Source organism: Streptomyces sp. NPDC030809, from assembly GCF_055572195.1.
In genome coordinates this window covers 2,284-111,388 of the sequence record NZ_JBVIDV010000023.1, presented here as the reverse complement: position 1 = coordinate 111,388, position 109,105 = coordinate 2,284, and the positions used below count along the sequence as shown (strand labels likewise).

Annotated in this window: 86 protein-coding genes and 3 pseudogenes; 41 read left to right on the top strand and 48 right to left on the bottom strand. The window is 75.1% G+C overall.

Features of this window, described 5'->3' with window-relative positions; all coding sequences use genetic code 11:
• Positions 1-407 precede the first annotated feature (407 nt).
• Positions 408-953, top strand: a complete 546-nt coding sequence (locus ACZ407_RS27440) for a flavoprotein (RefSeq protein ID WP_468132771.1) — start codon at positions 408-410, stop codon at positions 951-953.
• A 98-nt stretch (positions 954-1,051) separates the two neighbouring features.
• Here the strand turns inward: ACZ407_RS27440 and ACZ407_RS27435 are convergent, their stop codons facing one another.
• Complete coding sequence (locus tag ACZ407_RS27435; RefSeq protein ID WP_468132769.1) at positions 1,052-1,429, bottom strand: hypothetical protein; 378 nt, start codon at positions 1,427-1,429, stop codon at positions 1,052-1,054.
• 66 nt (positions 1,430-1,495) lie between these two features.
• On the opposite strand from ACZ407_RS27435, the gene ACZ407_RS27430 reads away from it, so the two are divergent.
• The 3 genes and pseudogenes from ACZ407_RS27430 (at position 1,496) to ACZ407_RS27420 (ending at position 4,958) form a co-directional block, all read left to right on the top strand.
• On the top strand, positions 1,496-2,431 hold the full coding sequence (locus tag ACZ407_RS27430) for a universal stress protein (RefSeq protein WP_468132767.1): 936 nt from the start codon (positions 1,496-1,498) through the stop codon (positions 2,429-2,431).
• 36 nt (positions 2,432-2,467) lie between these two features.
• Positions 2,468-4,540: pseudogene (locus ACZ407_RS27425) on the top strand (prolyl oligopeptidase family serine peptidase); the annotation flags it as partial.
• 112 nt (positions 4,541-4,652) lie between these two features.
• Complete coding sequence (locus tag ACZ407_RS27420) at positions 4,653-4,958, top strand: hypothetical protein (RefSeq protein WP_468132765.1); 306 nt, start codon at positions 4,653-4,655, stop codon at positions 4,956-4,958.
• Here ACZ407_RS27420 and ACZ407_RS27415 read toward each other — a convergent pair.
• The 5 genes from ACZ407_RS27415 to ACZ407_RS27395 all read right to left on the bottom strand — a co-directional run bounded on the left by ACZ407_RS27415 (position 4,939) and on the right by ACZ407_RS27395 (position 13,808).
• On the bottom strand, positions 4,939-7,674 hold the full coding sequence (locus tag ACZ407_RS27415) for a DNRLRE domain-containing protein (protein ID WP_468132763.1): 2,736 nt from the start codon (positions 7,672-7,674) through the stop codon (positions 4,939-4,941). The two genes, ACZ407_RS27420 and ACZ407_RS27415, sit on opposite strands and share 20 nt — an antisense overlap.
• Positions 7,675-7,829: 155 nt before the next feature.
• On the bottom strand, positions 7,830-8,789 hold the full coding sequence (locus ACZ407_RS27410) for a D-2-hydroxyacid dehydrogenase family protein (RefSeq protein ID WP_468132761.1): 960 nt from the start codon (positions 8,787-8,789) through the stop codon (positions 7,830-7,832).
• 46 nt (positions 8,790-8,835) lie between these two features.
• Complete coding sequence (locus ACZ407_RS27405; RefSeq protein WP_468132759.1) at positions 8,836-11,004, bottom strand: bifunctional serine/threonine-protein kinase/ABC transporter substrate-binding protein; 2,169 nt, start codon at positions 11,002-11,004, stop codon at positions 8,836-8,838.
• 9 nt (positions 11,005-11,013) lie between these two features.
• Complete coding sequence (locus ACZ407_RS27400; RefSeq protein ID WP_468132757.1) at positions 11,014-13,161, bottom strand: bifunctional serine/threonine-protein kinase/ABC transporter substrate-binding protein; 2,148 nt, start codon at positions 13,159-13,161, stop codon at positions 11,014-11,016.
• The gene (locus ACZ407_RS27395; RefSeq protein WP_468132755.1) at positions 13,161-13,808 is read right to left on the bottom strand and encodes a hypothetical protein; all 648 of its coding nucleotides are present in this window, start codon (positions 13,806-13,808) and stop codon (positions 13,161-13,163) included. Before ACZ407_RS27395 ends, ACZ407_RS27400 begins: the two co-directional genes overlap by 1 nt.
• Positions 13,809-14,248: 440 nt before the next feature.
• Here ACZ407_RS27395 and ACZ407_RS27390 point away from each other — a divergent pair, with 440 nt between their 5' ends.
• From ACZ407_RS27390 to ACZ407_RS27370, 5 genes are all read left to right on the top strand, one after another.
• Positions 14,249-15,118, top strand: a complete 870-nt coding sequence (locus ACZ407_RS27390; protein ID WP_468132753.1) for a sulfurtransferase — start codon at positions 14,249-14,251, stop codon at positions 15,116-15,118.
• Positions 15,119-15,204: 86 nt separating this feature from the next.
• Entirely contained in the window at positions 15,205-15,696 is a 492-nt protein-coding gene (locus ACZ407_RS27385; protein WP_468132751.1) for a gluconokinase, read from the top strand.
• An 89-nt stretch (positions 15,697-15,785) separates the two neighbouring features.
• Positions 15,786-16,454, top strand: a complete 669-nt coding sequence (locus ACZ407_RS27380; RefSeq protein WP_468132749.1) for an ADP-ribosyltransferase — start codon at positions 15,786-15,788, stop codon at positions 16,452-16,454.
• A gap of 172 nt (positions 16,455-16,626) precedes the next feature.
• Entirely contained in the window at positions 16,627-17,007 is a 381-nt protein-coding gene (locus ACZ407_RS27375; protein ID WP_468132747.1) for a hypothetical protein, read from the top strand.
• 35 nt (positions 17,008-17,042) lie between these two features.
• On the top strand, positions 17,043-18,029 hold the full coding sequence (locus tag ACZ407_RS27370; protein ID WP_468132745.1) for a hydroxyacid dehydrogenase: 987 nt from the start codon (positions 17,043-17,045) through the stop codon (positions 18,027-18,029).
• A 362-nt stretch (positions 18,030-18,391) separates the two neighbouring features.
• Here ACZ407_RS27370 and ACZ407_RS27365 read toward each other — a convergent pair whose 3' ends face one another.
• Both ACZ407_RS27365 and ACZ407_RS27360 read right to left on the bottom strand, forming a co-directional pair.
• Positions 18,392-19,174 carry a sugar phosphate isomerase/epimerase family protein gene (locus ACZ407_RS27365; protein WP_468132743.1) on the bottom strand — a complete coding sequence of 261 codons (783 nt, stop codon included), beginning with the start codon at positions 19,172-19,174 and terminating at the stop codon, positions 18,392-18,394.
• Positions 19,171-20,229 carry a LacI family DNA-binding transcriptional regulator gene (locus ACZ407_RS27360; RefSeq protein ID WP_468132741.1) on the bottom strand — a complete coding sequence of 353 codons (1,059 nt, stop codon included), beginning with the start codon at positions 20,227-20,229 and terminating at the stop codon, positions 19,171-19,173. Before ACZ407_RS27360 ends, ACZ407_RS27365 begins: the two co-directional genes overlap by 4 nt.
• A 205-nt stretch (positions 20,230-20,434) precedes the next feature.
• On the opposite strand from ACZ407_RS27360, the gene ACZ407_RS27355 reads away from it, so the two are divergent.
• The 4 genes from ACZ407_RS27355 to ACZ407_RS27340 all read left to right on the top strand — a co-directional run bounded on the left by ACZ407_RS27355 (position 20,435) and on the right by ACZ407_RS27340 (position 26,306).
• The gene (locus ACZ407_RS27355; protein ID WP_468132739.1) at positions 20,435-21,586 is read left to right on the top strand and encodes a Gfo/Idh/MocA family protein; all 1,152 of its coding nucleotides are present in this window, start codon (positions 20,435-20,437) and stop codon (positions 21,584-21,586) included.
• Complete coding sequence (locus ACZ407_RS27350; RefSeq protein WP_468132737.1) at positions 21,583-22,818, top strand: dihydrodipicolinate synthase family protein; 1,236 nt, start codon at positions 21,583-21,585, stop codon at positions 22,816-22,818. The genes ACZ407_RS27355 and ACZ407_RS27350 overlap by 4 nt, the downstream gene beginning before the upstream one ends.
• Positions 22,815-23,696: a sugar phosphate isomerase/epimerase family protein gene (locus ACZ407_RS27345; protein ID WP_468132735.1), complete on the top strand. Its 882-nt coding sequence runs from the start codon at positions 22,815-22,817 to the stop codon at positions 23,694-23,696. Before ACZ407_RS27350 ends, ACZ407_RS27345 begins: the two co-directional genes overlap by 4 nt.
• 162 nt (positions 23,697-23,858) lie before the next feature.
• Positions 23,859-26,306, top strand: coding sequence for a polysaccharide lyase 8 family protein (locus tag ACZ407_RS27340; RefSeq protein ID WP_468132733.1), 2,448 nt, complete (start codon positions 23,859-23,861; stop codon positions 26,304-26,306).
• On the opposite strand, the gene ACZ407_RS27335 is transcribed toward ACZ407_RS27340, so the two are convergent.
• Together ACZ407_RS27335 and ACZ407_RS27330 are read right to left on the bottom strand one after the other, a co-directional pair.
• Positions 26,275-27,297, bottom strand: coding sequence for a PfkB family carbohydrate kinase (locus ACZ407_RS27335; RefSeq protein ID WP_468132731.1), 1,023 nt, complete (start codon positions 27,295-27,297; stop codon positions 26,275-26,277). The genes ACZ407_RS27340 and ACZ407_RS27335 overlap by 32 nt on opposite strands.
• Entirely contained in the window at positions 27,294-27,923 is a 630-nt protein-coding gene (locus ACZ407_RS27330) for an aldolase (protein WP_468132729.1), read from the bottom strand. Before ACZ407_RS27330 ends, ACZ407_RS27335 begins: the two co-directional genes overlap by 4 nt.
• A gap of 141 nt (positions 27,924-28,064) precedes the next feature.
• Between ACZ407_RS27330 and ACZ407_RS27325 the strand changes: the two genes are divergently transcribed.
• Complete coding sequence (locus ACZ407_RS27325; RefSeq protein ID WP_468132727.1) at positions 28,065-28,856, top strand: IclR family transcriptional regulator; 792 nt, start codon at positions 28,065-28,067, stop codon at positions 28,854-28,856.
• Between the two features lie 33 nt (positions 28,857-28,889).
• On the opposite strand, the gene ACZ407_RS27320 is transcribed toward ACZ407_RS27325, so the two are convergent.
• Entirely contained in the window at positions 28,890-29,861 is a 972-nt protein-coding gene (locus ACZ407_RS27320; protein WP_468132725.1) for a GlxA family transcriptional regulator, read from the bottom strand.
• Positions 29,862-29,932: 71 nt separating this feature from the next.
• Between ACZ407_RS27320 and ACZ407_RS27315 the strand changes: the two genes are divergently transcribed.
• Positions 29,933-30,529 (top strand): cysteine hydrolase family protein, encoded by a 597-nt coding sequence (locus tag ACZ407_RS27315; protein WP_468132723.1) that lies wholly within the window; start codon positions 29,933-29,935, stop codon positions 30,527-30,529.
• A gap of 154 nt (positions 30,530-30,683) precedes the next feature.
• Here the strand turns inward: ACZ407_RS27315 and ACZ407_RS27310 are convergent, their stop codons facing one another.
• The gene (locus ACZ407_RS27310) at positions 30,684-31,658 is read right to left on the bottom strand and encodes a LysR family transcriptional regulator (RefSeq protein WP_468132721.1); all 975 of its coding nucleotides are present in this window, start codon (positions 31,656-31,658) and stop codon (positions 30,684-30,686) included.
• A gap of 72 nt (positions 31,659-31,730) precedes the next feature.
• Here ACZ407_RS27310 and ACZ407_RS27305 point away from each other — a divergent pair, with 72 nt between their 5' ends.
• The gene (locus tag ACZ407_RS27305) at positions 31,731-32,624 is read left to right on the top strand and encodes a dihydrodipicolinate synthase family protein (RefSeq protein WP_468132719.1); all 894 of its coding nucleotides are present in this window, start codon (positions 31,731-31,733) and stop codon (positions 32,622-32,624) included.
• Between the two features lie 108 nt (positions 32,625-32,732).
• Here ACZ407_RS27305 and ACZ407_RS27300 read toward each other — a convergent pair whose 3' ends face one another.
• A complete protein-coding gene (locus tag ACZ407_RS27300; RefSeq protein ID WP_468132717.1) occupies positions 32,733-33,479 on the bottom strand; it encodes a class I SAM-dependent methyltransferase in 747 nt (248 codons plus the stop codon).
• 244 nt (positions 33,480-33,723) lie between these two features.
• Complete coding sequence (locus ACZ407_RS27295) at positions 33,724-34,203, bottom strand: MarR family winged helix-turn-helix transcriptional regulator (RefSeq protein WP_468132715.1); 480 nt, start codon at positions 34,201-34,203, stop codon at positions 33,724-33,726.
• Between the two features lie 111 nt (positions 34,204-34,314).
• Between ACZ407_RS27295 and ACZ407_RS27290 the strand changes: the two genes are divergently transcribed.
• A complete protein-coding gene (locus tag ACZ407_RS27290) occupies positions 34,315-34,728 on the top strand; it encodes an organic hydroperoxide resistance protein (RefSeq protein WP_468132713.1) in 414 nt (137 codons plus the stop codon).
• 70 nt (positions 34,729-34,798) lie between these two features.
• On the opposite strand, the gene ACZ407_RS27285 is transcribed toward ACZ407_RS27290, so the two are convergent.
• The gene (locus ACZ407_RS27285) at positions 34,799-36,325 is read right to left on the bottom strand and encodes an ATP-dependent DNA ligase (RefSeq protein ID WP_468132711.1); all 1,527 of its coding nucleotides are present in this window, start codon (positions 36,323-36,325) and stop codon (positions 34,799-34,801) included.
• Positions 36,326-36,552: 227 nt separating this feature from the next.
• On the opposite strand from ACZ407_RS27285, the gene ACZ407_RS27280 reads away from it, so the two are divergent.
• Positions 36,553-38,049: an MFS transporter gene (locus ACZ407_RS27280; protein WP_468132709.1), complete on the top strand. Its 1,497-nt coding sequence runs from the start codon at positions 36,553-36,555 to the stop codon at positions 38,047-38,049.
• 4 nt (positions 38,050-38,053) lie between these two features.
• Positions 38,054-38,710: a DUF6629 family protein gene (locus tag ACZ407_RS27275; RefSeq protein ID WP_468132707.1), complete on the top strand. Its 657-nt coding sequence runs from the start codon at positions 38,054-38,056 to the stop codon at positions 38,708-38,710.
• Here ACZ407_RS27275 and ACZ407_RS27270 read toward each other — a convergent pair.
• Complete coding sequence (locus ACZ407_RS27270) at positions 38,703-39,329, bottom strand: TetR/AcrR family transcriptional regulator (RefSeq protein ID WP_468132705.1); 627 nt, start codon at positions 39,327-39,329, stop codon at positions 38,703-38,705. The genes ACZ407_RS27275 and ACZ407_RS27270 overlap by 8 nt on opposite strands.
• Before the next feature lie 105 nt (positions 39,330-39,434).
• Between ACZ407_RS27270 and ACZ407_RS27265 the strand changes: the two genes are divergently transcribed.
• Positions 39,435-40,085 carry an NAD(P)-dependent oxidoreductase gene (locus tag ACZ407_RS27265; RefSeq protein WP_468132703.1) on the top strand — a complete coding sequence of 217 codons (651 nt, stop codon included), beginning with the start codon at positions 39,435-39,437 and terminating at the stop codon, positions 40,083-40,085.
• A 164-nt stretch (positions 40,086-40,249) separates the two neighbouring features.
• Here ACZ407_RS27265 and ACZ407_RS27260 read toward each other — a convergent pair whose 3' ends face one another.
• Positions 40,250-42,067 carry a pentapeptide repeat-containing protein gene (locus ACZ407_RS27260; RefSeq protein ID WP_468132701.1) on the bottom strand — a complete coding sequence of 606 codons (1,818 nt, stop codon included), beginning with the start codon at positions 42,065-42,067 and terminating at the stop codon, positions 40,250-40,252.
• Between the two features lie 234 nt (positions 42,068-42,301).
• Positions 42,302-43,300, bottom strand: coding sequence for a hypothetical protein (locus tag ACZ407_RS27255; protein WP_468132699.1), 999 nt, complete (start codon positions 43,298-43,300; stop codon positions 42,302-42,304).
• Positions 43,301-43,510: 210 nt separating this feature from the next.
• Between ACZ407_RS27255 and ACZ407_RS27250 the strand changes: the two genes are divergently transcribed.
• Positions 43,511-45,325 (top strand): GNAT family N-acetyltransferase, encoded by a 1,815-nt coding sequence (locus ACZ407_RS27250; protein ID WP_468132697.1) that lies wholly within the window; start codon positions 43,511-43,513, stop codon positions 45,323-45,325.
• Here ACZ407_RS27250 and ACZ407_RS27245 read toward each other — a convergent pair.
• Positions 45,285-47,318: an AMP-binding protein gene (locus tag ACZ407_RS27245; protein WP_468132695.1), complete on the bottom strand. Its 2,034-nt coding sequence runs from the start codon at positions 47,316-47,318 to the stop codon at positions 45,285-45,287. The two genes, ACZ407_RS27250 and ACZ407_RS27245, sit on opposite strands and share 41 nt — an antisense overlap.
• A 158-nt stretch (positions 47,319-47,476) precedes the next feature.
• Between ACZ407_RS27245 and ACZ407_RS27240 the strand changes: the two genes are divergently transcribed.
• Positions 47,477-48,115, top strand: coding sequence for a hypothetical protein (locus ACZ407_RS27240; protein WP_468132693.1), 639 nt, complete (start codon positions 47,477-47,479; stop codon positions 48,113-48,115).
• Positions 48,116-48,173: 58 nt separating this feature from the next.
• Here the strand turns inward: ACZ407_RS27240 and ACZ407_RS27235 are convergent, their stop codons facing one another.
• A complete protein-coding gene (locus ACZ407_RS27235; RefSeq protein WP_468132691.1) occupies positions 48,174-48,365 on the bottom strand; it encodes a hypothetical protein in 192 nt (63 codons plus the stop codon).
• A 196-nt stretch (positions 48,366-48,561) separates the two neighbouring features.
• On the opposite strand from ACZ407_RS27235, the gene ACZ407_RS27230 reads away from it, so the two are divergent.
• Entirely contained in the window at positions 48,562-48,753 is a 192-nt protein-coding gene (locus ACZ407_RS27230; RefSeq protein ID WP_468132689.1) for a hypothetical protein, read from the top strand.
• Positions 48,754-48,815: 62 nt separating this feature from the next.
• On the opposite strand, the gene ACZ407_RS27225 is transcribed toward ACZ407_RS27230, so the two are convergent.
• Positions 48,816-50,372 carry an alpha/beta hydrolase gene (locus ACZ407_RS27225; RefSeq protein WP_468132855.1) on the bottom strand — a complete coding sequence of 519 codons (1,557 nt, stop codon included), beginning with the start codon at positions 50,370-50,372 and terminating at the stop codon, positions 48,816-48,818.
• 232 nt (positions 50,373-50,604) lie between these two features.
• Between ACZ407_RS27225 and ACZ407_RS27220 the strand changes: the two genes are divergently transcribed.
• Positions 50,605-53,217: an excinuclease ABC subunit UvrA gene (locus tag ACZ407_RS27220; RefSeq protein ID WP_468132687.1), complete on the top strand. Its 2,613-nt coding sequence runs from the start codon at positions 50,605-50,607 to the stop codon at positions 53,215-53,217.
• 78 nt (positions 53,218-53,295) lie between these two features.
• Here ACZ407_RS27220 and ACZ407_RS27215 read toward each other — a convergent pair whose 3' ends face one another.
• Entirely contained in the window at positions 53,296-54,459 is a 1,164-nt protein-coding gene (locus ACZ407_RS27215; protein ID WP_468132685.1) for an FAD-dependent monooxygenase, read from the bottom strand.
• A 77-nt stretch (positions 54,460-54,536) separates the two neighbouring features.
• On the opposite strand from ACZ407_RS27215, the gene ACZ407_RS27210 reads away from it, so the two are divergent.
• Complete coding sequence (locus ACZ407_RS27210; RefSeq protein WP_468132683.1) at positions 54,537-55,208, top strand: TetR/AcrR family transcriptional regulator; 672 nt, start codon at positions 54,537-54,539, stop codon at positions 55,206-55,208.
• A 127-nt stretch (positions 55,209-55,335) separates the two neighbouring features.
• Here the strand turns inward: ACZ407_RS27210 and ACZ407_RS27205 are convergent, their stop codons facing one another.
• The 4 genes from ACZ407_RS27205 to ACZ407_RS27190 form a co-directional block, all read right to left on the bottom strand.
• On the bottom strand, positions 55,336-55,947 hold the full coding sequence (locus tag ACZ407_RS27205) for a hypothetical protein (protein WP_468132681.1): 612 nt from the start codon (positions 55,945-55,947) through the stop codon (positions 55,336-55,338).
• 116 nt (positions 55,948-56,063) lie between these two features.
• Positions 56,064-56,810 carry a succinate dehydrogenase/fumarate reductase iron-sulfur subunit gene (locus tag ACZ407_RS27200; RefSeq protein ID WP_468132679.1) on the bottom strand — a complete coding sequence of 249 codons (747 nt, stop codon included), beginning with the start codon at positions 56,808-56,810 and terminating at the stop codon, positions 56,064-56,066.
• Positions 56,807-58,765, bottom strand: a complete 1,959-nt coding sequence (locus tag ACZ407_RS27195; RefSeq protein ID WP_468132677.1) for a fumarate reductase/succinate dehydrogenase flavoprotein subunit — start codon at positions 58,763-58,765, stop codon at positions 56,807-56,809. The genes ACZ407_RS27200 and ACZ407_RS27195 overlap by 4 nt, the downstream gene beginning before the upstream one ends.
• Positions 58,766-58,767: 2 nt before the next feature.
• Positions 58,768-59,487 (bottom strand): succinate dehydrogenase cytochrome b subunit, encoded by a 720-nt coding sequence (locus tag ACZ407_RS27190; protein WP_468132675.1) that lies wholly within the window; start codon positions 59,485-59,487, stop codon positions 58,768-58,770.
• A gap of 72 nt (positions 59,488-59,559) precedes the next feature.
• Here ACZ407_RS27190 and ACZ407_RS27185 point away from each other — a divergent pair, with 72 nt between their 5' ends.
• Positions 59,560-60,447 carry a LysR family transcriptional regulator gene (locus tag ACZ407_RS27185; RefSeq protein WP_468132673.1) on the top strand — a complete coding sequence of 296 codons (888 nt, stop codon included), beginning with the start codon at positions 59,560-59,562 and terminating at the stop codon, positions 60,445-60,447.
• A gap of 191 nt (positions 60,448-60,638) precedes the next feature.
• Positions 60,639-61,151 carry a mycothiol transferase gene (locus ACZ407_RS27180; RefSeq protein ID WP_468132671.1) on the top strand — a complete coding sequence of 171 codons (513 nt, stop codon included), beginning with the start codon at positions 60,639-60,641 and terminating at the stop codon, positions 61,149-61,151.
• 123 nt (positions 61,152-61,274) lie between these two features.
• On the opposite strand, the gene ACZ407_RS27175 is transcribed toward ACZ407_RS27180, so the two are convergent.
• Together ACZ407_RS27175 and ACZ407_RS27170 are read right to left on the bottom strand one after the other, a co-directional pair.
• Positions 61,275-63,437, bottom strand: coding sequence for a putative bifunctional diguanylate cyclase/phosphodiesterase (locus ACZ407_RS27175; RefSeq protein ID WP_468132669.1), 2,163 nt, complete (start codon positions 63,435-63,437; stop codon positions 61,275-61,277).
• Complete coding sequence (locus ACZ407_RS27170; RefSeq protein WP_468132853.1) at positions 63,434-64,291, bottom strand: SAM-dependent methyltransferase; 858 nt, start codon at positions 64,289-64,291, stop codon at positions 63,434-63,436. The genes ACZ407_RS27175 and ACZ407_RS27170 overlap by 4 nt, the downstream gene beginning before the upstream one ends.
• An 850-nt stretch (positions 64,292-65,141) precedes the next feature.
• Here ACZ407_RS27170 and ACZ407_RS27165 point away from each other — a divergent pair.
• The 3 genes from ACZ407_RS27165 to ACZ407_RS27155 all read left to right on the top strand — a co-directional run bounded on the left by ACZ407_RS27165 (position 65,142) and on the right by ACZ407_RS27155 (position 66,871).
• Positions 65,142-65,336: a hypothetical protein gene (locus ACZ407_RS27165; protein ID WP_468132667.1), complete on the top strand. Its 195-nt coding sequence runs from the start codon at positions 65,142-65,144 to the stop codon at positions 65,334-65,336.
• Between the two features lie 64 nt (positions 65,337-65,400).
• Complete coding sequence (locus tag ACZ407_RS27160; RefSeq protein ID WP_468132665.1) at positions 65,401-66,162, top strand: bestrophin-like domain; 762 nt, start codon at positions 65,401-65,403, stop codon at positions 66,160-66,162.
• A 184-nt stretch (positions 66,163-66,346) separates the two neighbouring features.
• Positions 66,347-66,871, top strand: a complete 525-nt coding sequence (locus ACZ407_RS27155) for a hypothetical protein (RefSeq protein WP_468132663.1) — start codon at positions 66,347-66,349, stop codon at positions 66,869-66,871.
• A gap of 200 nt (positions 66,872-67,071) precedes the next feature.
• Here the strand turns inward: ACZ407_RS27155 and ACZ407_RS27150 are convergent, their stop codons facing one another.
• Positions 67,072-67,620 (bottom strand): hypothetical protein, encoded by a 549-nt coding sequence (locus ACZ407_RS27150; RefSeq protein ID WP_468132661.1) that lies wholly within the window; start codon positions 67,618-67,620, stop codon positions 67,072-67,074.
• 345 nt (positions 67,621-67,965) lie between these two features.
• On the opposite strand from ACZ407_RS27150, the gene ACZ407_RS27145 reads away from it, so the two are divergent.
• On the top strand, positions 67,966-68,631 hold the full coding sequence (locus ACZ407_RS27145; RefSeq protein ID WP_468132659.1) for a class F sortase: 666 nt from the start codon (positions 67,966-67,968) through the stop codon (positions 68,629-68,631).
• A gap of 52 nt (positions 68,632-68,683) precedes the next feature.
• Here ACZ407_RS27145 and ACZ407_RS27140 read toward each other — a convergent pair whose 3' ends face one another.
• The 3 genes from ACZ407_RS27140 to ACZ407_RS27130 form a co-directional block, all read right to left on the bottom strand.
• Positions 68,684-69,598: a polysaccharide deacetylase family protein gene (locus tag ACZ407_RS27140; RefSeq protein WP_468132657.1), complete on the bottom strand. Its 915-nt coding sequence runs from the start codon at positions 69,596-69,598 to the stop codon at positions 68,684-68,686.
• A gap of 137 nt (positions 69,599-69,735) precedes the next feature.
• Positions 69,736-73,092 (bottom strand): bifunctional lysylphosphatidylglycerol synthetase/lysine--tRNA ligase LysX, encoded by a 3,357-nt coding sequence (gene lysX, locus ACZ407_RS27135; RefSeq protein WP_468132655.1) that lies wholly within the window; start codon positions 73,090-73,092, stop codon positions 69,736-69,738.
• A 112-nt stretch (positions 73,093-73,204) separates the two neighbouring features.
• Entirely contained in the window at positions 73,205-74,425 is a 1,221-nt protein-coding gene (locus ACZ407_RS27130; protein WP_468132653.1) for a CapA family protein, read from the bottom strand.
• A 379-nt stretch (positions 74,426-74,804) separates the two neighbouring features.
• Here ACZ407_RS27130 and ACZ407_RS27125 point away from each other — a divergent pair, with 379 nt between their 5' ends.
• Complete coding sequence (locus ACZ407_RS27125; protein ID WP_468132651.1) at positions 74,805-75,353, top strand: sigma-70 family RNA polymerase sigma factor; 549 nt, start codon at positions 74,805-74,807, stop codon at positions 75,351-75,353.
• Between the two features lie 316 nt (positions 75,354-75,669).
• Positions 75,670-76,137: a hypothetical protein gene (locus tag ACZ407_RS27120; protein WP_468132851.1), complete on the top strand. Its 468-nt coding sequence runs from the start codon at positions 75,670-75,672 to the stop codon at positions 76,135-76,137.
• Between the two features lie 49 nt (positions 76,138-76,186).
• Here the strand turns inward: ACZ407_RS27120 and ACZ407_RS27115 are convergent, their stop codons facing one another.
• The 8 genes and pseudogenes from ACZ407_RS27115 to ACZ407_RS27080 form a co-directional block, all read right to left on the bottom strand.
• Positions 76,187-77,431 (bottom strand): histidine kinase, encoded by a 1,245-nt coding sequence (locus tag ACZ407_RS27115; RefSeq protein WP_468132649.1) that lies wholly within the window; start codon positions 77,429-77,431, stop codon positions 76,187-76,189.
• Positions 77,428-79,143, bottom strand: coding sequence for a sodium/solute symporter (locus ACZ407_RS27110; RefSeq protein ID WP_468132647.1), 1,716 nt, complete (start codon positions 79,141-79,143; stop codon positions 77,428-77,430). Before ACZ407_RS27110 ends, ACZ407_RS27115 begins: the two co-directional genes overlap by 4 nt.
• 83 nt (positions 79,144-79,226) lie before the next feature.
• Positions 79,227-79,604 (bottom strand): annotated as a pseudogene (locus tag ACZ407_RS27105) (hypothetical protein); the annotation flags it as partial.
• Positions 79,604-80,383 (bottom strand): LytR/AlgR family response regulator transcription factor, encoded by a 780-nt coding sequence (locus ACZ407_RS27100; protein WP_468132645.1) that lies wholly within the window; start codon positions 80,381-80,383, stop codon positions 79,604-79,606. The pseudogene ACZ407_RS27105 and the gene ACZ407_RS27100, both read right to left, overlap by 1 nt.
• A gap of 18 nt (positions 80,384-80,401) precedes the next feature.
• A complete protein-coding gene (locus ACZ407_RS27095) occupies positions 80,402-81,262 on the bottom strand; it encodes an Fpg/Nei family DNA glycosylase (protein ID WP_468132643.1) in 861 nt (286 codons plus the stop codon).
• Positions 81,263-81,432: 170 nt separating this feature from the next.
• Positions 81,433-82,509 (bottom strand): RNA ligase (ATP), encoded by a 1,077-nt coding sequence (locus tag ACZ407_RS27090; protein ID WP_468132641.1) that lies wholly within the window; start codon positions 82,507-82,509, stop codon positions 81,433-81,435.
• A 148-nt stretch (positions 82,510-82,657) separates the two neighbouring features.
• On the bottom strand, positions 82,658-84,703 hold the full coding sequence (locus ACZ407_RS27085) for a SpoIIE family protein phosphatase (RefSeq protein ID WP_468132639.1): 2,046 nt from the start codon (positions 84,701-84,703) through the stop codon (positions 82,658-82,660).
• A 51-nt stretch (positions 84,704-84,754) separates the two neighbouring features.
• A complete protein-coding gene (locus tag ACZ407_RS27080; protein WP_468132637.1) occupies positions 84,755-86,272 on the bottom strand; it encodes a DUF6777 domain-containing protein in 1,518 nt (505 codons plus the stop codon).
• 236 nt (positions 86,273-86,508) lie between these two features.
• Here ACZ407_RS27080 and ACZ407_RS27075 point away from each other — a divergent pair, with 236 nt between their 5' ends.
• From ACZ407_RS27075 to ACZ407_RS27065, 3 genes are all read left to right on the top strand, one after another.
• The gene (locus ACZ407_RS27075) at positions 86,509-87,330 is read left to right on the top strand and encodes a YndJ family protein (RefSeq protein ID WP_468132849.1); all 822 of its coding nucleotides are present in this window, start codon (positions 86,509-86,511) and stop codon (positions 87,328-87,330) included.
• Positions 87,327-87,860 (top strand): DUF1990 family protein, encoded by a 534-nt coding sequence (locus ACZ407_RS27070; RefSeq protein WP_468132635.1) that lies wholly within the window; start codon positions 87,327-87,329, stop codon positions 87,858-87,860. The genes ACZ407_RS27075 and ACZ407_RS27070 overlap by 4 nt, the downstream gene beginning before the upstream one ends.
• 94 nt (positions 87,861-87,954) lie before the next feature.
• Complete coding sequence (locus ACZ407_RS27065) at positions 87,955-89,397, top strand: lipase maturation factor family protein (protein ID WP_468132634.1); 1,443 nt, start codon at positions 87,955-87,957, stop codon at positions 89,395-89,397.
• A gap of 135 nt (positions 89,398-89,532) precedes the next feature.
• Here the strand turns inward: ACZ407_RS27065 and ACZ407_RS27060 are convergent, their stop codons facing one another.
• The 3 genes from ACZ407_RS27060 to ACZ407_RS27050 all read right to left on the bottom strand — a co-directional run bounded on the left by ACZ407_RS27060 (position 89,533) and on the right by ACZ407_RS27050 (position 92,709).
• Positions 89,533-90,516 carry an NAD-dependent epimerase/dehydratase family protein gene (locus ACZ407_RS27060; RefSeq protein ID WP_468132632.1) on the bottom strand — a complete coding sequence of 328 codons (984 nt, stop codon included), beginning with the start codon at positions 90,514-90,516 and terminating at the stop codon, positions 89,533-89,535.
• A gap of 217 nt (positions 90,517-90,733) precedes the next feature.
• Positions 90,734-90,904, bottom strand: coding sequence for a hypothetical protein (locus tag ACZ407_RS27055; protein WP_468132630.1), 171 nt, complete (start codon positions 90,902-90,904; stop codon positions 90,734-90,736).
• Between the two features lie 341 nt (positions 90,905-91,245).
• Entirely contained in the window at positions 91,246-92,709 is a 1,464-nt protein-coding gene (locus ACZ407_RS27050) for an SDR family NAD(P)-dependent oxidoreductase (protein WP_468132628.1), read from the bottom strand.
• A 370-nt stretch (positions 92,710-93,079) separates the two neighbouring features.
• Here ACZ407_RS27050 and ACZ407_RS27045 point away from each other — a divergent pair.
• A pseudogene (locus ACZ407_RS27045) lies at positions 93,080-94,150 on the top strand (DMT family transporter); the annotation flags it as partial.
• On the opposite strand, the gene ACZ407_RS27040 reads toward ACZ407_RS27045, so the two are convergent.
• Positions 94,136-95,338 carry a transglycosylase family protein gene (locus ACZ407_RS27040; RefSeq protein ID WP_468132626.1) on the bottom strand — a complete coding sequence of 401 codons (1,203 nt, stop codon included), beginning with the start codon at positions 95,336-95,338 and terminating at the stop codon, positions 94,136-94,138. The pseudogene ACZ407_RS27045 and the gene ACZ407_RS27040 overlap by 15 nt on opposite strands.
• Positions 95,339-96,047: 709 nt before the next feature.
• On the opposite strand from ACZ407_RS27040, the gene ACZ407_RS27035 reads away from it, so the two are divergent.
• Together ACZ407_RS27035 and ACZ407_RS27030 are read left to right on the top strand one after the other, a co-directional pair.
• Complete coding sequence (locus ACZ407_RS27035; protein WP_468132624.1) at positions 96,048-96,647, top strand: hypothetical protein; 600 nt, start codon at positions 96,048-96,050, stop codon at positions 96,645-96,647.
• Between the two features lie 865 nt (positions 96,648-97,512).
• A complete protein-coding gene (locus tag ACZ407_RS27030; RefSeq protein WP_468132622.1) occupies positions 97,513-98,739 on the top strand; it encodes an alpha/beta hydrolase family protein in 1,227 nt (408 codons plus the stop codon).
• Between the two features lie 113 nt (positions 98,740-98,852).
• On the opposite strand, the gene panD is transcribed toward ACZ407_RS27030, so the two are convergent.
• Positions 98,853-99,272, bottom strand: coding sequence for an aspartate 1-decarboxylase (gene panD, locus ACZ407_RS27025; protein ID WP_468132620.1), 420 nt, complete (start codon positions 99,270-99,272; stop codon positions 98,853-98,855).
• A gap of 278 nt (positions 99,273-99,550) precedes the next feature.
• Here panD and ACZ407_RS27020 point away from each other — a divergent pair, with 278 nt between their 5' ends.
• The gene (locus ACZ407_RS27020) at positions 99,551-100,237 is read left to right on the top strand and encodes a spermidine synthase family protein (protein WP_468132618.1); all 687 of its coding nucleotides are present in this window, start codon (positions 99,551-99,553) and stop codon (positions 100,235-100,237) included.
• Between the two features lie 10 nt (positions 100,238-100,247).
• Here the strand turns inward: ACZ407_RS27020 and ACZ407_RS27015 are convergent, their stop codons facing one another.
• The 3 genes from ACZ407_RS27015 to ACZ407_RS27005 all read right to left on the bottom strand — a co-directional run bounded on the left by ACZ407_RS27015 (position 100,248) and on the right by ACZ407_RS27005 (position 107,272).
• A complete protein-coding gene (locus ACZ407_RS27015; protein ID WP_468132616.1) occupies positions 100,248-104,252 on the bottom strand; it encodes a hypothetical protein in 4,005 nt (1,334 codons plus the stop codon).
• 361 nt (positions 104,253-104,613) lie between these two features.
• Positions 104,614-106,341 (bottom strand): DNA polymerase/3'-5' exonuclease PolX, encoded by a 1,728-nt coding sequence (gene polX, locus ACZ407_RS27010; RefSeq protein ID WP_468132614.1) that lies wholly within the window; start codon positions 106,339-106,341, stop codon positions 104,614-104,616.
• Between the two features lie 241 nt (positions 106,342-106,582).
• Positions 106,583-107,272, bottom strand: coding sequence for a 4'-phosphopantetheinyl transferase family protein (locus tag ACZ407_RS27005; RefSeq protein WP_468132612.1), 690 nt, complete (start codon positions 107,270-107,272; stop codon positions 106,583-106,585).
• A 199-nt stretch (positions 107,273-107,471) separates the two neighbouring features.
• Here ACZ407_RS27005 and ACZ407_RS27000 point away from each other — a divergent pair, with 199 nt between their 5' ends.
• Positions 107,472-108,980 (top strand): FAD-binding oxidoreductase, encoded by a 1,509-nt coding sequence (locus ACZ407_RS27000; RefSeq protein WP_468132610.1) that lies wholly within the window; start codon positions 107,472-107,474, stop codon positions 108,978-108,980.
• The last annotated feature ends 125 nt before the right edge of the window (positions 108,981-109,105 follow it).

The following is a 109,105-nucleotide window of genomic DNA, read 5'->3' as shown; positions in this document are numbered from 1 at the left end:
AAACAACCGCCACCCCCCCCCCCGTGAGGGGGGGGGGGGCTTGGGCTAGAAAACCCCCCCCTGCCCGGCGCCAGCCGGGATGCTCTTGGGGCTCCGCCCCAAACCCCGCTCCTCAAACGCCGGAGAGGCTGGACTTTGCCCCCGCCGGTGGACCGGCGCGGACCGTCGTGTCGGGGCTCCGCCCCAAACCCCGCTCCTCAAACGCCAGAGGGGCTGAATTTCCCCCGCCCGGTGGACCGGCGCGGGCCGTCGTGTCGGGGCTCCGCCCCAAACTCCGCTCCTCAAGCGCCGGAGGGGCTGGATTTCGCCGGACCGCGTCCGGAAAGCCGGGGTCCGGGGCGCAGCCCCGGTGATCTTGGGGGGTCCCCCCTCGCCGTGCGGCGACAGGCGTGTGATCGGATGTGGGCATGACGAGGACGCTGTACCTGTTCTGCTCCGCCGCCCCGCCCGTCTTCGACGTGGCCCGGGTGATCGAAGACGCGCAAGCGCGCGGCTGGGACGTGTGCCTCGGGCTGACCCCGGCGGCAGCCGGCTGGCTGGCCGAGAGCCTGGACGGGCTGGCCGCACTCACCGGCAACCCCGTCCGCTGGCACTACCGGCACCCGCTGGAGCCGAGCCCCTGGCCCGACCCGGACGCCGTACTGCTGGCGCCCGCGACCTTCAACACCGTCAACGCCTGGGCCCTCGGCCTCACCGACAAGTACGTCGTGGGCGTGGTCGCCGAGGGCATCGGCAAGGGCATCCCGACCGTCACGGTGCCGTGCGTGAACACGGCGTACGCGGCGCACCCGCAGTTCGAGCGGAGCATCGCCACCCTGCGGACCGCCGGCGTCCACGTCCTGTACGGGGAGGAGGGGTTCCACCCCGCCGAGCCGGGCAGCGGCCTCCCCGACGGCTTCCCGTGGGTGCAGGCCCTGGACGCCGTGGACGAGGCGGTCCCGGCCACCCGGTAGCGGCGCACGAGGACGGCGACGGCAGGTGAGCCGGTCGGCGAGCGGGCCGGTCGGCCAGGGCGGCCGCCACCGGCAACCGCACGGGGCGGGGCCCGGGTTCAGGCCCCCGCGTCCCGCCCCCGCGCGAGCAGCGCCGCCGCCGCGACCGTGGCGGTCACCGCGCCGGCCGCCATGAAGCCGCCGCGCGACCGCCAGGACAGCACCGACCAGCGGGACTGCGCGGACAGCAGGGAGCCGGTGCTCAGCCAGGACCCGGCCGAGATCGCGGAGAGCGCCGAGCCGATGGAGGCCGCCGACAGCACGCTGCCGACGGAGCCCACGGACAGCACCGAGCCCACCGAGCCGACGGACAGCACCGAGCCGACCGAGCCGATGGACAGGACGGAGTCCTGCGACCAGAGCGAAAGAAACGATCCGTCAGGACGGTCACACTGCCGCGCCGCACGCCGCCGCAGCTCCTCATACGCATCGGTCATGGCCTCATCCTGCCAGAGACGGCACGCCCTCGTGCGGGGTTCCGATCAAGGTGCAATGGTGGACGGATGACTGCAAATGACGCATCCCGGGACCCGGACGGCCCCATCGTCGTCGCCGTGGACGGCTCCGAGCACAGCCTCAAGGCGCTGGACTGGGCACTCGCCGCGGGCCTCGCGGCGGGCGCCGAGGTGGTCGTCGCGCACGTCCTGCCCGACCACGCCCAGATCTGGCAGGCCCGCCGCACCTCCGTACTCGGCGAACCGGCCGAACAGGCCCCGGACCCGGTGGCCGAGTCGGTACGGCGCTCCCTCGGATTCCGCGAGGGCCTGCCGCCCGTACGGTACGAGTCCCTGACCGGTTCGGTGCCCGACGCCCTGGACGCCCGGGCGGAGGGGGCCCGGATGCTGGTGATGGGCTCCCGCGGCCGCGGCGGGTTCGCCAGTCTCCTGCTCGGCTCCACCAGCCGGGTGTGCGCGACCCGGGCGTCCTGCCCGGTGGTCGTCGTACCGCACGCCGCCCGCGCCGCGAACCTGGCCGCCGACCCGGAGGCGGCCCGGGTGGTCCTGGGCCTGAACCCCGCCGAAACCGCCGACGAGGCGGTCGCCTTCGCCTTCCGGCAGGCCGCCGAGCACCGGCTGCGGCTGACCGCGGTGACGGCATACCTGGATCCGGTGGCCGCGCTGCCGCTGTTCGGTACGCCGGGGGCCGCGATGGCCGGGGTGCCCCTGGAGGACCCCGCCCCGATGATCCGGGAGGTGGAGCGCGCCCAGCAGGAGCGGCTGGAACCGTTCGCCCGGGCCGCGCCCGAGGTGGCGGTGGAGAGCGTGGTGGGGGCCGGGGACGCGGCGGGCCAGCTGGTCGCCCACTCCGAGACGGCCGCCCTGCTGGTGGTCGGCCGGCACCGCACCCGCCGGCACGCGGACTCCCTGCTGATGGGCGCGGTGGCCAATGCGGCCCTGCTGCACGCCCGCTGCCCGGTGGCCGTGGTCCCCGCCTCCTGAGCGGCCCTTTGCCGGTCCGCCCCCGCACGGCACAATCACGGTGTGATCGACGAGGACCCCTATCTCTGGCTGGAAGACGTCACCGGCCCGGCGGCGCTCGACTGGGTGCGCGAGCGCACCGCGGAGACCGTGCGGGCGGTGGCCTCCGAGCCCGGCTTCGCACACCTGCAGACCGAGCTGCGGGAGGTGCTCGACGCCCGGGACCGGATCGTGTACCCGCGCCGGCGGGGGGCGTACCTCTACAGCTTCTGGCAGGACGCGGAGCACGTCCGCGGGCTGTGGCGGCGGACCACGCTGGAGGAGTACCGCAGGCCGGAGCCGGACTGGGAGGTCCTGCTCGACCTCGACGCGCTCGCCGCGGCCGAGGGCGAGCCGTGGGTGTGGGCGGGAGCGCAGGTGCTGTACCCCGAGTACCGGCACGCGCTGCTGACCCTGTCCCGGGACGGGGCGGACGCGGTCGTGGTGCGCGAGTTCGACCTCGCCACCCGCTCCTTCCCGGCGGACGGCTTCCGGCTCCCGGAGGCCAAGAGCTCGGTGGCCTGGATCGACCGGGACCACGTGTTCGTGGGGACCGACACCGGTCCGGGGTCGATGACGGCCTCCGGGTATCCCCGTACGGTCCGGCGCTGGCGCCGCGGCACCCCGGTCGAGGAGGCCGAGCTCGTCCACGAGGTGGCAGGCGGGGACCTGTCGGTCTCGGCCTGGCGCGACCACACCGAGGGCTTCACCCGGGACTTCGTGGTCCGGCAGCGGGACTTCTGGAACAGCGAGCTCTTCGAGCTGGCCGCGGACGGCCGCCTGCTGCCGGTGGACCTGCCGCAGGACGCGTCGGCCGGCGTCCACCGGGAATGGCTGCTCGTCACCCCGAAGTCCCCGTGGCTGGGGTACCCCGAGGGCACCCTGCTGGCCTTCCGGTACGAGGATTTCCGGGCCGGCGGCCGGGAGGCGGTGGTCCTCTTCGCCCCCGACGAGCACACGGCCCTCGTCGGGCACGCCTGGACCCGCAACCACCTGATCCTCGAGATCCTCGACGACGTGGCCGCCCGGCTGGAGGTGCTCACCCCCGCGGACCGGGGCGACTGGCACCGCGAGCCGGCGGCCGCGGACCTGCCGCCGCTCGCCTCGGCGACGGTCGTGGACACCGATCCGGACACCGGCGACGAGTACTTCCTCGACGTGACCGGGTACCTCCAGCCGGCCACCCTGTACCGCGGGGAGATCGGCCGGGGCAGCGAGGTGGTCGGGCGGGCGCCGAGCCGCTTCGCCACCGACGGCCTGTCGGTGCGGCGGTACTTCGCGGTCTCCGCGGACGGCACCCGCGTGCCGTACTTCGTGACCGGCCCGGCGGAGGGTGCGGGCCCCCGCCCCGCCCTGCTCACCGGGTACGGCGGCTTCGAGACCTCGCTGACCCCCTACTACAGCGCGGTCCGCGGCCGGGCCTGGCTGGCCCGCGGCGGCACGTACGTGGTCGCCAACATCCGGGGCGGCGGCGAGTACGGGCCGCGCTGGCACCGCAGCGCCCTGCGGGCCGACCGGGTGCGGGCCTTCGAGGACTTCGCCGCGGTGGCCGAGGACCTGGTGCGCCGGGGGCTGACCACCGCGTCCGGGCTGGGCATCGAGGGCGGCAGCAACGGCGGGCTGCTGATGGGCGCCATGCTGACCCGCTACCCGCACCTGTTCGGGGCGGTGGTCGCGAGCGTGCCGCTGCTGGACATGCTCCGCTTCCACCGGCTGCTGGCCGGGGCGAGCTGGGTGGCCGAGTACGGCGACCCCGACGACCCGGCCGACCGGCCGCACCTGGCGGACATCTCCCCGTACCACAACCTGCGCCCCGGGCTGCGCTATCCGCCGGTGCTGCTGACCACCTCGACCCGCGACGACCGGGTGCACCCCGGGCACGCACGGAAGGCGGCGGCCAGGCTCCGGGAGCTGGGCCACCGGGTGTTCCTCCACGAGCAGACCGGCGGCGGGCACAGCGGATCCTCGGACCACGAGCAGATCGCCTTCCACGAGGCCCTCGTGCACACGTTCCTCCGGCTGCACCTCAGCGTGGACGGGGCGGAGACGGCGGGGGCGGAGACGGCCGGGGCGGCGGAACCGGCACCCTGAACTCCCGGCGTCCGCAGGGGTACTCGGGTGACGGGCACCTGAGTACCCGGGTGCGGGCCGCCTGAGTATCCGCGCCGATGGCCGGACCCGGTGCGGCCGGTGGAATGGGGGCATGACTTCCGAAGCCCCGCGCAGCGCCCGCCTCCAGCACGTCACCGTGGCCGGCACGGCCCTCGCCGCCGCCCTGCTGCCGCTCGTGGCCGGCATGCTGCTCGCGCGGTCCATGGCCACGGACCCCATGGCCCCGGTGAACGCGCTGATCACCAGCGGGGGCCAGCGGGCCCGGGTCTCGCGCGCCGAACTGCGCACCTGCCGGCACCGGGCGCTGCGCCGGATGTCCGTACGCAGGTCCGCCCCCGGCGCCGGGGGCGACGGGGGCGGACGGCGGCCGGCTGCGGCTACTGCGGGCCGAAGGTGAGGGTGAGCTGCGGGGTGCCCTCCGCGGCGGCGGCCTCGGAGGACCACAGCCACAGGGCGTCGCTGCCGCCGCCGGTGAGGGCGAGCGAGTACGGGCCGCCCAGCGCGGCGGCGACCGCGGCGGTGTTGAGCGCGGTGGTGTGCACCGCGGAGCCGTCGGGGATCCCGGCGAAGCTGCCGAGGACGGGGGCGCCGAGCGCCGGCCGGCTGGTGTAGGTGGTGCCGGACTCGGTCCAGTTGCCCGTGACGGGGACCACCGAGACGGTGTCGGCGGTGCCGGCCCCGCTCATGGTGCTGGTCTTGATCCGCAGGGTGGCGGACCTGAGCACGGTCCCGGCGGGCGCCGCGGGCAGGCCGAAGCGCAGGTAGCTCTGGTAGGGCGCGCTGCCGCGGACGGCGAGCGAGCCGGAGCTGCCGTAGTTGGTGTCCGGGGCGCCGGCGTTGGCGTAGGTGTCCTCGGAGGCGGTGACGGTGGCGACCGAGTCGGCCGGGGCCTTGGCCAGGGCGTGGTGGTTCTGCACCTGGGCGGCGGTGAGGACGGCCGGGTAGACGGCGGTCTCGTCCAGCTGTCCGGCGAAGAAGGTGCTCGCCGGGGCGTTCGGCCAGCCTGCGAGGCTGTCCCCGCCGGCGTGCCAGTAGCCGGCGACTCCCTGGTGGCCGGTGTTGGCGTGGGTGCCCTTGGCCTGTCCGTCGACGTAGAGGACCATGCCGGAGGGGCCCTGGGTGCCGACGACGTGGTGCCAGGTGTTGTCGTTGTACGCCTGTCCGGCGGGGGTGGTGATGGTGCGGAAGCCCCCGCTGTACGCCCCGAAGACCAGCCGGCCGTCGTTGGTCATGTAGATGTGCTTGTCATACCGACCGCTGCTGCGGGTGGTGTTGTTGCCGAATCCGATGAGCTTGCCGCCGCGGGTGGTGCCGGTCTTGAACCAGGTCTCCAGCGTGTAGCTGCTGCCGACGCTGGTGCGGCGGTCGCTGTGGATCTGGGTGTCGGTGCCGTTGAAGCCGATGGCGGTGCTCGCTCCGGTGATCGCTCCCGGGGTCTGGCGCAGGGCCGGGGAGTTCACGTGGATCCCGCTGGTGTTGCCGGACGCCGAGGAGTCGGCCACGTACGGCAGGACCCCGTCGTCGTAGCGCCAGTAGAGGGTGGCGCCGTCGGCGCGCACCCGGTCGGGGTAGGCCTGGACGGTGGTGGGCACGGTGACGGCGGCGGTGGCCGAGAGGGGGCTGGTGTTGCCGGCGGCGTCGGTGGCGGTGACCCGGTAGGTGTAGGTCTGCCCGGCGGTCACGTTCGTGTCGGTCCAGGAGGCCTGCGGGCGCAGGAAGAACAGCGAGTCGGCGGCCACGGTGCCCACCGGGGCGGCCCCGCCGTTGCGGTAGATCCTGTACGTGAGCCGGCTGTCGTCCAGGTCGAGGCCGGTGCGCCAGCGCACCTGCACCTCGCCGGGCTTCACGCTCCCGGCACTGGCGAGCGGGGTGCTCGGGGCGCCGGTGTCACCGGTGGAGGCGAAGCGGGTCAGGCCCTGCTGGGAGCGGCTGTTGACGGTGGTGAACTCCCCGCCCACCCAGAGGTACCGGACGGAGTTCTTCTCGCCGACGGTCATGGCCCGCGGGCCGAGGCCCTCTCCGATCCCGTCGTTGGTGTCGGGGGACCAGCCGAGCTTGCCGGTGCCGGTGGTGGGCTGGGCGAGCAGGTGGTGGCGCGGGCCGTCGGGGAACTCCCCGACGCTGGAGCAGTCGTGTGCGTGCGAGGCGCTGTAGAGGACGCTGCCGTACGACAGGACGGCCTGGGTGGCGCCGAGGCAGGTGTCGCGCCAGACCTGGTTGAAGCCGTTGTAGGTGAGGCCGATCCGGCCGTCGAAGACCCCGCCGCCGCTGCCCTCGTTGGCGGTGTAGTAGCCGTTCGCGTCGGTCTCGATGTCCTTGACGACGGAGTTGTTGTGGATGAAGCCCGCGGGGTAGGTCCTGGTCAGTGCGCCGGTGTCGGCGTCGGCGACGGCCAGGGCGTGGCTGGTGGCCCCGTTGACCGTGAAGAAGTCCCCGCCGAGCAGGACGTTCTTGCCGTCGGGGGTGAGCTCGACGGCGCGGCCGGGTTCGTCGGCGTTGGCGGTGAAGGGCTTGAGCGCTCCGTCGGCGGCGCCGACGGCGGCGAACCGCTGCCGGGGCTGTCCGGCCACCTGGAGGAAGTCGCCGGCCGCGTAGACGGTGTCGGCGGTGACGGCGAGGGCCCGGACGGTGGCGGCGAAGGCGGGCCTGAACCCGGTCTTGGGCGTGCAGGTGGCCACGTCGATCGCGGCGAGGCTGCTGACGGGCACGCCGTTGACGGCGCCGAAGTAGCCGCCCGCGTAGAGGGTCTTCTCGTCGGGCGACAGGACCAGGGTGCGGACGGTGGCGGTGCCGGTTCCGATGGTGAAGGACAGCTTGCACGAGGTCGGGGCGCCGGTCGCGGCGTCGAAGGCGGCGAAGTTCACCGCCTGCTGCTCGGTGCCGGCCGCCCCCTCGGGCGGCCGGACGGCCGAGAAGGTGCCGCCGGCGAAGACGGTGCCGCCGGTCTGGGCGAGGGCCCAGACGATCCCGTTGGGCTGCCAGGTCGGCAGGGCGTCGGCGGTGAAGGAGACGGGCGGGGTGATGGCCGCGGCCTGCGGCGCGAGCAGGACGGCGGTGCCGGCGGTGGTGAGCGACAGTGCGAGGGCGGCCGCCAACCCTCTTGATCCACGCATGAACCCCCCAGGGCGATGCCGGGTGCGGATGGCTTGAACGGTGCGGAACAGCGTTGGCTACGGGCGCAGAATAGGTGCGATCGACTGCTTGTATGTGCGGTTTGGTGCATCGGATACCGAATCGATCCCCCTGGGGAGGGCGGGGCCGCCGGGGCTCAGGGGAGCACGCGGAGGGGAGCACCGGCGAGGAAGGCCTCGATGCCCTCGACCGCCTGGCCGTAGTACGTACGGTAGTTCGCGCGGGAGACGTAGCCCAGGTGCGGGGTGGCCAGCAGCCGGGGCGCGGTCCGCATCGGGTGCCCGGCCGGCAGCGGCTCGACGTCGAACACGTCCACGCCGGCGCCCGCGATCCGGCCCGCGGCGAGTGCGTCGAGCAGGGCCTCCTGGTCCACGATCGCGGCCCGGGAGGTGTTCACCAGGTAGGCGGTGGGCTTCATCAGCGCCAGCTCCGCGGCCCCGATCAGGCCCCGGGTGCGCTCGCCGAGGGCCAGGTGCACCGAGACGAAGTCCGCTTCGGCGAGCAGTTCCTCCTTGGAGCCGGCCAGGGAGACCCCGGCCGCCTCGGCCCGCTCCTTGGTGAGGTTCTGGCTCCAGGCACCGACCTCCATGCCGAAGGCGAGGCCCACCTGCGCCACCCGGGTGCCGATCTTGCCGAGGCCGAGCAGGCCGAGCCGCTGCCCGTGCAGGTCGGCGCCGACCGTCTGCTGCCAGGGGCCGCCCCCGCGCAGCGCCGCGGCCTCCTGGACCAGCCCGCGGGCCAGGCCGAGCAGCAGGGCCCAGGTCAGCTCGACGGGCGGGGTGGAGGAGCTCTGGGTGCCGCAGACGGTCACCCCGTGCGCGGCGGCCGCGGCGTAGTCGATGACGGAGTTGCGCATCCCGGAGGCGATGAGCAGCCGCAGGCGCGGCAGCCGGGACAGCAGGGAGGCGGGGAAGGGCACCCGCTCGCGGAGGGTGACGACCATGTCGAATCCGGCCAGGGCCGCCGCCAGCTCGTCCTCGTCGGCGAAGTGCCGGGTGAAGGGGACCACCTCGACCCGGCCTTCGAGCCGGCTCCAGTCGGCCGACTCCAGCGCGGCCTGCTGGAAGTCGTCGAGTACGGCGCAGCGCAGGGTCATGGCGGCGGGCTCCTTCATCGGGTGGACGGATCGGACCGGGTCCCTTTCATGATCCCTTCTCGGCCGGCACCTCGGCATAGGGGCCCAGGAACCGGAAAGCCCCGCCCTCGGCCCGGTACAGGAAGGCGGTGTTCTTGTGGCTGAGGGTGTGGGTGTCCGCGACGAATTCCAGCCGCTTGGCGATGCCCTCGTACGGGGTCCGGAACAGCCGGACGGCGAGCGCGGCCCGGTTGACCGACTCGGCGTTCAGGGCGCCCAGGGCGGCGGCCAGCAGGCCCACCGCGTCGTGGGCCTCGGCCGCCCAGCGGCCGGGGGCGCTCCGGTGGGCGGCCCGGTACGCGGCGGTGAACTCCTTGCCCGCGGGGACCGCCGCCGGGTCGGTGAACAGGGCGGCGAAGGCCCAGCCCCCGGCGGTGGCCCCGGCCCCGGCGAGGAAGGCGGGTGCCATGAGGTGGTGGGTCCCCACCCGCGCCCCGGTGAACCCGGCCGCGGCGAGGGCGCGGGCCAGCCGGGCGGCGCGGTCCGGCGAGGTGCCGGCGAACACGACCGCGTCGGACCGCGCGGCCCGAACGGCGGCGGCCGCGGCGGCGAACCCGCTGTCGTCGGCGGGCAGCCGGTGCGTGGTGGCGGTGCCCTCGGAGGGCGGCGCCTCCATCAGGTCGCTGGCCAGCCGCTGGGCGAAGGCCCCGCCCGCCGGGTCGAGGACCACGGTGGTGCGCAGCGAGCGCCGGACCGCGGTCAGGTAGCGGATGACCGGAATCGACATGCCGCCGTCGTCCGGCCGGGTCAGGCACACCGTGCGCTGGCTGGGCAGGCTGACCTCGGTGCCGCTTTCGGAGACGACCACCAGCGGGGCACCGGCCTTGGTGCAGGCGGCCGCCACGACGGGGACGGCGCCGCTCCAGGTGGGCCCGATGAGGGCGAGGATGTCCGGGTCGGCGAGGAGGCGGGCGGCGGCCTGCCCGGCCCCGGCCGCCGTACCGCGGTCGTCGGCGACCCGCAGCTCCAGCCGGAAGGCCTTGTCGGTACGGGCGTTGTGCCGGTCCACGGCGATCCGGGCGCCGCGCTGCTGGGCTGTCCCGGACTCCCGGCCCGGTCCGGTGAGGTCGGCGTGGAGGGCGAGGGTGCGCAACGGCACCGGGCCGCCGGTGGCCCCGCTCCGCGGGCCGCCGCCGGGCCCGGAGCGGGTGCTCAGCCACAGGACGGGGGCGCCGATCGCCACGAGTGCCCCGGCCGCCAGCAGGCCGCGGCGGGCGAGCCGGCCGGCCGGGGCGGGGCCGGCGGCCACCGTCTCGGGTTCGGCCCCGCCGGCCCGGGTGGCCTCGGGTGCGGGCAGGTCCAGGGCGCGGGCGGAGCGCTCGGCGATGAGGCGGGGCAGGGCGGGCGGCAGCCACTGGGCACCGGGCAGGCCCTCGGCGGACAGGGTGCGGCGGACCTCTTCGGCGGTGGGCCGCAGGGTGGGGTCCTTGGCGAGGCAGGCGCCGATGAGCCCGGCCAGCTCGGCGGGCACCGCGTCGAGTCCGGGGGCTTCGTGGACGGTGCGGAAGACCACGGCGGCCGGGTGGCCGGTGCCGAACGGGCCCTGGCCGGTGGCCGCGAAGCACAGGACGCAGCCCAGGGCGAAGACGTCGGCGGCCGGGCCGGGTCCGGGGTCGGCGGCCCGGGCCTGCTCGGGCGCGAGGTAGCCGGGGGTGCCGACGAGGGCGTCGGTCGCGGTCAGCGCGGTGGCTCCGGCCTGGCGGGCGATGCCGAAGTCGATGAGCCGGGGGCCGTCCAGGGCCAGCAGGATGTTGCCGGGTTTGACGTCCCGGTGGACGAGCCCGGCCTCGTGGACCCGGGTGAGGGCCTCGGCGAGGCGGGCGCCGAGGGACCGTACCGTGGGCACGGGCAGCGGGCCGTGCAGGGCGACCGCCTCCGCCAGCGAGGGCGCGGGCACGAACGGGGTCGCGAGCCAGGGTTCGCGGGCCTCCGGGTCGGCACCGACCACGTCCACCACCCAGGGGCTGCGCACCCGGGCGGCCATGGCGGCCTCCCGCCGGAACCGGGCCCGGAAGCCGGGATCGGCGGCGTACTCGGCCCGGATCACCTTGAGGGCGACCAGGACCCCTTCCGGGGACCGGCCGAGGTACACCGTGCCCATGCCTCCGGAGCCCAGCCGCCCGAGCAGCCGGTGTCCGCCGATCGCCGAGGGGTCGGCCGGGGTGAGGGGTCTCACGGGGGCCGGCTAGGTCTCGGGGGCCTGGGGCACCGGACCGACGTAGCGGATCCGGCCCCGTTCCACGCGGTGGAGGTAGGAGGTCACGGTCTTGGTGCGGCCCTCCTCGTCGAAGGCGTACGTCCGGGCCAGGCCCCGGTGGCCGGCCTTGGCCACGGCCGTCAGCAGGTCCGCGCGGGCCGGGCGGCGGCCGCCGCGGGCGAGGGCCGTCAGCTGCTCGGCGAGCAGCAGGGTGACGTCGTACGCCTCCGCGGTCCACACGGCCGGGGCGGTGCCGTACGCCTTGCGGTGGGCGCGGGCGACCACGGCGGTCTCCGGGGTGTCGGCGCCGGTGTACGGGGCGAGGAACTCCCAGCCCTCGGCGGCCGGTCCGGCGCTGCGCAGGAACTCCTCGCCGGCGACCGCGTACTCCGCCACGCGCGGCCCGCGGAACCCGGCCTCGGCGAGCAGCCGGGCGGTCTCGGCGGCGCCCCGGGCGGTGCCGGTGTAGAAGAACCCGTCGGCCTTGTGGCCCAGCATGTCCTTGACGACGGGGGCGAGTCCGGCCCCGCGCGGGACCACCCGCGGGTACGCGGTGGCCCTCGGTGCGTACGAGGGCACGGTGGCGTCCACGAGGTAGGCCAGCTGCCAGCTGTCGGTGTCCCCGGCCCGGTCGACGAGCACGCCCAGGGTGCCCACCTTCCGGCGGACGAGCAGCTGCATGTTCACGGCGCCCATCTGCGCGGAGGTGGGCGGGCAGGTCTGGAAGAAGGAGCGCCGGTTGGCGAGGCCGAAGATCACTCCGGCCGCGGAGACCGTGAGCAGCGGCAGGGAGTTCTCGGAGTACGCCTCCAGGACGGGAGTCACCGAGGCGTTGCCGGTGGGCCCGATCACGGCGAGCACGTCGCGGTCCCCGGTCAGGGCGGCCGCGGCGCGCGGGGCCCGCGCCGGGTCCCCGCCGTCGTCCTCCGTGCGCACGGCCAGCGTGAACGGCTTGTCCTTGCGGGAGTTGAAGGCGGCCACGGCCAGCCGCACCCCGCGGTCCTGGGCCCGTCCGGCTGCGCGGCCGGGTCCGCTGAGGTCGGCGTGCACGCCGATGGTCCAGCGCCGGGGCGCCGGTCCCGCGGGGGTCTTCGCGTCGTCGTCACCGCCCGCGAGGTAGGCGGCCAGTCCTCCGCCGGCCGCGAGGACGGCGGCGCCGGAGGCGAGGGCGAGGAAGCGGCGGCGGCTGCCGGGGGCGGCGGCCGCGGGCGCGGCCCCCGGGTCGGCGAGGGTCTCCTCGATGCCCGGGAGGGCGAGCAGCAGCGCGGCCCGCTCGGCGATCGCGGCGACCACGGGGTCGGGCAGCCAGTCGGCGGATCCGCCCGGCACGTCCTCGGCCAGCAGCCGGTCCACTTCGGCGGCGGTGGGGCGGGCGGCGGGGTCCTTGGCCAGGCAGGAGGTGAGGAGGCGGGCGAGTTCCCCGTCGGCGATGCCCTCCGGGCCGAAGGAGGGCTCGTCGTGGACGGTGCGGTAGAGCAGGGCGTCCACGGCCCCGGTCCCGAAGGGCGGGTGGCCGGTGGCCGCGTACGCCAGGAGGCAGCCGAGGGAGAACACGTCGGCGGGCGGCCCGGCGGGCGCACCGGAGGCCTGCTCGGGCGACAGGAACCCCGGCGTGCCGACGATCACGTCGGCGGAGGTGAGGGCGGTGTCCTCGCCGCCCCGGGCGATGCCGAAGTCGATGAGCCGCGGCCCGTCCACCCCGAGCAGCACGTTGGCGGGTTTCACGTCGCGGTGTACGAGGTCCCGTTCGTGCAGCACGGCCAGCGCCTTGGCCAGGGCCGAGCCGAGCACCCGTACGCTGCGCACGGGCAGGGGCCCGTGGGCCGCCACGGCCTCGGCGAGCGAGGGGCCGGGCACGAAGGCGGTGGCCAGCCAGGGTTCGGCCGCGTCCGGGTCGGCGCCCATGACCTCGACCACCCAGGGGCTGCGCACCCGGCCGGCGGTGCCGGCCTCGCGGCGGAACCGGGCCCGGAAGTCGGACTCGTCGGCGAGGTCCGCGCGGATCACCTTGACCGCGGCGAGGGCTCCCTCCTCGGTGCGGCCGAGGTAGACCACGCCCATGCCGCCGGAGCCCAGCCGGCCCAGCAGCCGGTATCCGGCGATGCGGGAGGGGTCGGAGTGCAGGAGGGGATCCATCAGTCCGCCTTCCCCAGCTCGTTCTTGGCGCGCTCCATCATCCAGGAGTTGCCCTGCGCGAGGAGCGGCATCAGCTCGTCGCCCTTCACCCCGGTCCCGCCCTTGGCGGAGACGGCCACGGTGACCGGGCCGTACTGGCCCTGTCCCCACATGTAGGGGTAGGGGCCGGCGTCACCTTCGCCGTAGAAGTTCCCGTACTCGTTGAAGGCGTCCTCGGTCCACTTGTTGGTGCCCTCGCCGTAGTAGAGGGTCGTGCCCAGCAGGCCCTTGAGCCGCTGGTCGTCGCGCAGCTGCTGGTCGGGGCAGCGCATGACCTCCTCCATGGCCCGGGCCACCTCCCAGGCGGACTCCTCCCGGGAGCGGTGGACGGTCACCGTGGCGCTCAGCAGGACCTCGCCCCGGCTCGGCGTGGCCGGGAGGTGGAACCACCGGGTCCGGGTGGCCAGGACGTCGGCGGGCAGCGGACCGGTCTGCCAGACGCAGTCCGCGTCGAGGCGGGGGAAGCGCTCCGGATCGCTCTCGTAGGGGCTGCTCGCCACGACTCCCGGGCCCATCAGCCGGCTGTCCGCGATGACGCGTCCGATCACGGCGCGGGCCTGGGCCGCGGTCTTGGGGACCTTCGCCTCGTCGAGCGGCGGGAAGGTCACGGCGGGCGTCGCCCCCGCGCCCGGGGAAGCGGAAGCGCCTGCAGTCGGTCCGGTGCCGGTACCGGTACCGGTGCCGGTGCCGGTGCCGGACGCGGCCGGGGTCGGCCCGGAGGGCGTGGCTCCGCGGGCGCCCGACGCGGGGCCGTCCGAGCATCCGGACAGGGCGAGCAAGGCGGCGAGCGCGCAGGCGGCAGCGCCTCTGGTTCCGTACGCGTTTCCCACTGGACCCCCCAACGGGCCTGATCTTACGCCCGGTTGGCGGGGCGCGGCGAGGTAATGCGGGCACCGGTGCAGCGGCGGCGGACGCCCCCTGCGGCCGGGGCGGGAGAGGGGGCCGGGACGGGGCCGCGGCGGGTCCCGGCCGGCCCGCCCGGCGCCGGATACGATCTTGCCGGCGCGACGGCATGCGCACGCCAGAACTCTTCGAAAGGCGGCCTCCGATGGACGGCAGGAATCCGCAGCACGGCAACCCGCCCGGTCCGCTCGTCGGTGCCGGCTGGCTCGCGGCCCGCCTCGGCACCCCCGGCCTGGTGGTACTCGACGCCTCGGTCGGCGCGCAGCGCGAGGCCGGACGCCGGATCCCCGGGGCCCGGCCCTTCGACATCGACGGCGCCTTCTCCGACCACGCCTCGCCCCTCCCCCACACCATGCCGGCGGCGGAGCGGTTCACCGAGGAGATGCGGGCCCTCGGGGTGGACGAGGAGGCCGCACTGGTCGTGTACGACGCCGCGGGGATCTACTCCAGCGCCCGCGCCTGGTGGATGCTCCGGGCGATGGGCTTCGACCGGGCGGCCGTCCTCGACGGCGGGCTGCCCGGCTGGGAGGCCGCGGGGCTGCCCGTGGAGGACGGGCGGCCGGAGTACGCGGGCCCGCGCGGCGGGTTCACCGCCCGGCCGCGCCCCGGGCTCGTCGTGGACGCCGCCGCGGTGGCCGCCGCGCTCGCCGATCCGGACACCGCCGTGCTGGACGCCCGTACCCGGGAGCGCTTCGCCGGCACCGCGCCCGAGCCCCGGGCCGGTCTGCGCGGCGGGCACATGCCCGGTTCGGTCAGCCTGCCGTTCGGTGAACTCCAGGACGCGGAAGGCCGGATGCTGCCGCCCGGCGTGCTGCGGTCCGCGTTCGAGGAGGCGGCCGGGGAGCGGGAGCGGCTGGTGTTCAGCTGCGGTTCGGGGGTGACCGCCTGCGTGCTGGCGCTGGGCGCCGAGCTGGCGGGGTACCGGGACACGGCCGTGTACGACGGCTCCTGGAGCGAGTGGGGGCTGCCCTCGGGACGCCCGGTCGCGACCGGTCCGGCCGGGCCGCGGCCGTGACCGGGGCCAGGGCTGGGGCCGGGGCCGGGGCCGCGGGAGGCGCGGACGCGGGAACTCCGGTCGGCGGAACGCCCGTCGTCGCGGTGATGGGGGTGTCGGGGACCGGAAAGACCACGGTGGGCCGGCTGCTCGCAGAGGCGCTGGGGGTCCCGTACGCGGAGGGCGACGCCTTCCATCCCCCGGCGAACGTCGAGAAGATGGCGGCCGGGCGCCCGCTCGACGACGCGGACCGGATGCCGTGGCTGGACGCCGTCGGGCAGTGGGCCCGCGGCCGGGCCGGCCGCGGCGGGGTGGTCTCCTGCTCGGCGCTGCGGCGGGCGTACCGCGACCGGCTGCGGGCTGCGGCCCCGGGGCTGTGGTTCGTGCACCTCACCGGGGACCGGGAGCTGATCGGCTCGCGGATGGCGCGGCGCACCGGCCACTTCATGCCGGTCTCGCTCCTCGACTCGCAGTTCGCGGCACTCGAACCGCTGGCGGCGGACGAAGCCGGGGTGTCCGTCCCGGTGACCGGCTCTCCCGCAGAGGTGACGGCCCGTGCACTGGCGGCGCTGCGGGGGCGCGCGGCGGCGGACGCGTAGCGCAGGCGGGGTCGCAATCCGCGGATGACACGCTCACCTTCGGGTGACGGTGCGGGTGCTGCGGCGGACCGGCCGACAGGGTGGCGGCCATGATCACCACCGCATTGCGACGCCGCGCCGTCGCGCTCACCGCCGCCCTCGCCGCCGCCCTGCTGCCCGCTGCCGCCGCCCACTCGGCTCCTGCGGCCGCGCCCGCAGTTGCTCCCCTCCACGGTTCGGCCCCGCATGCCGGACCCTTCCGCGCCGCCGCCCCGGCCAACTCCTGCCCGCGTGTGACGGACCACCTCTTCGCCGCCGCCGACCTGCGCGCCGAGATCGAGCGCATCACCCCGTCCCCGTCCTGGCGCATCAACTGCAAGCAGTTGTACCGCTCGGACAGCAGGCCGCCGGAGGTGGTCTTCGAGTCCGGGTTCCACCCCCGGGACACCGTCAACGGGCAGTACGACATCGAGCAGTACGTCCTGGTCAACCAGCCCTCGCCGTACGTCTCCACCACGTACGACCACGACCTGTACAAGACCTGGTGGAAGAGCGGCTGGAACTACTACATCGACGCCCCGGGCGGGGTGGACGTGAACCAGACCATCGGGGACACCCACAAGTGGGCCTCGCAGGTGGAGGTGGCGTTCCCGGGCGGCATCGCGCGCTCGTTCATCGTCGGGGTGTGCCCGGTGGACAAGGTGAAGAAGACCGAGATCATGTCCGAGTGCGTGGACAACCCGCACTACGAGCCGTGGCGGAACACCTTCCCGGGCTGATCCCGGACTCGAGGGCCGGGGCCCCGCGTCCCCACCGCCGGTGACGCTCCGGCGGGACACCGGGGCCCCGGCGGCCCGCGGCCGGGCGCGGCGGCGGCACGGAGTTCTTGTCCCCTGGGGACACGGCTGCGCACGTGGTGCACGTACACGTACTCTCGGAGAGGGGAAGGCGGTGCTCGGCTCCCGCTCCGCAGTGCGCGCAGTCCATGACGGTGTGCGCGGGGTGGACCCGGTACGCGGTCCTGCCGTGCTTGCGGGCCGTCTCGACCAGCGCGGTCTCGGTGGCGCCGATCGCGGCACCGGCCGCCTTGCGGGCCAGGGTGGTCTTCGCCGGGAACGTCGGCTTGGCGTCCTCCACCGCGAGGTGGTCGAATCCCCGGACCACTGCCTTCGCCCGCTTGCGGGCGGTGCCACGCCGCTGCCGCTGCCGCTGCCGCTGCCGGGCGATCTTGGGAGAAATCAGGTGACCGTTCCGCCGTCCACCTTCACCGCCGTCTTCCTGCCGCTGCGGCGCTTCCGGCGCTCGGGGCCGGCCGCGGGCGCCGTCGGATGACCGGCCGTACGCGGGCGCCGCGCACGGTGCTGGCGATGAGTGCGCAGACGCGGGAGGCGGTGCTCGGACCCGGGCAGCTGGCGGCGCTGGCCGCCGTGGCCGACGTGGATCCCGGGCTGCTCGTCACCGACTTCGGTGCGCCGGGCGCCGACGTGGCGGATCGGCTGCGGACGGCGGAGGTGCTGTTCACCGGCTGGGGCTGCCCGCCGTTGGACGGCACGGCGCTGCTGCGGATGCCCCGGCTGCGGGCGGTGGTGCACGCGGCGGGCAGCGTCAAGGGCCATGTGACCGAGGCCTGCTGGCAGCGCGGACTGCTCGTGTCGAGCGCGGCCGCTGCCAACGCGCTGCCGGTCGCCGAGTACACGCTCGCGGCCATCCTGTTCGCGAACAAGCGGGTGCTCGAATCGGCGCACGCGTACCGGGCCGCGCGGGGGCCGGTGGACGTCCTCGGCCGGTTCCCGTCGGTGGGCAACTACCGGCGCACGGTCGGCATCGTCGGAGCCTCCCGGATCGGGCGGCGGGTCCTGGAACTCCTGCGCCCGTTCGACTTGGACCTGCTCGTGCACGACCCGTACGCCGAGCCGACGGAGCTCGCGGCCCTGGGCGCCGCACCCGTGTCCCTGCCGGAACTGCTGCGCCGCAGCGAGGTGGTGAGCCTGCACGCGCCGGCGCTGCCCGAGACCCGGCACCTGCTGGACGCCGGACGGCTCGCGCTGATGCGGGACGGGGCCACGCTGGTGAACACGGCGCGCGGCAGCCTGGTGGACACGGAGGCGCTCACCCGCGAACTGGTGGCGGGCAGGCTGCACGCGGTGCTCGACCACACCGAGCCGGAGGTGCTGCCCCCCGACTCCCCCCTCTTCACCCTCCCGAACGTCCTCCTCACCCCCCACGTGGCGGGCTCCCTGGGCGGCGAACTCACCCGCCTGACCACGCTGGCCATCGAAGAACTCACCCGCTACGCGCAGGGCGTCCCCTTCCGCCACCCCGTGAACCCGGCCGACCTCACCCACTCGGCGTAACCCACCACCACGGGCCCCGGCCAAACCCTGCCGACACCGGCCACAGCCAGCGGCACGGCCAAGCCCCGCCGGCACCGGCCACGACCAGGACCACGGCCAAGCCTCGCCGGCACCGGCCACGACCAGGACCACGGCCAAGCCTCGCCGGCACCGGCCGACCGGCAGCACCGGCCACACCAGCGGCACCGGCCACAACCAGCCCCTCCGGCGCTTGAGGAGCGGGTCCGGGCAGAGCCCGGTGACCCGGCAAAACCCAGCCCCGCCAGCGCTGATGGCGCAGGAGCAACCTCCAGCCCGGCCGCCCCTTGAGGCGCGGGTCCGGGCAGAGCCCGGCGACTCGGTCGAGCCGGATCACGCCGTGTTCAGGCCCCGCCCACCAGCGCACCCAGGTACGCCCGCCCCGCCCCCAGCAGCCCCGGCAGCTCCGCCACCCCCGGATACCACCGCTTCTCGTACTCCCAGCACAGCCACCCGTCCCCCACCTGCGCCACCGCCTCCGCGAGCGGCAGCACCCCCGCCCCCAGCGCCAGCGGACTCGTGTCCGACCGCGAGGCCACGTCCTTGACCTGCACATACCCCAGGTGCCCGCGCAGCACCGCGCACGTGGCCGCCGGCTCCTCACCGCCCAGCCACGTGTGCAGCACGTCCCACAACGCGCCCGCACCCGGGTGCCCGACCCGGTCCAGTACCCGGGCCGCATCGGCCCCGGTGCGGTGCGAGTCGTGGGTCTCCAGCAGCACCCGCACCCCGTGCCCGTCGGCATACGGGGCCACGGCGGCGAGGCGCCGCACCGCGTTGCGGTCGGCGATCGCCTTCGGGGCGCCGCCCCCGCCCGGGAAGACCCGTACGCACGGGGCACCCAGCTCGGCCGCCAGTCCGACGAGTGCCCTCAGCTCGGCGAGCAGCGGCTCGTCGGGCCCTTCCTCGGCAACCCGCGCGTACCCGGCCAGTCCGAGCACGGACACCCCTTCGTCTGCGAACACACCCCGCGCCGCGACCCGTTCGTCCGCGGTGGAGCGCAGGTGGAGCGGCTCCTCGGGGTGGATCCGCAGCTCCACCCCGTCGAAGGCGTGCGCGGCCGCGAGCCGGGCGGTGCGCGCGAGGGCCGCGCCGGGCAGTCCGAGGGTGGAGAACGCGTACTTCACGGCCGGGACCTCTCCTCCGGACGCGGCGGTGCGGTCGAGCCGCGCACCAGCAGCTCGGTGGGCAGGGTGCTCACCCCGCCGTGCGGCGGCCGCCGGCGTCCGGTGACCAGCTCGCCGGCGAGCGCCCCCGCCTCGCGGAGCGGCACCCGTACGGTGGTCAGCGCCGGGGCCACGTCCACGCAGAACGGCAGGTCGTCGAAGCCCGCCACGGACACGTCCGCGGGGACCGCGAGGCCCTCGTCGCGGAGGGCGGCGGTCACGCCCGTCGCGATGGTGTCGTTTGCGGCGACGACCGCCGTGAACCCGCCGCCCCGGCGCAGGAGTTCGCGCGTGGCGTCGTACCCCGCGGCCCGGTCGAAGGGCGCGTGCAGGGTCAGGGGTGCGCACAGCGCGGGAAGCTCCGGATCGCGGGCGCGCAGCGCTTCGCGGTGCCCGTCGAGGCGGGCCCGCGTGGTGCTGAGGGCCGGCGGCCCGGCGACGTAGGCGATGCGCCGGTGGCCGAGGTCGAGGAGGTGGCCGGTGAGCCGGGCGGCGCCCCCGCGGTCGTCGAACCGGAGGGTGCTGACGGGCAGGCCGCCGGGCAGGTCCAGGGGCGGGCGCCCGCACAGCACGACGGGGGTGCCGGCCCCGGCGATCCGGGTGATGCGGGCGGCGAGCGCGGCGGTGTGCCCCGGCTCCTCGACCGCGCCGCCGGTGAGCACGATGCCCGCGGCCCGCTGGCGCTCCAGGTGTGTGAGGTGGGCGAGTTCGGCCTCGGGCGCGCCCGCCGTGCTGCACACGACGGCGAGTTTGGCGCCCAAGGACTGCTGCAGGGCCGCGGCCAGCACTCCGAAGTACGGGTCGGCCACGTCGTGCACGAGGACGCCCACCAGGTCGGAGGTGGCTCCGGCGAGCGCCCGGGCGGGGCCGTGGGCCACGTAGCCGAGCTGTTCCATGGCCCGTTCGACGCGGGTGCGGGTGCCGCCCGCCACGGGGTAGTTGCCGTTGAGGACGCGGGAGACCGTCGCGGGTGAGACGCCCGCGTGGGATGCGACGTCGGCGAGGGTCACTGCCATCGTTGTCCGCCCTTCGGAAGGCAGTTCGGAAAGCGCTTTCTTCATTCGAACAGGTGATTGTGCGGGTGGTGGGCGCCACTTTACCGTGGGGAGGACAGAAAGCGCTTTCTATCAGCTTTCCATGCGCGTTCAAGGCGCTTTTCATGCGCTTTCCGTGCGGCACTTCCACGACCGGATCGAGGCACACACAAGGGGGCAGGGACCGATGGACCGCAGGACGATCAAGATCGCGATGAACGGTGTGACGGGGCGGATGGGCTATCGGCAGCATCTGGTGCGCTCCGTGCTGGCCCTGCGCGAGCAGGGCGGGCTCGACCTCGGGAACGGGACCGTGCTGTGGCCGGAGCCGGTGCTGGTCGGCAGACGCGAGGCCGCCCTGCGCGAGATCGCCGCCCGGCACGGGATCGAGGCGTACAGCACGGACCTGGACGCGGTGCTCTCCGACCCCGAGGTGGAGCTCTACTTCGACGCGCAGGTCACCGCTGCCCGAGAGGCCGCCCTGCGCAAGGCGCTGGCCGCCGGCAAGCACGTCTACTGCGAGAAGCCGACGGCGACCGGGTTCGGGGCCTCCCTGGAGCTGGCCCGGCTGGCGGCCGCGGCGGGGGTGCGGCACGGGGTGGTCCAGGACAAGCTGTTCCTGCCGGGGCTGCGCAAACTCAGACGGCTCATCGACGGCGGGTTCTTCGGGGAGATCCTGTCGGTGCGCGGGGAGTTCGGGTACTGGGTGTTCGAAGGGGACTGGCAGACCGCGCAGCGCCCGTCGTGGAACTACCGCTCCGAGGACGGCGGCGGCATCGTGGCCGACATGTTCCCGCACTGGGAGTACTTGCTGCACGAGCTGTTCGGCCGGGTGCGCTCGGTCCAGGCCCTGGTCCGCACCCATCTGCCGCAGCGCTGGGACGAGCAGGGCAAGCCGTACGGGGCCACCGCCGAGGACGCCGCGTATGCGGTGTTCGAGCTGGAGGGCGGGGTGGTGGCCCAGATCAACTCCTCCTGGGCGGTGCGGGTCCACCGGGACGAGCTGGTCGAGTTCCAGGTGGACGGCACGCACGGATCGGCCGTGGCGGGGCTGCGCGGCTGCCGGGTGCAGCACCGGTCGGCCACCCCGAAGCCGGTGTGGAATCCGGACCTTCCGGCAGGCGACAGCTTCCGCACGCAGTGGCAGGAGGTCCCCGACAACACGGAGTGGGACAACGGCTTCAAGGTCCAGTGGGAGCTGTTCCTGCGCCATGTGGTGCTGGGCGACCCGTGGCACTGGGACCTCTTGGCCGGGGCCCGGGGCGTGCAGCTGGCCGATCTGGGGCTGCGCTCGGCGGTGGAGGGCCGGCGCCTGGACGTGCCGGAGGTGGCGTGGTGAGCATCCGGCTTCCGGGCCCGGACGGGCGCACGAGGGTGTACCGCCCCGCCACCGATCCCCTCCCGCCCGTGCGGTACGCACCGGCCCGCAGCCGGGTGCTGTACGCGGCCGCGCACGTGGTCGCAGCTCCGCTCGCGGCGGGGGCAGCGGGCCGGGTCCCGGGGGCGGGAGCGGGCAGGGGCTCGGGCGCAGGGGCACGTGCCGGTACGGAATCGGGCGCGGGCACCGGATCGGACGCACCCGTGGACTGGGAGGCCACGCTCGCCTTCCGCCGCCATCTGTGGGCGCACGGACTGGGCGTGGCCGAGGCCATGGACACGGCGCAGCGCGGCATGGGCCTGGAGTGGCCCGCGGCGGCCGAGCTGATCCGGCGGTCGGCGGCCGAGGCGAGGGCGGTGGGCGGGCGGATCGTCTGCGGGGCGGGCACGGACCAGCTGGCCCCCGGACCGCACACCCTCGACGAGATCACCGCCGCGTACGAGGAGCAGCTGGCCTGGGTCGAGGAGTGCGGGGCGGTTGCGGTCCTGATGGCCTCGCGGGCGCTGGTGGCGGCGGCCCGCGGGCCGGAGGACTACCTCCGGGTGTACGGCGGGCTGCTCCGGCAGAGCGCGCGGCCGGTGCTGCTGCACTGGCTGGGGCCGATGTTCGATCCGGCGCTGGCGGGCTACTGGGGGCGGTCCGGCACGGACGAGGCCGCGGAGGTGTTCCTCGCGCTGGTGGCGGAGCACCCGGGAAAGGTGGCGGGGGTGAAGGTCTCCCTGCTGGATCCGGCCCGGGAGCGGGACATACGCCGGCGCCTCCCGCCCGGGGTGCGCTGCTTCACCGGCGACGACCACCACTATCCGGAGCTGATCGAAGGCGACGGACGGCATGCCAGCGATGCCCTGCTGGGCGTGTTCGATCCGCTGGCCCCGCTGGCGGCGCGGGCGGCGGCCGCCCTGGACGCGCAGGACCCGGACGGGTTCCGGGGGCTGCTGGATCCGACGGTGCGCCTGGCGCGCCACCTGTTCGCCGAGCCGGCGAGGTTCTACAAGACGGGGGTGGTGCTCCTGGCCTGGCTGGCGGGCCATCAGGACCATTTCACGATGGTCGGGGGCCTCCAGACCGCTCGGACCCTGCCGCACCTGGCGACGGCGTACGAGCAGGCCGACCGGCTGGGTCTGTTCCCCGATCCGGAGCTCGCCGAGGAGCGGATGCGCTCGCTGCTGCACGGGCAGGGGGTGGCGGTATGAGCGGAGCACCGGCGCGGCTGAGCCTCAATCAGGAGACGGTCCGGCAGTGGTCGGTGCCGGAGCTGGTGGCGGGCTGTGCCGCCGCCGGGGTGCGGACCGTGGGGCTGTGGCGGGAACCGGTGCGGGCCCACGGGGTGCGCAGGACGGCGGAGCTGCTGGAGCGGGCGGGGATCTCGGTGAGTTCCCTGTGCCGGGGCGGGTTCTTCACGGACCGGGATCCCGGGCGGTGGCGGGCGGCCCTCGACGACAACCGCCGGGCCGTCGAGGAGGCGGCCGCGCTCGGCACGGACACGCTGGTGCTGGTGTCGGGCGGCATACCGGCCGGGGACCGGGACCTGGCGGGGGCGCGGGAGCGGGTGGGCGAGGCCCTGGGGGTGCTGGCTCCGGTGGCGGCGGCACACGGGGTGCGGCTGGCGGTCGAGCCGCTCCATCCGATGTTCGCCTCGGACCGGTGCGTGGTCTCCACCCTCGGGCAGGCGCTTGACCTGGCCGAGCGGTTCCCTGCGGAGCAGGTGGGCGTGGTGGTGGACGCGTACCACGTGTGGTGGGACCAGGACCTGGTGCGGCAGGTGCACCGGGCGGGGGCGGGCGGACGGCTCCTGTCGGTGCAGGTGGCCGACTGGGTGACCCCCCTGCCGGAAGGGGTGCTGCTGGGGCGGGGGCAGTTGGGGGACGGGGTCATCGACCTGCGCGGTTTCCGGGAGCTCACGGACGCGGCGGGGTACGCGGGGCCCGTGGAGGTGGAGATCTTCAGCCCCGCCCTGTGGGCGCGGCCGGGGGACGAGGTGCTGGAGGAGGTGATCGACCGGTACAGACGGCATGTGGACGCTGCGGAAGGTGCGGGCAGCCAGGACAGCGCGGACAGCGCGGGGATGTAGGGCGCGGGCGGCCGGCAGGCGGGGCCGTGCGAGGAAGGGGGCCGGGGTCGCGAGGGCCGGGAATCGATCGATTCGCTCGGGTCGGTCGCGTCTCTTGAGCGGGTGACGCGTCTGTTGCTAAGAGTTCAGCTGTCTGGATGAGCCCTGGCACGGGAGTCCCTCATGACAGCAGCACCGTGGACCCGGCGCACGTTCCTGCGCACCGCGGCGGGCGGGGTGGCCGTGCCCTTGGCCGCCGGTACGGCTTCGGAGGCGTCGGCGGAGGATCCGTACGGGGCGCTGCGGCGCACCTGGCGAGGGCTGTTGCTGGGCGGGGGGTTCGCGCCGGGGGCGGAGCCGTTCCGGTCGCGACTGGCGGAGCTCGGGGAGACCGCCGGGCGGTGGCGGGCCGCCATGGTTCCGGCAACCGGGTCGCTGTGGCCCGACCTCGGGTACGCCGATCCCGAACCGGACCTGGACTCGGAGTCGTTCGGGTACTCGGACCGCATGCTGCAGAGTTTCGTGCGGCTGCGGACCATGGCCGAGGCATTCGCCCAGCCGGGGACCGGGCTGACCGGGGATGCCGGGCTCGCGTCGGCGGTGGACACCGGCCTCGGGCATCTGCTGGCGCAGGTGTACCACCCGGGGCAGGCGCCGTTCGGCAACTGGTGGTGCTGGCAGATCGGCGCCCCGCAGGCGCTGCTGGACCTGCTCGTGCTGATGGACGAGGAGCTGTCCGAGGGCCGGGTGGCGGCGGCCTGTGCGGCGGTGGACCGGTACGTGCCGGACTCGGCCGTGGGCACGTACGGCGGGAAGAGCACGGGCGCCAACCGGGTGGACCTGTGCCGGGTGCTGGCGCTGCGCGGGGTGGTGGGCGGGGAGGCGGCGAAGCTCGCGCTGGCGCGGGACGCGCTGTCCCCGGTGTTCCCGTACGTGGCCTCGGGGGACGGGCTGTATGCGGACGGGTCGTTCATCCAGCACACCTGGGTGCCGTACACCGGGACGTACGGGTCCGTGCTGCTCGGGGGGATCGGGCTGCTGCTGGCCCTGCTGAAGGGGTCGGCCTGGGAGGTGACCGACCCGCAGGTGCGGACCGTGTTCGGCGCGGTGGAGGGGGCGTGGGCGCCGTTCCTGTTCAACGGACTGGTCATGGACGGGGTTTCGGGGCGGGCGGTCAGCCGGGGACTGGCGGTCGAGGACGTGCGGCAGGTGCAGCAGGACGACCACCGGCGCGGGCATGCGGTGCTGGCGGCCGTACTGCTGCTGGGCGAGGGTGCGGGGGCGGCGGAGCGGGCCCGGTGGCGGGGGCTGGTCAAGGGCTGGGTGGAGCGGGACTACTACGGGCCGCCGCTGTCCGATGCCTCGCTGCCCGTGTCGGCGCTGGCGCGGCTCGCGGAGGTGGCCGCGGACCCCGCGGTGCCCGCGCTGCCGGAACCGGTCGGGCACCGGATCTTCGGGGCGATGGACCGGGTGACGCACCGGCGGCCCGGCTGGGCGGCCTCGGTCAGCATGGCCTCGCAGCGGATCGCGCACTACGAGTGCGGCAACGGCGAGAACCTGCGCGGCTGGCACACCGGAAGCGGAATGCTGTGCTGGTGGGGCGCCGGGTACGGCAACGGCCAGTACTCGGACGCCTTCTGGCCGACCGTCGACCCGTACCGGCTGCCGGGCACCACGGCCTCCCGCAAGCCGCTCGCGGACGCGGCGGGCGGCGAGTGGGGGGCCTCACGGCCGGACGTGACCTGGGTGGGGGGTTCCACGGACGGGGAGTTCGCCTCGGTGGGCCAGCACCTCAAGGGGCTGTCGAGCACCCTGGTGGCCAAGAAGTCCTGGTTCTTCCTGGCCGACTCGGTGGTGTGCCTGGGGGCGGGCATCCGCTGCACGGACGGCGCCGCGGTGGCCTCGGTGGTGGACAACCGGAACCTGGGCGCCGCGGGCGGGCACACGCTGACCGTGGGCGGGGTGCCGCAGCCCTCCGCGCTGCCCTGGTCGGCCGCCTTCGGCGCGCCCGGGTGGGCGCACATCGGGGGGTTCGGGGGGTACGTACTCGGGGCCGCCGCGGGCGGGAGCGTGTTCCGGGCCCTGCGCGAGCAGCGCACGGGCCGCTGGTCGGACATCAACCGGGGCGGCACCGCGACCGAGCTCAGCCGCCGCTATCTGACCCTCTGGTACGACCACGGCACCGATCCCGTGGCCGCCGGGTACGCGTACCAGATGATGCCGGGAGCGGGCGTCGCGCAGACGGCGGCGCGGGCCGCGGACCCGGGGTGGGCGGCGGTGCTCGCCAACACCGAGGCGCAGCAGGGTGTCCGGGTCGGCTCGCTCGGCTTCATGGGGGTCAACTTCTGGCTGGCGGGCCGGGTCGGGCCCCTGGAGGCGGACGGGCCGTGCTCGGTGACGGTCCGCGAGCGGCCGGACGGGACCGCGGAGGTGTGCGTCTCGGATCCCATGCGGATGCGGACGGCCCTGACCGTGGTCTGGCACCGCCCGGTGGCCGCGGTGCTCTCCCGCCCGGCCACCGTGGTCGAGGCCGCGGCGGGCAGTGTGCTCCGCGTGCGGTTCGGAGACCTGACCGGGACCGCGGGCGCCACCCAGCGGGTCAGGGTGCGGCTGCCGGCGGCGGCCCGGTAGGGCGCCTGCTCGCGGTCGCCTCCCGGTGGGCCGCGGTGAGGGCGGCCGTTTCGGCGAAGGCCGGGATCCGTCCGGTGCCCCCGCGGCCGGACACCGACAGCGAGGCCGCGGACAGGGCGTGGGCCACGGCCTCTTCGAGGGGGTCGCCCAGGGCGAGGCGGGCGGTGGCGGTGCCCGTGAAGCAGTCGCCGGCGCCGGTGGCGTCCACCGGGTGCGGGTTGACGGGCACGGGCAGGTGCACGGGTCCGGCGCCGCTGTCGAGCAGCAGCCGGCCGGCGCCCGCCGTGACGGCCACCGATCGGGCGCCGAGGGCGCGGGCCCGGGCCGCGGCGGCCGCCGGATCCGCGGTGTCCAGCAGGGCCCGGGCGTCGGCCGGGCAGGAGAGCTTCAGCAGTCCGGCCAGCGGTGCCAGCTGCGCCAGCAGTTCCCGGGCGGCGGACCGGCCGGTGAGCCGGGCGCGGAAGTTGGCGTCGTAGGTGAGGTGGCCGCCGGCGGTGTGCACGATGCGGGCGGCGGCCGCCACGGCGGCCCGGCTCTCCGCGGAGAGGGCGCCGGTGATCCCGCTGGTGATCAGGGCTCCGGCGGAGGCCAGCAGGGGGCGCCAGGATTCGATGTGGGCCGGGGAGAGGGTGGAGCCGGCGCTGCGGGAGCGCCAGTAGACGAACTCCCGGTCGCCTTCGGTGTCCGCGGCCAGCAGGTAGGCGCCGTTGGGCCGGGGGGCGGTCCGGATCCGGGTGACGTCGATGCCGAGGTCCGCCGCGCGGTCCAGCAGGGGCCGGCTCAGCTCGTCCTCGCCGACCACCGCGAGCAGGGCGGTGCGCGCGCCCGCGGCCGCCGCGGCGGCGGCGGAGTTCAGGGCGTCCCCGGAGAAGGCGATCCTGGCCTCGGTGCCGGCCCGGGCGGCACGCAGCGGGGCCTCGGTGTGGATCTCGACGAGGACCTCGCCGAGCACCAGGACGTCGTACCGCTCCCCCGCCGTCCCGCCGTTCACGGGCCCTCCCCGCAGCAGGCGCAGGGCCGGGCCACGGCGGCGAAGGCCGCGGCCAGCGCGGCGTGGTCGGCGGGCAGGCCGGAGCCGATGCCGACGGCGTCGGCGCCCGCGTCGAGCCAGGCGGCCGCGTCGGCGGGGCGGATGCCGCCGGTGGGCACGAGCAGGGACGGGGGCAGCACCGCCCGCAGCGAGCGGAGGTAGTCGGGGCCGACGGCGTGGGCGGGGAAGACCTTGGCGGCGCCGTGCCGGGCGGCGGCCGCGATCTCGCCCGGGGTGAAGCCCCCTTCGAGGAAGGCGGCCGAGCGGCGTTCGGCGACCGCGCGGACTTCCGGTGCGGGGAACGGCGAGACGAGGAAGGCGGCGCCCGCGTCCAGGGCCGTTTCCGCCTGTGCGGCCGTGGTCACGGTGCCCACCCCGACGACCGCGCCCGGGCCGCCCGGGCCGCCGAGACCGGCGGCCTCGGCCACCGCCCCGGCCCAGCCGGGGGTGGAGGTGGTCAGCTCCACGGCCCGGGCCCCGGCCGCGAGCAGGGCCGCGGTGCGGGCCACGGCTTCTTCGGGGACGGCGCTGCGCAGTACGGGCAGCAGGCGTTGCGCGGCGATCACCGCGAACGGATGACAGGACATGGGTCCCCTCCCCCTCCAGTCCATCTTGTTCCACGTAGTAGAACTCAGTACCGTGTAACGGAACTTCTGCCAGGGACTCTACACAAGGACGGGACGGGACACCGGGTGACTGCGGATCAGGACACGGGCACAGCGGCACCGGTGCCGGCACCGGCTCCCGGGGAACGGACGGCCCCGCGCGGCGGCCGCACCTCGGCCGCCGGCACCGCACTGGAGAAGTCGATGCGCATCCTGGAGGCGGTGGCGGCGCCCGGCGGACCGCACCGGCTCACCGACATCGCGCGCGCCGCGGACGTGCCCAAGTCGAGCACGCACCGGATCCTGGCCGCGCTCGCCGGGCAGGGTTACGTACGGGCCGCCGACGAGGTGCGGTACACGGCGGGCCCGCGGCTGCGCACCCTCGCGGCGGAGGTCGCGGCGGGCGAGCCCGCCGGCATCGGCCAGGTGCTGGGCCGGCTCCAGCAGGCCACCGGGCAGACCGTGCACCTGGCCCTGCACAGCGGGGAGACGGTCACCTACATCCGCAAGCTGGAGGACCACGCCCGGCCCTTCCGCACCGCCTCCCGCACCGGCATGCGGATGCCCCTGCACACGACGGCCATCGGCAAGAGCGTCCTCGCCGCGCTGCCCGCCGCCGAGGCGGACGCCCTGCTGGCGGCCACGGGCCTGCCCGGCCGCACGCCGGCCTCGCTCACCACCCGGGCGGCCCTGTCCGCCGACCTGGAGGCCGTACGGGAGCGGGGCTACGCCCTGGACGACGAGGAGAACGAGCCGGGCATCCGCTGCATCGGGGCGGCCGTGGTGGACGGGTCCGGGCGGCCGGTGGGCGGGGTCAGCGTCACCACCGTGACCTTCCTGGTGCCGCGCGAGGAGATCGAGTCGTACGTCCCGGCCCTGCGGGAGGCGGCGGCCTCGCTGGGCCCGCTGCTCTGAACGGACGCGCCCGCAGGCCGTTCCCGGACCCCCTCAGGCGGTCCGGCCGCGGAAGGCGGTGCGGTACTCGCGCGGGGACACCCCGACCCGCCGGGTGAACGGCGGGCGGAGGGAGACCGCCGAGGCGAAGCCGCAGCGGACCGCGATCTCGTCCACGGGCAGGCCGGTCTCCTCCAGCAGCTGCTGCGCGGCCAGGATCCGCTGGTCGAGGAGCCAGCGCAGCGGGGTGGTGCCGGTGGCCTCGGCGAACCGGCGCGCGAAGGAACGTTCCGACATGTGGGCCAGCGCGCCCATGGTCCGGACCGTCCAGGGCCGGGCCAGGTCGGCGAGGACCTGCTGGCGGGCCTCGGCCAGCGGGTCCTGGCCGGCTTCCGCCTCGGGCACCGGAGAGGGGATGAACTGGGCCTGGCCGCCCGCCCGGAAGGGGGCGGTGACCATGGCCCGGGCGATCGCCGCCGCGGTCTGCTGGCCGTGCGCGGAGCGGACCAGGTGGAGGCACAGGTCGATGCCGGCGGCCACCCCCGCCGAGCTCCAGATGCCCCCGTCGCCGGTGAACAGCACCTCGGGCCGGACCTCGGCGGCCGGGTGCCGGCGGGCCAGCTCCCCGGTGAGCGCCCAGTGGGTGGTGACGGCCCGTCCGTCGAGCAGGCCGGCCTCCCCGAGCACGAACGCCCCGGCGCACAGCGAGGCGAGCGGGATGCCCCGCGCGTGCACGGCCCGCAGGACGTCCAGGACGGCGGGCGGGGAGGCGGCGCCCGGGTCCGTGATGCCGGGGATCATGACCAGGTCGCAGTCGAGCAGGGCCTCCAGCGGGTGGTCCGGGGTCCGCTCCAGCCCGCCCCCGAGCCGGGCCGGACCCCCTTCGGGCCCGCAGACCCGCAGGTCGAAGCGGGGTCCGTGGCCCGCCGCCCGCTCGGCCCAGACCTCTCCGATCACCGCGTAGTCGAAGGCGCGTACGCCGTCGAAGACGAGGCAGCCGACGGACGTGAACTCCGGAATACCCATGGCGGGAATGTATCGATCGGCGGCGGCCTCGACGATCACGGCCCCCGGCGGCCGCGTCCGAGGATGAGGGCATGACGAACACGAGCGCATTCGACGCCCCTCTGACCATCGATTCCGACTCCGTCCTCATCGTGGTGGACGTGCAGCAGGGCTTTGACGACAGCGAGTTCTGGGGGGTGCGCGACAACCCGGACGCCGAGAAGCACATCGCGGCGATCGCCACCGCCTGGCAGGAGACCGGACGGCCGGTGGTCGTCGTCCGGCACGTCACGGAGTCCGGACCGTTCGAGCCGGGGACCCCCGGCTACGAGCTGAAGCCGGAGGTGGCCGGGATCCGGGCGGACCTCCAGATCACCAAGACGGTCAACAGCGCCTTCTACGGCACCCCCGACCTGCACGCCTGGCTCCAGGAGCGCGGCGCCCGCCAGGTGGTGGTCATCGGCATCATGACGAACGTCTGCAACGAGAGCACGGCGCGCATGGCCGGCAACCTCGGCTACGACACGGTGTTCCCGATCGACGCCATGCACACCTTCGGCCTGAAGGGGCCGGACGGGGTCACGGTGCCCGCGGAGGAGCTGGCGCGGGGGACCGCCGCGGTCCTGCACCACATGCGGTTCGCGAAGGTGGTCACCACGGAGGCGGTGCTCGCCGCGGTCGGCGCCTGAGCAGCGGCGCCCGGGCAGCGCCGAGCCACCGGCGTCCGACGCGGGCGGCCCACACCGCCTCACCCCGCCCCGCCTCACCCCGCCTCGGGCACCCCGCCCCGGGCATCCCGCCCCGGGCATCCCGGTACGGCACGGGAGCCGCGTACCGCGTCCGTCAGTCCGCGGGCGGCGCGGCGGCGGGCCGCAGCAGCCCGGCGGCCAGGCCGGCGGGCACGGCATCGCGCAGGGCCGCGGTGACCGCGGAGACCGCGGGATGGGCCGCGGCCCCGCTGCGGAAGGCGATCTGGGTCCGGCGCTGCATCGGCAGCCGGTCCAGGCGGACGGCGGGTCCGGGGTCCACCACCCCGAGCTGCGGTACGACCGCCACCCCCTGCCCGGCCGCCACCATGGCCAGCACGGTCGCGAACTCGTCGATCTGGTGGCGGACCCGGGGGGTGAACCCGGCGGCCTGGCAGGCCCGTACGGCCATGGTGTGGCAGAGGGTGCCGGGGGTGGCGGTGATCCAGGGGGCCTCGCGCCAGCGCGCGAGGTCCGCGGGGTCGGCCCCGGGGCCGGCGGGCACCGGGCGCGGTCCGCCGGCGGGGGGCCGGGGGGCGGGGCCCGGCGAGGCCAGGTACATGGCCTCGGTGAACAGGTCGAGCGTGGTCACTCCGGTTTCGGCCGGGAAGGGCACGAAGTCGTACTCGTGGACCAGGGCCACGTCCAGGTCCCCGGCCCGCAGGGCGTGGGCCACGGCGGCCGGATCGGTCTCCGAGACCATCGGCTCCAGTCCCGGGTGGCGGGCGGCCAGGGCCGTCAGGGCGGCCGGGACGATGGCCCGGGTGGCGGTGGGGAAGGCGCCGATCCGCAGGGGTCCGGCCAGGCCGTGCCGGGCTCCGGCGAGTTCCGCGGCGGCCTGTTCGAGCCGTTCCAGCACGGCGTCGGCGTGCCGGACGAGGTTCTCGCCGGCCGGGGTGAGGCGCACCCGGCGGCCGGTCCGCTCCAGGAGCGGGAGCCCGGCTTCCCGTTCCAGGGCGCTGAGTTGCTGGGACACCGCCGAGGGGGTGAAGGCCAGGGCTTCGGCCACGGCGGCGATGGTGCCGCGTACGGCGAGTTCGCGCAGCAGGCGCAGGCGTCGGACATCGAGCATCAGCTCAGCTTACGTTTGAGAACAGAAATGCGAACTGGACCTGAGCGTTCTGCCGCGGCCACCCTCGTCAGCATGACTTCCGAGACCGCCCTGCACGGGATCCACGTACCGCTCATCACCCCCTTCACCGCGGCCGGCGACGTCGCGTACGAGGCGCTGGAGGCGCTGGCCCACGAGGCCCTCGACGGGGGTGCGGCCGGGATCGTCGCCCTCGGCACCACCGCCGAGTCGGCCACGCTGGACGCGGCCGAGCGGGACGCGGTGGTGGACGTGTGCGCGCGGGTGTGCCGCGAGCGCGGCGCCGGGCTGCTGATCGGGGCGGGCGGCAGCGACACGCGCGCGAGCGAGGCGGCCCTCGCCCGGCTGGCCCGGTGGCCCGGGGCGGGGGGCGCGCTGGTGATCGTGCCCTCCTTCACGCGGCCCTCACCCGAAGGAGTGATCGCGCACTTCACGCGGCTCGCGGCGGCGAGCCCGGTGCCGCTGGTCGTCTACCACATCCCGTACCGCACGGGGCTGCCGCTCGACGCCGCCACGCTGCGCACGATCGGCGAGCTGCCGGGGGTGGCGGGGGTCAAGTACGCGGCGGGCCTGGACGACCAGGCGGTCCGGCTGCTGGGCGACCTCCCGGCCGGGTTCGCCGTGCTGGCCGGGGACGACGTGTTCCTGTCCCCGCTGCTGGCGCTCGGCGCGGCGGGCGGCATCCTGGCCTCGGCGCACCTGGCCACCGCCCGGTTCGCCGAACTGGCCGCCGCCTGGCGGGCGGGCGAGGCCGGCCGGGCCCGCGAGCTCGGGCACGCCCTGGCCCGGCTTTCGGCCGCCGCCTTCGCCGAGCCCAACCCCACCGTGATCAAGGGCGTCCTGCACGCGCAGGGCCGCATCCCGACCGCCGACGTCCGCCTCCCGCTCCTGCCGGCCCGCCGGGAGTCCGTGGACGCGGCCCTCAAGCAGTTGGCCGAACTGGGCTGACCCGTACGGGCCGGCGGCGCGCCCGGGGGCCGCGGCGGGCGCCGCCGCGGGCCTCGCGGGCGATGCCGGCCGGCCGCTGTTGCCGCAGGGCGCGCCGGGCGTGGCCGCTCAGGCGTCCGCGCCCGGTGCGGGGCGGCGGAAGAGGGCCGTCCACAGGAAGGGTTCGCCGAAGCGCGGGGAGTCCGCGGGTTCGTCGGCCATGCGGCGGAGTTCGACCACCTCGTAGTCGGAGAAGATCCGGCGCAGCGATGCGTCGGTGTAGGCCAGGCCGCCGTGCAGGGCGGACTGCCGGTAGAAGTCCGCGTCGGAGAGTTCGGAGCCCATGCCGCCGGCGGCGAAGCAGGTGAGTGCGAAGTACCCGCCCGGGGCGAGGACCCGGTCGAGCAGGTCGAGGTAGCCGATCCGCCGGTGCGGGGGCAGGTGGTGGAAGCAGCCCGAGTCGTACACGAGGTCGTAGGGGCCGGTCAGTTCGGTCCGGGTGAGGGCGAACGCGTCCCCGCAGTGGAACCGGACTCCGGCCCCCGTCTCCCGGGCGCGGTCGCGGGCCCAGGCGAGGGCGGCCGGGGAGAGGTCCACGGCGTCCACGTCGAAGCCGGCGGCGTCCAGGTGCAGGGCGTTGCGGCCGGGGCCGCAGCCCAGGTCGAGGGCGCGGCCCGGGGTGAGCAGGCCGCTGTCGAGGTGGCCGGTGAGGTTTTCGTCGGGCTTGGCCACGAAGAACGGCACGTCCCGGTCGCGGTCCGCGTAGAAGGCGTCCCACCACGGGGCGGCGCCTTCGGTCCAGCGGTCCGCCTCGGCCGCGAACAGCCCGTCGAGCAGCTCCATCACGTCTTCGACCGAGCGTATGGTGCGGTCCATCAACTCCCCCTTCGCCAGGGGTTGAACGCTACGGTGCCACGCGCTGGAAGCCCAGCTCAGCGGGCTGGTACGGGAGTTGCAGGAAGGCCGCGGGCGGGCTCTGGACGCGCCGGTGGGCCACCGGCCGGGGGCACCCTCACCGCCCGGGGCGGACGGGCGTGCACGGCCCCGCGGAAGCCCGCCCCGGGGGCGTTCCGGGCCGCGCCGGGCCCGGTTTTTCGACGGTGTCCGCGCGGCGGGGCGCTCAGGCGCCCTCGGTGGCCGCTGCCGCGTCCAGGGCCTCGGTGAGGCGGTCGAGGCGGGACCGGAGGTCGAGGATCTCGTCGAGGCCGAAGCCGGTGGCGGTGGCGATCCGCCGGGGCACCTGGGCGGCGCGCTCGCGCAGTGCGGTCCCGGCGGCGGTGGGCGAGATGTGCACGGAGCGCTCGTCCTCGGCGCTGCGTTCGCGGTGGACGAGCCCGGCCGCCTCCAGCCGCTTGAGCAGCGGGGAGAGGGTCCCCGAGTCGAGCCGCAGGCTGCGGCCCAGCTCCTTGACCGGAACGGTGCCCTGCTCCCAGAGGACCAGCATCACGAGGTACTGGGGGTAGGTGAGGCCGAGGTCCTTGAGGAGGATCCGGTAGAGGCCCCCGAAGGCGCGCGAGGCGGCGTTCAGGGAGAAGCAGATCTGGCCGTCCAGGCGCAGGAAGTCCTGGTCGGCGACGGTCTCCAGGGAGCGTTCGGTCATGGGTCCAGGCTACCTCGGGAGTGATTGAGTTGTGCACAACTTAATTGTGTGCTTCATTTGTGGGGTGGCACCGAGAGGGCCGCGCCAGCCAACCGCGAGAGGACGCCTCCCATGGACGCTCTGTACACCGCCGTCGCCACCGCCAACGGCCGCGAGGGCCGCGCCGTCAGCTCCGACGGCCAGATCGACCTGCCCCTGGCGATGCCCCCGGCCCTCGGCGGCAGCGGTCAGGGCACCAACCCGGAGCAGCTCTTCGCCGCCGGGTACGCGGCCTGCTTCGCCAGCGCCCTGGGCCTGGTCGGCCGCCAGGAGCGGGTGGACACCAGCGACGTCTCCGTGACGGCGGAGGCCTCCATCGGCAAGGACACCGACGGCGGCTTCGGGCTGGCCGTGACCCTGCGCGTGGAGCTGCCCGAGGCGCTGCACGGCGAGACCGGCGAGCTGCTGGTCAAGAAGGCCCACCAGGTCTGCCCGTACTCCAAGGCCACCCGCGGCAACATCCCGGTCGAGCTCGTCGTCGAGTAGTCGGACCGGCGCGCGGGCCCCACGGTCAGGGCCCGGCGCTCAGGACGGGCCCGGCGCTCAGGGCCAGGACTCAGGCGGAGGCCAGCACCGTTTCCACGGTGTCGGCCTCCGCCGCCGTCTTGTCCGGCCGGTGGCGCAGCACCCGCGCGAAGCGCAGCGTGACCCCGGCGGGGTAGCGCGGGGAGCGCTGGAGTCCGTCGTAGGCGATCTCCACGACGAGTTCCGGGCGCACCCGCACCGTGAACCCGTCGTCGGAGACGGCCAGCGCGGTCAGCCGCTCGGTCTGCTCCCGCAGCATGGCGTCGGTGAGTCCCTTGAAGGTCTTGCCGAGCATCACGAAGCCGCCGTCCGCGGCGCGCGCACCCAGGTGCAGGTTGGACAGGAAACCGGTGCGCCGGCCGTGCCCCCACTCGGCGGCCAGGATCACCAGGTCGAGCGTGTGCACCGGTTTGACCTTGAGCCACATGCGCCCTCGGCGCCCCGCCGAGTAGGCCGAGTCCAGCGCCTTGACGACGACTCCCTCATGGCCTCGGTCGAGGGCAGCCCGCCAGAACTCCTCGGCCTCCCCCGCGCCGGCGGCCGGGTCGGCCACCTCCAGGCGGCGCACCCGCGCCTCCGCCGGGACCAGCCGGTCCAGGGCCGCGTGCCGCTCCCGCAGCGGCCGGTCCAGCAGCTCCCGGCCGTCCGCCGCCAGGACGTCGAAGAAGGCCGGGCTCAGCGGCAGTGCGGCGTGCGCCGCGGCCACGTCCACCCGCGAGCCCACCCGGCTCGCCACCTCCTGGAAGGGCACCGGCCGGCCGGCCGCACCGAGCGCGATGACCTCCCCGTCCAGGATGAAGTCACCGCCCGGCAGGCCCTGAGCGAGGGCCGTGACCTCGGGCAGCCGCCCGGTGATCTCCTCCAGGGAGCGGGTGTACACGCGGACCGCGTCCGCGGTGCGGTGCACCTGCACCCGGATGCCGTCGAGCTTCTCCTCCACGCTGCACGGGCCGAGCGCCGCCAGCGCCTCGGCCACCGACTTCGCGGTGTGCGCCAGCATCGGCTGCACCGGGTGTCCCACGGTCACCGTGAACGCCGCCAGTGCCCCCGGTCCCTCGGCGAGCACCGCGCGGGCCACCGGGGGCAGGGCCCCGGCGTGCATGACCGCCCGGCGCAGCTCGGGCGCCGGCACTCCGGCGGCCGCGGCCACCCCCTCCAGGGCGAGGGCCGCCAGGGCGCCCTGGCGCACCTCGCCGGAGATCAGCCGCACGAGGAAGTCCTGCTCGGGTGCGGTCGCCCGGCCCAGCAGTCCGGCGAGCAGCGCCCGGCGCGCGGCCTGCGCGCCCGGGCCGGAGACGGCCGCGAGTTCCGTCAGCGCCGCGTCGGCGGCCGCCACCGTCAGTACGGGCTCGGGCGCGGGCGGCACCGGCTCGCTCAGCAGCCGCCACCCCACTCCGATCCGGCCCTGCGGCGGCTTCCCCGCGAGGTAGGCGATGACGAGGTCCACCTCCTCCGGGGGCGCGGCGGCGAAGAGGCCCGCGAGCAGGGCGGTCTTGGCGGACCGGGCGGAGGCTCCGGCCACCTCCCGGGACACGCGTGCGACCTCGGCCAGCAGCATGGCGCCATCCTCCCCCCGGGCGCCGGGGGCCGCACCCGGCGGGGCTGCCGCACCGGGCGGGCGGACGGGGCGTACGGGCCCGGGCGGAGGCGGCGTACGGGCCGGCGGGAGGGTTCCGTGCGGGCCGGGCGGAGCTGCCGTAGCGGCCGTCGCGGTTGGCCGGTCTCCGACCGCGTACGGCGGGCGGCGGGCTGGCCGTGCGGCCGGGTTGCGGGCAGCCTGAAGCCATGGAATCCGCACGGGTGCCGGCGGCGCAGGGCCGGCGGGCGGAGCCGGCCGGCGGGGTCCGGCTCGGCACCGCCCAGGGCAGGTGGGTGCTGTTCACCACGGTGCTCGGTTCGAGCATGGCCCTGCTCGACTCGACCGTGGTCAACGTGGCCCTGCCCCGGATCGGCCGGGACCTCGGGGCCACGATGGCCACGCTCCAGTGGACGGTCAACGCGTACATGCTCACGCTCGCCGGGCTGATCCTGGTGGGCGGGGCGCTGGGCGACCGCTTCGGGCGGCGGCGGGTGTTCGTGCTCGGCGTGGCCTGGTTCGGGGCAGGTTCGCTGCTGTGCGGGCTGGCGCCGAACGCCGGGGTGCTGATCGCCGCCCGGGCCCTGCAGGGCGTCGGGGGTGCGCTGCTGACCCCCGGCTCCCTGGCCCTGATCCAGTCCTCGCTGGCACCGGAGGACCGGGCGCGGGCGGTGGGGCTGTGGTCGGGGCTGGGCGGGGTGGGGGCCGCGGTGGGGCCGTTCCTCGGCGGCTGGCTGGTGGACGGGCCGGGCTGGAGGTGGGTGTTCCTGCTGAACGTCCCGCTCGCCGCGCTCTGCATACCCGTCGCACTGCGGCACGTACCGGAGTCGCGTGATCCGCAGGCGCACGGCCGGTTCGACATCGCCGGTGCGGCCCTGGGCGCGGCGGCCCTGGCGCTGGTCACGTACGCGCTGATCGAGGCCGGCTCCCCCGCCGGGTACGCCACGGCGGCGGCCGGGGTGCTGCTGGCGGGCGGGTTCGTGGTGCTGGAGCGCAGGCGGCGGGATCCGATGGTGCCGCCGGACGTGTTCGCGTCGCGGACGTTCACGGCCGTCAACCTGGTGACCCTGTGCGTGTACGCGGCCTTCGGCGGGTTCTTCTTCCTCGCCGTGCTCCAGCTCCAGGTGGTGGCCGGCTGGTCGGCGCTGGGCGCGGGTGCGGCGCTGCTGCCGACGACCGCGCTGATGCTGCTGCTGTCGGCGCGGGCGGGTGAGCTCGGGGAGCGCATCGGGCCGCGCATCCCGCTGACCGCGGGGCCGCTGCTGTGCGCAGCGGGGATGCTGCTGATGGTGCGGGCGGGGCCGGGGGCCTCGTATCCGCGGGACGTGCTGCCCGCGCTGCTCGTGCTGGGGCTGGGCATGACCGCGCTGGTGGCCCCGCTGACCGCGACGGTGCTGTCCTCGGTGCCGACCGCGCGGGCGGGGCTGGCGAGCGGCATCAACAACGCGGCGGCGCGGGCGGCCGGGCTGCTCGCGGTGGCGGCGCTGCCGCTGCTGGCCGGCATGGGCCCGGAGGCGTACCGGTCGGCGGAGGAGTTCGGCCGCGCCTTCCGGACCGCCATGTACTGGTGTGCCGGGCTGCTGGTGCTGGGCGCCGTGCTGGCCTGGACGACCGTGCGCACCCCGCGGGCGGACGCGGGCTGCCATCCGCAGTGCCACACCTACTGCACGGTGGCGGCGCCGCCGCTCGAACCGCCTCCGGAGTGAGGCCATGTGCTGGAGCGCCACGGCGGACCTGGCCGCCGGGACCGGGATCGCCCTCGCCGGCGCGGTCTGCACGGCGCGGACGCTGAGGGCGGGCCGGATCCGGGAACTGCCGCTGGCCGCCCTGCCGCTGCTGCTGGGCGCCCACCAGCTGGTGGAGGCGGCCGTCTGGCGGGCCGGCGGGGGCACCGGCCCGGCGACGACGGCCTGGGCGGTGATCGCGTTCCCACTGGCGGCGGTGTGGGTGCCGTTCGGGGTGCTGCTCGCCGCTCCCCCGGGCCGCCGGCGCCGGCTGGGGGTGCCGTGCCTGGCGGGGCTGGTGGTCGCGGCCTTCCTCGCCTGGCGGATGGCGGTGCGGCCGGTGTCGGCGCAGGTGCGGGGGCACACGGTCGGCTACGCGCTGGAGGTGCCGTACGCCCCGCTGGTGATCGCCGGGTACCTGTGCGCCACGGTCGGCTCCCTGCTGCTGGCCGCGGACCGCCGGCTGCGGGTGCTGGGGGGTGTGGTGGCGGCCGGGGCGGTGCTCTGCGCGGTCCTGTGGCGGCTGGAGTTCGTCTCCACGTGGTGTGCGTTCGCGGCCGCGGCCTCGCTGCTGCTGGTGGGCTGGTCCGGGCGGTCCGCCGCCCCGGCCCCGGGGCGGTCCGGCCCCCGGGTCCTCAGCTGAGCGCGGCGTACGTCGTACGGGCGAGCGCCGGGGCGAACTCCGCCACGGGGCGGACCGCTTCCGGGCCCGAGAAGTGCAGGAAGAACGCGCGCTGGAAGCAGGCGCCGAGGAGCATGGCCGCCGCGGCGTACGGGTCGCAGTCGGCCCGGATGCGGCCGCTGTCGCGTTCCCGCAGGAGGTTGCGGACCAGTGCGTCGAGCACGGTGTGCGGCCCCGTGCCGATCTGCCGGATGCCTTCCCGGTGCCGGTTCAGGAGCTCCGGCTCGGCGAAGAGGGAGCCGGCCATGGGCATCGCGTCGGCGTAGAACAGGGCGGCGTGGCGGGCGATCTCGGTGAGGGACTCCTCGACGCCGGCGGCCCCGGGAGCGGCGCCGGGCGCGGGCGGGGCCGCGTCGAGCGCCCGCATCAGGGGCCCGGCGTTGGGCGAGCGCTCGGTGAGGACCCGTACGAACAGCTCCTCCTTGTTCGCGAAGTGCTTGTAGAGCGCGGCCTCGGAGCAGCCGGCCTCGCGGGCGATGGCCTTGGTCGTCGCGTGGGCGAGGCCGATGCTGCGCATCAGCTTCTCGGCGGCGTCGAGGAGGCGCTCGGGAGTGGGGCGGCTTGACGCGGGGGTGGGCATTCGCTCACCCTAGCGGCAGGCCCGGGTGAGTGAATACTCACCCACCCTTGCCCTCACCCCTCTTGGCCTCTGCGCGTCCTGCTCTGCGGTACGGAAGGAATCCCCATGAAGCTCACGGTCTTCGGAGCCACCGGTGGCGTGGGCCGCCTCGTCGTCCGCCAGGCGCTCGACGCGGGGCACGAGGTGACCGCGGTGGTCCGCGACCCGGCCCGGCTGCCGGTGGCCGCCCACCCGCTGCTGCGGGTGGCCACGGTGCCCGCCCTGACCGACCCGGCCCCGCTCGTCCCGGTGCTGGCCGGACGCGACGCGGTGATCTCCGCCCTGGGCGCGCCGGGCAACAAGCAGGCCAAGGCCGCCCCGGTGTGCGCGCCCGCGCTGACGGCGGTGGTGGCGGCGATGGCGCAGACGGAGGTGCGCAGGCTCGCGGCGGTGAGCGCGGCTCCGGTGGGGCCGGTCGCCGACGGGGACGGCATCCTGACCCGGGCCCTCGTCTTCCCGCTGCTGCGCCGGCTGCTGCGGGACCTGTACGCGGACCTGGCGGCGATGGAGCGGGTGATCGCGGGGAGCGGGACGGACTGGACGGTCGTACGGCCGCCGATGCTGCTGGACCGGCCGCACACGGGGCGGTACCGGCAGGCCGTCGACGCGAACGTGCCGGGCGGCCGGACCATCGCGCGTGCGGACGTCGCGGACGCCCTCCTGCGCAGCATCGCCGACCCGGCAACGGCGGGACACGCCTTGGGCATCGCCGCCTGAGCCGCCCCCCACGCACCCCGCACGCACTCCGGCGCCGGCCTGCGGGCCCCGACGCCGGACCCGGAACCGACCCAACGGCTTGGCACGCGGCCGGGGGCTGGGCCGGGGATCCGGTGCCGGGGATCCGGTGCCGGGGGTTCGGCGGCCGGTGGGGGCGGAGGCGGTCAGCCGGTGGGTGGGAGGTCCGGGGGGATGCCGATTGCGTCGGTGAAGTCCGTGCCGCCCAGGTCCACCCCGCCGAGGTCGGCGCCGGTGAGGTCCGCGCCGCGCAGGCTGGCTCCGGTGAGGTTCGCCCCCGAGAGGTTCGCCGCCCGCAGCCGGGCCCCCGCCAGGTTCGCCCCGGAGAGGTTGGCCCCCTGGAGCGAGGCGTTGCCCAGCAGGGCGCCGGAGAGGTCCGCCTGCCGCAGGCTCGCCCCCGTCAGCAGGGCGGTGGAGAGGTCCGCGGCGCGCAGCCGGGCCTCGCTCAGGTCGGCGCCGGACAGGTTCGCCCCGTTCAGCTTCGCCTCGGCGAGGTCCACGGGCCGTTCGGCGCCCTGACCGCCGTCCGCCGCCCCGGTGGCGCCGATCTTCGGCGCGTCCCGCTTCGGCTTGTCGCCCTCGGCGGCGACGATGCCCGCGCCCTGGTCCACGCCGAGGTCGGCGCCCTGGAGCACCGCGCCGGTCAGCCGGGCGCCGGCCAGGGAGGCGCTGGAGAGGTTCGCCGCGGTCAGGACCGCCCGGTCCAGCCGGGCCCCGACGAGGCGGGCGTCCCACAGGTTGGCGGCGGTCAGGTCGGCCCGCCTGAGGTCGGCGCCGGTGAGGTCCGCGTCGCGGAGGTTCGCGGCCGCCAGGTGCGCTCCGGCCAGGTGGGCGTGGTCCGCCTTGACCCTGTTCAGGGCCGCGCCGTCGAGGAGGGCCGAGTTCAGCGCGGCGCCGCTGAGCGTCGCGTCCGACAGTTCGGTGTTCTGCAGGTCGGTGTGGATCAGGATCGCGTCGGTGAGGACCGCGTACCGCAGATCGGCGCCGCCGAGCCGGCTGTCGCTCAGCCGCGCCCCCGTCAGATCGGCGCCGGTGCCGGCGCCCGATCCGGTGATGCCCGGGGCGGACTGCCGGTCGCGCGGGCCGAGGTAGGCCCCGGTGAGGACCACGTCGGTCAGGCGCGCTCCGGTCAGGTCGGCGCCGCCCAGGTCGGCGCTCCCCAGCTCGACCTTGTACAGCTCGGCGTCCGAGAGGTCCGCCCCGGACAGGACCGCCCCGGACAGGTCCACCTGCCGCAGGTCCGCCCGACGCAGGTCCAGTCCGGCCGCCCGGGCATGGGCCAGGTCCACTCCCATGAGCTGCGCCTTCTGCAGGTCGGCCCCGCTCAGGTCGGCGTACGGGAAGGAGAGCGGGTGCGAGACCGGTACGTCCGGGCCCTCCTCCGAGTCGGCGGTGCGGGAGCTGAGGACGAGGCCGCGGAGGAAGGCGTCGTGCCAGTTGACCTTCGCCTCGCCGTCGTCCCCGGGGTCCCGGCCCGCGAGCACTTCGATCACGGCCGCCACGTGCTCGTCGGGGAGCGGCGGGGGGTCGGTCTTGCCCAGCTCCTCGGGGGCGCCCTTGGGCCTCTCCGCCTCGTCGCGCAGGTAGGCCGACAGCACGGAGATCACCCGCGGCTGGTCCTCCGGGGAGTCGTGCATGATGCGCTGGAGGGCGTAGATGCCGCCGAGCTGACGGTGCGGGGACTCCGCGGCCAGGTCCTCCATCGCGTCCCCGAACCGGGTCGCGATCTGCTCCTCGTCCTGGATGTCCAGGCCGGACCGGTCCTGCATGAGCGAGAGGCCGCTGAACACGAGGGCCAGCAGGGTGCCGAGGCCGGTCAGGACCGCCGCCGCGGTGACCCACCCGTGCCTGCGCTCGGCGGCGGCCGCACTGCGCTGGCCCGAGGGGGTGTGCAGCTTGCGCCATCGCCGTACGGCCCGCCGGTGGACGAACCACCGCCAGGGCCGCGGCCGCCTGTCGGTCACCCTTCCATGACACCCCCGCGGCCCCGCAGCCGCAGCCGCAGCCGGAACGGGACCGGCGGACCCGCGCGCCGCCGCCGTCGGCGCGGGCCCGGGGGCCGGGGACCGGGTCCGGGAGGCCGACGACCGACCCCCGCAGCCAGCGCCACCGGGCGGGTCCGGACGGCCGACGGGACGGGCCCCGCAGCCGGGGCAGGCCCCCACAGCCGGGCCCGGCCCCCGGCCCGACCGGGCCGCTCAGCCGGCCCAGGGCGCCATCGGGTACCAGATGAGGTCGCGCCGGGCCAGCATCCGCACGTCCCAGTAGAGGATCATGAACACGCCCGCGGCGACGAAGGCCGCGGCCATCAGCGCGGAGGTCCGGCTCGGCCGGGCCGTGAGCCAGCGGCCGAGGCGCTCGCCGAACAGCCCGGCCACCAGCAGGAAGAGCAGGGAGACGATCACGATGTTGCCGACGGCCTGGAGCCCGAAGGCCACCGCCCCGTAGAGCGGGTTGTGGCTCTCGGCGGCGTCCCGGAAGAGCTGCCGGAACAGGCCGTAGGGGCGCCCCAGCTGGAAGGCCCCGACCAGGGCGCCCATGAACACCATGGGGGCGTTGGGGAAGCGCTCCGTGAGCCCGGCCAGCGGATCCCGGGTCACCCCGGCGGCCGCCAGTCCGAGGTACGTCATGACCAGCCCGAGCACCCCGTAGACGACCATCGCCTGGATCATGCGCCCGGAGAAGCCGGAACCCGCCCCGCCCGAGGACTGCTCGAACTGCGGCATGCCGGTACCGGCCAGCGCGGCCACCATTCCGTACAGCGCGGAGACGGACACCGCCCCGACGGCCAGCCAGCCCAGCGGCCGGACCAGCCGGGCGAGCCGGCCGCGCCGGGTCTGCACCTGGCCGGCCAGCGGGGCGATGGCGCTGAAGACCGCGATGTTGCACGCGGTGAACGTGCCGGCGACACCGGTGGCGAGCGCGAAGGCGATGCCCGCGAGGGCGCCCGTGAGGGGGGCGTCCTTGGCGGGGTGGCCGAGCAGGGCCCCTGCCACGTTCCCGCCGATGGTCTTGTCCACGAACTCCGCCGACCAGACGACGGTGAGCGCGAAGCCGAACAGCGCAGCGGCGATCAGGACCGGCGTCCTGCGGCGCGGCGCGTGCCCGTTGAAGAGGAACGAAGCGGTACGGGAACTCCGGGGCAGGTCGGTGCGGGTCCGCGCAGTCGCTGCGGGGCCGCCGGCAAGCTGGGTCATGGGGTCCTCTCGCTGAAGCGTTCGCAAGTGATCGATGCATTCGAAGCGTCGGGGCGACACGTTAGGAGCGGCGGCCCGCCCGGCGGCATTGCGCGCCCCCAACAGAGCACGATGGAAGAAGAGTTCGGGAACCTTTTCCGGCTTCACGCCATGACCTGCTGCTTTCCGGCCACCCCCGGGCGCCGGCGGCCCAGCCCGTAGCCTGGCGGGATGGACGACAGGGTGCGGACGATGCGGATCCGGGCGGCCCGGGAGCCGGAGGCGGCGGCGCTCACGGAGCTGGTGCTCCGGTCGAAGGCGCACTGGGGCTACGACGCGGCCTTCATGGCGGCCTGCGCAGAGGAACTCCGCGTCCACGCCGCGGACATCGCCGAGGGCCGGGTCTTCGTCGCCGAGGACCGGCGCGGCGTGCTCGGTGTGGCCGCACTCGGTCCGGACGGCCCGCCCGACGCCGAGCTCGACCTGCTGTTCGTGGAGCCGAAGGCGATCGGCTCCGGGGTCGGGCGGCGGCTGTACGGGTTCATGGTGGGGCTCGCCCGGGAGCGGGGCCACGCCCGGATGCACATCGCGGCCGACCCGCACGCGGCGCACTTCTACCGGGCCATGGGCGCCCGGCCCCGCGGCACCACCGCCTCGGGCTCCCTCCCGGGTCGCGAACTCCCCCGCTTCGAGGTGGAACTGCACCCGACCCCGGCATGGGTGACGGCCTGGAGCCGCGGCGGACGGGCGGTGCACCTCGGCAACGTCGCCGAGTACAACCTCCAGTTCGCGGACCCCTCGCTGGACGGCCGCCCGGACGCCGCACACCACTACTCCTGCCTCGCCGCATTCCACACCCCGCACCCGGCCGCCCTCGTCGTACCGCTTCCGGTGCCCGACGGATGGCTCGGGCTGCTGTCCCGGCAGCTCGACTGGGACGAGGTCGAGCTGTACGACGGCCTGGCCGAGCAGGAGCCCAGCCTCTCCGAGGCGGTACGGGCACGGCCGGCCCTCGCGGAGCGGCTGGCCGGACTGGGGTTGCCGCTGGTGCCGTGGGGCCGCAGCCCGCAGTTCGCCCGGCTCACCGGCCATGCCCTGCCGGCAGGCGCACTGCGCCACGAGTCGAAGGCGGCCTCCCACGCCCTGTTCCGGCGGATCGCGGCGGCGGGCGGGCAGCCGGGGATCGCCGTGCCCCGGCAGTGGCCGGTGCGCGGCCGGTGGGCGGCGGGGCGGCTGCTGACCCGGCGGGCCCGCGCCGAGGCCGCGACCGTGCTCAAATCCGAGCACGGGGTGGGCGGTTCCGGCACCGTCGCGGTCACCCCGGAGGAGCTCCGGGCGCCGGGCGGCCTCCGGGCGGTCCTGCGCTCCCTGCCGCGCGGCCCGCTGCTCGCCGAGGAGTACGTGGCCGGTGCCGGGCCCTGCCGCGACCTCACGTACGACGGGTTCGTGACCGGGGACGGCCGGGCGCACCGGGTCGGCACCGCGGTCATGGAGGTGGCGGGGACGGGCTACCGGGGCGCCACCGTCGGGCCGGGCCTGGTCCCCGCCGCGCTGGACGCCGCGGCCTGCGCCTTCGGGGACGCGGTGGGGCGGGAGCTGGCGGCCGCCGGCCACCGCGGCTGGTTCGACGTGGACTTCGTGGCGGGAGCGGACGGCCGGCTCGCGCCCACCGAGGCCAACCTGCGGCTGACCGGCCCCTCGGTGGCGTTCATGGTGCAGGCCCGGCTGGACGAGGTGCGCGGCGGCCGCCACCACGTACGGGTCGTCGACCGGCTGGAGCTGGGCGCCCGGCTCCCGGAGGCCCAGCTCGCCGGCCACCTGGCGCTCCTCGCGCGCAGCTGCGCCGAGGTGGGCGCGGTCTTCCTGCCGGCGATCCCCACGGCGGCGTACGAGCCCGCCCCCTGGCTGGGGGTGGTCCTGGCCGCGACCGATCCCGGGGCACTGGCCGCGGCCGAGGCCCGGGTCCGGTCCGCATGCAGCTCGCTGGGCGGGCTGTTCGGGGAGGTCACTCGTCGAAGCCGAGCGGGTCGGCCGGCTTCCGCGTGACGTACACGGCCACCACGGCGGCCGCGATCATGAGGGGGATGTTGAAGACGTAGACCAGGGCCGCCTGGCGCGGCCAGTCGTTCTTGGCGGCCAGCCGGTAGAGGTTGTCCTGCGGCCACCAGGACACCATGAGCCAGACGAGCGCGAGGTGCGCGGCAGTGGTGATCGCCTTGGGGCGGCCGGACCGGCGCATCCACGTGCGGCCGGCCGCGAGGAACACCAGGCCGGCGCCGAAGGACAGGCACTCGGCGATGTAGAGGCCGGTGAACAGCAGGGACCAGGGCGCGGGCACCCCGGTCAGGTCGGTGGACCCGGGCCAGAACAGCCCGGTGAGCACCAGGGCGAGGAGGGCCAGGAGGGCGGAGCAGCAGGCGACCTCCGGCGCAGCGCTCTTGGCGGGGTCCGGCGCCCGGCCGGCGGCCTTGCCGCCGGAGGCGCCGTACTTCCCGCTGCGCGCCCGGGTCGCGGCCGGGCGCGCGGGCAGCGGGAGGGCGCTGCGGTCCTCCTGCCCGGACCGGCTGCGCGGCAGTGCCCGGACGGGGACCACCACCCCCGGCCGGTCTGTCGCGGGCACGCTGCCCGCCAAGTGGCGGCCCAGGGCGGTCGGCCCGGGGAGTTCCGCGCCGGGCACCCCGCGGGCGGGGACGACGTAGGCCACGAGCTTGTTGGCGGCGGCGACTTCGGGGACCCGGGTGATGACGGCCGCGGCGATCTTGGGGTGGCTGCGCACGAGGGCCTCGGTGCGGTAGGTGTCGGCGGTGGCGCTGCCGCGCGGGACGCGGTCGCGGATCCGGCCGGCGTACTCCAGGAGTCCGTCCTCGCGCAGCCGGCCCAGGTCTCCGGTGGCCTCGGCGGGGGCTCCGGGAGGGGCCAGCAGGATCTCCCCCACCCCGTGCTCGTCGGGATCGCGCACTTCGGCCCGGTAGCCGGGGTGCGGGATGCCGAGCAGGGAGACCAGGCCGGGGCTGGGCTCCGGTCCGGCGAGCTGGTGCGTCTCGAACCAGGTGCCGGCGCCGGCGCTCTCCGCGGTGCCGTAGGCGTTGACCAGGCGCACTCCGGGGTTCAGCCGGCGCAGGTGTTCCGTGTGCTCGTCCAGGTAGAGGCGTGCGCCGGAGAGGACGACGAGGCGGACCGGCCATTCGTCCGGCAGGGGAAGGCCCTTCCCCGCGGCGGGTGCGGCGGCTGCGGCGGCGTCCTTCGGGGGGTGTCCGGGCCCGCCGAGCAGCCGGGCGAGCCCGCCCGGGTCGGTGAAGACCGCCGTGACGCCCTCGCTGCCGATCAGCTCGGCCGGACCGTGCTCGCGGTGGGCGTCGGGGCCGGGGAGGACCAGGGCGCCGCCGGTGGTGAGGGCCCGCGGCCAGCCGGCCGCGAAGGCGGCGGTGTCGCGCGGGGCGGTGACGAGGTGGCGGTCGGCCGGGGTGAGCCGGCCGGTGCGGGCCCAGGCGGCGGCAGCGGCGGCGAGCGCGTCGGCGCGTACGGGGGCGGCGCGCGGCCGGTCGGTGAAGACGAGGGCGGCGGTGCCGGCCTCCGGGACGCCGAGGGGTCCGGTGGGGAGGGCGGCCACCGTGTCGGCCTCGCGGTCGGGGTTGATCAGGCGCAGCCGCCTGCCGTCGTCGAGCCGGGCGAAGACGGCCGAGTCGCCGAGCACGCCGAACACCTCGTGCAGGGCGAGCTGTTGGCGTCCGATGCGGGGCACCTCGCCGAGGACGGCGTAGGTTCCGCCGGCCTTGAGCACCGCGAGGATGCCCGTCATCAGCTCCTCGCCGGGGAGGGCCACGGCCACGACCTCGCCCTCGCGCAGTCCTTCGGCCCGCAGATGCCTGGCCAACCGGTCTGATCGGTCGTCGAGTTGGGCGTACGACAGGGAACGGCCCTCGCAGCGGACGGCGGGGGCTTCGGGTGTCTTGCGGGCCCATGCCCCGAACCGGGCGGTGACCGTGGTGAGTTCGTCGGAGCGCGGGCCGGGCGGGTCGGCTGCGGGGTCCTTCGTCATTCCCCGATGATGCCAGCGCCTCACGGCCCGGCGTCAGCCTCCTGCCGTCCTGGGTGCGTAACAGTCCCGGACGGAACCCGCGGGCCGCCGGGGGCGTCCGAGGGGCAGTGCCCGGGTCCGGTGGCGGATCCGGGGTGGGGAGCGGAAGGGGTTGGGGTATGGGCAGCACGGCCGGTTCGGTCCGGATGCTCGTGGTGGCCGCGCTCTGCGCGGCGGCGGCCGTGGGCTGCGGGGCACCGCCCGAGGGGGCGGCGCCGCCCGGGGAGGCGCGTGCGCAGCCGCTCGGGGACCGGCCCTGCCCCGATGCGGACGCGTGGATCGGCGCTCCGGCCCCGACGACCGTCGACGGGACGCCCGCGGGCACACCGGAGGCGGAGAGGCTCAGCGAGGCGGTGGCCGAGGTGGGCGGGAGGGAGTTCGCCGACGTGTTCGGGACGCTGATCGGCGACCATCCGGCAGGCCGGGTCTCGGTGTGCGTCACGGACCCGGGCCGCGGGCGGGCGCTGCTCGCGGCGGCGAAGAAGGCGGACCCGGAGGCGGACGTGACCCGGGCCGACCTGTACACCAGCCGCTACACCCACGAGGCCCTGGCTCGGGCGGTGGAGCGGCTGGACGTCGAGGACAAGAAGTACCGCTTCCCCCTGCACAGCGTGGCCATCGCGCCGGACGCCTCGGGGCTGGAGGTGGGCAGCACTCCCGCCGGGGCGAAGTCCCGGGACTTCCGCGCCGACCTGTCGGCGGCCGCGGGCGGGGTCCGTGTCGTGGTGCGCGACGAGCCGCCGGCGGTCGCCCTGTAGGTGCGGGGCCGGTGCCGCCGCGGCCTGGGCTGCGGCGGCCCGGTCCCGCTCCGGGCCGTCAGGGGAGGTACGCCTCGATGGCGGCGGCGCCCTTCTCCTCGATCAGGCGCTTGGCGCGCTCCAGCCGCTCGGGGGTGACGTCCGCACCCGAGGCCATCACGAGGTCCTCGGGGTCGAAGGGCCGCTCGCCTCCGCTGTAGAGGCGCTGCGGCCCCGTCGGCTGGTTCTTGTCCTCCGGCGCATCCTTCATCGCGATCAACCTCGCTCGGTGTGGTGCAGAAGTACTTCCCCCGAGCGTAGACACACGGGCGCCGGCGCGCACCCCCCGGCAGCGGGGCCCGGCCGCCCTCTCGCCGTCACCCGCCGTTCACCTGCATGTCCCTTGATACGTCTTTTGAGGTCCTACGGTCGATTCCTGCCGATTCGACGCACTGGGAGGCGTGATCATGGGCATCCACTGGGCCGTCGCGGCCGCGCTCTTCTTCCTCAGCTTCTCCGCCACCGTCACGGCGATCACGGTCTTCCGGGTGGCCGTCCACCTGCGCCGCCGGTCCGCCCGGCGCAACGGCCCCGGCCCCCTCGGACCGCCGGCACCCGTGGGTGCGGCGCCCGAGGGGGCCGGGCGGCCGGGGAGCTAGGCCCCGGCCGGGGGTCCTGCTGCGGGAGGGGTGTCAGCCCGGCCCGCGGCGGGGGCTGCGCTTCAGAAGCGGCCGGCCGGGGCCGGGAAGCGGGACGGGTTCGACTGCGGGAGCTCCTGGCGCAGGGCGGTCGGGGCGGCCTTGCAGGTGAGGTCCCGGGCCGGCAGCTTGCCGGTGGTGAGGTAGGAGTTCACCGCGGAGTCCGCGCAGCGGTTCTTGGCGAAGAGGTACACGCCGTGGCCCTCGCCCTCGTCGACCGTGACCATGCGCGAGCCCTTCAGGGCGCGGTGCAGGCCCTGACCGCTGACGAGGGGGGTCTGCGAGTCCCACTCGTTCTGGACGGCGAGCACGCCGACCTTGTTGGCGATCGGGGTGGCGGGCTCGATGCTCTTCTTCCAGAAGGCGCACGGCATGATGTTCGAGCCGAAGTCCCCGTACAGCGGGTAGCGGGCCTTGTCGCGGACGGAGTCGCGGGCGTACTGCTCCGGATCGCGGGGCCAGTTGCGGGTGTCCGTGCAGATCACGGCGAGGAACGCGGCCTCGCCGTTGTCGGCCGGGACGCCCGCGAACGAGGTGCTCCGGGCCGCCGGGGCCTCGGGCAGGGCCGGCAGGGTGGCCTTGCGGCCCTCGGCGGCGTCCTTGAGGGCCACGACGAACTCCGAGGCCTCCTTCACGCTGAAGAACACGGCGCGGGCGGAGCGGATGTCGTCACCGCTGATCTTCTCGTCGCCGATGACGATCGGGGTGCGGTTGGCGCGCTTGACCAGGTCCCAGAAGGTCTTGCGGACCGCGGCCGGGGTGCCGCCGAGGTGGTACTGGCCGTCCCGCGCGGCGCTCCAGCGGGTCCAGCGGTCGAAGGCGGGCTCGGCGCCCTCGGCCCAGACCTGGATCATGCCGCGCCAGACGCGCTGCGGGTCCACGCTGCTGTCCAGCACGAAGCGGTCGGCCCGGTTCGGGAACATCTGCGTGTAGACGGCGCCGAGGTAGGTGCCGTACGAGTAGCCCAGGTACGAGATCTTGCGCTCGCCGAGGACCCCGCGGATGACGTCCATGTCGCGGGCGGTGTTGCGGGTGTTGATGTGCGGCAGCAGGTCGCCCGACTTGGCCTCGCACTTGGCGGCCACCCGGCGCGCCCAGGCCACGTCCTGCTTGAAGGTCTCCTTCTTGTACACCCGCGGGAGGTTGCCGTCCTCGCGGGTCAGCCCGCAGGTGACCGGCGTGCTGCGGCCCACGCCCCGCGGGTCGAACCCGATCAGGTCGTAGCTCTCGCGCACGTTCTTGGGCAGCATTTCGAGGCCCATGAGCGGCATGTCGAGGCCGGAGCCGCCGGGGCCGCCCGGGTTGAAGAGCAGGACGCCGTGGCGCTTGGCCGGGCTGGTGCTCTTGATCCGGGAGATCGCGACGTCGATCTTGCGGCCGGCGGGCTTGCGGTAGTCCAGCGGGACCTTGATGGTCGCGCACTGGAGCGCCGCGGGAGCCTGCGGGTCGCAGCGCTTCCAGGTGGGCGTCTGGCGGAGATACCCGTCGGCCGCGGGGGTGGGGGCGGCCTGGGCGGGCGCGAGGCCGGGCACGAGGGTGGCGGTGAGGCCCACAGCCAGCAGCGACGCGATTCTGCGCATGCGCACGAGAGCCGGTTCCTTTCGGTGGTGGAGCGAGACATGCCCACCCTGGTACGCCGTCCGCCCGAGCGAATCAGCCCACGGGACAGGCTCTTCTACGACTCCAGGATGATCAGACAAGCCGTCAAGTATGAGATGAATACCGGCCATTGCCCGCCTGCGGACGGAAAGCCTCCGGTCATCCCGGTTTCCGCCCCGCCGGGACCCCGGGCCGGGACGTAGGATCGGCCGGATGCACGCCCCGGACCCAGCCCCCGCACCGCCCCCGACCGCACCGCCCACCGCCGCCGGCCTGCCCTCCGGCCCGGGCACCGGCACCTCCGGCGGACCCGCCGGCACCGGCGCCCCGGCCGGCCCCGGCACCCCGGCGGGCGGCCACTCCCCGCGGGCCGCCGACCCGTACGTACGGGTGCGGGGCGCGCGGGAGCACAACCTGCGGGACGTGGACGTGGACATCCCCCGGGACGCCCTCACCGTCTTCACCGGCGTGTCCGGTTCCGGCAAGTCCTCCCTCGCCTTCGGCACCCTCTACGCGGAGGCCCAGCGGCGCTACTTCGAGTCGGTGGCGCCGTACGCACGGCGGCTGATCCACCAGGTCGGGGCGCCGGCCGTCGGCGAGATCACCGGACTGCCGCCCGCCGTCTCCCTGGAGCAGCGGCGCAGCGCCCCCGGGTCCCGGTCCTCGGTCGGCACGGTCACCCTGCTGTCCAATTCCCTGCGCATGCTCTTCTCCCGGGCCGGGAGCTACCCGCCGGGGGCCGCCCGGCTGGATTCGGACGCCTTCTCGCCGAACACCGTGGCCGGGGCCTGCCCGGGCTGCCACGGGCTCGGCCGGATCCACCGGACCACCGAGGAACTCCTCGTCCCCGACCCCTCGCTGAGCATCCGCGAGGGAGCGGTGGCGGCCTGGCCGGGGGCTTGGCAGGGCAAGAACCTGCGCGACATCCTGGCCGCCCTCGGCCACGACGTGGACCGGCCCTGGCGGGAGCTGCCCGCGGCGGACCGGGAGTGGATCCTGTTCACCCCGGAGCAGCCGGTGGTCACGGTGCACCCCGTCCGCGAGGCCGACCGCATCCAACGCCCCTACCAGGGCACGTACCAGAGCGCCGAGCGGTACGTGATGAAGACGTTCTCCGACACCAGGAGCGCCACCCTGCGGGCCCGGGCGGAGCGGTTCCTCACCAGCGCCGAGTGCCCGGACTGCGGCGGCAGCCGGCTGCGCCCGGAGGCCCTGGCCGTCACCTTCGCCGGGCACACCATCGCCGAGCTGGCGGCCCTGCCGCTGACCCGACTCGCGGCCCTGCTCGCCGCCTCGGCGGCCGGCGGCTCGGCGGAGGCGGACGGTCCGGCCGGCTCGGCGCGGGTGCTGACCGAGGACCTGCTGTCCAGGATCGGGCCGGTCACGGAGCTGGGCCTGGGCTATCTGAGCCTGGACCGGACCGCGCCCGGGCTGTCGGCCGGCGAGCTCCAGCGGCTGCGGCTCGCGACGCAGCTGCGGTCCGGGCTGTTCGGGGTGGTGTACGTCCTGGACGAGCCCTCGGCCGGGCTGCACCCGGCGGACACGGAGGCCCTGCTCGGGGTGCTGGACCGGCTGAAGGAGGCCGGGAACACGGTGTTCGTCGTCGAGCACCACCTCGACGTGGTCCGGCACGCGGACTGGCTGGTGGACGTGGGCCCGAAGGCCGGGGAGCACGGCGGCCGGGTGCTGCACAGCGGCCCGCCGGACGGGCTGGCCCACGTGGCGGAGTCGGCGACGCGGCGGTTCCTCTTCGGCCGGGAGGCGGCGCCCGCCCGTCCGCCGCGCAGCCCCTCCGGCGCGCTCCGGCTGGCCGGGGTGGACCGGAACAACCTGCGCGACCTGTCGGTGGAGTTCCCGCTCGGGGTCTTCACCGCGGTCACGGGCGTCTCCGGTTCCGGGAAGTCCACGCTGGTGGGGCGGGTGCTCGCGGAGGAGGCGGCGGCCCGGATCGCTGCCGGGGAGGGGCCGGTGGGCCGACTGGTGGAGGTGGACCAGAAGCCGATCGGCCGGACCCCGCGCTCCAACCTGGCCACGTACACGGGCCTGTTCGACGTGGTGCGCAGGATCTTCGCCGGGACGGCGCAGGCGCGGGCGCGCGGCTACCGGGCCGGCCGGTTCTCCTTCAACGTGCCGGGCGGACGCTGCGAGACCTGCCAGGGCGAGGGGTTCGTGTCGGTGGAGCTGCTGTTCCTGCCGAGCACGTACGCGCCCTGCCCGGAGTGCGGGGGCGCGCGGTACAACGCGGAGACCCTGGAGGTGCGGCACGAGGGCCGCACCGTCGCCGAGGTGCTGGAGCTCACGGTGGAGGCCGCGGCCGAGTTCTTCGCCGGGGTCCCGGCGGCGGCCCGCTGCCTGCGGGCGCTGGAGGACGTCGGTCTCGGCTACCTGCGGCTGGGCCAGCCCGCCACCGAGCTGTCGGGGGGCGAGGCGCAGCGCATCAAGCTGGCCACGGAGCTGCGCGGGGTCTCCCCCGGCGGCCGGGCCGGCGGCCGCGAGCACACGCTCTACCTGCTGGACGAGCCGACCACGGGCCTGCACCCGGCCGACGTGGAGGTGCTGATGCGGCAGCTGCACGGGCTGGTGGACGCGGGGCACACGGTGGTGGTGGTCGAGCACGACATGTCCGTGGTGGCGGGCGCGGACTGGGTGATCGACCTGGGCCCGGGCGGCGGGGACGCGGGCGGCCGCGTGGTCGCCTGCGGTTCCCCGGCCGAGGTGGCGGCCGCTCCGGGCAGCCGCACCGCCCCGTACCTGGCCCGCGCCCTGAGCCCGGCCGGGACCGGGGCCGGGCCCGGGGCCGGGACGGCGGGCGCGGGCGCGTCGTAGGCAGCCGGCAGGGCGTCGGCCACGCCCCGGGGGCCGGGGGCCCGGCCGCAGCCGGAAACGGCGGCCCACCCGCGCCCGTCAGGCCGGGCGGACAGGCAGGCGGAAGCCGGTGAAGAGGTCGTCCGTGGCGCGGTGGGCCAGGCGGTCCGGGGTGGCCCGGAGGGCGAGGTTGCGGGCGGCGACCGCGAGGGGGTGGCGCAGGGCGGCGACGCGGCCGGCCCGCCGGGCGCGGATGCGGATCGCGTCGGTCCGGGCGAGCCGGGCCGCGGTGTAGGCGGCGAGGGCCGCCGGGACTTCGGCGCCCTCCCCCAGCAGGTGGGCGAGGACCGCGGCGTCCTCGATGGCCTGGCAGCCGCCCTGCCCGAGGTTGGGCGTCATGGCGTGGGCGGCGTCGCCGAGCCAGGCGATGCGCCCCTCGTGCAGCCGGGGCAGCGGCGCGGCGAGGTCGTACAGGTCGTGCTGGAGGAGGGTGTCGGGGTCGATGCGGCGCAGCAGCTCCGGTACGGGGGCGTGCCATCCGCCGTGCCGGCTCAGCAGGAGCCCGCGCGGATCGGCCGGGCGGTGGCCTTCGGGCGCGACCGCGGTGGCGTACACGTAGACCCGGCCGTCGGCGAGCGGTACGACCCCGAAGCGGCAGCCCGGGCCCCAGGTCTCGGCCGCGGCGAGGTCCGGCAGTCCGCCGGCGGGCAGGACGGCGCGCCAGGCGGTCTCGCCGCTGTAGTGCAGTCCGGGGTGGGCGGGGAAGAACTGCGTGCGCAGGGGGCTGCGGATGCCGTCGGCGGCGAGGAGTACGTCGGCTTCCAGCTCTCCCGCGGCCGTGCGGACCCGTACGGCCGCGCCGTCCTGGGCGGCGCCGGTGACGGCGGTCCCGTACCGCACGGCGCCGTCGGGGAGGGCTGCGGTGAGCGCGGCGCCCAGGTCCGCCCGGTGGACGGCCACGGCGGGGCGGCCGTAACGGGCGGTCAGCGCCGCGGTGTCGGCGCGCTTGAGCCAGCCGCCGTCGGGGCGGCGCAGCCCGACGGCCGCGGGTGCGGCGTCCCCGAGGGTGCGGGTCACGTCCAGTCCGGCCGCGTCGAGGGCCCGCAGGGCGTTGGGGGCGAGGGCGATGCCGGCGCCGACCGCGGTGGGCCCGTCGGCCCGTTCGCAGACGGTGACCCGCCAGCCCCTGCGGTGCAGGGCCACCGCCGCCGTCAGCCCGCCGATCCCCGCTCCCGCCACCACCGCTGTCCGGCGCCGTCCCATGGCACACCCCTCCCAGCCCAGAGGCTCTACAGCTGTAGAGCCGACATGCCCGCACTCTACAGCTGTAGAGTGCGGGCATGTCCAGCCCTTCCAGCTCCTCCCGCCGCTCCGCCGCTTCCTCCGCGGCCCCCGACCCGGCCCCCGACCGCCGGACCCTGATCGCCGACACCGCCATCGCCCTGGTGGCCGCCGCCGGACTGCGCGGACTGACCCACCGCGCCGTGGACGGCGCGGCGGGCCTGCCCGCGGGCAGCACCTCGTACTACTTCCGGACCCGCACGGCCCTCATCGGGGCCTGCTACCGGCGGCTCGCGGAGCTGGACCTGGCCGATGCGGCGGCCGAGGGCGGACCCCTCGCCGGAACCCCCGGCGGCGGGAACGGCGCCCCGGTGGACCGCGAGGCGGCGGCGGCCGCGCTCGGCGGCATGCTCCACCGCTGGCTGACCTCGGGCCGGGACCGCCAGCTCGCCCGCTACGAACTGAGCCTGGAGGCGGCGCGCGCACCCGAGCTCGAGGCCGAGCTGCACCGGGGCGGCCGGGCCGCGCGCGACCTGGCGGCCGGGCTGCTCGCCGCGCTCGGCGCCGCCGATCCGCAGGAGTCCGCGGGGCTGCTCGTGGCCTGGACCGACGGGATCCTCTACGACCGGCTGGCCGGGGCGCAGGCCCGCTCCCGCCCGGCCCCCGATCCCGCCGAACTCACCGCCGTGGCCCGCCGGATGCTGGACGCGGCCCTGGCCCCCGGCCCGTGACGGCGGCCGGACCGGCCGCACCGGACCTGAGCCGGCCTGAGCTGACCCGAGGTGACCGGACCCGAGGTGACCGGACCCGAGGTGACCGGACCCGAGGTGACCGGACCTGACGAGAAGCCGTCCGGCCCTACGCGTCGCCCGGCAGCAGGTGCTGCGGCAGTTCGCGGAACTCCCAGCGGCCCGACCGGCGGGTGAAGCACCACACCAGGTCGTAGCGGTCGGGCCAGCCCGCCGGCACTCCGAGGACCCCTTCCGCCCCGAGCGCCCGTACCAGCCTCGGGATGCCCGAGTGCTCCCAGCTGACGAGCACCGGCATGGGGGCTGCCAGGACCTCCCGGGCCAGGGCCCGCTCCTGCCCGAGGGCGTGGCCGGTCCTGATGCGTACGCCCGTCTCGCGGGCCAGCACGGCGAGGGTCTGGCGGGACCGGGCGGGGCCGCCCGTGGCGAACAAGGCAGCCGGGCCGGGCAGCCGGGCCCCGCGGGCCGTCCCGAACAGGAGCGGCAGGGCGGCGGCGCGCCGGTGTCCGCGGGCGGCGAGGGAGCCGGGGTCCGGGTCGCCGTCCTCGTCCTCCCCGGTGTCCCCGGCGTACGGCCGCTCCCCGTGCCGGATCACCATGACCAGGGCGTCCCGGCCGGCGGGCGGGCCGGGGGCGGGCTCCGCCGGGGACCGGGCCGTGCAGCCGGCCACCAGCGGGGCGAGGGCGGCCAGCACGCTTCTGCGCCGTACTGCTTCTGCCATGGGCCCACTGTCCGCCATGGCCCGGAGCGCGCCGGGGTGCGGCGCGTCGGGCCCGGCGGACGGTCAGCCGATCGGCGCACCCGCCGCCCGGCGCGGGGCCGGTGCGCACCCGGCCGTCAGCGGCGGGCCTTGCGGTTCGCCCGCAGCCATTCCTTGTTCATGGCGGAGATGGACGGCAGCGGGATGCCCTTGGGGCAGGCGGTGGCGCACTCCCCGGTGAGGGTGCAGCCGCCGAACCCCTCGGCGTCCATCTGCGCGACCATGTCCAGCACCCGGGTCTCCCGCTCGGGAGAGCCCTGCGGCAGCGCCCCGAGGTGGTTGACCTTGGCTGAGGTGAACAGCATGGCCGAGCCGTTGGGGCAGGCCGCCACGCACGCCCCGCAGCCGATGCACTCGGCGTGCTCGAAGGCGAGGTCGGCGTCCGCCTTGGGGACGGCGGTGGCGTGGGCCTCGGGCGCGGAGCCGGTGGGCACGGTGATGTAGCCGCCCGCCTGGATGATCCGGTCGAAGGCGCTGCGGTCCACGACCAGGTCCTTGACCACCGGGAAGGCCGCGGCCCGCCACGGCTCCACGTCGATGGTGTCGCCGTCCCGGAAGGAGCGCATGTGGAGCTGGCAGGCAGTGGTCCGCTCGGGTCCGTGGGCCTCGCCGTTGATGACCAGGCTGCACGCCCCGCAGATGCCCTCGCGGCAGTCGTGGTCGAAGGCGACCGGCTCCTCCCCGCGCAGAACGAGGTCCTCGTTGAGGGTGTCGAGCATCTCCAGGAACGACATGTCGCGGGAGATGCCGTCCACCTCGTACGCGACCATCGCGCCGGGGGTGTCGGGGTGCTGCTGGCGCCAGACGCGCAGGTTGAGCTTCATGCGTAGCTCCGCTGGGTGGGGTGGACGTACTCGAAGACCAGGTCTTCCCGGTGCAGGACGGGGGCGGCGCCGGGGGCGGTGAACTCCCAGGCCGCCGCGTAGGAGTAGGACTCGTCGCGGCGGGCGGCCTCGCCGTCCGGGGTCTGGGACTCCTCGCGGAAGTGGCCCCCGCAGGACTCCTCCCGGTGCAGGGCGTCGAGGCACATCAGCTCGGCGAGTTCGAGGTAGTCGACGACCCGGTTGGCCTTCTCCAGGGACTGGTTGAGCTGTGCGCCGGTGCCGGGCACCTTCACCCGCCGCCAGAACTCCTCGCGGATGGCGGGGATGCGGGCGAGCGCCTTGCGCAGCCCGGCTTCGCTGCGGGCCATTCCGCAGTACTCCCACATGAGTTCGCCGATCTCCCGGTGGAAGGAGTCCGGGGTGCGGTCCCCGTCCGCCGCGAGCAGCCGGCCGAGCCGCTCGCGGGTCTCGCGGACCGCGGCGGCCGCCTCCGGGTGCTCCTCGCCGACCGGTTCCTGCCGATCGGTGCGGGCCAGGTGGTCGTTGAGGGTGGCCGGCAGGACGAAGTAGCCGTCGGCCAGGCCCTGCATGAGGGCGGAGGCGCCGAGCCGGTTGGCCCCGTGGTCGGAGAAGTTGGCCTCGCCGATCGCGAACAGGCCCGGCACGGTGGTCTGGAGGTCGTAGTCCACCCACAGGCCGCCCATCGTGTAGTGCACGGCGGGATAGATCCGCATCGGGACCTCGTACGGGTCCTCGGCGGTGATCCGCTGGTACATCTCGAAGAGGTTGCCGTACTTCTCGGCCACCGCCTCCCGGCCCATCCGGCGGACGGCGTCCGCGAAGTCGAGGTAGACCCCCTGGCCGCCGGGGCCCACCCCGCGGCCCTCGTCGCAGACCGTCTTGGCGGCGCGGGAGGCGATGTCGCGGGGGACGAGGTTGCCGAAGGAGGGGTAGATGCGTTCCAGGTAGTAGTCGCGCTCCGGCTCGGGGATCTCGTGGGCGGGGCGGGTGTCGCCCTGGGCCTTCGGCACCCAGATCCGGCCGTCGTTGCGCAGCGACTCGCTCATCAGGGTCAGCTTGGACTGGTGGTCGCCGGTGCGCGGGATGCAGGTGGGGTGGATCTGGGTGAAGCACGGGTTGGCGAAGTAGGCGCCCCGCCGGTGGGCCCGCCAGACGGCCGTGGCGTTGGAGTTCATGGCGTTGGTGGACAGGTAGAAGACGTTGCCGTAGCCGCCGGTGGCGAGGACGACGGCGTCCGCGAAGTGGGTGGAGATCTCCCCGGTGACCAGGTTCCTGGCCACGATGCCGCGGGCCCGGCCCTCGACGGTGATCAGGTCGAGCATCTCGGTGCGGGCGTGCATCTCCACGTTCCCGGCGGCGATCTGCCGGGACAGCGCCTGGTAGGCGCCGAGCAGCAGCTGCTGTCCGGTCTGGCCGCGGGCGTAGAAGGTGCGCGAGACCTGGACGCCGCCGAAGGAGCGGGTGTCGAGGAGTCCGCCGTACTCGCGGGCGAAGGGCACGCCCTGGGCCACGCACTGGTCGATGATCTCCACCGAGATCTGGGCGAGGCGGTGGACGTTGGACTCGCGGGCGCGGAAGTCCCCGCCCTTGACGGTGTCGTAGAAGAGCCGGTGCACCGAGTCGCCGTCGTTGCGGTAGTTCTTGGCGGCGTTGATGCCGCCCTGGGCGGCGATGGAGTGGGCCCGGCGCGGGGAGTCGGAGTAGCAGAACTGGACCACGCGGTAGCCCTGTTCGGCGAGGGTGGCGCCGGCCGAGCCGCCGGCCAGTCCGGTGCCGACGACGATGACCGTACGGCGGCGCCGGTTGGCGGGGTTGACGAGCTTGGCTTCGAAGCGGCGCCGGTCCCAGCGTTCGGCGATCGGGCCCGCGGGGGCCTTGGTGTCGGCTATCGGTTCGCCGGTGCGGTAGTGGGCGTAGTCGGGGTGGGTGCTCATGGTCAGTTCACCAGTCCGGTCATGACGGCGAGGGGCACGGAGACGAAGCCCGCCGTGATCACGGCGGCGAGCAGGTCGGCCAGGGTCTTGAGGGTGCGGTCGCGGCGGGCGCTGCCCGCGCCGAGGGTCTGGGCGGCGCTCCAGAAGCCGTGCCGGATGTGGAGGCCCAGGGCGAGCATCGCGGTCAGGTAGACCGCGTTGCCGTACCAGGTGGAGAAGGTGGCGACCACGTTCTCGTACGGATGGCCCTCCTGGGCGTTCTCGTTGACCGTGAGGGTGGTCAGGTCCAGCAGGTGCCAGACGATGAAGAGGCCGAGGATGATCCCGCCCCAGCGCATGGTGCGGGTGGCGTAGCTCGCCCGGCGGCGCCGGTGGGCGTAGCCGATGGGCCGGGCCCGGATGTCGAGGCGGCTGAGCTGGTACGCGCTGACCGCGTGGGCGAGGACGGCGGCGAGCAGCACGATGCGGGCGGCCCACAGGCCCCAGTGGCTGTGCAGGAAGGGCTCGCCCATGTGGCGCAGCCAGCGTCCGTACGCGTTGAACTCGTCCGGACCGAAGAAGATCTTCAGGTTGCCGAGCATGTGGACCAGCAGGTAGCCGAGCATGATCAGCCCGGAGACCGCCATGACGGCCTTCTTGCCGAGGGTGGACCCCCAGAAGCGGCCTGCGGGGGTGCGCGGGGTGGTGGACGGCCGGGGGCCCGTCCGCGGTGCCAGAGCCATGGCAAAGACGCTAGGGACCGAGGACCCGAAAGGTCCAAGACATGATGCAGCTGAAGTCCATAGGCTTGATCTATGCAATTCCAGCAGCTGGTGTATTTCGTGGCCGTGGCCGAGACCCGGCACTTCACCCGGGCCGCCGAGCGGGTGCACGTGGCGCAGCCCTCGCTGTCCCAGCAGATCAAGGCGCTGGAACGGGAGCTGGGCGCGGAGCTGTTCAGCCGGGCGCGGGGGAACATCGCGCTGACGGACGCGGGGGAGGCCCTGCTGCCGCTGGCCCGGCGGATCCTCGCCGATGCGGACACCGCGCGGCTGGAGGTGCAGGAGCTGGCGCAGCTGCGGCGCGGCCGGGTGCGGCTGGGGGCGACCCCGAGCGTGTGCACGGGTCTGCTGCCCGAGGTGCTGCTCGCCTTCCATTCCGCGCATCCGGGGATCCGGCTGCTGATCGAGGAGAGCGGCTCGCTGGACCTCGTAAGGGAGCTCGCCCGCGGGGCCCTGGACCTGGCGCTGATCGCCCTCCCGCTGCCGCCCTCGGCACCCGCCCTGACCACGGTGGAGCTGCTCACGGAGGACCTGGTGGTGGTGTCCTCGCCGGAGCGCCCGGCGCCGGGCGGCGGGGCCGCGCTGTCGGTGGCGGAGCTGCGCGACCAGCCGCTGGTGATGTTCCGGCACGGCTACGACCTGCGGGAGCTGACGGTGGCGGCCTGCCGGGCGGAGGGCTTCGAGCCCTCCTTCGTGGTGGAGGGCGGGGAGATGGACGCGGTCCTGGGCTTCGTACGGGCCGGACTGGGGCTCGCGGTGGTGCCGGCCATGGTGGCCGGACGAGCCGGGGCCGGGCTGCGGGTCACCCCGCTGGCCGGCTCCCCGCTGCGCCGCACGATCGCCCTGGCGCACCGCACGGACGTGGCCCCGACCCGCGCGGCGCGCGAGCTGATGGGGGTCCTGATCGGACGGTACGCGTGACCCCTGCCGGGGCGCGGGCCGCATCGGGCGGCCGGGCGGAGCCCGGTCTCGCCCCCGGCGGGGAGCTTGCTGCCGCAGTCCCGGCCGCCCTTCCCCCGGCCGTCCCTCCCCCGGGGCGGCACGGCGAAGCGTGACCCGTACGGGCGAGCCCGCGGGGCGGCGGGCGGGGCGGGCCGGGCAGGCTGGTGGGCATGAAGGCCACCGAGGTCCTGACCGACGGGTTCCAGCGCATCCGCGAGGCGGTGCACGAGGCCGTGGCCGGTCTGTCGCCGGACCAGCTGAACACGCGGCCCGAGGGGCACGCGAACTCCGTCTCCTGGCTGGTCTGGCACCTGACGCGCATTCAGGACGACCACGTGTCCGGGCTCACCGGGTGGGAGCAGGCGTGGACCGCGGAGGGTTTCGCCGACCGGTTCGGCCTGCCGCTGCCGGCGGACTCCACCGGGTACGGCCACACCGCCCGCCAGGCCGCGTCCGTGCGGGTGGACTCGGGCGACCTGCTGCTCGCGTACTTCGACGTGGTCCACGCCCGGACCGTCTCCTGGCTGCCCACGGTGCCGGCCGCGGACCTCGACCGGGTCGTGGACACCCGCTGGGACCCGCCGGTCACGATGGGCGTGCGGCTCGTGAGCGTGATCGCAGACGACCTCCAGCACGCCGGGCAGGCCGCCTTCGTCGGCGGCCTGCTGCGGCACGGGAGCTGAGTCCGTCCGTACGGCGCGCGGGCCCGTCCGGACGCGGCACCCCGCGGCCGGGACACGGCGCGCGGCCCGGACGCGGACCGGACGGCGGTCCGGATACGGCCGCGGCGCGGACCGGCGGCGGGGTCAGGAGGGCACGGCGTCGGCCAGGGTCAGCGCGTGGATCCGGTCCGGCGCCCCGGGGCGGGCGTAGTACCAGCCCTGGGCGGTGTCGCAGCCGAGCGCCCGCAGCTGGGCGGCCTGGGCGCCGGTCTCCACCCCTTCCACGGTGACCGCGAGTTCGAGGCTGTGGGCCAGGGCCACGATGCCCTCGACGATCTTCACGTCCACCGGGTCGGCGGGCAGCCGCTGCATGCTCTGGGTGAAGGACCGGTCCAGCTTCAGCACGCTGACGGGCAGCCGGCGCAGGTTGGCGAGGTTGGAGTAGCCGGTGCCGAAGTCGTCGAGGGCGATGTCCACCCCGAGGGCGGCCAGCCGCCGCAGCGGCTCCAGCAGCTGGTCGTCCGCCCCGATCAGCGCGGATTCGGTGACCTCCAGGCACAGCGCGCCGGGGGCGAGCCCGGACTCCTCCAGGACGGCGACCGTGTCGGCGACCAGCCCGGGGTGGTGGAGCTGGGTCGGCGAGAGGTTGACGTTGATGCGCAGCGGGCCGCCGTGCTCCCGCTGCCAGGTGCGGGCCTGGCGGACCGCCTCCTCCAGGACCCAGCGGCCCAGCGGCACGATCAGGCCGGTGCGCTCGGCGAGCGGGATGAACCGGTCGGGCCCGAGCACCCCGTGCTGCGGGTGCGACCAGCGGACCAGGGCCTCGGCCCCGTGCACGCTGCCGTCGTGGAGGTGGACGAGCGGCTGGTACTCGATGAAGAACTCGCCGCGCTCCAGGGCGGCCGGGAGGGCGTTCGTCAGGCCGTGCCGGGTGATGGCCCGGGCGTCGGCCTCGGCGTCGGCCACCTCGAAGCGGTTGCCGCCCGCGCCCTTGGCCCGGTACATGGTGATGTCGGCGCTGCGCAGCACCTCGGCCGGGCCGCGCTCCCCCGCGGGGCCCTCCACGATGCCGATGCTGCCGCGGACCACCAGTTCGCGGCCCTCCAGGCGGACCGGGGCGGAGAGGGTGCTGAGGATCCGCATGGCGAGGTCGGTGACCTCCTGCGGGCCGGCGGCCGAGGTGGTGAGGGCCACGAACTCGTCGCCGCCGAGCCGGGCGACCATCTCGCCCGGTCCGGTGGCACAGCTCTGCAGCCGGTCGGCTACCTCCACGAGCAGGCGGTCCCCGGCGGCGTGGCCGAGGCTGTCGTTGACGGCCTTGAACCCGTCGAGGTCGAGGTAGCACAGCCCGAAGCGGCCGTTCTTGCCGGCGAGCGCCTTCTCCAGCCGCTCGAAGAACAGGGTCCGGTTGGGCAGGCCGGTGAGGGCGTCGTGGGTGGCCTCGTAGCGCAGCCGCAGGTTGAGCAGCCGGCGCTCGGTGGTGTCCTCCATCAGCGCGAGCTGGTACTGCGGTTTGCCGTCCGCGTCGCGCAGGAGGGAGACGGTCAGGTTGGTCCACAGGACGGTGCCGTCGTGCCGGTAGTACGGCTTCTCCACGCGGTAGTGGTCGCGTTCGCCGCGGACCAGCTCCCCGTACATGCGCCACACGTGCGGGGCGTCCTCGGGGTGGCCCCAGTCGCAGACGTTGCGGCCGCGGACGTCGGCCTCCATGCCGCCGAACATCCGGGTCAGCGCCTCGTTGACCTCCAGGACGTTGCCGTCGAGGTCGGCGATGCCGATGCCGACGGCCGCGTCCTCGAAGACGGCGCGGAAGCGGGCCTCGCTGGCGTGCAGGGCCTGCTGGGCGTCGCTGCGGGCGCTCAGTGCGGAGCGGGCGATGGCCTCCTGCTCGCTGAGGGTGCGCTCGCGCAGGGCGCGGGCGTAGCCGGCGGCCAGGGCGTGCTGCAGGCGGGCGCAGCGGGCCCGGTACTCCTCGCCGTCCTCGCGGCCGGCGGGGCCGCAGTAGAGCACGAGGTAGGACTCGATGACCCCGAGGGTGCCGGAGAGGGCGTCGGGGTCGGTGCAGTGCACGGCCACGAGCTCGGCGCCGACCCGCTGGGCGGGCGCCGGGTCGAAGGGCTGCGCGTGCAGGGCGCGGGAGAGCTCGCGGGCCAGGGGGACGAGGTGGACCTCGAACTCCTGGCGGGTGAGGGAGGTGGCGGTGACGGGGAAAATGGCCCGGCTCCAGATGCGTGCGAAGCGCGCGATCCGGTCCTCCGGGCTGTCGGGGAGCGCGGTGGCCTCCCCCGCCTGTACGGGGAGTCTCACGCCTTGCGTCCCACGCCGGCGAACCCCGCGAGGGTGTACGGGTCCTCGTCCTCGCCGGGGCCGTCCGGGAGGGCCGCGGCGGGTTCCCCGTCCGGTTCCTCGTCGGGCTCGGGGCGCCAGCGGGGCATGGGTACGACACCGGGGTCGAGGATCTCGAAGCCGTCGAAGAAGCCCGCCACCTCCTCGCGGCCTCGCATGACGAGCGGGTTGCGGGAGTCCCGGTAGACGCCCACGGCGCCGCCGGCGACGTCCCGGTCGGTGGGGAGGCCCTCGTACGAGGCGTGGGTGAGGATGATCAGGCTGCCGGGGGCGAGTGCGTCGCGCAGTTCGGCGACCGCCTCGTAGGGCCGGTCGTGGTCTTCGAGGAAGTGCAGGACGGCGACGAGCAGCAGGGCCACCGGGCGGTCGAAGTCCAGGAGGGAGAGCGTCTGCGGGCTGTGCAGGATCTCGGCCGGCTTGCGCAGGTCGGCGGCGACGATGTCGCTGCGGTCGTCTCCGGCCAGGACGGCCCGGCTGTGGGCGACGGCGACCGGGTCGTGGTCCACGTAGACCACGCGGGCCTCGGGGCTGGCCGCCTGGGCGACCTCGTGGACGTTGCCGAAGGTGGGGATGCCGGAGCCGATGTCGAGGAACTGGGTGATGCCCTCGGCCACGGCGTGGCGCACGGCCCGGCGCATGAACGCGCGGTTGGCCTGCATGATCTTGGGGAGGCCCGGCAGGAATTCCATGGCCCGGCGGGCCGTCTGCCTGTCGACCTCGAAATTGTGCGAACCGCCCAGGTAGTAATCGTAGATACGGGACACGCTGGGCACCGATATGTCGATGCCTGGCGGTGCCCAGTCCGGGCGCTCCATCACAGTCTCCAAGGCGTAGTCCTACGCTGTCCGAGCAGAATCTACTGATCATTGCCCAACCGGGCGAGCCAAAGCGGAAATTGGCGATCCGTTCTTCGTCACACACCAAAGGCACGTGCCCGGACCCGACCGGGGGTCGGCCGCTGCCGACACATCCCTTTTGGGTTTTAACGCCACCCGTTCGGATCCGGGGCATCTTTGGCTCAAACCTGTGAGGTCGGAAGTCCGCCCGATCGGACGAATCCGCGGGGCTCGCCGCGTGCCCCCGGGGCCGCTCGCCCATGCTCCCCGCGTGAACAGACCCAGAGCCCGACGACTGGCGGCCGCCTCGGCCCTGCTGTGGGCCGCCCTGGCCGTCTCCCCCGCCGTGGCCGATAGCTGCGCCTGGGCCTGCGCGGACGGCGCGGGCGGCCAGGTGGCGGAGTACACCTTCGCAAGCGCCGGCGAGTTATCCGGTGGTGGCGACCGTCACAGTGGGCCCGGCTCCGGCGAGGGGCACGGGAAGGGCCGCGGCAAGGGCCGCTGCCACGGACACGGACACGGACACGGCTGCCACCCCGGCTGCCCGGGGCACGGACACGGCAAGGGGCACTGCGGGTGCCACTGCCCGTGCCCGAAGCCCACCCCGACCCCCACCCCGAAGCCGACCCCCAAGCCCACGCCGACAGCCGAGCCGACCCCGACCCCGAAGCCCACCCCCAGCCCGACCCCCAAGCCGTCCCCCAAGCCCACGCCCAAGCCGACGCCCAAGCCGACGCCCACGAAGGCGCCGCCGGTCCCGCCGCGCCCGCGCCCCGTCCCGCCGTCCTCGCGCCCGCCCCTGCCGGTGCCGCCGCCCGTGGTGCACGCCGTGCCCGCGCCCAGGCCGCCGCGCGCCTCGCCCGGCGCGCGCCCCGCCCCGGCGCCCTCGCGGACCCCGGTCCCCCGGCCCGCCTACCGGGCCGCGCACCGCAAACCCCCGCAGCACCACATCTCGCCGGTGACCTTCACCCTGCTGGCCACCGCGCCCGCGGTGCTCGCCATCGTCGCGCTGCGCCCGCGCTGACGGCCGGCATGCCGTACCGCCCGTCCTTGTGTCTTTCCCTCCTTCCTTCTGACCGGAGACCGCTTTGTCGGAATGGCTCGTCCTGTCCCTCGCGATGGCCGCGGCGTGCGCCGTCGTGCTGTCCATCGCCTTCCTCAACCACCGGCGGATCGGCGACGACGACGATCCCTCGGAAACCCCCGACGTCATCGAGTACATGACGATGATGATCGGCGTGATCTACGCGATCGTGCTCGGCCTGGCCATCGCCGGGGTCTGGGAGGGCCGCAGCGCCGCCCAGGAGTCCGTGCGCCAGGAGGCCCAGGCCCTGCACGAGGTGAGCACCCGGGCCCGGGTGTACCCGCCCGCCGTGCGCGACCGCATCCGCGCCGACGTGGCGGACTACGCCTCGTACGTGGTCCACACCGAGTGGAAGGTGATGGCCGAGCGGGGGGAGCTGACCGACGAGGGCACCCGGCTGCTGGACCGGATCCGGCGGGACGTGACCGACTACGAGCCGAAGACGGACCACGAGGGGCAGGCCTACCAGCCGCTGGTGGACCAGGTGGCCGCCGTGGACGACGCCCGCAGCGCCCGGGCCTCGGGGGCGGGGGCCACCATGCCGGGGGTGGTCTGGTTCGGGCTGATCGCCGGGGCGGCGGTGACCATCGGGCTCATCTTCACGCTGCAGATCCGGCGCAGTTTCCGCGAAATGCTGCTCGCCGGCCTGTTCAGTGCGCTGATCGCCTTCCTGCTGTTCCTGATCTGGGACTTCGACGCCCCCTTCGGGCGGGGCATCTCGGCCACCGCCGACCCGTTCTTCGAGCGCTTCCCGCAGCTGCGGTGACCGCGGCCGCCGGGGCACTGCGGACGGCGCGCTTCGCCCGGAGGGAGCAGCACCCTCCCCCGTTCGCCTGACCCTGATCGCGCGTCACCTTGCGCGCACCTAGCGTGGCGGTCATCGAGGTGCACGCACCCCCACATGTGGAACGGGTTTCCGCAGCTGCTCCTCGGGGACCGGAGGTTTCACCATGCGTGCGATACGCAGTACTTCCAGCCATCTGTTCACGGTGGGCGCGGCAGCCGCCGTGCTCGCGCTCACCGCCCCCGCCGCCGGTGCGGCGGGCGTCCAGCCCATCACCTCGTTCGGGTTCGCGATCACGCCCTCCACGGTCCAGCCCGGCGGGCAGGTGGTGCTGACCGTGACGGGGTGCGACGCGGCGAACGCGTCCGCCTCCTCCGGGGTCTTCGACACGGTCAGCATCCCGCAGGGGCGGCCGGTCCGGGTCACCGTGGACCGCGACGCCCGGCCCGGAGCCCGCTACTCGGTCTCCTTCACCTGCAACGCGGAGACCGGCTCGGCCGATCTGACCATCGCCGCCGCCCGGACCCCCACCACCAGCTCGACCTCGGTCTCCCGCGGGGTCCGCGGAGGGCTCGGCGGCAGTGTGTCCGGGGCCTCCGCCGGGCAGATCGCCGCGGGCACGGCGCTGTTCCTGATGGCCGCCGCGGGCACCACGTACGCGGTGCGCCGCCGCCAGGCCGGCCGCCACTGAGGCGTGCCGCCACCGGGCCCGCAGCGCCCGCCACCCGGACGCATCCCCGCCACCCGGGCCGCCCGGTGCCCGTGCCGTCCGCCCGGCACCCGCAGCCCCGGCCCCGTACCGCCGGGAGCCCGAACCGCCCGGAGCCCCGAATCCCGTCCGGGACTCGGGGCTCCGGGCGGTTGCGCGTCCGACCCGGGAGGTTCGGCCGGTCAGAGGCGGCCGCGGGCCGAGCGGCGGCGGCGCATCACGTGGACGCCGGCGCCGAGCGCCGCCGCCCCCACGAGGCCGGCGCCCATCGCGGTCTCTGCGGTGGACGGCCCGAAGGAGCCGCCCAGGCCGCCCTGGGCGCCGCGGCCGGGCAGGACGCGGAACTCGTGGGTGCCCAGCACGTCGCTGCCGTGGCAGCGGACGCTCAGGGTGTGGCTGCCGGGGCGGGCGTCGTCGAAGATGCGGACCGTCGCGAAGCCGATCCGGCCCGGGGACAGCTCGGTCTCCGTGAAGTTGCCGCGGGAGAAGACCGTGCCGCCGTTGCGGCAGCCGGTCGCGCTCACGTCCATCCGGGCGCCCTGGTGGACGCTGAGGGGGTTGACCGTGATGTCGCGGGGGCCGCGGCCGTCCCCGCCGCCGTTGCCGCCGATGCCGCCGCCGTTGCCGCCGCGGCCGCCCCCGGGTTCACCGCCCGCCGTGGCGGCGGGTGTCGCCAGTCCGATGGCGGCGACCGCGGCGGCGGTCGCCAGGAGTACGCGTGCAACACGCATGATGGAACCTCCAGAGGTAAGGCGCCCCGGGGCTGTTGCCACGGGCTGATCGACGAGAACGCCTCCCATGACGAACCCTCACGGAGTCTCCGATTCCGCGCATTTTGGGCTTGGGCCGCCCGACTGAGGCGACACGCCGTGCGCATCTGACGGATCCGCAGGTCACACACCGTCAGGAGTTTTATATGACGTTTACTCGGATGGGCGCATCCGTCCTGGTTCCTCCCTCTTCTGCGCCACTCGTTCGCCGCCTCCCCGGTCGCCGCCCGGACCGCACCGACCTACCGTGCGGGACAAGGGGGAAGAGAACGCGGGCGGGGAACCCCGCGTCGGGAAGGGAGAGCCATGACCGAGGACGAGACCGGGCACGAACGCAGGAGACGCTCCCCGTGGGGGGTGCTGGCCCTGGTCATGCTCACCGGCCTCGCCATGATCCGGAACGGCGCGGACGTGGAGGCGGGCCCGCCGCAGCCCGCCGCGGCCGCCGCGGTGAAGGTCGGGCCGGATTCGCTCGCCACGGCCGCGCCCACGCCCCCGGCCGGGCTGGAGGCCCTGGACCACTCCACGGTCGAGCGGATCCGCATCCCCTCGATCAACGTGGACGCGCCCGCCATGGCGGTCGGCCTGGACGCGGAGGGCTGGATCGACGCCCCTCCCCCGCAGGACCCCAACCTGGCCGGCTGGTACCTCAACGGGATCTCCCCCGGGCAGCGCGGCTCCGCCGTCATCGTGGGCCACGTGGACAACGAGAAGGGCCCGGCGGTCTTCTACGGGCTGGGCTCGGTGCGCAAGGGCGACAGCATCGAGGTGGCCCGCTACGACGGCCGCACCGCGGTCTTCGAGGTCTACGGGGTCGAGGTCTTCTCGAAGAACGACTTCCCCGGCGCCCGGGTGTACGGGGACACCGGGCACGCCGAACTGCGCGTCATCACGTGCGGCGGCGCCTACTCGAAGGCCCGGGGCTACGACGGGAACGTGGTCGTCTTCGCGCGGATGGTGCAGGTCCGCTGACGCCCGGGCAGCCGCCCGCGGGGTGCGGGCCCCCCGCCGGGGCCCGCAGTCCTCACACGCGCGGCGGCAGCTCCGGCAGCGTCATCGTGTAGCCGCGGTCGAGCAGCCGGGGCAGGTAGGAGCGCAGTGCGGCCACGCTCTGCGAGCGGTTGCCCCCGGCGTCGTGGGAGAGCACGACCACGCCCGGGGCGGCCCCGCGCAGCACCCGCGACACGATGGTGGTGGTGCCCGGCTCCTGCCAGTCGAGCGTGTCCACGGTCCAGGCCAGCGGCTCCATGCCCAGGCCCGCCCCGATCTCGAACGCGGCCCGGTTCCAGGCCCCGTACGGCGCGCGGAACCAGACGGGCGCCGTGCCGGTGACCCGTTCCACGAGCTCGCTGGTACGGCCGATCTCGCGGTGCAGCGCGGGCCGGCTGAGCTTGGGGATCAGCGGGTGGGTCCACGTGTGGTTGCCGATCACGTGCCCCTCGTCGGCCATCCGCCGCAGCAGGTCCCGGTTGTCGGTGGCCATCTCCCCGCAGACGAAGAACACCGCGCGGACGTCGTGGCGGGCGAGGGTGTCCAGGATGTGCGGGGTGTAGCGGGGGTCCGGACCGTCGTCGAAGGTCAGCGCCATGCCGCTGCCGACGGGCGGCATGTCGAGCAGCGGCCGGGTGCGCACCGGCGGCTTGGCCGGGCGGCGGCGCTGCATCTCGTCGGTCATGGGGCTGAGCCGGTACGGGGTGCGGGCCTGCGGCTGCGCGGCGCGCGGGGCGCCGGCCCTGGGGGGTCCCGCCGCCGGGGCCGGGGCAGGCCGGGGTGCCGCTCCGCGCGCCTGCGGACCGCCCGCCCCGGGGGACGCGTCCGTGTGCCGGCCGGGGGTACCGGCCTCTCCCCCGGTGAACAGTCCGGAGGCGACGGCAGCTCCGAGGAAGACGGCGGTGCGCAGCAGCACCCGGCGCCTCGGAGTCGGCTCTTCAGATTTCATTACCAATAGCTCGCACGGCAGACAGCCTGGAGCGCTTATCAACACTGGTCAAGTGGCTTAATGCACCCGATGGGAGCATCCGGTCCGCCGCGCGGCCGAAAAGGCTTGGTGCGGCCGGGAATCGGCCCCTGCCGGACTCAGGACCTGCGCACCAGCGGGAACGGGAGCGTCTCCCGGATCGTGAGACCCGTGAGGAACATGACGAGCCGGTCGACGCCGATGCCGAGGCCGCCGGTCGGCGGCATCGCGTATTCCAGGGCGTCGAGGAAGTCGTTGTCGAGCTCCATCGCCTCCGGGTCCCCGCCGGCGGCCAGCAGGGACTGGGCGGTGAGCCGGCGCCGCTGTTCCACGGGGTCGGTCAGCTCGGAGTACGCGGTGCCCAGTTCGGTGCCGAAGGCCACCAGGTCCCAGCGCTCGGCGAGCCGGGGGTCCCGGCGGTGCTGGCGGGTGAGCGGTGAGACGTCCGTGGGGAAGTCCTTGTAGAAGGTCGGCAGCAGGGTCCGCTCCTCCACCAGCCGTTCGTACATCTCCAGCACCACGTCCCCGCGGGTGTCCTCCGGGGTGTGCGGGACCCCCGCCCGGTCGCACAGGGCGCGCAGCACCTGCTCCTCGGTGTCGGCGTCCACCTCCTCGCCGAGCGCCTCGCTGACCGCCCCGTACAGGGTCTTGACCGGCCAGGGGCCGGAGATGTCGTGCTCGACGAGCCTGCCGTCGGGGCCCGCCTTGCGGGCGACCGGGGAGCCGAAGGCGGCGGTGGCGGCCCCCTGGATCAGCTCGCGGGTCAGGTCGAGCATCACGTCGTAGTCGGCGAAGGCCTGGTAGGCCTCCAGCATCGTGAACTCGGGGTTGTGCTTGTAGGAGACGCCCTCGTTGCGGAAGGTGCGTCCCATCTCGAAGACCTTCTCCATGCCGCCCACGCACAGCCGCTTGAGGTAGAGCTCGGGCGCGATGCGCAGGTACAGGTCGAGGTCGTACGCGTTGATGTGGGTGGTGAAGGGGCGGGCGTTGGCCCCGCCGTGGATCTGCTGGAGCATCGGGGTCTCGACCTCCAGGTAGCCGCGGTCCAGCAGCCCCTGGCGCAGTGCCTGCACGGCGGCGGAGCGGGCCCGCACCACGTCGCGCGCCTCGGGGCTGGCCACCAGGTCCAGGTAGCGGCGGCGCACCCGGGCCTCGGGGTCGGCGAGCCCCTTGCGCTTGTCGGGCAGCGGCCTCAGGCACTTGCCGGTGAGCTGCCAGGAGCGCACGAGGACGGAGAGCTCCCCGCTGCGGCTCGCGGCGACCTCCCCGGACACCACGACGTGGTCGCCGAAGTCCACGTCGGAGCTGAAGGAGCCGAGGACCGCGGGCCCGGAGCCCTCGCGCGTGAACATCAGCTGGAGGTCCCCGGACCAGTCGCGCAGGACGGCGAAGACCACTCCGCCGAGGTCGCGGACCACCATCACCCGGCCGGCGGCGGTGACCGTCTCGCCGGTACGGGCCCCCGGCCCGAGGCCGGTGTGGGACCGGCGGATCTCGGCCAGCGTGTGGGTGCGTACCGGGATGCCCACGGGGTACGGGTCGGTGCCCGCGGCCCGCAGCCGCTCCAGCTTGCGGTGGCGCACCCGCACCTGCTCGGGTTGCGCGGGTCCGGCGGCCGCCCCGCCGCCGGCTTCCGCGTCCTCTGCCAGCCCGAGGGAGGCGATGGAGGGCAGCCCTTCGGTGGTGGCGGGTGCGGTGACCCCGGACGGGTGGCCCTTGCCCCACAGCTTGCGCAGGCTCGGTACGGAGACGAAGCCCTCGGCGATGCCGGAGGCGAGGCTGATCCGGGCCAGGGAGCCGGCGTCCGCGTAGCAGAGCATCCGCGGGTACCACTCGGGCCCGTACTTCACGTTGGACCGGTAGAGCGCCTCCAGCTGCCACCACTTGGAGAAGAACAGCAGCAGCCGCCGCCACAGCCGCAGCACCGGCCCCGCGCCGATCCGGCCGCCCTCCTCGAAGACCGAGCGGAAGACGGCGAAGTTGAGGGAGATCCGGCGGATGCCCAGCCGGGGCGAGGCCGCGCAGAGCTCGGCGACCATGAACTCCATCACCCCGTTGGGCGCCTTGCGGTCCCGGCGCATCAGGTCGAGGGAGATGCCGTCCTTGCCCCAGGGGACGAAGGACAGCAGGGCGATCAGGTCGCCCCCGGCGTCGAAGGCCTCGACGAGCAGGCAGTCCCCGTCCGCCGGGTCGCCGAGCCGGTCGAGGGCCATCGAGAAGCCGCGTTCGGTCTCGGTGTCGCGCCACCGGTCGGCCCGGTCGATGATCCGGTTCATCTCCTCGTCGGTGAGGGCGGAGTGGCGGCGGATCTGGGTGGTGCACCCGGCCCGCCGGACCCGGTTGACGGCCTGGCGGGTCACCCGCATGTCCCGGCCGGCCAGGTCGAACTGGGCCACGTGCAGGATGGCCTCGTCCCCGAGCTGCAGTGCGCCGAGCCCGGAGCGGGCGTAGGCGGTCGCGCCCTCCTCCGAGGCGCCCATGACGGCGGGGGCCCAGCCGTGCTTGCGGGCCACCGCGAGCCAGGCGTCGATGGCAGGGGTCCAGGCGCCGGGGTCGCCCACCGGGTCGCCGCTGGCCAGGCAGACGCCCGCCTCGACGCGGTAGGTCACGGCCGCCTTGCCGTTCGGGGCGAAGACCACCGCCTTGTCCCGGCGGGTGGCGAAGTAGCCGAGCGAGTCGTTGCGCCCGTAGGCGCCGAGCAGGGCCCGGATCCTGGGCTCCTCGTCCCCGTGCAGGGCGGCCGTCAGCCGCTGGGAGCGGAAGAGGGTGGCGGCGGCGTTCAGCAGGGCCAGGGCGCCGAAGAGGCCCAGCAGGAAGAAGAGCGGGCGGGGCGGCCGGCCGTCGAACTGGCGGGCCGAGAAGAGCCCGCCGAACACCTGCTTGGCGGCCCAGTCCAGCCGCTGGCCCCGCGGCAGGGTGCCGGGCCACAGCGCCACCAGTCCCCAGCCGACCAGGACCGCGGCGAGCAGCCCGAGCCCGAGGACGAGCAGGGCCCGCCAGAAGGCCCCGCTGCGGGAGGCGGCGTAGAACTCGGAGCGGGCCAGGACGAGCAGCACCATCGCGGCGACGGCGAGGGCGAAGGAGGAGCCGCCGACCACGTACTCCCCGTCGGCCATCCACAGGAGGTCGACGAGGACCAGCAGGCTCAGGTAGGCCACCACGATCCACCAGGCCACCTTCTTGCGGGCGCCGAGGGCGGCGGCCAGCAGGAAGAGGAAGACGGCGTACGCGAGGTTGGCGCTCACCGGTACGACGACCTCGTCGAGGAAGCGCACCACCGGACGCAGCAGCCGGCGCAGGCCGGGGGAGAGCGCGAGCAGGGCGCAGAGCAGTCCCACGGTCCCGAAGAAGGCCGCGAAGGCGTCGGGGACCCGGTTGAGGAACGGGTGGCCGGTGCCCGGGGGCTTCCCGGGGGCCGGGCCGCCGCCGCGGGTCCGGCCCCCCGCGTCCTGCGTGTCCTCCGCGCGCACACTCATGACTGGCACTGTAAGGACGGCCGGGCGGGTCCGCGCGGCGGAATCCCGGGGCTCCGCCCCGGACCCCGGTCCGCCATCGCCGGACGGGCTCGATTTCCGCCGGGCGGCGCCCTCACCTGCCCCGCGTCAGTCCGTCCCCCGCCGCGCCCCGCCCCAGGACCGCCTCGCTGATCGCCTCCTGTGCCGTCCGGTAGTCCTCCCGGTCCGGGTCCGCGGCCAGTGCGGCGGGGAGGTTGACCAGGCGGCCCGCGTCGGTGTCCATCCACTGGGGCACGAACTCCGCCTTGGTGACCCGCCAGCGCTCCCCGGTGCGCAGCGGGGGTTCGAAGCGGAAGCGGCCGATGGAGCCGTAGTTGCCGCGCCGGTCGAGCGCGCCCTCGTGGTTGACCATCCGGCCGGAGATCTGGTCGCCCATCCCGTAGACGATCCAGGTGCCGTTGACCTTCTCGTACGCCTGCGGGACGTGGGCGTGGGTGCCGAGGATCATGTCGATGTCGGGCCGTCCGGCGGTCTTGGCGGCGGTGAGGGACCGGCCCAGTCCGAGCTGCACCTCGTCCGGCTCGGTCTGCCATTCGGTGCCCCAGTGGAGGCTGACGAGGACCACGTCGGCCCCGGCGCGGCGAGCGGCCCGGGCGTCCGCGAGGATCTTGTCCTCCTCCATGAGGTTGACCGCCCAGGGGCGCCCCTCGGGCAGCGGGTAGCCGTTGGTGTCGTAGGTGTAGGCCAGATGGGCGACCTTGGCGGTGCCGGCGGCGTACGTCTGCGGCCGGGCGGCCTCCGCGGCGGTACGGGCCGACCCGGCGTGGCCCAGGCCCTGCTTGTCGAAGGCGTCCAGGGTGCGCTTCAGGCCCTCGGCCCCGTCGTCCAGGGTGTGGTTCGAGGCGGTGGAGCAGCCGTCGTACCCGGTGGCCTTGAGGGCCTCGGCCACCTGGGGCGGGGAGACGAACGCCGGGTAGCCGGCGAAGGGGCCCTCCTCGGGGCCGTAGACCGTCTCCATGTGGCACAGGGCCAGGTCGGCGGCGCTGACCAGCGGTTTCACCGCGGCGAACATCGGTTTGAAGTCGTAGCCCGAGCCGTCCGCGTCGGCGGCGGCCTGCCGGATGACCGAGTCGTGCGGCAGCACGTCCCCGCTGGCCACCAGGGTGAACCCGCGCGCTCCGGCGGGCGTGGATCCGGGTGCGGACGCACCGCGGTCCGGCGGCTGGGCGAGCCGGGCCGGGGCCTGCCGGGGGGCGGAGCAGCCGGCGGCGCCCGCCGCCAGGGCGGCCGCGAGGGCCGCGGAGAGGACCGCCGAGACGGTCGCGGGAGTCCGCGGTGTGCCGTGCTTGCCCATCTGCCCCAGCTCTCATTCGTAGGACTATCCGATCTTCTGAATGGACTCGGGAACGACAGGGAAGTCAAGGCGCCTTCCCGTGCGTGTCACCGGATGGGACGCGGCAGGCGGGACGGGGACACCGTTCGCCGCACGGACCGCCGTGCACTGCACGGACCGCCGTTCGCCGCACGGACCGCCGCCGGCCCGCGGGACCGCCGTTCACCGTCCGGACCGCCGTTCACCGCCCGGACTGCCGTTCACCGCACCGGACGACCGTTCGTCGCAGCCGGCGCCCGCCCGGCCGACCGCGTCGGGCCCTTGGGCGCCCGGCCCCCGCAGGGCGGTTCCGGCTCCGCCGGGCGCAGGTCAGGGTGGGCCCACCGGATCTCCGCGGCCCATGGAAGGGAGCCCACCGGTGAGCAGCTCCACGACCCTCCGGCGCACGGGCACCGAGGCCCTGGCCGAACTCCAGCGCGAGCACGGCCGGGCCCTGTTCGGCTTCCTCCTCGGCCTCACCCACGGCGACGCCCAGCGCGCGGAGGACCTCGTCCAGGAGACCCTGGTGCGCGCCTGGCAGCATCCCGAGGCCTGGGAGACCCCGCACGCGTCGATGCGGCCGTGGCTGTTCACGGTGGCCCGGCGGCTCGCGATCGACGCCCGCCGGGCCCGGCTCTCGCGGCCGCAGGAGGTGGAGGCGGAGCCGCTGGAGTTCGCCCCCGCCCCGGAGGACGCGGTGGCCGGTGCGGTGACCGCGATCGACGTGCGCCGGGCGGTCGGCTCCTTGGGCGCGCAGCACCGGGACGTGCTCGTGGAGGTCTACTTCCGCGGCCGGTCCGTCACCGAGGCCGCCCGCCGGCTGGGCATCCCCGCCGGCACGGTCAAGTCCCGTACGCACTACGCCCTTCGGGCGCTGCGGCAGGGGCTGCCGGGGTACGGGCACCTCTGAGCCGGGTGCGGACCGAGCCGCTCCACCCCTCCCCCGGGCACCCTCCGCCCGTCCTACGGACCGCCCTCCGCCCACCGGCCCTTCTCCGGCCAAGATCCCCCAAGCTGACCGAATCTGGCCGATTCGGTGAACACTGTGCGCAATGGGCGCATCGAATTCGCCATCAGAGCGTTCAAGTTGAGTAAACGGCCCCCGTCCGGTGAGCTGTGGCGGCAAGGCTCGTCCCCGACGGCCGGAAGCTCGACGCACGGGAGAAGGTGGCACGGTGCAGCCGGAGGGTACGAACGGCACCAGTGACGGTGGGCTCGCGATCCCCATGGCGTGGCTCTACGCGGAGTACATCGCGGACGAACTCCTGCGCACGGGCCGCCTGATCCCGGTGAGCACGCTGGAGTTCCGCGCCGGACGGGACACGCTGGCCCTCACCATCTACCTCTCGGACGCGGCCGGGGAGCTCTCCGGCATCCGCGTGGTCTCCCAGCTCGACGAATGGCTCTCGCTCACGGCGTACGGGCACCCCTGGCGGGACTGGGTCCACACCCGCTTCCTGGAGCTCGGCGAGGAGGCCCGCGAGCGCGGCGGCGGCCCCGACCCGGACCTGGAGCTGGCCCGGGCCGCCTGGCACTGGCTGGACCGCACCGAGCTGTTCGCGACCAACCTCGATCCGGGCGGGTTCCCGGACGCCGGCGAGGGGCCGCCCGGCGTGGACGAGAGCGCCCGGGTGTGGACCCCGGCCTGGCAGCTGGGCCTGCCGCTCGGCCACCTCGCGATGCACCTGTTCTAGGGGCCGGTGCAGGCCCCCGTCCCCGGGGACCGGTGCAGGCCCACCTGTTCTACGGGGCCGGTGCACGGCCTCCCGTTCCGGGGTTCCAGTGCACGCCCGCCCGGTACTTGGGGACCCGGACGGTCACCTTCATGCCGGCGCCCAGCGCCGTCTCGATCACCAGCCCGTGGTCGTCCCCGTAGACCTGCCGCAGCCGTTCGTCCACGTTGCGCAGGCCGATGCCGGAGGAGACCGGTCCGTCCCCCGCCAGCAGGGCCCGCAGGACGGCCGGGTCCATGCCGACCCCGTTGTCCTCGACGGTGACCACCGCCTCGGCCCCGGCGTCCTGCGCGGCGATGGTGATCCGGCATTCGGAACCCGAGTCCTCCAGGCCGTGTTTGACGGCGTTCTCCACCAGCGGCTGCAGGCACAGGAAGGGCAGGGCGACCGGCAGCACCTCGGGCGCCACCTGGAGGGTCACCGTGAGTCGGTCCCCGAACCGGGCCCCGGCCAGCGCCAGGTACTGCTCGATGGAGCGCAGCTCGTCGGCGAGCTGGGTGAACTCCCCGTGCCTGCGGAAGGAGTAGCGCGTGAAGTCGGCGAACTCCAGCAGGAGTTCCCGGGCCCGTTCCGGATCGGTTCGCACGAACGAGGCGATGGCGGCCAGCGAGTTGTAGATGAAGTGCGGGGAGATCTGGGCCCGCAGTGCGCGGATCTCCGCCTCGATCAACCGCGTCCGCGACCGGTCCAGTTCGGCCAGCTCCAGCTGCACCGACACCCAGCGGGCCACCTCGGTCGCGGCCCGGACGAGCACCGCGGACTCCCGGGATCCGTAGGCCACCAGGGCCCCGAGCACCCCGTCCTCCCCCGTCAGCGGGGCGATCACCGCCCAGCGCAGCGGGCAGTCGGGCCGCTCGCAGCCGGTGCGGAAGCTCTCGCTGCGCCCGGAGTCGAGCAGCTCGTGCACCCTGGCCATCACCCGGTGCTCGTGGTGTGCGGCGCCGGGGCCGTCCCAGGCGAGCACCCGGGTGCGGTCGGCCAGGCACAGGGCCTCGGTGCCGAGCAGCGGGCGCAGTCCGCGGACGGCCCGCTGCGCGGTGTCCTCGGTGAGCCCGGCGCGCAGCGGCGGGGCGGCGAGGGAGGCGGTGTGCAGGGTGTGGAAGGTGGCCCGCTCCACGGGGGTGCCGAGGTCGATGTCCGAGCGGTCGCCGCGGCGCCCCGGCAAGAGCCTGCCGAGCAGCACCCCGACGGCGGTGCCCGCGCCCAGCAGCACGAGTCCGGCGGGTACCAGGGCGGTGAGGGAGGGTCCGGTCACGGGCGGGCCTCCCGGGCCAGTTCCTCGGGCAGGTGCAGCCGGGTCAGGGTGGCCGCGGTGCCCGCGGGGATCCGGTGGGCGGTCGCGAGGGAGACCAGCACCATGGTGAGGAAGCCGAGGGGCACCGACCAGACCGCCGGCCAGGCGAGCAGGGTGTGCGGCCAGCCGGCGCCCGGCAGCCCGGCCCGGGTGGCGAGTACGGCGGCCAGCGCGGCCCCGCCGCCGACGAGCAGCCCACAGGCCGCGCCCGGCGGGGTGAGCCGGCGCCACCAGATGCCCAGGACGAGCAGCGGGCAGAGCGAGGAGGCGGACACCGCGAAGGCGAGCCCCACGGCGTCGGCCACCGGGACGCTCGCGACGAAGCCGCTGGCGGCCAGCGGCACGCCCATGGCGGCGAGGGTGGCCAGCCGGAAGTGGCGGACCCCGCGGGCGGGCAGGGCGTCCTGGGTGAGCACCCCGGCGACGGCCATGGTCAGCCCGGAGGCGGTGGACAGGAAGGCGGCGAAGGCCCCGCCCGCCAGCAGCGCACCGAGCAGGTCCCCGGCGACCCCGCCGATCATCCGCTCCGGGAGCACGAGGACCGCGGCGTCGGCGGTTCCGGTGAGCGCGAGTTCGGGGGCGTAGATCCGGCCGAGCACCCCGTACAGCGGGGGCAGCAGGTAGAAGGCGCCGACCAGGGAGAGCACGGCGAGGATGGTGCGGCGGGCCGCCGTGCCGTTCGGGCTGGTGTAGAAGCGGACGGCCACGTGCGGCAGCCCCATGGTGCCGAGGAAGGTGGCGAGGATCAGCCCGTACGTGGCGTACAGCGGGTGCTCCTCGCGGCCGGCGGACAGCGGCCGGGACCAGCGGGAGCCGCCCTCGCGGGCATCCGGTCCCGGCACCTGCGCCCCGGCCGGGAAGCGGAGCCGGGTGCCGGCCTCGAAGCGGTGGGTGCCGGGAGCCAGGGTGAGGGGGCTGCGGTCGGCGGGGCGGCCGTCGACGGTGCCGGTGGCCGTGACGTGCAGCGGCTCCGCCAGCCGGACCCGTACGGTGTCGGCGACGCGGACCGTGGTGGGTTCGCGGAAGGCCGGCGGCTCGCCGAAGCGGGCGAGCGGGGCGCCGTCCCCGGACCAGGCCAGCGCCAGGAACAGGGCGGGCACCAGCAGGGCGGTGAGCTTCAGCCAGTACTGGAAGGCCTGCACGAAGGTGATGCTCCGCATGCCGCCGGCCGCCACGGCTCCGGTGACCACCACCCCGACCACGAGGGCCCCGGCCCAGTGCGGCGCGCCGGTGAGGATGTGCAGGGTCAGCCCCGCGCCCTGGAGCTGGGGCAGCAGGTACAGCCAGCCGATGCCGACGACGAACAGGCTCGCCAGCCGGCGCACGGCGCGCGACTCCAGGCGGGCTTCGGCGAAGTCGGAGAGGGTGTACGCGCCCGAGCGGCGCAGCGGGGCGGCCACGAGCACGAGGAGGACGAGGTAGCCGGCGGTGTAGCCGACCGGGTACCAGAGCATCTCCGGGCCCTGGAGCAGGACCAGGCCGGCGATCCCGAGGAACGAGGCGGCCGACAGGTACTCCCCGCTGATGGCGGCCGCGTTCAGGCCCGGGCCGACGGTGCGGGAGGCCACGTAGAAGTCCGAGGTGGTCCGGGAGATGCGCAGGCCCAGGGCGCCGATGAGGAGGGTGCCGAGGACGACCAGGGTGACGGCGGGTACCGCGTACGCGGGGTTCACTCGGCCTCCCCCGGCTCCGGCGACGGTTCCGGGGCCGCGCCCGGCTTCCGTCTGCGCACGGGCTCGGGCTCGGGGTCGGGCGGGCCGGCGACCAGCCCGGTGAAGTCCCGCTCGTTGCGCTCGGCGCGGCGCACGTACCGGCGGGCGGTGAGCCAGAGCACCGGGTACACGGCCAGGCCGAGGCAGGCCCAGACCACGGGGGCGGGCGCCGGGCCGCCGCCGGGTCCGGCCGGCAGGGTGAAGAGCAGCGGCAGGCTGCCGACGAGCAGCACGAGGGTGGCGAGCGCGGCCAGTGCGGCGCGCAGCTGGCTGCGCATCAGGGCGCGTACGTAGGTGGCGCCGAGGCTGGTCTGCTCGCTGATCTCGGAGCGGGCCGGGGTGTGCCCGGCCGGCCGGCGGCGGGCCAGCGGGACCCCGGTAACGGTTTCGCGGCGCGGCGCGGCGCCCTCCCGGCCGGTCATCAGCCGCGGGCCCGGCGCATCAGCAGGTCCCGCAGCTCGCGGGCGTGCCGACGGCTGACGGCCAGCTCGGCGGCGCCGATGCGCACCGTGGTCACCCCGGCGTCCACGCGCAGTTCGTCGATGCGGCCGAGGGCCACGAGGTGGCGGCGGTGGATGCGGACGAACCCGCGGGCCGCCCAGCGCTCCTCCAGCGTGGAGAGCGGGATGCGCACGAGGTGGCTGCCGGACGGGGTGTGCAGCCGGGCGTAGTCCCCCTGGGCCTCGGCGTAGGTGATGTCGTCGACGGGGACGAAGCGGGTCACACCGCCGAGTTCCACGGCTATCTGCTCGGCGGCGGGGGCCGGTGCGAGGGGCCGGGCGGCGCCGGCGGGTCCGGCCGCCGGGGTGGCCGCGGCCTGGTCGCAGACCCGGCGGACGGCCTCGGCGAGGCGCTCGCGGCGGACCGGCTTGAGCACGTAGTCCACGGCCTTGAGGTCGAAGGCCTGGACGGCGAAGCCCTCGTGGGCGGTGACGAACACCAGGTGCGGGGGCCGGGCGAAGCCGGTCAGCAGCCGGGCCACGTCCAGTCCGGTCAGGCCGGGCATGTGGATGTCGAGAAAGACCACGTCGATGGCGTCCGCGCCGCCGGGTCCGGCCTCCAGGGCGCGGCCGATGCGGCGCAGCGCTGCGGTGGCGTCGGCGGCGCCCTCGGCACTGCGGATGCGCGGATCGGCCCGCAGCAGGTACAGGAGCTCTTCCAGAGCGGGTTTCTCGTCGTCAACGGCCAGTGCACGCAGCATGTCCGGAGTGTAGAGGGGCTATTTGAGCAGGCGGGAGAGGCGTCGGTCGGCGAGGGGCTTGCCCCCGGTCTGGCAGGTCGGGCAGTACTGGAGGGAGGAGTCGGCGAAGGACACCTCGCGCACGGTGTCCCCGCACACCGGGCAGGGCTCGCCGGTGCGGCCGTGGACGCGCAGCCCGCTCTTCTTCTCCGCCTTGAGCTTTCCGGCGGCCAGCCCGTGGGACCGCTCCACTGCCTCGCGCAGGGTGCTGCGCAGGGCCTCGTACAGGCGGGTGGTCTTCTCGGGGCCGAGGTTCGCGGCGAGGGCGAACGGGCTGAGCTTCGCGGCGTGCAGGACCTCGTCGCTGTACGCGTTCCCCACGCCCGCGATGACGCTCTGGTCGCGCAGCACGCCCTTGATCTGCCGGCGCTCGCCTTCGAGGAGGGCGGCGAAGGCCGCCTCGTCGAAGTCCGGGGCGAGCGGGTCGGGGCCGAGCCGGGCGATCCCGGGGACCTCGGCGGGGTCCCGGACCACGTGGACGGCGAGCCGCTTCTGCGTGCCGGCCTCGGTGAGGTCGAAGCCTGCCCCGCCTTCGAGGGCCACGCGCAGGGCGAGGGGCCCCTTGCCGGGCCGGGGCGGGACCGCGGGCAGGGCGTCCTGCCAGCGCAGCCAGCCGGCCCGGGCCAGGTGGGTGACGAGGTACAGCTCCCCGACCGGCAGGGCGAGGAACTTGCCGTACCGGCGGGGCGGCCCGGCCCGGCCGCCCTCCAGGGCGCTCAGCGGCGGATCGTAGGTCTTGAGCACGCTGACGGCCACGGCCCAGACCTTCTCGACCACCCGCCCCGCGAGCTGCCCGTCGAGAAACTCCCTGAGCGCTTCGACCTCGGGCAGTTCCGGCATACCCCCAGCCTGCCCCACCGGGCCGGACGGGGCGCGGCGGGGAGCCGGGAGAGCGGGGGCCGGGAGGCGGAGGCCGGAGAAGCGGAGGCCGGGGGAGGCGGCGGGACGAGCGGGCGGGGCGCCGGGGCCGTGGAGCCGCGGGGCCGCGGGAGGCTCCCCCGCGCCCCCCGTCACTCGTACTCGGTGCCGTTCTTGCGGGTCAGGTAGGCGGGGCTGACGGCCTTGGCGATGGCCCGGCCGCCGGTCACGGGGCTGTAGCGGCCGGCCGCGGTGCGGACGACCACGCCCTCGCGCAGGTGGACCGCCCGGCCGGAGACCGTCTCGCGGCCCTCGGCCAGCTCCACCGCCCGTGCCGGGTCGTACGGCCCCTCGTACAGGGTGGGCACCTGCGGCAGGGCGCCGCCGAGCACGTCCGTCAGCTCCTGCGGGTCGAGCCAGCGGACCTGCCCGCCGATCTCGGCGGACACGTCGAACACGGCGTATCCCGGTCCCGTGGTGCGGGCGTCCGCCCCGTACGCGAGGTCCTGGACCCCGGCCCCGTAGACCTCGCCGAAGATCCCGACCCGGGTGGCGCCCAGGCGCGCGGCCAGTCGGGCGGCGGTCTCCGGGACGCCGTGGCCGCGGACGGCCCGCCAGTAGACGTTGCGCTCGTCCTCCTTCAGGGCGAGGCCCTTGGCCCCGAAGCCCTTGGAGGAGACGATCACGCGGTCCTCCTCGGCGACATAGGTGAGCAGGCAGGCGGTGCCGTGCAGCTTCTCGGTGAGTACCACCGGCTCGCCGGGCTCGAAGATGTCGGGGTACCGCTGGAGGTTCTCGATGTCCACCCAGGGCAGCAGGGCCGGGGCGGACTCCACCTCGCCGCTCATGTTCGTCGGGACCGGGGGCACCCACTTGGTGATGCCGAGCAGTTCCGCGAAGTCCGTGCCCTCCTTGGCGGCGAGCTCCAGGTCCACTCCGTCGAGGGCGCGCGGCAGGCAGACCAGTCCCTGGGACAGCTCCCCGCGCAGCCGGACCGCCTTGACGCGGTTGGCGGAGCTGCCCGCCAACCGTCCGGTCAGCCCGAGCTCCTCGATCAGGGCGGCGGGCAGCACGGCCTGCTCGGGGATGTAGAGGGCGTGGTCGCCGGTGCGGTACCGGCCCTTGGCGACGACGGCCCGGTACAGGCCCACCTGGGCGAGTTCGAGGGCGTCGGCGGCGGGGTGCTCGTGGACGGTCAGGACTTCGGCGGTGACGCGCAGGGTGGACATGGTTCGCGGCTCCTCGGGAGTGGGGCGTTCCGGACGGGTTTCATCGCCGCCACTCTCGGCCGGGCAAAATCGCTGGGCCAGCGATTTCCCGGCTGATACGGCGCTCCCGGACCGCCCGGTCACCCCGGCCCCGACTGCCCGGCTCCGGCTACCCCATGACGAACTCGCACCACACGCACTTGCCGCTGCCGCGCGATTCCACTCCCCACACGTCGGCCAGCCGGTCCACCAGCATCAGGCCGCGGCCGGAGACCCCGGACTCGCCGGCCTCGCGGCGGCGCGGGAGGGCGCTGGAGCGGTCCTCGACCTCGACGCGCAGGCGGCGTTCGGGTCCGGTCAGCACGCGGAGGGTGACGATGGCCGGGCCGTCGGTGTGCATGAGGGCGTTGGTGATGAGCTCGTCGGCCACGAGCTCGATCTCGTCGGAGCGCTCGCGCGCGCCCCAGGCCCGTACGGCCGAGCCGATCATGTGCCGGGCCGAGGCGAGGGCTTCCGGATCGCCCTGGGCCACGTGCTGCTGGAGCCGGCCGCCGCCCTGGGGTGCGTCCTCGATGCGGCGGCGCAGGAGGAGCAGGGCCATGTCGTCGTCCCCGCCGCGTTCGTCGACGACCTCGCAGAGCCGGTCGGCGAGTTGCTGGAGGTCGGCGGGGCCGTTGCGGATGAGCGAGGTAAGCAGCTGCACCCCGTCGTCGAGGTCGGCCCCGGGGTGTTCGACGAGTCCGTCGGTGCACATCAACAGGGTTTCGCCGGGGTCGAGTTCGACGGTGGTGACGGGGTATTCGAGGTGCCCGAACTCGGCGGACAGCCCGAGCGGCATGCCGCCGGTGACGGGCAGCCGCCGGCAGTCCCCGTGCCGGGAGCGGACGAGCGGGTCGATGTGCCCGGCGCGGACCACCTGCACCACTCCGGTGGACAGGTCGCACTCGGCGTAGGTGCAGGTGGCGAAGCGGTCGGTGTCGAGCTCGTGGAGGAAGCCGGAGGCGCGGGCCATGACGGTGGCCGGGGCGTGCCCTTCGGCGGCGTACGCGCGCAGCACGATCCGCAGCTGGCCCATGACGGCGGCGGCGTGGGTGTCGTGGCCCTGGACGTCTCCGATGACGGCGCCGACCCGGCCGCCGGGCAGCGGGATGATGTCGTACCAGTCCCCGCCGATGTCGCGGCCCATCCGGGCGGAGCGGTAGCGGACGGCGATCTGGGCGCCGGGCACCTCCGGGATCCGGCGGGGCAGCATGGCCTGCTGGAGGCCTTCGGCGAGGTCGTGTTCCTGTTCGAGGAGCATGGCGCGCTGGAGGCTCTGCGCGATGCTGCTGCCGAGGGCGACGAGGAGGTTGCGCTCCTCCTGGGTGAAGCCGTCCTTGTCCTGGTAGAGCAGGCCGATGGCGCCGATGGGGCGGGCCTGGGCGATCAGCGGCAGGTAGGCGGCGGCCGAGATCTGCATGTAGGCGATCTTGGACCAGAGCCCGGGGTAGCCGGTGGCGAACTCGGACGGGGAGTCGATGAACCGGGGCTGGAGGGAGCGGACCACCTCGCTCATGGGGTACTGCTCGTCGATGCGGGTGTAGCGGGTGCCGGGCACGAAGCTGTCGGCCGGCCCCTCGGCGACGAGGTGGATGCGTCCGGCCTCGACGAGGCCCATGACCATGCCCATGGAGCCGAGGCGTTCCAGTCCGTGGCTGTCGCTGAGCGCGTCGATGACGTCCTGCACGGTGCGGGCGTGCGCGAGGGCGGCGGTGGTGGCCTCGACCACGCTGGTCTGCCGGCGGCGCTCCTCGTCCAGGCCGAGGCGCTCGGCGGAGTGGCTGAGCTCCTCGGTGGCGTCGCGGACGATGCCGATGATCCGGTACGGGCGGCCCTGCCCGTCGCGCAGCACCCGGCCCTGGGTGTGGGTCCAGCGCAGCCGGCCGTCGCGGCAGCGGACCCGGAAGTACGCCCCGTAGCTCTCGTGGCCGCTCTTGAGGGCGCTGGAGACGAGGGCGTCCAGGCGGGTGGACTCGGCGGGCGGGACCCGCGGGGAGAGGGATTCGGGGCGGCCGTCGTAGTCCTCGGGGCGGGTGTCGAACACGTCGAGGGCTGCCGGGTCCATGTGCATGAGCCCGGCGACGAGGTCCCAGTCGAAGCTGCCCATACGGTTCAGCGCGAGGCTCTGGTCCGGGTGTGCGGGCCAGTCGTCCGGCAGCGACACGGCGGTCGGCACCGGTCCACCATGCCACTGATCGCCGGATTCCTCGACAGGAGGACGGCTGGTTCAGGCGCTCTCCAGCTGCCGGCCCGTACCGGCGGGCCTGCCGCCGTCCGGGGTCTCCTGCGGTGTGTGCGACCGGCCGGGACCGGCGGAGCCGTACGGGTCGGCGGCGCCGGAGGAGCCGTGGAGGTCGGAGTCGCCGGAGCTGCCGTAGGTGGCGGCGTCGGAGCTGCCGTACGTGTCGTACGCGTCGCTCCGGCCGTACGCGTCCCGGGGGGAGTCGTACCCGTACGGGTCGTCGTACGCCGAGCCGGCCCCCTCGTAGCGGTCGTGGGCGGACTCGTACGCGTCACGGCCGCCGCTCCCCCGGTCAGCGCCGTAGTCGTGGTACCCGTCGTCACCGAGGCCGGTGCCGCCGAGGCCGTCTCCGTACGAGTCCTCCCCGTACGGGTCGTCGCCGTACGGGTCGTCGCCGTACGCGTCGGGGTACTCGTCCGCGTAGGCCCCGCCCCGCTGCTGCCCGTCGCCGCCGCCGGCGGTGCGGCCGGACCCGTCCGCCGGCGGGTCCGCGGCGCCGGACCGGTCCGTGCGGGCGGACTCCTCCGCACCGGCCGGGCAGGGCTCGGCGCGGCGGGCGGAGCCGGCGGCCGGGTCCCGCGGCGGGTCGGTGCGGGCCAGGCTGTTGCTGCGGGTGCACGGTTCGGTGGCGTCGGCCGGGGCGGGGGTGGCGCGGCCCGGGACCGGACCGGAGGCGACCGGGCCACTGGCGTCGTAGGGCGGGGGCACGGCGGGCACCTTGTCCTGGGCGCCGTCGTCCCCGGCCCGGCGTTCGATCCAGGTGTTGTTGCCGATGTTGACGATGGTCAGGTTGTCCAGGACCTCGTCGGTCGGCTTGACCACCACCACCTGGGCGGGCTGGAAGCCCGGCCAGCCCGCCCCCTTGTGGACGGCGCTGCCGCCCTCGACCGGCGGCATGAGGGGGTTCCCGCAGGCGCACCGGACCCGCGGCAGCCCGTAGTCGTCCACGAGCACGGCCGTGCCGGCCTGCAGCACCGCCTGGAAGGCGGCGGAGCGGCCGCCGCGGAAGCCGTGGCTGGTCACGCGGGTGTCGGCGCGCAGCACCACCGGAGTGAGGCCGCGCAGGAAGTCGGCGACCCGCGCGGGTTCGATCCCGGCGGCCGCCGCGAAGGCCCGGGAGCGGTCCTTGTCCGCGTCGAAGTAGCGGACCTGCTGTTCCACGTCGCAGCTGCCGCGCTTGTGGGTGCCGCCGTACAGGCCGGGGGTGGAGCCGGTGACGGCGCGCGGGGCCGGGCCGGCCGCCGGGCCGGGGCCGGGCCGCCCCGCCGTCCCGCGGGCCGGACCGGTCAGGGCCCGGTTGGGGAGGGCGGCGGTGGAGGTGGCGGTGGAGGCCGTGAAGGGGTCGGGGCCGGCGGCCGCGACGGGCTGGAGCAGCACCTCCTGGCCGGCGGCGGCGGCCTTCTTCGGCTCTTCTCCGCTGCCGCCGCCTCCGCATCCCGCCGCCGCGAACAGGCCGACGGCGGCCGTACAGGCCAGGGCATAGCGACGTACCGGTTGATGCACGTGGGTTCTCCCGCCTCTTCGCCACGATTCGCCAGGATTCGCCCTTACATCTCTGCCGGACGCCCCCGGGGGCCGCAAGCGGGGTTCCGCCACCCGGAGACCCGCCCCGGCGTGTCGGGCCGAGTACACCCCGGAAGCTCTCTTGAACGCGTTCAAGAAACTGCGTATGGTTCCCGACGAGGAACTTGAACACGTTCAAGGACCCGTGTCCCGGGGGGTGTATTTCCGTGTCCACACTGGCGTACCTGGTCAATCCCGTGGTCACTCTCGGCATGCTGGTCGTCGTACCGGCCGGACTGTCGCTCATCGACCGCGAGGGCCTCGCGGCCGCCCGAAGGCTCTGGCCGCTCTGCGCGGTCCCCGGCGCCCTCTCCCTCTGGCTGCCGCGCGGCACCTGGGCCACGGCCCTGGCCTGCGTCTACGCCCTGGGCACCCTGGCCCTGGCACTCCAGGCCCCGAGGCGCCCGGCCCGAACCCGTTCCCCCGCCGCCGCCGAGGCCGCCGTGCTGACCGCGCTCGTCTCGCCCGCCGTCGCCGGCACCGCACTCGTCGCCGAGCGCTCGGGGCACCGGCTGTTCGGCTTCGACCTCGACATCCTGGCCCTGACCGTCCCGCACTTCCACTTCGCCGGGTTCACCGCCGCCCTGGTCGCGGGGCTGGTGTGCCGTACGGCCGCGGATTCGGCCGGGGCCCGGTTCGCCGGATACAGCGTCCCCGCCGGCACCCTCCTGGTGCTCGGCGGCTACTTCACCGGCGACTGGGCCGAGCTGGCCGGAGCCGTGGTGCTCACCGCCGGGATGTGGGCGGTGGCCCTGCACACCTGGCGCGAACCGCGGACCCGCGCCCGCGACCCGCTCACCCGCACCCTGTTCGCGGTCTCGGCCGCCGTCCTGCTCGCCACCATGCTGCTCGCGCTGTGGTGGGCCCTGGGCGAGGCGGCCGACGTCCCCCACCCCACCCTGACCTGGATGGCCGCCACCCACGGCCTCGGCAACGCCCTCGGCTTCGCCCTGTGCTCGCTACTCGCCTGGCACCGCATGAAGGAGACCACCCGATGACCCGCATCACCAGCATCCGCCGGGACAGCCTCAACTACGCGGAGCGCGGCGCCACCCGCGAGCGCCCGCTGCCCGCCGGCTACCACCACCTGCACCACCGGGTGGCCATCGGACACGGCCGCGAGGTGTTCAAGCGGGCCGGAGAGGCGGTGACCACCTTCCGCATGCACCGCGCCGCGGGCGTGCAGGTGCGCGCCGACCGCGAGCGGGCCGAGACCGGCGGCCTGGTCGAGTGCGCGATCGGCATCGGGCCGGCCCGGCTCGCCGCCCCCTGCGAGGTGGTCTGGACCGCGTACGGGCCGCAGCTCACCGGCTTCGCGTACGGCACCCGCACCGGCCACCCGGAGACCGGCGAGGAGTCCTTCCTGGTGGAGCTGGCCGAGGACGGCACCGTCTGGTTCGACGTGACCGCCTTCAGCCGACCGGGCCGCTGGTACACCCGCCTCGCGGGGCCCGTCATCCCCTTCCTCCAGCTCCGGTACGCCCGGCACTGCGGGCGCACCCTGCGCCGCCTCGCCGCGGGCGGCTGAACGGCGGGCGGCCGGGCGGCCGGCGGCGGATACTGGGGGTACCCGCCGGGACCGGGGGTCCGGGGGCCCGCGGCGGCGTCGAGGGCGAGCGGCGATGGAGTGGTTCACGGCACCCGAGTACTGGATGGCGCGGCTGGCGTTCCAGCGGACCCTGGCCGTCCTGTACCTGGTCGCCTTCCTCGGCGCGGCCCTCCAGTTCCGTGCCCTGCTCGGGTCCCGCGGGATGCTGCCGATCCCCGAGTACGTACGCTACGTGCCCTTCCGCCGGGCCCCGAGCCTGTTCCAACTCCGCTACTCCGACCGGCTCTTCGCGGGCTGCGCCTGGGGCGGGGCCGCCCTGGCGGCGGCGGTGGCGGCCGGGGCCGCGGACGCGGTGCCGCTCGGCGCGGCGATGGCGATGTGGGCCCTGCTGTGGGCCGGGTACCTGTCGATCGTGAACGTGGGGCAGACCTGGTACGCCTTCGGCTGGGAGTCCCTGCTGCTGGAGGCGGGCTTCCTCGCCGTCTTCCTCGGCAACGCCCGGGTCGGGCCGCCGGTGCTCGTGCTGTGGCTGCTGCGCTGGCTGCTGTTCCGCGTGGAGTTCGGCGCAGGACTCATCAAGATGCGCGGGGACCCCTGCTGGCGCAAGCTGACCTGCCTCTACTACCACCACGAGACCCAGCCGATGCCCGGGCCGCTGAGCTGGTTCTTCCACCGGCTGCCGCGCCCGCTGCACCGGGTGGAGTGCGCGGCCAACCACGTGACCCAGCTCGTGGTGCCGGTCCTGCTGTTCACCCCGCAGCCGGTGGCCTCGGTGGCCGCCGGGATCATCGCGGCCACCCAGCTGTGGCTGGTGCTCTCCGGCAACTTCTCCTGGCTGAACTGGGTGACGATCGCCCTGGCCCTGTCGGCCGTCGACGTCACGGCCTTCGGCGGCCCGAGCCGCACCCAGCCGCAGGCCCCCCTCTGGTACGTGGTGCTGGTGTGCGCACTCGTCGCGCTCGTGCTCGTGCTCAGCCGCGGCCCCGTGCTCAACATGATCTCGCGCCGCCAGGTGATGAACCGCTCGTTCGACCCGCTCCACCTCGTCAACACCTACGGGGCGTTCGGCACGGTGGGACGCAAGCGCGACGAGGTGGTGGTGGAGGGCACGAGCGACCCGGAGCCGCACAAGGACGGCGACTGGCGGGAGTACGGGTTCAAGGGCAAACCCGGCGACGTCCGGCGGCTGCCGCGCCAGTTCGCCCCGTACCACCTGCGGCTGGACTGGCTGATGTGGTTCGCCGCACTCAACCCCGGCTACGCGCGCGACTGGTTCGGCCCGTTCGTCACCCGCCTGCTGGAGAACGACCCCGACACGTTGCGGCTGCTCCGCCACAACCCGTTCCCGGAGGAGCCGCCGCGCTTCGTCCGGGCCCGGCTGTACCGGTACCGGTTCACCGACTGGCGGGAACTGCGCACCACGCACGCCTGGTGGCACCGCAGCCTGGTGCGCGAGTTCCTCCCGCCGACCCGGCTGGCGGACGAGCGGGAAGGGTGGCATCCGGCCACCGGCTGACCACCCGGCACGGCGGGCGGCCGGCCGGGCGGACCGGAAAGAACGCACGGGGCGGGCCGGACCCGCCCAAGTGGCCGCGAACGGGGCGGACCGGGCGCCGCGGACCCCGAACGGCGCCGGCCCTCCGGGCGCCGTTCAGCCGGCGAGCAGCGCGGCCTCGCGGTCCGGGGCGATCCCGGGGGCGGGCCGGTCGGGCCGCTGCGGGGCGGTTCCTCCGAGTTCCCGCAGCCAGCGCCAGGTGTCGGCGACGGTGTCCGCGACCGGCCGGCAGACCAGCCCGGCGGCGAGCGCCTTGGAGACGTCCCCGCCGTACATGAACTCGTGGAGCTCGCCTTCGGGAAGCCACACCGGCAGCTCGGTCCAGGGCTCCACCCCGGCCTCCAGCAGCACGGCGGGGTCCGTCCAGCGCAGCCGGGCGGTGCCTCCGGTGGCCTCGGCGCAGCTCTCCAGCAGTCCGCCGAAGGTGGCGTGCCCGGGCGGGGAGACCACGTTGTAGGCGCCGCCGAGCCCGCGGGCGGCCGCGTCGAGGGTCCAGTCGGCGAGGTCGCGCACGTCGATGTACTGGAGCGGGAGCTCCCGCGGTCCGGGGGCCAGCACCTCGCCGCCGCGGGCGGTCCGGTTCAGCCACCAGGGCAGCCGGCCGACGTTCTCGTACGGGCCGAGGATCAGGCCGGCGCGCACCAGCAGGGCGCGGTCCCCGAAGGCGTCGACTGCGGCGAGTTCCCCGCCGCGCTTGTCCTCGGCGTAGGCGGTGGAACCGGCGTCGGGCGATGCGTCCACGACCGGGCCGTCCTCGGCGAGCCCGGCCGGGGCGGGGTAGGCGTACACGGACCGGCTGGAGACGTACGCGTACCCGCCGGCCCGGCCGGCGAGCAGCCGGGCGCTGTCGCGGACGGCGGTGGGCGCGCCGCCCCAGGTGTCGACGGCGAGGTCCCACTCGCCCTCGGCGAGGGCGGCCAGCCCGTCCGGGGCCAGCCGGTCGCCGTGCAGGGAGGCGGTGCCGGGCGGCGGGGCGTGGTGGCCGCGGTGGAAGACGGTCACCTCCCAGCCGCGGGCGAGGGCCGCCTCGGTGATCGCCCGGCCGACGAATTCGGTACCGCCCAGCATCAGGAGTCTCATGACCCCAGCCTGCCGCCGCGTCCGGACGGGTGAAAGCGAAGATCGCCCAGAGCGGACGGAACACGCTGACCGCGAAACGGCGGCCGGGGCGGGAATGCGGCCCGGGCGGTGCGGGCCGCCGGGGCGCGGCAGCCCGGCCGGACCGGTCCGGCCGGGCGCGGACGCGCCGCCGCCCCCGCTGCTGTGCGGCGCGGGGGCGGCGGCGTACCGGATGCGGTCAGTCGATGCCCGGCAGGATGTGCGGCTCGGCGAGGTCGTCCTCGTAGCCGGCCAGCCGGATGGGGGCGGACCGCGCCCACACCTCCAGGCTGCCGAGCTCGTCCGAGCGGTGCCGGCGATCGGACCGTTCCGTCAGGGCCTTGTCGTGCTGCTTCAACTCTGGTGTCACCGCGCACTCCTTTGTGTCGCGTAACCCTCGGACGGGGCCGCGGCCGTTCGCTGCCGGCCGTGGGAGGCCGTCCGTCGGGGCAGGGGGGAAAGGGCAGTCCGGTCGCGGTGGCGCCGTTCGTTCACGTACGGAGTGACCTTGGTGGGGCCTTCCGTGTGCCTCAGGGTACACATATGAGCGCGGTTCCGCTCGATAGGGGGGTGAAATCCAGCCTGTCTCGTTACCGACTCTTGCCGTTTCCCCGGCCTTGGTGGCACGGACGGCTCCGCGGGGAAGACCCCCGTCGCACCCCGGACACGCCGAAGGCCCGGCCGTGCGGGCCGGGCCTTCGGGGGCAGCTGCTACCAGTTGGCGGGGGCGTAGTCCTTGAGGAAGACCCCGTAGAGCTCCTCGCCCGCCTCGCCGCGGATGATCGGGTCGTAGACCCGGGCCGCGCCGTCCACCAGGTCGAGCGGGGCGTGGAAGCCCTCCTCCGCCAGACGCATCTTGTCCGGGTGCGGGCGCTCGTCGGTGATCCAGCCGGTGTCCACGGCGGTCATCAGGATCTTGTCCTTCTGGAACATCTCCTGGGCGCTGGTGCGGGTCAGCATGTTCAGCGCGGCCTTGGCCATGTTCGTGTGCGGGTGTCCGGCGCCCTTGTAGCCGCGGCTGAACACGCCTTCCATCGCCGAGACGTTCACCACGTACTTGAACGCGGCCGGGGAGGCCGACATGGCCGCGCGGAGCTTGCTGATCAGGATGAACGGCGCGGTGGAGTTGCAGAGCTGCACCTCCAGCAGCTCCACCGGGTCCACCTCGGACACGGTCTGGATCCAGCTGTTGGTGTCGTGCAGGTCCGGGACCAGGCCGCCGGCGTCGATGGCGGTGCCCGCCGCGATCCGCTCCAGGGAGGCGGAGCCCGGGACCAGGGCCAGCTCGGTCACGTCCTGCGCGGTGAGCTTCTCGCCGCGGCCGGAGGGCAGGGCCGCGACCCGGTCCACGCTGCCGCTGCCGAAGGTGCCGATGACCTCGGCGGTGGGCAGCTCGCCCGCGGGGAGCGGGGCGCTCTCGGCGGCGACCAGCTCGCTGTAGGCCTGCGGGGACCGGCGCACGGTCTGGGCGGCGTTGTTGATCAGGATGTCGAGCGGGCCCTCGGCGGCCACCGCGTCGGCGAGCGCCACGACCTGCGCCGGGTCGCGCAGGTCGATGCCCACGATCTTCAGGCGGTGCAGCCACTCGTGGCTGTCGGGCATCGCCTTGAAGCGGCGGATCGCGTCGTTGGGGAAGCGCGTGGTGATCGTGGTGTGCGCGCCGTCGCGCAGCAGCCGCAGCGCGATGTACATGCCGATCTTGGCGCGGCCTCCGGTGAGCAGCGCGCGGCGGCCGGTCAGGTCCGTACGGGCCTCGCGGCGGGCCCGGTTGAACGCGGCGCAGTCCTGGCAGAGCTGGTGGTAGAAGGCGTCCACCTCCACGTACCGGGTCTTGCAGACGTAGCAGGAGCGCGGGCGCTGGAGTATGCCGGCGATCGGGCCCTTGGTGCCGCTGGTGAGGGCCAGGCCCTGGGTCTCGTCGTCGATGCGGTCGGCGGAACCGGTGGCGGTGGCCTCGGTGACGGCCTTGTCGTTCGCGGTCTTGGCGGCACGGCGCTCCGAGCGGCGGCGCTGCTTGACCGTGCGGTAGATGCCGGCGGTGGCACGGCGGACGGTGATCGCGTCCGGGTGGTCGACGTCGAGCTTGTCCAGCTCGTCGAGCACGCTGAGGCAGACGGCCAGGCGCTCGGGGTCGATACCCGGCCCGTACGCGTGGTTGTCTTCAGTCACCGTCATCGCCGCTGCCGTTCCTCGATCGCTCGCTGTGGGGGAGTCCGCCGGGAGGTCCACCGGCGCAGGGCCCGGAAGCCGGCCCGGAAGTCCCGAAGAGAGAACTTTACGGACGGCCGCCCCCTGTCTCCAAACCCGGTGACGGTGTGCGACGGAGCCCTCACGGGGACGGGGCGGGGTGCGCCCCTGCTCCCGTCTCCGGGTACGCCCGTACGCCCGTCCGTACTCCCGGCCTCCCGTCCGTACTGCCGGTCTCCCGTCCGTACTCCCGTCCGTACTCCCGGCGCAGTAGTAAGGACCCCGACCCGAGCACGAGGAATACTCCAGCGGAACGCGGCATTGTGGTGTTCATGGACGCACCGACCCGGAGATTCCCATGAGTGCGCTGGCGCTGGCGGTGCTGCTGTCGCTGGTGTCGGCCGTCGCATACGCCGGCGGTGCCATCGTCCAGGAGCAGGTGGCGGCCAGTACGCACGGACAGCCGTACGCGCCGCTGCGCCGGCCGGGCTGGTGGGCCGCGGTCGCCCTGAACGGCGTCGGAGCCCTGCTGCACGTCGCGGCCCTCGCGTACGGCCCGCTCAGCCTGGTGCAGCCGCTGGGCGCCCTCACCATCGTCTTCGCCCTGCCGCTGGCCGCCGTGTTCGTACGGCGGCGGGCCGGCCGGACCGCCTGGCGCGGCGCGCTGCTGGCCACCGGCGGACTCGCCGGGCTGCTGGCGCTGACCGGGAGCGGTGCCCGTTCGGAGCCGCTGGCCGGCGGCGAACGCGTCCTCCTCACCGCAGTGACCGCGGCCGGACTGGCCCTGCTGTTCCTGGCGGCCCGCGCGGTCCACCGTCCGGTGACCCGCAGCGTGCTCCTGGCGGCGGCGGCCGGCGTGGCCTTCGGCATCGCGTCCGTGTTCACCAAGACCGTGGCCGAGGCGTGGGAGCCCGCGGCCCCGCTGGCCGAGCTGCCCGGCATGGTGATCATCGCCGTGCTGGCGACGGCCGGCCTGCTGCTCTCGCAGGCCTCCTACCGGGGCGCCGGGCTGACGGCCCCGCTCGCGACCGTGACCGTGGTGAACCCCGTGGTCGCGGCCACGGTGGGCCTCACCCTGTTCGGCGAGACCTTCCGCTACGGCGCGGCGGGCACGGCCGTGGCCCTGTTCTGCGGCGCGGTCGCGGCCTTCGGGATCGTGCTGCTGACGGTCGAGCGGCTGTCAGCGGGCCGCGGCCCGGCCGTCCCGGCGGGCGTCCGGACTCCGGCAGCCGCCGGGCCGGGTGCCGGACGCCGGGGCGCAGCGGCGCGCCGCGGGACTCCCGTACGCCCGGCGGCGGCTCCGGAGCGTCCCGCAGTCCTTCCGGAACGCCTCCGGGCAAGCCTCCGTTCGCGGGGCCTCGGACCGCACCCCGGGCCGGAATTCGTGGCCGGTCTCGGGACGGATCTCGCGCCGTCAGATCGAAACGCCCCGGCCGCGCAGGTACGCGAGCGGGTCGATGTCGGAGCCGTAGCCGGGACCCGTGCGCATCTCGAAGTGAAGGTGGGGGCCGGTGCTGTTGCCGGTGGAGCCGGAACGGGCTATCCGCTGGCCTCCGGAGACCTGCTGACCCGCCCGGACGCCGACCGCTGACAGGTGCGCGTACTGGGAGTACTTCCCGTCCGCGTGCCGGATCACGACCTGGTAGCCGTACGCCCCGCCCCACCCGGCCGACACGACCTCGCCCGCGGCGACGGCCTTGACCGAAGTGCCCGTGGGCACGCGGAAGTCGACCCCGGTGTGGTAGCCGCTGGACCAGGAGGACCCGGCGACCCGGTAGGCGGTGCCGATGCCGGCCTCGACGGGCGCGAACCAGCCGCCGCGCGCGGTGTCCCGGCCGGGCTTGTTCACCTTGACCGGCTTGGTCGGCACCGGCTTCGCGGTCCGGGGCGGCTTCTCCGGTGACGGGGCCGGACGCGGGTGCGCGGCCACGGTCAGGCTGAGGCGCTGCCCGGGGTGGATGAGGTTCGGGTCGTTGCCGACGACCGTGCGGTTGGCCTCGTAGAGCGCCTGCCAGCCGCCGCGCACGTGCTGCTCCCCGGCGATCCCGGAGAGCGTGTCCCCGGGCACCACGGTGTACGGGGACCCCATCGCGGGGCGCGCCGCCTTGGGGATGGCGGGCCGGGCCGCGGCGGGCGCACCCTTGGCGGCCTGCTTCGGCACGTGCGCCGCCTTGGTCTGGGTCCGGGCCTGCGTCCGACCGCCCCCGCTCCCGCCCCCGTCCACGTCGGGAGCCGGGCCCCCGCGGCCCAGTCCGGCGGCGGGCCCGCAGGCGGGCCAGGCACCCGGCCCCTGCCCGTCGAGCACCTTCTCGGCGATGGTGATCTGCTCGCCCTTGGAGGCGAGGTCCGCCCGCTGGGCGTAGACCGTCCCGCCGAACTCCCGCCACGTGCTCTGGCTGAACTGGAGCCCGCCGTAGTAACCGTTGCCGGTGTTGATGTGCCAGTTCCCACTGGACTCGCAGGCCGCGACCTTGTTCCAGGTGTCGACGGAGGCGGCGTGCGCCGTCCCCGCGCCGATCAGGGGGAGCACGATCCCGGCCCCGCCCGCGGTGACCGTGAGCGAGGCCCGGTTGATGCTGCTCGGCTGGTACCGGCGGTGCCGGCCCCGTACACCCATGGGAGCCCCCTTGAAGACATCAGGAGCCTCGCAACCTAACGCCGCCACCGCGACGTGACAAGGGGCTCGCCGGGGGCTCAACGGCGCACACGGGAGTGACAGTTGGGGTTCCGACCGGCTCCGGGCCGGCGGCCGCGCGACGACGCCACCGGAACCTGACGTTCCACCCTCGTGGTCGCCGGTGGACTTGTCCGGACGTTTCCGTACTCGCGGAGGTGGCGATGGGTGGCGACCTTCGGCACCGCAGCCCGGATCACACGCCGCGCCCTGCCGGTTCCCCCACACTCGTCTCCGAGAGCACACCTGGCCGGCGGTTCGCGCAGACACCGGCCGCAGGCGGCCGCACACCTGCGGACCCTCGCGTCTCGTGCCGGGCGGTCGGGCCCGCACACCATCGTCAACCTGTGAGGAGCAGCGCTCACGGCCGTGCCGTGAGCCGAAGAGCCATGTTCAGTTCCGTTGTTCGTGAGGCCACGGTCCAGTACCTGGCCACGTTGTCGTTGGCATTGACCGCGGTCGCGGCGGGGGGCCTCCAGGCGTGGTGGCGGCGGTACAAACCCGGGGACCGGCCCGCCGCCGGGGACGGATCCCGTCCGGAGGCGGAATCCGGATGCGGCGGCGGGCCGGCCTCCACCGCGCGGCGCTCTCCTCGGCACCGGCCGAGGTTGCGGCCGAGGTGGCGGCCGACGGAGCGAGGGGGCGAGCCGTCGTGACGAGTGCTCCCGAGGAGGGCCGCCCCGCAGCCGCGACGGACCTGGACCGGGCCTGGAGGTTCCTCGCCCGGGGGCCCGGCGGGCAGCTGCGGGACGCTCCCCTCCCCAAGCCCGGCGACCGGCAGCTCCTGGAGATCGCGCGAGGATACGACGACATATGGCGTCGGGCCCGCGGACACAGGCCGCCCGGCCCTTCGGAGACGGACGTCCTGGCGGCCCTCCGGGTGATCCGGAGCCTGCGGGAGAAACTGGACGCCGACGAGCTGACGCTGGTCAGCCTGGCCCGCTCCCGGCGCGTCACCTGGACCCGGATCGCCGCAGCCCTGGGGATGAAGAACCGGCAGTCCGCCGAGCGGAGGCACTTGCAGCTCAAGGGGTTCCGCAGAACTCCTGCCCAGCTGACGGAAGACCGGCTCGAGCACCTGACCGATGCCCAGATCCGCGGATGGGACTGCTCGCTGTGCGGCAGCCCGCTGTTCACGTCCCGCCGCCTCGGCAGGTTCCTCCTCCACACGGGAACGACCGAAACGGCGGACCTCTGGGCCTGCGCCCCGAGATGCCCCTCCACCCGCCGCAGCCACGTCGGAGCGAAATAAAGCCGGGCAGAACACAATCGGACCCCCTCCCCCTGGCGGCCGACCCGACCCAAACCAGGCCCGGCCGCCTTGGGAGCCGGGCGGAGGGAATCCAAGCCCCGCCGCCTTGCGAACCGGACCGAGCGAAACCAGGCCCCGCCGCCTTGGAAACCGGACCGAGCGAATTCAAGCCCCACCACCCTGGGAGCCGGCCCGAGCGAAGCCAAGCCCAGCCGCCTTGGGAGCCGGACCGAGCGAAACCAAGCCCCCGCCGCCTTGGGAGCCGGGCGGAGCGAATTCAAGCCCCGCCGGCGATTGAGGCGCGGGGGTGCGGGGGCGGAGCCCCCGGAGCTGTTCCGGCGCCGCCGCCACGGGGCACGTTCAAGCCCCGCCGGCGATTGAGGCGCAGGGGCACGGGGGCGGCGCCCCCGTCAGGCAGGCGGCCCCGGCTGAGGAATCGGCGCCGGCCCCGGCGGCGGCGGAATCGGATCGGGCTCGGGCACCGGCCCCGGCACCGGCGGCGGCCCCGGCTCAGGATGCGGCACAGGCCCAGGCCCCGGCCCCGGCCCCGGCAACGGCGCCGGATCCGGCATCGGCGGCTGCGTGTCCGCCCGACAGGCATCTGCTCGGAAATCTCCCATGCGCACCACTCTGCCGCCCGCCACCCCCACCCGCCTCCGGCACACCGCCGACCGGGTGGCCCGGCAGACTCACGGGACTCAGCGGAATCAGCAGACTCAGCAGACCCAGCACGCTCAGCACATAGGCGTATTCGCCCGGCACCCCACCTCCTCCCCCAGGACGATCAAGCACCGCCCTCGGTCTGACACCCCCCTCCTCCTGGGAGTTGAAGACCGGGCAGCTCACAGCCCCTAGCGTCGACCCCATGACTCGCAACCGAACTGCAGCCGCTGCCGCGTTACTTGCCCTGATGCTCCCGCTCCCGGCCCTCGCCGCCACCCCCGCCGCCGCGGCCGGCCCCGGCCCCGCGTCCGCCCCGGTCGCAGCCGCCCCGGCGCCGTTCGCCGGGAAGGCCGTACACACCCGGACTCCGGATCCCGCCACCATCGCCGAACTCCCCCGCCCCACGGGCAGGTACGCCGTGGGCGAGGACAAGCTGCACCTGGTGGACCGCAGCCGTACGGACCTCTGGGCGGGCAAGGGCCCCCGCGAGCTGATGGTGACCCTGCGCTACCCGGCCCGCCCGGGTACCGGCGCCGGCAAGCCGGCCGCGTACATCGACGGCGAGGAGGCCCGGATCCTGCTGGCCTCCCGCGACCTGGACAAGCTGGTCCCGCCGGAGACCTACGCCGCCACCCGTACCCACGCCCGCGAGGGCGCCCGGCCGCGCCAGGGCCACTACCCCCTGATCGTCCTCTCCCCCGGCTTCACCGTGCCCGCGTCCACGCTCACGGCCCTCGCCGAGGACCTGGCCTCCCGCGGCTACGTGGTCGCCGCGGTGGACCACGCGTACGAGAGCACCGGCGCGGCCTTCCCCGGCGGGCGCCACCTGCCCTGCCTGGCCTGCGACGAGACGGAGAAGTCCGGCGACTACCGCAAGGTCAGCGACGGCCGCGCCAAGGACGTGTCCTTCCTCCTGGACCGGCTCACCGGCAAGCGGCCCGCATGGAAGCACGCCTCGCTGATCGACCGCAACAAGATCGCCATGGCCGGCCATTCGATCGGCGGCGCCTCGGCCGCCTCGACGATGGCCGCGGACCGGCGGGTGCGGGCGGGTGTGAACATGGACGGCTCGTTCATGACCCCGGTCCCGGAGCAGGGCTTCGGCGGCCGCCCGTTCCTCATGCTGGGCGCCTCGAACACCAAGCCCGGCGACGAGGCCAGCTGGGACCGCGACTGGCCGCGGCTCGGCGGCTGGAAGCGCTGGATCACGTTCGCGGACTCGGGCCACTTCACGTTCACGGACTTCCCGGCGATCGCGGAGCAGCTCGGCATCCCGGACCCGGAGGTCCCGCTGCCCGGCAGCCGCTCGGTCGAGCTCACCCGCCGCTACGTGACGGCCTTCTTCGACCAGCACCTGAAGAACCGCTCCCGACCGGTCCTGGACGGCCCCACCCCCGAAAACCCGGAGGTCACCTTCCACTCCCCGTAACCAACCGCGCAACAGCCGGTGTGACCCCCACCCACAGGGGCGGTCACACCGGCCCCGGTCGTCCGGGCCGGCACAGCCACGGCCCGGACGGCCGCGACTCACACAGCCCCGCCTCAGACGGCCACGGCGTGCGGGCTGCGCTCCTGGTCGCTCCCCGGCACCGGCGCGGACGGGTCCTCCCCGAGCTCCACGATCCGGTTCTCCGCATCGACGTGCACCACCTTGGGCACGAGCGCCCGCGCCTCGGCATCGTCCACCTGCGCGTAGCTGATCAGGATCACGAGATCCCCGGGGTGCACGAGATGCGCGGCGGCCCCGTTGATCCCGATGACCCCGGACCCCCGCTCCCCCTCGATCACGTACGTCTCGAGCCGCGCCCCGTTGTCGATGTCGACGATGTGCACGAGCTCCCCGGGCAGCAGATCCGCCGCCTCCATGAGCTCGACATCAACGGTCACGGACCCGACATAGTGCAGATCGGCCTGCGTGACGGTGGCCCGATGAATCTTGGACTTGAACATGGTGCGAAACACGGAGTAACTCCCGATCGGTCTGCTCCCTGCCCGCTTCCTGCAGGTCAAGGGCGGTCTCTGGAGACTACAACGCTTCGCCCGCCCGGTCAGCCGCCCTCGAGTGTTTCAGGACTCACACTGCCCTGGCCTACTTCCCGGGGCTCCCGCTGCGTGCATCGAAGGGGGGTGGCGGCGGCCGGGGAAGAGCCGAGGCGGGGCGGGCCGGCGGGGCGGAACCTCGTTGGTGGGGTGTTCGTTTGGGGGGTGTGTGATCTTGCTGCGCAGGAGGGAGGCTTTTCGTGGCGTTTCGGGCTGGGGATGTGGTGGTGCCGGTGACGCTTGATCGGCGGGTCGGGTCGGAGGGGGAGGTGGTGTTGCGGCGGCGGGGGGAGACGTTCGAGATCATTGTGAACGGGTGTTTCCTCATGGACAGCTCGGACGGGCGGTCCGAGCGGCTGCTCGTCGATGCCGCGCTGGAGCGGATGACGGCCGCGGCGCCTGCGGTGCTGATCGGAGGCCTCGGGGTGGGGTTCTCGCTGGCGCATGCCGCGGGTCAGGCGCGGTGGTCGCGGATCGTGGTGGCCGAGCGGGAGGAGGCGGTCATCGGGTGGCACCAGGAGGGGCCGTTGGGTGCGTTCACTGCTGCCGCCCTGGCCGATCCGCGGGTGCACATCCTGCACACCGATCTCAACGCGTACCTGCGGAGCACGGGCGATCGGTACGACGCCCTGTGTCTCGACATCGACAACGGGCCCGACTGGACCGTCACCGACGACAATCTCGGGCTCTACTCGCCCGGTGGGCTTGCTGCGTGCCGGGAGCGGCTCAACCCGGGCGGGGTGCTGGCCATTTGGTCGGCGCAGCCGTCGGCCGCGTTCGAGGAGGCCCTGGTGCGGGCCGGGTTCGAGGACGTGCACAGCGTTGAGGTGCCGGTCGCGCGCGGGGTTCCGGACGTGGTGCACCTCGCACGCCGTCCCGGAGTGTGAGGGGAACGCGTCACACCGGGGCGGAGGTGGTCAGGGCCGCGGCGAGGGCGGCCAGGGCTTCGGGGGCCGTGCGGTGGAGTGCGCGCAGACAGGTGGGCCACGATGCGGTACCGAGGGCTTCGAGGGTGAGGGGGCGGCCCTCCGGTTCGGTGCCCCAGCCTTCGGCGGCGGCGGTGAGCAGGGCGGGTGTGCGGCCCGTGCCCAGAGTGGCGGCAGCCTCCTGTTTCAGGAGGGAGGCCAGTACGTGGTCCTCGCTGCGCCGGGCTGCCGCAGCTGTTGCGCAGAGTGCCCGTACGCGGTCCGTGTCCTGGGGGAAGGCGCGGGCGAGTCCTGTCGCAGTCCGGAGGTCGGTGGTGTGGAGGGCCTCGGCGAAGGTGCGCCCGAGTGCCCACTCGCGGAGACCGGGTTCGGTTATTGCGGCCGCGGCGGCCTGGGCCGGTCCGTGGGCGGAGGCGGTGGCCGCCCGCTCGGCGACATCGGACAGGGCGCGGTCCCGCTGTTCGGTTTCGGCGATGGCACCCGCCAGTTCGATGGCCTCCTGGTACCGACCCCATGACGCGAGCGCCACCGCCATCGCCGCCTGCGTCTCGGCGGACGTGTAGGGGTCGGCGCGGCTGGTCAGGGCTGCGAGCAGGTCGCGGGCGCGGGGGTGCTCGCCGGTCCAGGCCAGTGCTGCGGCTGCGTGCGAGAGGGCCTGGGCATGGGTGTGCGGTTCCTCGAGGAGGTCCACCCGGAAGGCGGCCTCCTCGTCGACCTCGCTCGGCTGGGGTTCCTCCGGCAGTCCGGAGGGGCGCAGCAGCGGGTCGGTGATGCGGGCGCTGATGGCCGCGGCCAGGTCGTGGCGGCCGATGGCGGTCAGGGCGGCGGCCTCCTGCGCGAGCCTGCGGTCACGCCGGTCGGGGGCGGTCAGTGCATCCGCCGTGCGGTGCGCTTCTCCTGCCCAGGCGGCCGCCCGAGGCTGCTCGCCCGACTCGGCCAGGGCCTTCACCATCAGGAACAGGGCTTCCACCCGCTGTTCCGTGGCGCGCAACGCCCCCATCAGGGCCCGGGCCTGTTCCTCCCGGCCCTGCCGGGAGAGGGCGGTGGCCACTGTGGCCAGTGGCTGCGCCGGCCATGAGGACGCGGCGATCTGCTCGGCAAGGGCGAGTGCCGGTTCCCAAGCGCCGCGGGAGATCATGCCGTTCGCGACCGCCGCGAGTGCGTGCGCCGGTGTGCTCACACCCTCCACGGTCCGTGCCGCGCCCAGGGCCTCCTGGTCCCGTCCGTGTGCGGCAAGCGCCCGCGCCCAAGCGGTCACCACCGCATTGCGCAGGTCGTCCGCTATGGCGGCCCCGCGGCGCGCCCGCCAGCCGGGCGCGGTCGCGTCCAGCTCCGCCACCGCCTCGCCGGCGAGGTCCACCGCACCGGCCTCGGCCGCGCGGACGGCTGCATGTGCCAGGGCGTGCCGCCGTGCATCCGGGTCGCCGATGACCGACGCGAGCCGTACGGCAAGGTCGAACCGGCCCGGCGTGCTCAGGGCGGCGCACACCGCCCGTAGGTCGTGGGGAGGGAGGTCGGCGCCCGCGCGCGTGAAGGCGGAGGCTTCCTGCGCCAGGGCCTCGGCGCCCGCGAGATCGCCGTCTCGGGCGGCCACGGAGGCCACCCGGGCCAGCGCAACGCCCCTGCACCGTGCATCGGTGACGGTCCGGGCGACCTCCACCGCCCGGCCGAGGTCGCCCGCCAGGGCGATGGCCGCGGCCATGCCCGCGGTGGCGCGGGCCCGCTGCTCCGGATGACGAATGCCTTGCAGCAACTCTGCCGCCTGCTCGTGCCGGCCGGCGTACGCCAGTGCCCGGCAGGCCGTCTCCAGGGCCTCGGCCCGCAGGTTGTCGGCGGTCACCGCGGCTGCGCCGTCCGCCGCTGCGAGAGCGAGCGTGACCGCGTGGTCCTCCTCGCCGGACTCCGCCATCGCTGCGGCGACCGTCGCGAGGGCGCCAGTGCGTGCGTCGTGCCCGGCGAGGGAGCGGCAGACCTCCTCGGCCCGTGCGGGCTGCCGGGCGTACGCCAGGGCGAGGGCCGCGGTGGTACGGCAGTGCCCCACCTCGTCCGAGGCCAGCGCCTCCGCCGCGAGGGAGACCGCGGCGGGGTGCTCCCCGGCTCGCGCCAGGGCCACCGCGATACAAGTCAGAGCGGTGTTCCGCTGGGCGGCATCGTCGATGCTGCGGGCGAGGCGCTCCGCCTCGCCTACGAGGGCGCCCTCAGCCATCGCAGCCGCCACCGAGCCGAGCGCCGGATCCGCCAGACCGGAGCCGACCGTACGTGCGATGTCCGCGGCCTTCTCGTACGCACCCGCGTGGGCCACCGCACGCGCCACGCCCGCCAGGGCGAGGTCCTGGTCGTGGTTCTCCGTCGCCGACCGGGCCAGTTCGAGGGCGCGTTCCACGTGTCCGGCCGCGGCCAGCATCGCGGCCACGCAGCCCCGTTCCGTGCCCTGCGCGTGGGCCGGGCCCGGTGCCGCGGCCACCACCTCGGCAGCCTCCGCCGCCACTTCGGCTGCCCGGACGAGTTCGCCGCGGTCCACCAGGGCCTGGACCACACCGACCAGCGCCCGCAGACCAGCCGGGCGGTCCTGCCGAGCCCACGCCAGGCTGACCGCCCGTGTGACATGGCCGAGTCGGGCCCAGAGGACGATCAGTTCGTCCGAGAACCGCTCGCTGTAGGCCCGCAGGGCGTCCCGCCGCACGGCCAGCACCGCAGCCGTCCGGACGTCTTCGTCGCCCACCGTCGTCCCTGCGCGGGCGACCAGGAGCTCGAAGGCCGCGGTGATCTCCCGCAGCGCGTCCAGGTCCGCACCCGAGCGCCGCCACAACCGCTCGTGGCGGCGGGGGTCCTCGGCGAGTACGGCCAGCCGGTCGGCGTCGCCGTGTGCGCGGAGCAACCGGGCGTATCCGCGCAGCAGATACTCCGGTGTTCCGTCCGGCCATCCCTGCCCGCGGTGGTGGTCGGCCCATGCGTGCAGCCTCTTCCGGCAGTCGTCCAGCTGCGCTGCGGCCAGCAGCTCCAAGGCGCTGTTCTGGAGTTCCTCGTGGGCCATGAGATACACGTCATCCGTACGTTCCGCCGCCCCGGACGAAGGCCAGTGGGGAGGGCGGGTACGGAACACCCGGCCCGTGGCGGACCCGAGTTCGCGTTCGACGAGGCGGGGCCGGGCGCCGCTGAGTTCGGCGAGGTCCGCGGCGGTCAGACCGCCGCCGGCGGCGGCGACCAGGGCGACGAGGTCCAGGCCCAGCCCCGCCGCGTCGACCAGCCTGAGCAGACCGTCCTCGGCGTCGCGGCGGAAGACCTGCGCGAACGGGGAGGGGGTGAGCTGCCGGTCGATCGTACGGTCGCGCAGCGGGTGGCTGGCCGGAACGTCCTCGGGGGTCGGGGGATGAGGGCGTCCCGCGACCAGGACGCGCATGCCGTGCGGCGGGTTCCGTGGCAGCAGGGCCGCAACGCTGTGGCTGTCGGGACCGGCCAGCACCCCGCGGTCCTCGTCGAGGCCGTCGACCACGAGCACCAGGCGCCGGCCGCGGGACGCGCTCGCGGAGGCCGCCCGGACCAGCGCGGCGCGCAGCTGCTCGTCGCGTGAGTGCTCGGTGACCGCGGGTTCCTCCTCGCGGAGCAGGGCGGACAGCTGGCGCTGGACGGACTCGCAGAACGCCGCCCGGTCGCTCTGCCCGGGCAGGCGGGAGGTGATGAAGAAGGAGACGATGTCCACGCCGGGCGGGGGGTGGAGGACGAACTGCGCCATCAGAGTGGTCTTGCCCGCCCAGGCGGGGGCCGACCACCGCCAGTACGCCTGCGTTCCGGCGGCGGATCCGGCCGAAGGCCCGCCGGGGGCGTCGGCTCCGTCCGGGCCGCCGCTCCCGCCGTCCAGGTCGCAGAACGCAGCCATTGCTGCGAGTTCGGCACCGCGGCCGCGGAAGTCGGGTTCGGCCAGGTGTTCCACCTGGTGCAGGTAGCCGGACTCCGCGACGGGCCTGGAGTCGGGCATATGAACGATGACGTTGTGGCTGCCGGTTACGGCCCACCGGATGTCACCTCCTGCGGCCACAGCGCCGGTGCCGTGCGCGAGGACCGGGGCGGCGCCCCGGTGCGTTTCGCGGCCGGACTCCGCCCCGGTGGGCGTGCGCTTCCACGGGAAGGGCGTCACCGCTGCCGGTCCCTGTCGTCGGCCGTCGGACGGCCGCAAGCCACGCTGCCGCAGACCCCGCGGACCTCGCGGACCCCGCCCGCAACCCGGACGACTGCTGCCCTCGTGCGCTCGGACACGCCCCTCCCTCGTACTGCCCGGCCTTTACCGCGTTCTCGTGAAGCCTCATCCTCCCCCACCCGCGGCGGTTCCCCCGGCCGGTTCAGGTGGGCTTGGGTTTGAGGAAGCGGCGCAGTCTGGGGAGGGGCCAGGTGTTGATGACCTCGTCCGGGGTCAGCCAGCCGCGCTGTGCCGTCGCCACGCCGTAGCGCATGTACGGCAGGTGGGTGGTGGAGTGGGCGTCGGAGTTCACGGCGAACTTCACGCCGTGGCGCTTCGCGCGGAGGATGTCCTCGTCGCACAGGTCGAGCCGCTCGGGCTGGGCGTTGATCTCCAGTGCGGTGCCGGTCCGGGCGCAGGCCTCGAAGACCGCGTCGAAGTCGGCGTCGATGCCCGGGCGTTTGCCGATGCGGCGGGTGGTGGGATGGCCGATGACGGCGACGTTCGGGTTCTCGCAGGCGCGCAGGAGACGGCGGGTGAGCTGGTCCCGGCCCTGATCGAAGTGGGAGTGGATCGAGGCCACGCAGAGGTCGAAGTCCGCGAGGAACTCGTCCGGCCAGTCCAGGGAGCCGTCCGGGCCGATGTTGAGTTCGGTGCCGTGCAGGAGGCGCATCCTGCGGTGCGCGCCGTCGAGGGCGCGCAGCCGCTCGCGCTGGGCGAGGATCTTCTCGCTGGTCATGCGCTGCATGTACAGGTCCGGCGCGTGGTCGGTGACGGCGTAGTACGCGTATCCGCGCGCGGCCGCGGCGGCGACCATGTCTTCGAGCGGTGCCAGCCCGTCGGTGAGGTCGGTGTGGGTGTGCAGATCGCCCCGGACGTCCTTCTCCGTGAGGACCGCGGGGAGTTCACCGTGCAGGCCGGCGGCGATCTCGCCGCGGTCCTCGCGCAGGGTCGGCGGGATCCACGGCAGTCCGAGGCGCGCGTACACCGCCTCCTCGGTCGCGGAGGCCGTGCTCTCGCCGGTCTCGGCGTCGAAGAGCCCGTACTCGGACAGTTTGAGGCCCTGGCGCACCGCGAGTTCGCGGGTGCGGATGTTGTGCGCCTTGGAGCCGGTGAAGTACTGGAGTCCTGCGCCCCAGGAGGCGGGCGGGAGCACCCGCAGATCGACTTGCAGGCCGCCGGTGGTGCGTACGGAGGTCTTCTTCTGCCCGTGGGCGATGACCTCGGCCGTGTACGGGTGGGAGCCGAGGGCGTCCATGAAGGGTGCCGGGCGGCGGGCTGCGACCAGGATGTCGAGGTCGCCGATGGTCTCCTTCATGCGGCGCAGGGATCCGGCGTACGTGCAGCGGACGCAGCCGGGGAGTGCCGACAGCTCGGCGACCAGCTGCTCGGCGAGGTCCATGGCGGCATGGACGAGGATCCGGCCCTCGCCGGCTTCCCGGAGCAGGGCGATGCCGTGGAGGATGTTGACTTCGGTCCGCTCCCCGAAGCCCTTCAGGCCGCGCAGCCGCTCCCGGTGGATGGCGTCGGCGAGCTGGTCCACGGAGGTGATGCCGAGCTCGCTGTAGAGCACCATGGCCTTGCGGGGGCCGAGACCGGGGATGGCGATCAGTTCGCGTACGCCGGCCGGCACGGCGGCCCTGGCCTCGTCGACGGCGGGCATGCGGCCCGTGCTGAGGTATTCCAGGATCTTGTCCGCGAGTGACCTGCCGACGTTCGGGATCTCGCGCAGGCCCTTCGCGTCGAGGGTGGAGATGTCCTCCGGGTGTGCTCCGACGGCGCGGGCGGCCTTCTCGTAGGCCCGCGCCTTGAAGGCCTCCCCGCCCCGGATGGCGATGAGGTCGGCGTACTCGCGCAGCAGGGCCTCGACCTGGTCGTTGGCTCGGGCCATGCCTCCAGGGTGCTCCTGGGGGCGGGAAGGGGCACGCCGGGCGCCGTCGGGTCCGGCCGTGTCCGGCCGGGTCCGGCTGAGGGCGGTGGGGGCGGCCGGGTCCGGCCGAGGGCGGCCGAGGCGGCCGGATCCGACGGGGTGGCGGGGGCGGCTCCGGGGGCCGCCGAGGGCGACGGGGGCGGCGGAGGTGGCTCCGGGGCCGCCGGGGATGGCTCCGGGGGCCGCCGGGGGCGCTGGGCGGCTACAGGGAGATCGCCGTCAGTGCCAGGCCGCGGGCGACCCGCCAGCGGCCCGTGAGGGTCCGGGGCGCGGTGCCCGCCGGGCCGGGCCGCCGGACGGGGGCGAGGATGCGGACGCGGAAGACGGGGAGCTCCGGTTGGAGATCCACCTCGGCGTCCTCGAAGCCGAGGCGCTCCCCGGTCATCGCGTACCAGCTCTTGAAGACCGACTCCTTGGCGCTGAACAGCAGGCGGTCCCAGTGGACCGACGGGTGCGCGCGGGCGAGTCCGGTGACGGCTACGCACTCCCGCGGGAGGGCCACGGCATCCAACACCCCCCTGGGCAGCGGCAGATGGGGCTCAGCGTCGATGCCGAGCGCCCTCGCCTCGGCGCGGTGGGCCACCACGGCGGCCCGGTACCCCTCGCAGTGGGTCAGCGAGCCCACCACGCCGTGCGGCCACAGCGGTGCTCCGTGCCCGTCGCGCGGCAGGGGCACGGGCGGCCTGCCCAGGGCGGCCAGGGCCGCGCGCGCCGAGCGCCGCCCGGCGGCGAACTCCTGCTTCCGCGCATCCACCGCATTTGCGATCGCGAGCCTCTCCTCGGGGAAGAGTCCGCCGCCCGGCCCGCCGCCGAAGGCGTCTGCCGGGTCGCCGAAGGCCTCCGCCGTACGGACGTACCCGGGCAGCAGTCCGGACATCAGCGTCACGTCCATCTCGTACGCCCTTTCACCGCTGCGCGCAATTCCTTTACCCGGAGGGTGGATTAGGATCCGACGGCAACACTACAGCGCGTACGGCGGGAACTCCCGAGCCGACCATCCCTTACGAGCCCGTCCGAGCACATCCGAACCCCGCCCGGACCGATTCCCTCCGGGCACGTCCGAGCTGATCCGATTGCGAGCAGGAGAGTTCATGAACCACTTCCCCTCCGTCACCCCCGGCGATGTCAGGTACGAGGACTTACGCCGGGGCGAGAACCTCCGGTTCGTCGGCGAGCCGGACGAGATACACCTGGTGGGATCGGCCGCCGAGATAGAGCAGGTCCTTTCCGCTGCCGTGCGGGCGGGCAAGCGGGTGGCCGTGCGCAGCGGCGGGCACTGTTACGAGGACTTCACCGCGCATCCGGACGTCCGTGTGGTGCTGGACATGTCCCGGTTGTCGGCGGTCGGTTTCGACGAGGAGCGCGGCGCATTCCGCGTCGAGGCCGGCGCCACCCTGGGCGCCGTCTACAAGATGCTCTTCCGGGTCTGGGGGGTGACGATTCCCGGCGGGGCCTGCCCGGACGTGGCCGCCGGCGGGCACGTCCTCGGCGGCGGCTACGGGCCGCTCTCGCGGCTGCACGGGTCGGTGGTCGACTACCTCGACGCCGTGGAGGTGGTGGTGGTCGACGCTTCCGGCACCGCACGCACGGTGGTCGCGACCAGGGACGAGGACGATCCGAACCACGACCTGTGGTGGGCGCACACGGGTGGCGGCGGGGGCAATTTCGGCGTGGTCGTCGCCTATTGGCTGCGCTCCCCCGGCCACCCCCGCGGGGAGCGGGCGGAGCCGGGCCGGCTGCTGCCGCAGCCGCCGTCCGAGGTGCTGCTGAACACGACGGTGTGGCCGTGGGACGCCGTGGACGAGAGCGCGTTCGCCCGGCTGGTGCGCAACCACAACGCCTGGTTCGAGCGGCACAGCGGCCCCGATTCCCCCTGGTGCGACCTCTACAGCGTGCTGGCGCTGACCCGCCGGCAGGCCGGCGCCCTCGCGATGACCACGCAGCTCGATGCCACCGGCCCGGACGCGCAGGCCCGGCTGGAGGCCTATCTGGCGGCCGTGTCCGAGGGGGTGGGGGTGCAGCCCCACAGCGAGACCCGGCGGCTGCCGTGGCTGCACTCCACCCGCTGGCCCGGGATCGCGGGTGACGGGGACATGACCGGCCGGGCGAAGATCAAGGCCGCGTACGCCCGCCGGGGCTTCGACGACCGGCAGATCGCCACCCTCTTCCGCCGTCTGACGGAGCCCGACTACGACAACCCGGCCGGGGTGGTCGCGCTGATTGCGTACGGCGGACGGGTCAACGCCGTCCCGGCCGGCCGGACGGCCGTGGCCCAGCGGGACTCCGTACTCAAGATCGTGTACGTGACGACCTGGCAGGAGCCCGCGGAGGACCCGGTGCACGTGAGGTGGCTGCGCGAGCTGTACCGGGACGTGTACGCGGACACCGGCGGGGTGCCGGTCCCGGGCGGGGCGGCCGACGGGGCGTACGTGAACTACCCGGATGCCGACCTCGCCGACCCGCGGTGGAACACCTCGGGCGTGCCCTGGTCCGAGCTGTACTACAAGGAGGCGTACCCGCGGCTCCAGGCGGTCAAGGCACGCTGGGATCCACGGAATGTGTTCCACCATTCACTTTCCGTGGAACTCCCCTCGGAGTGAACTGACGGGGTGGGGGGGGGGGGGGGGGGGGGGGGGGGTCCCCCCCCCCCCCCCCGCCCCCCCCCCCCCCCCCCCCCCCCCCCCCCCCCCCCCCCCCACCCCAAGAAAAAAAACAAGGGGGAGGG

Excerpts from the sequence above, each read along its gene's own strand:
- ACZ407_RS27440 (WP_468132771.1), top strand. The coding sequence starts at position 408 with ATGACGAGGACGCTGTACCTGTTCTGCTCCGCCGCCCCGCCCGTCTTC.
- ACZ407_RS27435 (WP_468132769.1), bottom strand. The coding sequence starts at position 1,429 with ATGACCGATGCGTATGAGGAGCTGCGGCGGCGTGCGGCGCGGCAGTGT.
- ACZ407_RS27430 (WP_468132767.1), top strand. The coding sequence starts at position 1,496 with ATGACTGCAAATGACGCATCCCGGGACCCGGACGGCCCCATCGTCGTC.
- ACZ407_RS27420 (WP_468132765.1), top strand. The coding sequence starts at position 4,653 with ATGACTTCCGAAGCCCCGCGCAGCGCCCGCCTCCAGCACGTCACCGTG.
- ACZ407_RS27415 (WP_468132763.1), bottom strand. The coding sequence starts at position 7,674 with ATGCGTGGATCAAGAGGGTTGGCGGCCGCCCTCGCACTGTCGCTCACC.
- ACZ407_RS27410 (WP_468132761.1), bottom strand. The coding sequence starts at position 8,789 with ATGACCCTGCGCTGCGCCGTACTCGACGACTTCCAGCAGGCCGCGCTG.
- ACZ407_RS27400 (WP_468132757.1), bottom strand. The coding sequence starts at position 13,161 with ATGGATCCCCTCCTGCACTCCGACCCCTCCCGCATCGCCGGATACCGG.
- ACZ407_RS27390 (WP_468132753.1), top strand. The coding sequence starts at position 14,249 with ATGGACGGCAGGAATCCGCAGCACGGCAACCCGCCCGGTCCGCTCGTC.
- ACZ407_RS27385 (WP_468132751.1), top strand. The coding sequence starts at position 15,205 with ATGGGGGTGTCGGGGACCGGAAAGACCACGGTGGGCCGGCTGCTCGCA.
- ACZ407_RS27380 (WP_468132749.1), top strand. The coding sequence starts at position 15,786 with ATGATCACCACCGCATTGCGACGCCGCGCCGTCGCGCTCACCGCCGCC.
- ACZ407_RS27370 (WP_468132745.1), top strand. The coding sequence starts at position 17,043 with ATGAGTGCGCAGACGCGGGAGGCGGTGCTCGGACCCGGGCAGCTGGCG.
- ACZ407_RS27360 (WP_468132741.1), bottom strand. The coding sequence starts at position 20,229 with ATGGCAGTGACCCTCGCCGACGTCGCATCCCACGCGGGCGTCTCACCC.
- ACZ407_RS27355 (WP_468132739.1), top strand. The coding sequence starts at position 20,435 with ATGGACCGCAGGACGATCAAGATCGCGATGAACGGTGTGACGGGGCGG.
- ACZ407_RS27345 (WP_468132735.1), top strand. The coding sequence starts at position 22,815 with ATGAGCGGAGCACCGGCGCGGCTGAGCCTCAATCAGGAGACGGTCCGG.
- ACZ407_RS27340 (WP_468132733.1), top strand. The coding sequence starts at position 23,859 with ATGACAGCAGCACCGTGGACCCGGCGCACGTTCCTGCGCACCGCGGCG.
- ACZ407_RS27330 (WP_468132729.1), bottom strand. The coding sequence starts at position 27,923 with ATGTCCTGTCATCCGTTCGCGGTGATCGCCGCGCAACGCCTGCTGCCC.
- ACZ407_RS27320 (WP_468132725.1), bottom strand. The coding sequence starts at position 29,861 with ATGGGTATTCCGGAGTTCACGTCCGTCGGCTGCCTCGTCTTCGACGGC.
- ACZ407_RS27315 (WP_468132723.1), top strand. The coding sequence starts at position 29,933 with ATGACGAACACGAGCGCATTCGACGCCCCTCTGACCATCGATTCCGAC.
- ACZ407_RS27310 (WP_468132721.1), bottom strand. The coding sequence starts at position 31,658 with ATGCTCGATGTCCGACGCCTGCGCCTGCTGCGCGAACTCGCCGTACGC.
- ACZ407_RS27305 (WP_468132719.1), top strand. The coding sequence starts at position 31,731 with ATGACTTCCGAGACCGCCCTGCACGGGATCCACGTACCGCTCATCACC.
- ACZ407_RS27300 (WP_468132717.1), bottom strand. The coding sequence starts at position 33,479 with ATGGACCGCACCATACGCTCGGTCGAAGACGTGATGGAGCTGCTCGAC.
- ACZ407_RS27295 (WP_468132715.1), bottom strand. The coding sequence starts at position 34,203 with ATGACCGAACGCTCCCTGGAGACCGTCGCCGACCAGGACTTCCTGCGC.
- ACZ407_RS27290 (WP_468132713.1), top strand. The coding sequence starts at position 34,315 with ATGGACGCTCTGTACACCGCCGTCGCCACCGCCAACGGCCGCGAGGGC.
- ACZ407_RS27285 (WP_468132711.1), bottom strand. The coding sequence starts at position 36,325 with ATGCTGCTGGCCGAGGTCGCACGCGTGTCCCGGGAGGTGGCCGGAGCC.
- ACZ407_RS27280 (WP_468132709.1), top strand. The coding sequence starts at position 36,553 with ATGGAATCCGCACGGGTGCCGGCGGCGCAGGGCCGGCGGGCGGAGCCG.
- ACZ407_RS27275 (WP_468132707.1), top strand. The coding sequence starts at position 38,054 with ATGTGCTGGAGCGCCACGGCGGACCTGGCCGCCGGGACCGGGATCGCC.
- ACZ407_RS27270 (WP_468132705.1), bottom strand. The coding sequence starts at position 39,329 with ATGCCCACCCCCGCGTCAAGCCGCCCCACTCCCGAGCGCCTCCTCGAC.
- ACZ407_RS27265 (WP_468132703.1), top strand. The coding sequence starts at position 39,435 with ATGAAGCTCACGGTCTTCGGAGCCACCGGTGGCGTGGGCCGCCTCGTC.
- ACZ407_RS27255 (WP_468132699.1), bottom strand. The coding sequence starts at position 43,300 with ATGACCCAGCTTGCCGGCGGCCCCGCAGCGACTGCGCGGACCCGCACC.
- ACZ407_RS27250 (WP_468132697.1), top strand. The coding sequence starts at position 43,511 with ATGGACGACAGGGTGCGGACGATGCGGATCCGGGCGGCCCGGGAGCCG.
- ACZ407_RS27245 (WP_468132695.1), bottom strand. The coding sequence starts at position 47,318 with ATGACGAAGGACCCCGCAGCCGACCCGCCCGGCCCGCGCTCCGACGAA.
- ACZ407_RS27240 (WP_468132693.1), top strand. The coding sequence starts at position 47,477 with ATGGGCAGCACGGCCGGTTCGGTCCGGATGCTCGTGGTGGCCGCGCTC.
- ACZ407_RS27235 (WP_468132691.1), bottom strand. The coding sequence starts at position 48,365 with ATGAAGGATGCGCCGGAGGACAAGAACCAGCCGACGGGGCCGCAGCGC.
- ACZ407_RS27230 (WP_468132689.1), top strand. The coding sequence starts at position 48,562 with ATGGGCATCCACTGGGCCGTCGCGGCCGCGCTCTTCTTCCTCAGCTTC.
- ACZ407_RS27225 (WP_468132855.1), bottom strand. The coding sequence starts at position 50,372 with ATGCGCAGAATCGCGTCGCTGCTGGCTGTGGGCCTCACCGCCACCCTC.
- ACZ407_RS27220 (WP_468132687.1), top strand. The coding sequence starts at position 50,605 with ATGCACGCCCCGGACCCAGCCCCCGCACCGCCCCCGACCGCACCGCCC.
- ACZ407_RS27215 (WP_468132685.1), bottom strand. The coding sequence starts at position 54,459 with ATGGGACGGCGCCGGACAGCGGTGGTGGCGGGAGCGGGGATCGGCGGG.
- ACZ407_RS27210 (WP_468132683.1), top strand. The coding sequence starts at position 54,537 with ATGTCCAGCCCTTCCAGCTCCTCCCGCCGCTCCGCCGCTTCCTCCGCG.
- ACZ407_RS27205 (WP_468132681.1), bottom strand. The coding sequence starts at position 55,947 with ATGGCAGAAGCAGTACGGCGCAGAAGCGTGCTGGCCGCCCTCGCCCCG.
- ACZ407_RS27200 (WP_468132679.1), bottom strand. The coding sequence starts at position 56,810 with ATGAAGCTCAACCTGCGCGTCTGGCGCCAGCAGCACCCCGACACCCCC.
- ACZ407_RS27195 (WP_468132677.1), bottom strand. The coding sequence starts at position 58,765 with ATGAGCACCCACCCCGACTACGCCCACTACCGCACCGGCGAACCGATA.
- ACZ407_RS27190 (WP_468132675.1), bottom strand. The coding sequence starts at position 59,487 with ATGGCTCTGGCACCGCGGACGGGCCCCCGGCCGTCCACCACCCCGCGC.
- ACZ407_RS27185 (WP_468132673.1), top strand. The coding sequence starts at position 59,560 with ATGCAATTCCAGCAGCTGGTGTATTTCGTGGCCGTGGCCGAGACCCGG.
- ACZ407_RS27180 (WP_468132671.1), top strand. The coding sequence starts at position 60,639 with ATGAAGGCCACCGAGGTCCTGACCGACGGGTTCCAGCGCATCCGCGAG.
- ACZ407_RS27170 (WP_468132853.1), bottom strand. The coding sequence starts at position 64,291 with ATGGAGCGCCCGGACTGGGCACCGCCAGGCATCGACATATCGGTGCCC.
- ACZ407_RS27155 (WP_468132663.1), top strand. The coding sequence starts at position 66,347 with ATGCGTGCGATACGCAGTACTTCCAGCCATCTGTTCACGGTGGGCGCG.
- ACZ407_RS27150 (WP_468132661.1), bottom strand. The coding sequence starts at position 67,620 with ATGCGTGTTGCACGCGTACTCCTGGCGACCGCCGCCGCGGTCGCCGCC.
- ACZ407_RS27145 (WP_468132659.1), top strand. The coding sequence starts at position 67,966 with ATGACCGAGGACGAGACCGGGCACGAACGCAGGAGACGCTCCCCGTGG.
- ACZ407_RS27140 (WP_468132657.1), bottom strand. The coding sequence starts at position 69,598 with ATGAAATCTGAAGAGCCGACTCCGAGGCGCCGGGTGCTGCTGCGCACC.
- lysX (WP_468132655.1), bottom strand. The coding sequence starts at position 73,092 with ATGAGTGTGCGCGCGGAGGACACGCAGGACGCGGGGGGCCGGACCCGC.
- ACZ407_RS27130 (WP_468132653.1), bottom strand. The coding sequence starts at position 74,425 with ATGGGCAAGCACGGCACACCGCGGACTCCCGCGACCGTCTCGGCGGTC.
- ACZ407_RS27125 (WP_468132651.1), top strand. The coding sequence starts at position 74,805 with ATGGAAGGGAGCCCACCGGTGAGCAGCTCCACGACCCTCCGGCGCACG.
- ACZ407_RS27120 (WP_468132851.1), top strand. The coding sequence starts at position 75,670 with ATGGCGTGGCTCTACGCGGAGTACATCGCGGACGAACTCCTGCGCACG.
- ACZ407_RS27100 (WP_468132645.1), bottom strand. The coding sequence starts at position 80,383 with ATGCTGCGTGCACTGGCCGTTGACGACGAGAAACCCGCTCTGGAAGAG.
- ACZ407_RS27095 (WP_468132643.1), bottom strand. The coding sequence starts at position 81,262 with ATGCCGGAACTGCCCGAGGTCGAAGCGCTCAGGGAGTTTCTCGACGGG.
- ACZ407_RS27090 (WP_468132641.1), bottom strand. The coding sequence starts at position 82,509 with ATGTCCACCCTGCGCGTCACCGCCGAAGTCCTGACCGTCCACGAGCAC.
- ACZ407_RS27070 (WP_468132635.1), top strand. The coding sequence starts at position 87,327 with ATGACCCGCATCACCAGCATCCGCCGGGACAGCCTCAACTACGCGGAG.
- ACZ407_RS27065 (WP_468132634.1), top strand. The coding sequence starts at position 87,955 with ATGGAGTGGTTCACGGCACCCGAGTACTGGATGGCGCGGCTGGCGTTC.
- ACZ407_RS27060 (WP_468132632.1), bottom strand. The coding sequence starts at position 90,516 with ATGAGACTCCTGATGCTGGGCGGTACCGAATTCGTCGGCCGGGCGATC.
- ACZ407_RS27050 (WP_468132628.1), bottom strand. The coding sequence starts at position 92,709 with ATGACGGTGACTGAAGACAACCACGCGTACGGGCCGGGTATCGACCCC.
- ACZ407_RS27040 (WP_468132626.1), bottom strand. The coding sequence starts at position 95,338 with ATGGGTGTACGGGGCCGGCACCGCCGGTACCAGCCGAGCAGCATCAAC.
- ACZ407_RS27030 (WP_468132622.1), top strand. The coding sequence starts at position 97,513 with ATGACTCGCAACCGAACTGCAGCCGCTGCCGCGTTACTTGCCCTGATG.
- ACZ407_RS27015 (WP_468132616.1), bottom strand. The coding sequence starts at position 104,252 with ATGCCCGACTCCAGGCCCGTCGCGGAGTCCGGCTACCTGCACCAGGTG.
- polX (WP_468132614.1), bottom strand. The coding sequence starts at position 106,341 with ATGGCCCGAGCCAACGACCAGGTCGAGGCCCTGCTGCGCGAGTACGCC.
- ACZ407_RS27005 (WP_468132612.1), bottom strand. The coding sequence starts at position 107,272 with ATGGACGTGACGCTGATGTCCGGACTGCTGCCCGGGTACGTCCGTACG.
- ACZ407_RS27000 (WP_468132610.1), top strand. The coding sequence starts at position 107,472 with ATGAACCACTTCCCCTCCGTCACCCCCGGCGATGTCAGGTACGAGGAC.